This is a genomic window from Priestia sp. 10L35 (assembly GCF_056395685.1).
The window spans coordinates 402409-513902 of the sequence record NZ_JBFTKA010000003.1; the positions used below are offsets into that span (position 1 = coordinate 402409).

132 protein-coding genes and 1 pseudogene (1 of these 133 running past the window's edge) are annotated in these 111494 nt (G+C 38.5%); 49 read left to right on the forward strand and 84 right to left on the reverse strand.

The features are described from left to right. Positions 1-2: 2 nt before the first annotated feature. The 4 genes from AC1DEF_RS13100 (at position 3) to AC1DEF_RS13115 (ending at position 3621) form a co-directional block, all read left to right on the forward strand. Positions 3-431, forward strand: a complete 429-nt coding sequence (locus AC1DEF_RS13100; protein ID WP_097825243.1) for a DMT family transporter — start codon at positions 3-5, stop codon at positions 429-431. A 12-nt stretch (positions 432-443) separates the two neighbouring features. Further along, a complete protein-coding gene (locus AC1DEF_RS13105; protein WP_097825244.1) occupies positions 444-896 on the forward strand; it encodes a DMT family transporter in 453 nt (150 codons plus the stop codon). 241 nt (positions 897-1137) lie between these two features. Continuing rightward, positions 1138-1593 carry a hypothetical protein gene (locus AC1DEF_RS13110; protein WP_255255816.1) on the forward strand — a complete coding sequence of 152 codons (456 nt, stop codon included), beginning with the start codon at positions 1138-1140 and terminating at the stop codon, positions 1591-1593. A 405-nt stretch (positions 1594-1998) separates the two neighbouring features. Continuing rightward, positions 1999-3621, forward strand: a complete 1623-nt coding sequence (locus tag AC1DEF_RS13115) for an APC family permease (protein WP_043981464.1) — start codon at positions 1999-2001, stop codon at positions 3619-3621. Positions 3622-3651: 30 nt separating this feature from the next. Here the strand turns inward: AC1DEF_RS13115 and AC1DEF_RS13120 are convergent, their stop codons facing one another. From AC1DEF_RS13120 to AC1DEF_RS13145, 6 genes are all read right to left on the reverse strand, one after another. Further along, complete coding sequence (locus AC1DEF_RS13120) at positions 3652-4071, reverse strand: Rrf2 family transcriptional regulator (protein ID WP_013057782.1); 420 nt, start codon at positions 4069-4071, stop codon at positions 3652-3654. A 99-nt stretch (positions 4072-4170) separates the two neighbouring features. Then, a complete protein-coding gene (locus AC1DEF_RS13125; RefSeq protein WP_043981463.1) occupies positions 4171-4815 on the reverse strand; it encodes a hypothetical protein in 645 nt (214 codons plus the stop codon). Between the two features lie 192 nt (positions 4816-5007). After that, the gene (locus tag AC1DEF_RS13130; RefSeq protein ID WP_043981462.1) at positions 5008-5373 is read right to left on the reverse strand and encodes a hypothetical protein; all 366 of its coding nucleotides are present in this window, start codon (positions 5371-5373) and stop codon (positions 5008-5010) included. Beyond that, entirely contained in the window at positions 5370-5675 is a 306-nt protein-coding gene (locus AC1DEF_RS13135) for an antibiotic biosynthesis monooxygenase family protein (protein ID WP_097825246.1), read from the reverse strand. The genes AC1DEF_RS13130 and AC1DEF_RS13135 overlap by 4 nt, the downstream gene beginning before the upstream one ends. A gap of 163 nt (positions 5676-5838) precedes the next feature. Further along, entirely contained in the window at positions 5839-7071 is a 1233-nt protein-coding gene (gene ystJ, locus AC1DEF_RS13140) for an NADP-dependent malic enzyme (RefSeq protein WP_014459372.1), read from the reverse strand. A 258-nt stretch (positions 7072-7329) separates the two neighbouring features. Continuing rightward, complete coding sequence (locus tag AC1DEF_RS13145) at positions 7330-8127, reverse strand: AAC(3) family N-acetyltransferase (RefSeq protein ID WP_097825247.1); 798 nt, start codon at positions 8125-8127, stop codon at positions 7330-7332. Positions 8128-8444: 317 nt separating this feature from the next. On the opposite strand from AC1DEF_RS13145, the gene AC1DEF_RS13150 reads away from it, so the two are divergent. Next, on the forward strand, positions 8445-9449 hold the full coding sequence (locus AC1DEF_RS13150) for a DUF3231 family protein (RefSeq protein ID WP_013057789.1): 1005 nt from the start codon (positions 8445-8447) through the stop codon (positions 9447-9449). A gap of 236 nt (positions 9450-9685) precedes the next feature. Further along, on the forward strand, positions 9686-10216 hold the full coding sequence (locus AC1DEF_RS13155; RefSeq protein WP_097825248.1) for a GNAT family N-acetyltransferase: 531 nt from the start codon (positions 9686-9688) through the stop codon (positions 10214-10216). 40 nt (positions 10217-10256) lie between these two features. Here the strand turns inward: AC1DEF_RS13155 and AC1DEF_RS13160 are convergent, their stop codons facing one another. Next, entirely contained in the window at positions 10257-11006 is a 750-nt protein-coding gene (locus AC1DEF_RS13160) for an SDR family NAD(P)-dependent oxidoreductase (RefSeq protein WP_013057791.1), read from the reverse strand. A 199-nt stretch (positions 11007-11205) separates the two neighbouring features. On the opposite strand from AC1DEF_RS13160, the gene AC1DEF_RS13165 reads away from it, so the two are divergent. Then, the gene (locus AC1DEF_RS13165; RefSeq protein WP_029322730.1) at positions 11206-11472 is read left to right on the forward strand and encodes a hypothetical protein; all 267 of its coding nucleotides are present in this window, start codon (positions 11206-11208) and stop codon (positions 11470-11472) included. A 51-nt stretch (positions 11473-11523) separates the two neighbouring features. Here AC1DEF_RS13165 and cysI read toward each other — a convergent pair whose 3' ends face one another. Together cysI and AC1DEF_RS13175 are read right to left on the reverse strand one after the other, a co-directional pair. Then, complete coding sequence (cysI, locus tag AC1DEF_RS13170; protein ID WP_013057793.1) at positions 11524-13245, reverse strand: assimilatory sulfite reductase (NADPH) hemoprotein subunit; 1722 nt, start codon at positions 13243-13245, stop codon at positions 11524-11526. A gap of 22 nt (positions 13246-13267) precedes the next feature. Then, positions 13268-15076: an assimilatory sulfite reductase (NADPH) flavoprotein subunit gene (locus AC1DEF_RS13175; protein ID WP_043981454.1), complete on the reverse strand. Its 1809-nt coding sequence runs from the start codon at positions 15074-15076 to the stop codon at positions 13268-13270. A 618-nt stretch (positions 15077-15694) separates the two neighbouring features. Between AC1DEF_RS13175 and AC1DEF_RS13180 the strand changes: the two genes are divergently transcribed. Both AC1DEF_RS13180 and AC1DEF_RS13185 read left to right on the forward strand, forming a co-directional pair. Further along, positions 15695-15877, forward strand: coding sequence for a YolD-like family protein (locus AC1DEF_RS13180; RefSeq protein WP_013083869.1), 183 nt, complete (start codon positions 15695-15697; stop codon positions 15875-15877). 25 nt (positions 15878-15902) lie between these two features. Next, positions 15903-16055, forward strand: coding sequence for a hypothetical protein (locus tag AC1DEF_RS13185; protein ID WP_013057796.1), 153 nt, complete (start codon positions 15903-15905; stop codon positions 16053-16055). 34 nt (positions 16056-16089) lie between these two features. On the opposite strand, the gene AC1DEF_RS13190 is transcribed toward AC1DEF_RS13185, so the two are convergent. Beyond that, positions 16090-17697 (reverse strand): MDR family MFS transporter, encoded by a 1608-nt coding sequence (locus AC1DEF_RS13190; RefSeq protein ID WP_097825249.1) that lies wholly within the window; start codon positions 17695-17697, stop codon positions 16090-16092. A gap of 22 nt (positions 17698-17719) precedes the next feature. Continuing rightward, positions 17720-18172 (reverse strand): MarR family winged helix-turn-helix transcriptional regulator, encoded by a 453-nt coding sequence (locus AC1DEF_RS13195; protein ID WP_097825250.1) that lies wholly within the window; start codon positions 18170-18172, stop codon positions 17720-17722. A 158-nt stretch (positions 18173-18330) separates the two neighbouring features. Between AC1DEF_RS13195 and AC1DEF_RS13200 the strand changes: the two genes are divergently transcribed. After that, the gene (locus AC1DEF_RS13200) at positions 18331-19101 is read left to right on the forward strand and encodes a MerR family transcriptional regulator (protein ID WP_097825251.1); all 771 of its coding nucleotides are present in this window, start codon (positions 18331-18333) and stop codon (positions 19099-19101) included. A 231-nt stretch (positions 19102-19332) separates the two neighbouring features. On the opposite strand, the gene AC1DEF_RS13205 is transcribed toward AC1DEF_RS13200, so the two are convergent. From AC1DEF_RS13205 to AC1DEF_RS13220, 4 genes are all read right to left on the reverse strand, one after another. Continuing rightward, on the reverse strand, positions 19333-19866 hold the full coding sequence (locus tag AC1DEF_RS13205) for a GNAT family N-acetyltransferase (RefSeq protein ID WP_097825252.1): 534 nt from the start codon (positions 19864-19866) through the stop codon (positions 19333-19335). Between the two features lie 44 nt (positions 19867-19910). Continuing rightward, positions 19911-20282 carry a hypothetical protein gene (locus tag AC1DEF_RS13210; RefSeq protein WP_013057801.1) on the reverse strand — a complete coding sequence of 124 codons (372 nt, stop codon included), beginning with the start codon at positions 20280-20282 and terminating at the stop codon, positions 19911-19913. A 42-nt stretch (positions 20283-20324) separates the two neighbouring features. Next, positions 20325-20516, reverse strand: a complete 192-nt coding sequence (locus AC1DEF_RS13215) for a hypothetical protein (protein ID WP_014459359.1) — start codon at positions 20514-20516, stop codon at positions 20325-20327. 84 nt (positions 20517-20600) lie between these two features. Then, the gene (locus AC1DEF_RS13220) at positions 20601-20873 is read right to left on the reverse strand and encodes a hypothetical protein (protein ID WP_025751130.1); all 273 of its coding nucleotides are present in this window, start codon (positions 20871-20873) and stop codon (positions 20601-20603) included. 220 nt (positions 20874-21093) lie between these two features. Between AC1DEF_RS13220 and AC1DEF_RS13225 the strand changes: the two genes are divergently transcribed. Further along, positions 21094-21327, forward strand: coding sequence for a hypothetical protein (locus tag AC1DEF_RS13225; protein WP_043981449.1), 234 nt, complete (start codon positions 21094-21096; stop codon positions 21325-21327). A 6-nt stretch (positions 21328-21333) separates the two neighbouring features. Next, on the forward strand, positions 21334-22452 hold the full coding sequence (locus AC1DEF_RS13230; protein ID WP_477727408.1) for a GerAB/ArcD/ProY family transporter: 1119 nt from the start codon (positions 21334-21336) through the stop codon (positions 22450-22452). Between the two features lie 20 nt (positions 22453-22472). Here the strand turns inward: AC1DEF_RS13230 and AC1DEF_RS13235 are convergent, their stop codons facing one another. Continuing rightward, positions 22473-23189, reverse strand: a complete 717-nt coding sequence (locus AC1DEF_RS13235) for a CPBP family intramembrane glutamic endopeptidase (RefSeq protein ID WP_043981448.1) — start codon at positions 23187-23189, stop codon at positions 22473-22475. A gap of 219 nt (positions 23190-23408) precedes the next feature. Here AC1DEF_RS13235 and AC1DEF_RS13240 point away from each other — a divergent pair, with 219 nt between their 5' ends. Further along, the gene (locus AC1DEF_RS13240) at positions 23409-24596 is read left to right on the forward strand and encodes a macrolide family glycosyltransferase (protein ID WP_097825253.1); all 1188 of its coding nucleotides are present in this window, start codon (positions 23409-23411) and stop codon (positions 24594-24596) included. Between the two features lie 327 nt (positions 24597-24923). Further along, positions 24924-25202 (forward strand): RNA polymerase sigma factor, encoded by a 279-nt coding sequence (locus AC1DEF_RS13245; protein WP_028409216.1) that lies wholly within the window; start codon positions 24924-24926, stop codon positions 25200-25202. A gap of 21 nt (positions 25203-25223) precedes the next feature. Here the strand turns inward: AC1DEF_RS13245 and AC1DEF_RS13250 are convergent, their stop codons facing one another. Continuing rightward, positions 25224-25541: a hypothetical protein gene (locus AC1DEF_RS13250; RefSeq protein WP_097825254.1), complete on the reverse strand. Its 318-nt coding sequence runs from the start codon at positions 25539-25541 to the stop codon at positions 25224-25226. 208 nt (positions 25542-25749) lie between these two features. On the opposite strand from AC1DEF_RS13250, the gene AC1DEF_RS13255 reads away from it, so the two are divergent. Then, on the forward strand, positions 25750-25869 hold the full coding sequence (locus AC1DEF_RS13255) for a DUF4023 domain-containing protein (RefSeq protein ID WP_013057809.1): 120 nt from the start codon (positions 25750-25752) through the stop codon (positions 25867-25869). Between the two features lie 172 nt (positions 25870-26041). Continuing rightward, positions 26042-27082, forward strand: a pseudogene (locus AC1DEF_RS13260) (alkene reductase); the annotation flags it as partial. A gap of 28 nt (positions 27083-27110) precedes the next feature. Here AC1DEF_RS13260 and AC1DEF_RS13265 read toward each other — a convergent pair. The 4 genes from AC1DEF_RS13265 to AC1DEF_RS13280 all read right to left on the reverse strand — a co-directional run bounded on the left by AC1DEF_RS13265 (position 27111) and on the right by AC1DEF_RS13280 (position 32296). After that, positions 27111-27833, reverse strand: a complete 723-nt coding sequence (locus AC1DEF_RS13265; protein WP_097825256.1) for a GDSL-type esterase/lipase family protein — start codon at positions 27831-27833, stop codon at positions 27111-27113. A 245-nt stretch (positions 27834-28078) separates the two neighbouring features. Further along, entirely contained in the window at positions 28079-31117 is a 3039-nt protein-coding gene (locus AC1DEF_RS13270; protein WP_097825257.1) for an efflux RND transporter permease subunit, read from the reverse strand. 120 nt (positions 31118-31237) lie between these two features. Continuing rightward, the gene (locus AC1DEF_RS13275) at positions 31238-31687 is read right to left on the reverse strand and encodes a DUF6188 family protein (protein WP_097825258.1); all 450 of its coding nucleotides are present in this window, start codon (positions 31685-31687) and stop codon (positions 31238-31240) included. 39 nt (positions 31688-31726) lie between these two features. Then, positions 31727-32296, reverse strand: coding sequence for a TetR/AcrR family transcriptional regulator (locus AC1DEF_RS13280; RefSeq protein ID WP_016764786.1), 570 nt, complete (start codon positions 32294-32296; stop codon positions 31727-31729). Between the two features lie 260 nt (positions 32297-32556). On the opposite strand from AC1DEF_RS13280, the gene AC1DEF_RS13285 reads away from it, so the two are divergent. Continuing rightward, entirely contained in the window at positions 32557-32850 is a 294-nt protein-coding gene (locus AC1DEF_RS13285; RefSeq protein ID WP_013083888.1) for a DUF3817 domain-containing protein, read from the forward strand. A 47-nt stretch (positions 32851-32897) separates the two neighbouring features. Here AC1DEF_RS13285 and AC1DEF_RS13290 read toward each other — a convergent pair whose 3' ends face one another. Both AC1DEF_RS13290 and hutI read right to left on the reverse strand, forming a co-directional pair. Then, complete coding sequence (locus tag AC1DEF_RS13290; RefSeq protein ID WP_013057816.1) at positions 32898-33272, reverse strand: DUF7674 family protein; 375 nt, start codon at positions 33270-33272, stop codon at positions 32898-32900. A 75-nt stretch (positions 33273-33347) separates the two neighbouring features. Next, entirely contained in the window at positions 33348-34625 is a 1278-nt protein-coding gene (gene hutI, locus AC1DEF_RS13295) for an imidazolonepropionase (protein WP_097825259.1), read from the reverse strand. A gap of 413 nt (positions 34626-35038) precedes the next feature. On the opposite strand from hutI, the gene AC1DEF_RS13300 reads away from it, so the two are divergent. Continuing rightward, positions 35039-35302 carry a hypothetical protein gene (locus AC1DEF_RS13300; protein ID WP_013057818.1) on the forward strand — a complete coding sequence of 88 codons (264 nt, stop codon included), beginning with the start codon at positions 35039-35041 and terminating at the stop codon, positions 35300-35302. Between the two features lie 34 nt (positions 35303-35336). Here the strand turns inward: AC1DEF_RS13300 and AC1DEF_RS13305 are convergent, their stop codons facing one another. The 3 genes from AC1DEF_RS13305 to AC1DEF_RS13315 form a co-directional block, all read right to left on the reverse strand. Next, positions 35337-36164: an LCP family protein gene (locus AC1DEF_RS13305; RefSeq protein WP_043981441.1), complete on the reverse strand. Its 828-nt coding sequence runs from the start codon at positions 36162-36164 to the stop codon at positions 35337-35339. Between the two features lie 133 nt (positions 36165-36297). Next, entirely contained in the window at positions 36298-36840 is a 543-nt protein-coding gene (locus tag AC1DEF_RS13310; RefSeq protein WP_013057820.1) for a GNAT family N-acetyltransferase, read from the reverse strand. Between the two features lie 101 nt (positions 36841-36941). Further along, positions 36942-37355 (reverse strand): hypothetical protein, encoded by a 414-nt coding sequence (locus tag AC1DEF_RS13315; RefSeq protein WP_016764790.1) that lies wholly within the window; start codon positions 37353-37355, stop codon positions 36942-36944. Between the two features lie 185 nt (positions 37356-37540). Between AC1DEF_RS13315 and AC1DEF_RS13320 the strand changes: the two genes are divergently transcribed. Then, entirely contained in the window at positions 37541-38320 is a 780-nt protein-coding gene (locus AC1DEF_RS13320) for an undecaprenyl-diphosphate phosphatase (RefSeq protein ID WP_025751115.1), read from the forward strand. 1 nt (position 38321) lies between these two features. Beyond that, complete coding sequence (locus AC1DEF_RS13325) at positions 38322-38660, forward strand: hypothetical protein (protein ID WP_013083895.1); 339 nt, start codon at positions 38322-38324, stop codon at positions 38658-38660. 29 nt (positions 38661-38689) lie between these two features. Here the strand turns inward: AC1DEF_RS13325 and qoxD are convergent, their stop codons facing one another. The 6 genes from qoxD to AC1DEF_RS13355 form a co-directional block, all read right to left on the reverse strand. Continuing rightward, positions 38690-38998 (reverse strand): cytochrome aa3 quinol oxidase subunit IV, encoded by a 309-nt coding sequence (gene qoxD, locus AC1DEF_RS13330; protein ID WP_013057824.1) that lies wholly within the window; start codon positions 38996-38998, stop codon positions 38690-38692. Positions 38999-39001: 3 nt separating this feature from the next. Further along, positions 39002-39610, reverse strand: coding sequence for a cytochrome aa3 quinol oxidase subunit III (gene qoxC, locus AC1DEF_RS13335; protein WP_013057825.1), 609 nt, complete (start codon positions 39608-39610; stop codon positions 39002-39004). Further along, entirely contained in the window at positions 39610-41553 is a 1944-nt protein-coding gene (gene qoxB, locus AC1DEF_RS13340) for a cytochrome aa3 quinol oxidase subunit I (protein ID WP_013083896.1), read from the reverse strand. The genes qoxC and qoxB overlap by 1 nt, the downstream gene beginning before the upstream one ends. A 46-nt stretch (positions 41554-41599) precedes the next feature. After that, positions 41600-42553 carry a cytochrome aa3 quinol oxidase subunit II gene (gene qoxA / locus AC1DEF_RS13345; protein ID WP_013057827.1) on the reverse strand — a complete coding sequence of 318 codons (954 nt, stop codon included), beginning with the start codon at positions 42551-42553 and terminating at the stop codon, positions 41600-41602. A 566-nt stretch (positions 42554-43119) separates the two neighbouring features. Beyond that, the gene (locus AC1DEF_RS13350) at positions 43120-43698 is read right to left on the reverse strand and encodes a hypothetical protein (RefSeq protein WP_025751110.1); all 579 of its coding nucleotides are present in this window, start codon (positions 43696-43698) and stop codon (positions 43120-43122) included. Between the two features lie 307 nt (positions 43699-44005). Further along, positions 44006-44353 (reverse strand): rhodanese-like domain-containing protein, encoded by a 348-nt coding sequence (locus tag AC1DEF_RS13355; RefSeq protein WP_097825260.1) that lies wholly within the window; start codon positions 44351-44353, stop codon positions 44006-44008. Positions 44354-44736: 383 nt separating this feature from the next. On the opposite strand from AC1DEF_RS13355, the gene AC1DEF_RS13360 reads away from it, so the two are divergent. Continuing rightward, positions 44737-45201 carry a hypothetical protein gene (locus AC1DEF_RS13360; RefSeq protein WP_255255817.1) on the forward strand — a complete coding sequence of 155 codons (465 nt, stop codon included), beginning with the start codon at positions 44737-44739 and terminating at the stop codon, positions 45199-45201. A gap of 57 nt (positions 45202-45258) precedes the next feature. On the opposite strand, the gene AC1DEF_RS13365 is transcribed toward AC1DEF_RS13360, so the two are convergent. Beyond that, positions 45259-45411: a hypothetical protein gene (locus AC1DEF_RS13365; RefSeq protein ID WP_170960212.1), complete on the reverse strand. Its 153-nt coding sequence runs from the start codon at positions 45409-45411 to the stop codon at positions 45259-45261. A gap of 504 nt (positions 45412-45915) precedes the next feature. Between AC1DEF_RS13365 and AC1DEF_RS13370 the strand changes: the two genes are divergently transcribed. From AC1DEF_RS13370 to AC1DEF_RS13395, 6 genes are all read left to right on the forward strand, one after another. After that, the gene (locus tag AC1DEF_RS13370) at positions 45916-46347 is read left to right on the forward strand and encodes a PAS domain-containing protein (RefSeq protein WP_025751107.1); all 432 of its coding nucleotides are present in this window, start codon (positions 45916-45918) and stop codon (positions 46345-46347) included. Between the two features lie 299 nt (positions 46348-46646). Further along, positions 46647-47006 (forward strand): ArsR/SmtB family transcription factor, encoded by a 360-nt coding sequence (locus AC1DEF_RS13375; protein WP_013057833.1) that lies wholly within the window; start codon positions 46647-46649, stop codon positions 47004-47006. A 31-nt stretch (positions 47007-47037) separates the two neighbouring features. Continuing rightward, positions 47038-49584 (forward strand): heavy metal translocating P-type ATPase, encoded by a 2547-nt coding sequence (locus tag AC1DEF_RS13380; RefSeq protein ID WP_097825262.1) that lies wholly within the window; start codon positions 47038-47040, stop codon positions 49582-49584. 58 nt (positions 49585-49642) lie between these two features. Further along, entirely contained in the window at positions 49643-50263 is a 621-nt protein-coding gene (locus AC1DEF_RS13385; protein WP_097825263.1) for a class I SAM-dependent methyltransferase, read from the forward strand. Positions 50264-50347: 84 nt separating this feature from the next. Beyond that, positions 50348-50854, forward strand: a complete 507-nt coding sequence (locus AC1DEF_RS13390; RefSeq protein ID WP_097825264.1) for a PCYCGC motif-containing (lipo)protein — start codon at positions 50348-50350, stop codon at positions 50852-50854. Between the two features lie 222 nt (positions 50855-51076). Next, complete coding sequence (locus AC1DEF_RS13395; protein WP_013083905.1) at positions 51077-51394, forward strand: DUF3243 domain-containing protein; 318 nt, start codon at positions 51077-51079, stop codon at positions 51392-51394. A gap of 47 nt (positions 51395-51441) precedes the next feature. Here the strand turns inward: AC1DEF_RS13395 and AC1DEF_RS13400 are convergent, their stop codons facing one another. From AC1DEF_RS13400 to AC1DEF_RS13415, 4 genes are all read right to left on the reverse strand, one after another. Then, positions 51442-52287: an N-acetylmuramoyl-L-alanine amidase family protein gene (locus tag AC1DEF_RS13400; protein ID WP_097825265.1), complete on the reverse strand. Its 846-nt coding sequence runs from the start codon at positions 52285-52287 to the stop codon at positions 51442-51444. Positions 52288-52714: 427 nt separating this feature from the next. Then, a complete protein-coding gene (locus AC1DEF_RS13405) occupies positions 52715-53338 on the reverse strand; it encodes a LysE family translocator (RefSeq protein ID WP_013057840.1) in 624 nt (207 codons plus the stop codon). A 430-nt stretch (positions 53339-53768) separates the two neighbouring features. After that, entirely contained in the window at positions 53769-55412 is a 1644-nt protein-coding gene (locus AC1DEF_RS13410) for an APC family permease (RefSeq protein ID WP_013057842.1), read from the reverse strand. A 382-nt stretch (positions 55413-55794) separates the two neighbouring features. Next, the gene (locus AC1DEF_RS13415; RefSeq protein WP_097825266.1) at positions 55795-56352 is read right to left on the reverse strand and encodes a thioredoxin family protein; all 558 of its coding nucleotides are present in this window, start codon (positions 56350-56352) and stop codon (positions 55795-55797) included. A 335-nt stretch (positions 56353-56687) separates the two neighbouring features. Between AC1DEF_RS13415 and AC1DEF_RS13420 the strand changes: the two genes are divergently transcribed. From AC1DEF_RS13420 to AC1DEF_RS13430, 3 genes are all read left to right on the forward strand, one after another. Further along, the gene (locus AC1DEF_RS13420) at positions 56688-56819 is read left to right on the forward strand and encodes a hypothetical protein (RefSeq protein ID WP_013057845.1); all 132 of its coding nucleotides are present in this window, start codon (positions 56688-56690) and stop codon (positions 56817-56819) included. 342 nt (positions 56820-57161) lie between these two features. After that, on the forward strand, positions 57162-58298 hold the full coding sequence (locus AC1DEF_RS13425; protein WP_043981432.1) for a processed acidic surface protein: 1137 nt from the start codon (positions 57162-57164) through the stop codon (positions 58296-58298). A gap of 1 nt (position 58299) precedes the next feature. Further along, positions 58300-59025 carry a class D sortase gene (locus AC1DEF_RS13430; protein ID WP_477727409.1) on the forward strand — a complete coding sequence of 242 codons (726 nt, stop codon included), beginning with the start codon at positions 58300-58302 and terminating at the stop codon, positions 59023-59025. Positions 59026-59054: 29 nt separating this feature from the next. Here the strand turns inward: AC1DEF_RS13430 and AC1DEF_RS13435 are convergent, their stop codons facing one another. Beyond that, entirely contained in the window at positions 59055-59846 is a 792-nt protein-coding gene (locus AC1DEF_RS13435) for a sulfite exporter TauE/SafE family protein (protein WP_097825268.1), read from the reverse strand. A 312-nt stretch (positions 59847-60158) separates the two neighbouring features. Between AC1DEF_RS13435 and AC1DEF_RS13440 the strand changes: the two genes are divergently transcribed. Beyond that, on the forward strand, positions 60159-60728 hold the full coding sequence (locus AC1DEF_RS13440) for a GNAT family N-acetyltransferase (protein ID WP_043981430.1): 570 nt from the start codon (positions 60159-60161) through the stop codon (positions 60726-60728). 68 nt (positions 60729-60796) lie between these two features. Here the strand turns inward: AC1DEF_RS13440 and AC1DEF_RS13445 are convergent, their stop codons facing one another. Together AC1DEF_RS13445 and AC1DEF_RS13450 are read right to left on the reverse strand one after the other, a co-directional pair. Beyond that, positions 60797-60934, reverse strand: coding sequence for a hypothetical protein (locus AC1DEF_RS13445; protein WP_176521351.1), 138 nt, complete (start codon positions 60932-60934; stop codon positions 60797-60799). Between the two features lie 127 nt (positions 60935-61061). Next, positions 61062-61886, reverse strand: a complete 825-nt coding sequence (locus AC1DEF_RS13450) for a 5'-nucleotidase, lipoprotein e(P4) family (protein WP_097825269.1) — start codon at positions 61884-61886, stop codon at positions 61062-61064. 415 nt (positions 61887-62301) lie between these two features. Between AC1DEF_RS13450 and AC1DEF_RS13455 the strand changes: the two genes are divergently transcribed. Beyond that, positions 62302-62934 (forward strand): YitT family protein, encoded by a 633-nt coding sequence (locus tag AC1DEF_RS13455; protein ID WP_097825270.1) that lies wholly within the window; start codon positions 62302-62304, stop codon positions 62932-62934. A 39-nt stretch (positions 62935-62973) separates the two neighbouring features. Here the strand turns inward: AC1DEF_RS13455 and AC1DEF_RS13460 are convergent, their stop codons facing one another. Further along, positions 62974-63972 (reverse strand): NADP-dependent oxidoreductase, encoded by a 999-nt coding sequence (locus AC1DEF_RS13460; protein WP_028409240.1) that lies wholly within the window; start codon positions 63970-63972, stop codon positions 62974-62976. A 128-nt stretch (positions 63973-64100) separates the two neighbouring features. Between AC1DEF_RS13460 and AC1DEF_RS13465 the strand changes: the two genes are divergently transcribed. Continuing rightward, on the forward strand, positions 64101-64328 hold the full coding sequence (locus AC1DEF_RS13465; protein ID WP_016764806.1) for a hypothetical protein: 228 nt from the start codon (positions 64101-64103) through the stop codon (positions 64326-64328). A 242-nt stretch (positions 64329-64570) separates the two neighbouring features. Continuing rightward, positions 64571-65029 carry a GyrI-like domain-containing protein gene (locus AC1DEF_RS13470; RefSeq protein WP_013083918.1) on the forward strand — a complete coding sequence of 153 codons (459 nt, stop codon included), beginning with the start codon at positions 64571-64573 and terminating at the stop codon, positions 65027-65029. Positions 65030-65057: 28 nt separating this feature from the next. On the opposite strand, the gene AC1DEF_RS13475 is transcribed toward AC1DEF_RS13470, so the two are convergent. Further along, entirely contained in the window at positions 65058-65531 is a 474-nt protein-coding gene (locus tag AC1DEF_RS13475) for a hypothetical protein (protein WP_097825272.1), read from the reverse strand. A gap of 98 nt (positions 65532-65629) precedes the next feature. Continuing rightward, the gene (locus AC1DEF_RS13480; RefSeq protein ID WP_013057857.1) at positions 65630-65755 is read right to left on the reverse strand and encodes a hypothetical protein; all 126 of its coding nucleotides are present in this window, start codon (positions 65753-65755) and stop codon (positions 65630-65632) included. Between the two features lie 301 nt (positions 65756-66056). On the opposite strand from AC1DEF_RS13480, the gene AC1DEF_RS13485 reads away from it, so the two are divergent. Continuing rightward, a complete protein-coding gene (locus AC1DEF_RS13485) occupies positions 66057-66941 on the forward strand; it encodes a YitT family protein (RefSeq protein ID WP_074895024.1) in 885 nt (294 codons plus the stop codon). A gap of 38 nt (positions 66942-66979) precedes the next feature. On the opposite strand, the gene AC1DEF_RS13490 is transcribed toward AC1DEF_RS13485, so the two are convergent. The 9 genes from AC1DEF_RS13490 to AC1DEF_RS13530 form a co-directional block, all read right to left on the reverse strand. Further along, positions 66980-67738: a cytochrome c oxidase assembly protein gene (locus AC1DEF_RS13490; protein WP_097825273.1), complete on the reverse strand. Its 759-nt coding sequence runs from the start codon at positions 67736-67738 to the stop codon at positions 66980-66982. Next, entirely contained in the window at positions 67731-68213 is a 483-nt protein-coding gene (locus AC1DEF_RS13495; protein ID WP_043981423.1) for a DUF2243 domain-containing protein, read from the reverse strand. The genes AC1DEF_RS13490 and AC1DEF_RS13495 overlap by 8 nt, the downstream gene beginning before the upstream one ends. Before the next feature lie 946 nt (positions 68214-69159). After that, positions 69160-69570, reverse strand: a complete 411-nt coding sequence (locus tag AC1DEF_RS13500) for a disulfide oxidoreductase (protein ID WP_043981422.1) — start codon at positions 69568-69570, stop codon at positions 69160-69162. Continuing rightward, a complete protein-coding gene (locus AC1DEF_RS13505) occupies positions 69570-70277 on the reverse strand; it encodes a DsbA family protein (RefSeq protein ID WP_097822755.1) in 708 nt (235 codons plus the stop codon). The genes AC1DEF_RS13500 and AC1DEF_RS13505 overlap by 1 nt, the downstream gene beginning before the upstream one ends. A 36-nt stretch (positions 70278-70313) precedes the next feature. Next, entirely contained in the window at positions 70314-71165 is an 852-nt protein-coding gene (locus AC1DEF_RS13510; RefSeq protein ID WP_097822756.1) for a M56 family metallopeptidase, read from the reverse strand. A gap of 3 nt (positions 71166-71168) precedes the next feature. Further along, positions 71169-71582, reverse strand: a complete 414-nt coding sequence (locus tag AC1DEF_RS13515; RefSeq protein ID WP_013057865.1) for a BlaI/MecI/CopY family transcriptional regulator — start codon at positions 71580-71582, stop codon at positions 71169-71171. 84 nt (positions 71583-71666) lie between these two features. Next, positions 71667-71804 carry a YvrJ family protein gene (locus AC1DEF_RS13520; RefSeq protein WP_013057866.1) on the reverse strand — a complete coding sequence of 46 codons (138 nt, stop codon included), beginning with the start codon at positions 71802-71804 and terminating at the stop codon, positions 71667-71669. A 55-nt stretch (positions 71805-71859) separates the two neighbouring features. Further along, on the reverse strand, positions 71860-72072 hold the full coding sequence (locus AC1DEF_RS13525) for a DUF2922 domain-containing protein (RefSeq protein ID WP_097822757.1): 213 nt from the start codon (positions 72070-72072) through the stop codon (positions 71860-71862). 15 nt (positions 72073-72087) lie between these two features. Beyond that, complete coding sequence (locus tag AC1DEF_RS13530) at positions 72088-72306, reverse strand: DUF1659 domain-containing protein (protein ID WP_013057868.1); 219 nt, start codon at positions 72304-72306, stop codon at positions 72088-72090. Positions 72307-72424: 118 nt separating this feature from the next. Here AC1DEF_RS13530 and AC1DEF_RS13535 point away from each other — a divergent pair, with 118 nt between their 5' ends. Then, positions 72425-72868 carry a hypothetical protein gene (locus AC1DEF_RS13535; RefSeq protein ID WP_013083930.1) on the forward strand — a complete coding sequence of 148 codons (444 nt, stop codon included), beginning with the start codon at positions 72425-72427 and terminating at the stop codon, positions 72866-72868. A gap of 39 nt (positions 72869-72907) precedes the next feature. Here AC1DEF_RS13535 and AC1DEF_RS13540 read toward each other — a convergent pair whose 3' ends face one another. Next, on the reverse strand, positions 72908-73054 hold the full coding sequence (locus AC1DEF_RS13540) for a hypothetical protein (protein WP_013057870.1): 147 nt from the start codon (positions 73052-73054) through the stop codon (positions 72908-72910). 157 nt (positions 73055-73211) lie between these two features. Continuing rightward, the gene (locus AC1DEF_RS13545; protein ID WP_318331177.1) at positions 73212-74534 is read right to left on the reverse strand and encodes an AlbA family DNA-binding domain-containing protein; all 1323 of its coding nucleotides are present in this window, start codon (positions 74532-74534) and stop codon (positions 73212-73214) included. 148 nt (positions 74535-74682) lie between these two features. Between AC1DEF_RS13545 and AC1DEF_RS13550 the strand changes: the two genes are divergently transcribed. Then, complete coding sequence (locus AC1DEF_RS13550) at positions 74683-75237, forward strand: HAD-IIIA family hydrolase (RefSeq protein ID WP_097822759.1); 555 nt, start codon at positions 74683-74685, stop codon at positions 75235-75237. Here AC1DEF_RS13550 and AC1DEF_RS13555 read toward each other — a convergent pair. Beyond that, positions 75188-75763 (reverse strand): poly-gamma-glutamate hydrolase family protein, encoded by a 576-nt coding sequence (locus tag AC1DEF_RS13555; RefSeq protein WP_043981415.1) that lies wholly within the window; start codon positions 75761-75763, stop codon positions 75188-75190. The genes AC1DEF_RS13550 and AC1DEF_RS13555 overlap by 50 nt on opposite strands. Positions 75764-75991: 228 nt before the next feature. Between AC1DEF_RS13555 and AC1DEF_RS13560 the strand changes: the two genes are divergently transcribed. Continuing rightward, the gene (locus AC1DEF_RS13560; RefSeq protein WP_043981414.1) at positions 75992-76525 is read left to right on the forward strand and encodes a TetR/AcrR family transcriptional regulator; all 534 of its coding nucleotides are present in this window, start codon (positions 75992-75994) and stop codon (positions 76523-76525) included. Further along, positions 76522-76848 carry a DMT family transporter gene (locus AC1DEF_RS13565; protein WP_013057875.1) on the forward strand — a complete coding sequence of 109 codons (327 nt, stop codon included), beginning with the start codon at positions 76522-76524 and terminating at the stop codon, positions 76846-76848. Before AC1DEF_RS13560 ends, AC1DEF_RS13565 begins: the two co-directional genes overlap by 4 nt. Positions 76849-76945: 97 nt before the next feature. Here AC1DEF_RS13565 and AC1DEF_RS13570 read toward each other — a convergent pair whose 3' ends face one another. Together AC1DEF_RS13570 and cspD are read right to left on the reverse strand one after the other, a co-directional pair. Further along, positions 76946-78523, reverse strand: a complete 1578-nt coding sequence (locus AC1DEF_RS13570; RefSeq protein WP_016764821.1) for a peptide chain release factor 3 — start codon at positions 78521-78523, stop codon at positions 76946-76948. Positions 78524-78765: 242 nt separating this feature from the next. Continuing rightward, on the reverse strand, positions 78766-78963 hold the full coding sequence (gene cspD, locus AC1DEF_RS13575; protein WP_013057877.1) for a cold-shock protein CspD: 198 nt from the start codon (positions 78961-78963) through the stop codon (positions 78766-78768). A gap of 327 nt (positions 78964-79290) precedes the next feature. Between cspD and AC1DEF_RS13580 the strand changes: the two genes are divergently transcribed. Then, positions 79291-80013 (forward strand): DUF421 domain-containing protein, encoded by a 723-nt coding sequence (locus AC1DEF_RS13580; protein WP_255255674.1) that lies wholly within the window; start codon positions 79291-79293, stop codon positions 80011-80013. A 237-nt stretch (positions 80014-80250) separates the two neighbouring features. Here AC1DEF_RS13580 and AC1DEF_RS13585 read toward each other — a convergent pair whose 3' ends face one another. Then, positions 80251-81738: a hypothetical protein gene (locus AC1DEF_RS13585; protein WP_097822761.1), complete on the reverse strand. Its 1488-nt coding sequence runs from the start codon at positions 81736-81738 to the stop codon at positions 80251-80253. A gap of 535 nt (positions 81739-82273) precedes the next feature. On the opposite strand from AC1DEF_RS13585, the gene AC1DEF_RS13590 reads away from it, so the two are divergent. The 4 genes from AC1DEF_RS13590 (at position 82274) to AC1DEF_RS13605 (ending at position 84952) form a co-directional block, all read left to right on the forward strand. Next, positions 82274-82888, forward strand: a complete 615-nt coding sequence (locus AC1DEF_RS13590; protein WP_028414459.1) for an NAD(P)-dependent oxidoreductase — start codon at positions 82274-82276, stop codon at positions 82886-82888. Between the two features lie 22 nt (positions 82889-82910). Then, a complete protein-coding gene (locus AC1DEF_RS13595; protein WP_097822762.1) occupies positions 82911-83159 on the forward strand; it encodes a hypothetical protein in 249 nt (82 codons plus the stop codon). 275 nt (positions 83160-83434) lie between these two features. After that, positions 83435-84514, forward strand: a complete 1080-nt coding sequence (locus AC1DEF_RS13600) for a PrsW family intramembrane metalloprotease (RefSeq protein ID WP_097822763.1) — start codon at positions 83435-83437, stop codon at positions 84512-84514. 153 nt (positions 84515-84667) lie between these two features. Further along, positions 84668-84952 (forward strand): hypothetical protein, encoded by a 285-nt coding sequence (locus AC1DEF_RS13605; RefSeq protein ID WP_097822764.1) that lies wholly within the window; start codon positions 84668-84670, stop codon positions 84950-84952. A 30-nt stretch (positions 84953-84982) separates the two neighbouring features. Here the strand turns inward: AC1DEF_RS13605 and AC1DEF_RS13610 are convergent, their stop codons facing one another. From AC1DEF_RS13610 to AC1DEF_RS13645, 8 genes are all read right to left on the reverse strand, one after another. Beyond that, positions 84983-85123: a hypothetical protein gene (locus AC1DEF_RS13610; protein WP_176521185.1), complete on the reverse strand. Its 141-nt coding sequence runs from the start codon at positions 85121-85123 to the stop codon at positions 84983-84985. 259 nt (positions 85124-85382) lie between these two features. Further along, positions 85383-86237 (reverse strand): manganese catalase family protein, encoded by an 855-nt coding sequence (locus tag AC1DEF_RS13615; protein ID WP_097822765.1) that lies wholly within the window; start codon positions 86235-86237, stop codon positions 85383-85385. 189 nt (positions 86238-86426) lie between these two features. After that, positions 86427-87269: a manganese catalase gene (locus AC1DEF_RS13620; protein WP_034650592.1), complete on the reverse strand. Its 843-nt coding sequence runs from the start codon at positions 87267-87269 to the stop codon at positions 86427-86429. A 431-nt stretch (positions 87270-87700) separates the two neighbouring features. Beyond that, the gene (locus AC1DEF_RS13625; protein WP_043981408.1) at positions 87701-88657 is read right to left on the reverse strand and encodes a siderophore ABC transporter substrate-binding protein; all 957 of its coding nucleotides are present in this window, start codon (positions 88655-88657) and stop codon (positions 87701-87703) included. Between the two features lie 23 nt (positions 88658-88680). Then, positions 88681-89439, reverse strand: a complete 759-nt coding sequence (locus AC1DEF_RS13630; RefSeq protein ID WP_097822766.1) for an iron ABC transporter ATP-binding protein — start codon at positions 89437-89439, stop codon at positions 88681-88683. Then, positions 89433-90380, reverse strand: coding sequence for an iron chelate uptake ABC transporter family permease subunit (locus AC1DEF_RS13635; protein ID WP_097822767.1), 948 nt, complete (start codon positions 90378-90380; stop codon positions 89433-89435). The genes AC1DEF_RS13630 and AC1DEF_RS13635 overlap by 7 nt, the downstream gene beginning before the upstream one ends. Continuing rightward, on the reverse strand, positions 90373-91323 hold the full coding sequence (locus AC1DEF_RS13640; protein ID WP_097822768.1) for an ABC transporter permease: 951 nt from the start codon (positions 91321-91323) through the stop codon (positions 90373-90375). The genes AC1DEF_RS13635 and AC1DEF_RS13640 overlap by 8 nt, the downstream gene beginning before the upstream one ends. 553 nt (positions 91324-91876) lie before the next feature. Then, a complete protein-coding gene (locus tag AC1DEF_RS13645; protein ID WP_097822769.1) occupies positions 91877-92683 on the reverse strand; it encodes a cell wall hydrolase in 807 nt (268 codons plus the stop codon). A 362-nt stretch (positions 92684-93045) separates the two neighbouring features. On the opposite strand from AC1DEF_RS13645, the gene AC1DEF_RS13650 reads away from it, so the two are divergent. After that, a complete protein-coding gene (locus AC1DEF_RS13650; protein WP_013057893.1) occupies positions 93046-93300 on the forward strand; it encodes a hypothetical protein in 255 nt (84 codons plus the stop codon). Between the two features lie 81 nt (positions 93301-93381). Here the strand turns inward: AC1DEF_RS13650 and AC1DEF_RS13655 are convergent, their stop codons facing one another. The 14 genes from AC1DEF_RS13655 to AC1DEF_RS13720 all read right to left on the reverse strand — a co-directional run bounded on the left by AC1DEF_RS13655 (position 93382) and on the right by AC1DEF_RS13720 (position 103611). After that, complete coding sequence (locus AC1DEF_RS13655) at positions 93382-93546, reverse strand: hypothetical protein (protein ID WP_013057894.1); 165 nt, start codon at positions 93544-93546, stop codon at positions 93382-93384. Between the two features lie 312 nt (positions 93547-93858). Further along, on the reverse strand, positions 93859-94203 hold the full coding sequence (locus AC1DEF_RS13660; protein ID WP_013057895.1) for a hypothetical protein: 345 nt from the start codon (positions 94201-94203) through the stop codon (positions 93859-93861). Positions 94204-94245: 42 nt separating this feature from the next. Beyond that, complete coding sequence (locus AC1DEF_RS13665) at positions 94246-95277, reverse strand: zinc-binding dehydrogenase (RefSeq protein ID WP_097822770.1); 1032 nt, start codon at positions 95275-95277, stop codon at positions 94246-94248. A gap of 4 nt (positions 95278-95281) precedes the next feature. Further along, positions 95282-96328 carry a galactitol-1-phosphate 5-dehydrogenase gene (locus AC1DEF_RS13670; RefSeq protein WP_097822771.1) on the reverse strand — a complete coding sequence of 349 codons (1047 nt, stop codon included), beginning with the start codon at positions 96326-96328 and terminating at the stop codon, positions 95282-95284. 26 nt (positions 96329-96354) lie between these two features. Next, positions 96355-97626, reverse strand: coding sequence for a PTS galactitol transporter subunit IIC (locus tag AC1DEF_RS13675; RefSeq protein WP_097822772.1), 1272 nt, complete (start codon positions 97624-97626; stop codon positions 96355-96357). A gap of 55 nt (positions 97627-97681) precedes the next feature. Beyond that, the gene (locus AC1DEF_RS13680) at positions 97682-97966 is read right to left on the reverse strand and encodes a PTS sugar transporter subunit IIB (RefSeq protein ID WP_050691017.1); all 285 of its coding nucleotides are present in this window, start codon (positions 97964-97966) and stop codon (positions 97682-97684) included. A 42-nt stretch (positions 97967-98008) separates the two neighbouring features. Further along, positions 98009-98305, reverse strand: coding sequence for a PTS sugar transporter subunit IIB (locus tag AC1DEF_RS13685; RefSeq protein ID WP_097822773.1), 297 nt, complete (start codon positions 98303-98305; stop codon positions 98009-98011). 1 nt (position 98306) lies between these two features. After that, positions 98307-98792: a PTS sugar transporter subunit IIA gene (locus AC1DEF_RS13690; RefSeq protein WP_097822774.1), complete on the reverse strand. Its 486-nt coding sequence runs from the start codon at positions 98790-98792 to the stop codon at positions 98307-98309. A 36-nt stretch (positions 98793-98828) separates the two neighbouring features. Then, positions 98829-100871: a BglG family transcription antiterminator gene (locus tag AC1DEF_RS13695; protein ID WP_097822775.1), complete on the reverse strand. Its 2043-nt coding sequence runs from the start codon at positions 100869-100871 to the stop codon at positions 98829-98831. Between the two features lie 238 nt (positions 100872-101109). Further along, the gene (locus tag AC1DEF_RS13700) at positions 101110-101673 is read right to left on the reverse strand and encodes an NAD(P)H-dependent oxidoreductase (protein WP_097822776.1); all 564 of its coding nucleotides are present in this window, start codon (positions 101671-101673) and stop codon (positions 101110-101112) included. 291 nt (positions 101674-101964) lie between these two features. Continuing rightward, complete coding sequence (lepB, locus tag AC1DEF_RS13705) at positions 101965-102525, reverse strand: signal peptidase I (protein WP_025751067.1); 561 nt, start codon at positions 102523-102525, stop codon at positions 101965-101967. 83 nt (positions 102526-102608) lie between these two features. Next, entirely contained in the window at positions 102609-102965 is a 357-nt protein-coding gene (locus AC1DEF_RS13710; RefSeq protein WP_477727410.1) for a nuclear transport factor 2 family protein, read from the reverse strand. A 101-nt stretch (positions 102966-103066) separates the two neighbouring features. Beyond that, a complete protein-coding gene (locus AC1DEF_RS13715) occupies positions 103067-103408 on the reverse strand; it encodes a CBO0543 family protein (RefSeq protein ID WP_141425860.1) in 342 nt (113 codons plus the stop codon). 5 nt (positions 103409-103413) lie between these two features. After that, on the reverse strand, positions 103414-103611 hold the full coding sequence (locus AC1DEF_RS13720) for a hypothetical protein (RefSeq protein WP_057244385.1): 198 nt from the start codon (positions 103609-103611) through the stop codon (positions 103414-103416). A 283-nt stretch (positions 103612-103894) separates the two neighbouring features. Here AC1DEF_RS13720 and AC1DEF_RS13725 point away from each other — a divergent pair, with 283 nt between their 5' ends. Together AC1DEF_RS13725 and AC1DEF_RS13730 are read left to right on the forward strand one after the other, a co-directional pair. Continuing rightward, positions 103895-104551: a DUF975 family protein gene (locus tag AC1DEF_RS13725; RefSeq protein ID WP_043981401.1), complete on the forward strand. Its 657-nt coding sequence runs from the start codon at positions 103895-103897 to the stop codon at positions 104549-104551. A 114-nt stretch (positions 104552-104665) separates the two neighbouring features. Continuing rightward, on the forward strand, positions 104666-105079 hold the full coding sequence (locus AC1DEF_RS13730) for a DUF1259 domain-containing protein (protein ID WP_029715116.1): 414 nt from the start codon (positions 104666-104668) through the stop codon (positions 105077-105079). A gap of 185 nt (positions 105080-105264) precedes the next feature. On the opposite strand, the gene AC1DEF_RS13735 is transcribed toward AC1DEF_RS13730, so the two are convergent. The 3 genes from AC1DEF_RS13735 to AC1DEF_RS13745 form a co-directional block, all read right to left on the reverse strand. Next, positions 105265-107163, reverse strand: a complete 1899-nt coding sequence (locus tag AC1DEF_RS13735) for an endonuclease MutS2 (RefSeq protein ID WP_097822780.1) — start codon at positions 107161-107163, stop codon at positions 105265-105267. 452 nt (positions 107164-107615) lie between these two features. Next, on the reverse strand, positions 107616-107945 hold the full coding sequence (locus tag AC1DEF_RS13740; protein ID WP_097822781.1) for an AzlD domain-containing protein: 330 nt from the start codon (positions 107943-107945) through the stop codon (positions 107616-107618). Continuing rightward, entirely contained in the window at positions 107942-108667 is a 726-nt protein-coding gene (locus AC1DEF_RS13745; RefSeq protein ID WP_097822782.1) for an AzlC family ABC transporter permease, read from the reverse strand. The genes AC1DEF_RS13740 and AC1DEF_RS13745 overlap by 4 nt, the downstream gene beginning before the upstream one ends. Positions 108668-108762: 95 nt before the next feature. Between AC1DEF_RS13745 and AC1DEF_RS13750 the strand changes: the two genes are divergently transcribed. Then, positions 108763-109314, forward strand: coding sequence for a helix-turn-helix domain-containing protein (locus AC1DEF_RS13750; RefSeq protein WP_043981398.1), 552 nt, complete (start codon positions 108763-108765; stop codon positions 109312-109314). A 35-nt stretch (positions 109315-109349) separates the two neighbouring features. Here AC1DEF_RS13750 and AC1DEF_RS13755 read toward each other — a convergent pair whose 3' ends face one another. Continuing rightward, complete coding sequence (locus AC1DEF_RS13755) at positions 109350-110033, reverse strand: TerC family protein (protein ID WP_016764850.1); 684 nt, start codon at positions 110031-110033, stop codon at positions 109350-109352. 422 nt (positions 110034-110455) lie between these two features. Between AC1DEF_RS13755 and AC1DEF_RS13760 the strand changes: the two genes are divergently transcribed. Continuing rightward, positions 110456-111494, forward strand: the 5' portion of a protein-coding gene (locus AC1DEF_RS13760) for an Ig-like domain-containing protein (protein ID WP_318331174.1). The gene runs 119 nt beyond the window's last position; 1039 of the gene's 1158 nt are visible here — the first part of the coding sequence; it begins with the start codon at positions 110456-110458; its stop codon lies off the right edge, out of view.

The window sequence follows — 111494 nt, forward strand, 5'->3', positions numbered from 1 at the left end:
ACGTGAAGTTGTTGGTTTATTTGATTGCGGTTCTAGGCGGCGCTGCTTTAAGTATGGAAGGCGCTATTGCCGGAGAACTTGGAAAAACAGTGGGGAAACTTGAAAGCAGTTATTATATTTTTATCATGGGAACACTCATTTTAGGTCTGACCACTTTATTTGCTGGAAAAGGAGATTTACCTTACGTCTTAAAAGCACCTAAGTGGAATTTAACCGGCGGTTTATTAGGTACGGTGTATTTAACAATTCTAGTGATTAGTATCCCCTTTATCGGAATTGGCGTTTCAATGGTTGCTGTTATTGTGGGCCAAATGATTACAAGTATGATCATTGAGCATTTTGGTTGGCTTGGCAGCAGCGAAATTAAAATTAACAAAGAACGCGTAATGGCTATTGTATGTATGGGAATTGCGCTTGTACTTATTTTCTAGGAGGGTTTTACGATGAGTTTATTGATGGTGATACTTACCTTAATAGGAGGATTAACGCTAAGCGCTCAGTCTTCTATTAACGGCACACTAAGTAAAAAAACAGGTACGTTTGAAACAGCTTTTTTAACCTTTGCAACAGGTGCCATGACTTTAACAATTGTTGTCGTATTCTTTGGTCAAGGAAACATTCTCTCGGTTTTCGATGTCCCTAAATGGCAGCTTACCTGCGCTTTATTCGGAGCATCTTATTTATTTCTAACGGTTTTAGCTGTACCTAAAATTGGTGTAACAGCAGCTAATATCTCAACTGTTATCGGTCAGTTATTTGCAAGTATGATTATCGACCATTTTGGCTGGTTTGGAAGCAAGGAAGTACCCTTTGATCTATCTCGCTGGATTGGTGTAGCATTTATGTTATTAGCTCTTTATTTTATTTTTAAAGGCAATAAGAAAACAGCAGCATAAAATATTCATGAAAATAGCCAAGTGCCCCTATGTAAAGGCGCACTTGGCTATTTTTTGTACGTAAACCGCATTTGAATTTTCAATCAATTATTTAGAACATATTTTATTTAAACTAAATTGATTTTAAATAAGGTAAATTCCACAAAAAAAATTGTGCATACCTTCCTGCCTTTGTTCAAAAGATAAAGAGGCAGATCTAGAAAATCAGCTACATAAACGAACAGGTAAGGTGGGTTTTTTCGTGGGAAAATTTTTATTTTTAGCAGCATTTGTCTTTTTTTGTTTTACGCTTTCCATTTCCGCAGAAGAAAATATACCAGAAGAAAATATAGAATCACACGTAAGTCAGCCTGTTGTAAAAGATTTTATTTATCAATCTCTTGAACCTTGGGTACATCAAGATATTACTTCTCATTATGAGAAGGTTTACGGTAAACAGCATAAAAAAGTAAAAGTTCGCCCTATTAAAAAAGATGATATCGGGATACAAATGGGTGAAATACAGCCCGGTAAAGGCGGTAAGTTCACTCATATTGTGCGGGTGAAAATTTTAAACTTAAAAGTAAAACCTGAAGGAGAAGATGAATTTTTTGCAACGGATACGCTTATTTATAAAGTGAATATCAACAAACTTTCTGCTGAAAATGATGTAGAAAACGTCGTAAAACTACTCGAGTATAAACATCAAGAAAGATAAAATTCCAACTCTCCCCCCTTTTGAAGGTATTTATTCCTCTATTCAAAAGGGGCTTTATTATGAAGTGTGTTTTCTCTTCACATATTTAGGGAATATAATTATCACTTATCCCCTAATTTTTTCATATTGCTAGTGCATAAGGTATGAACTTGATAACTTTTTGTCGGTTTTTATCTATTTCTGTAGGGTTTCCTGTAGGATGAAAAAGAAAGTAAAGCGCTTTAATTATCGTGACAGAAAGGTTGAGGATAGCTGTCCTGCGTAACTGGAAATCAATAGGTATTAAGAACTGCATACAACGACAAAAGTTGACAACCAAAGATTTCAGAATAATAATAATAAAGCAACAATGTTTACAACAGTGTTTAAATGAAAGACTTATTTTAAATGAAAGGTGTTAGTCAGATGAACAATTTACATCGAAGAATGGGAACATTCGCGTTAACCATGACGGGACTTGGATCAATTATTGGTTCCGGCTGGTTATTTGGAGCGTGGCGAGCAGCTCAAATTGCAGGGCCGGCTGCTATTTTATCATGGGTCATTGGAATGGTCGTTATTTTATTTATTGCACTTTCTTACAGTGAATTAGGATCCATGTTTCCCGAAGCCGGCGGGATGGTCAAGTATACGCAGTACTCACACGGTTCGTTTATTGGTTTTATCGCTGCTTGGGCAAACTGGATTGCGATTGTATCCGTTATTCCAGTCGAAGCAGTAGCTTCTGTACAGTATATGAGTTCGTGGCCTTGGAAGTGGGCACAGTGGACAAGCCACCTCGTAGAAAAAGGAACGTTAACTGGCGAAGGATTAGCTATCGCTACTGTGCTATTGATTATTTACTTTTTACTGAATTATTGGACAGTTGGACTATTTTCCAAGGCCAACTCGTTAATCACTATTTTTAAAATTGTTATACCGGGACTTACAATTGGAGCACTTTTATTTGTCGGCTTTCACGGCGAGAACTTCACTTCTGGAAGCAGCATCGCACCAAACGGCTGGGCTAGTGTGCTAACAGCTGTTGCTACATCTGGAATTGTATTCGCTTTTAACGGCTTTCAAAGCCCTATTAATATGGCTGGAGAAGCAAAGAATCCTGGAAGATCTATTCCAATTGCGGTTGTAGGCTCAATTTTAGTGGCTACAGTCATTTATTTGCTTCTTCAAATTGCTTTTATCGGTGCGGTAAACCCTTCTGATATTGCGAAGGGATGGAGTCATTTAAATTTCAACTCTCCATTTGCAGATTTAGCCATTGCCCTTAACATTAACTGGCTTGTCATTGTACTGTATGCAGATGCGTTTGTTTCACCATCTGGAACAGGTATTACGTATACGGCTACTACTGCTCGAATGATTTATGGTATGGAACAAAATAAATATTTGCCAAGTGTTCTAGGACGCCTTCATCCTATTTATGGTGTTCCGCGTCAAGCCATGTTTTTTAACTTAGCTGTTGCTCTTGTCTTTTTGTTTTTATTTCGGGGCTGGGGCGTGCTTGCTGAAATTATTTCAGTCGCTACGCTTATTTCTTACATTACAGGTCCTGTTACAGTTATGACGCTAAGACGAACTGGAAGCGATTTATATCGTCCCCTTCGTTTAAAAGGATTAAGCATTATTGCGCCGCTCGGCTTTATTTTTGCTTCATTAACGCTATATTGGGCGCGCTGGCCGCTAACTGGACAAGTTTTGTTTATTATTTTAATCGGCCTGCCTATTTATTTTTATTATCAAGCAAAGGCTAAATGGAAAGGCTTTCGACAGAACTTCAAAGGCGGCGTATGGATGGTTGTATACTTACTTTGTATGATGACTATTTCATGGCTTGGAAGCGAAAAGTTTGGGGGCCTTAATGTCATTAAATATGGATGGGATATGGGAATTATTGTTGTTGTTTCTCTTCTCTTCTACACATGGGCTTTAAAAAGCGGCTTTAAAACGGAGTATTTAGAGAATGGAAGAAAAGTAAATGACGACTTAAAAGCAGCAGCGGCTGAAACAGCCGCTTCCAAAGAGTCATAACAAAAGCACCTTGCTCATGCAAGGTGCTTTTTAGTGAGCAGTTCTAACTTTTTTCAGCACGTCTTCGATCGTAATTTGATCTAAATGCCTGATTACGCTTTGCTCACTCTCTGTAAAAATGTCGTCCATCACTGTTTGAATGTTTGATTTGACAATACAGTCAGCGTCAGGGTCGCCGCTGCACCAGTGAGGCTTCAGCGTTCCTGTCGATATAACCCGGTAAATCAATCCAAGACTTATTTCAGCAGGGCTGCAGCCTAAAGTATAACCGCCGCCTAGCCCTTCTTTTGTCCGAACCAAGTTGTTTTTTCTGAGTGTACTCATTATTTTCCGAACCCGTGCAGGATTGGTACAGATGTTATAAGCAATCGATTCACTGCTTGCTCGGTGATCTGGTAAATTTGCTAGGAACACTAAGCTGTGCACGGCAATGGTAAATTCACTGTTCATCTTCCATAAACCACCTTTTTTCTTTCTCTACTGTAACGTTAAGTGACACAGTTGGAAAAGTCAAGAGAGCAAGGAGGGAAAGAAGAACTGTAGCTTTATTTATTCACGGTCTTCTTTTTCTATACTTTCTACTTCATTAGCTGAGTTGATTTCAAGGTATACCGTCTTTTCTTTTAAACTGCCCTTTTCTTCTTTTTCAAAGTCTGTGCTTTTTTGATACGTTTTTTTGCCGTTTGGAACTTTTACCGTTATATGTTTGTTACTTTCTTCTATAAAAACACCTACAATTTTACGCTCGTCTCCATCTTGTTCATAAACGCCATTTTTATCTGCTTTTGCTTTTGGAGTTAATTCAATACTAGTTGCTTCTTGTTTAGCTGCGTCAATTTCAGCTTCTACTTCTTTATTAATCATATCTTTTAGCTGTGAGCCTTCCACTTCCATCCCAGAGCTTTTTGGTACTTTAACGAGTTGATCATCGATATTCAGCGTTATTTCTTTTTCAGCGTCTTTTTTTAACGTACCGATCAAGTCAAAATCTTCATCTTTCCCTTTTTTAATGTCTGGGTCACTCGAATACTGCTGTAGCTTTGTCAATTCTTGACGGTCTTCAATTGGTTTTTCCTCTGCTTTATGATTATCAGATTTTGTTTTATTAGCTGGTTCACCTGAACAAGCTGCCGCACTTCCAATCATACATATAGCGATTAAAGACAGGGTTCCTTTTGTTAGCTGTTTTTGCATAGGTATTCTCCTTTTTCTTTTTTATTTCCACCTTTATACATATGTAAAACAAAAAAAGTGAGACATAACTACATACAGGAAACCTACGTTCATTCTACTCGTGAAAAAATCCGAACAGATTAAATTCTCTTTCAAGAATCAAACCCGTTCGGATTTTCTTTTAACTAAAACACTTTTGTCCTAGCCTCTTTTTTAAAGCTGCTGTTGCTTCAGTATATGATTTGCTTCTTCTAAGTAAGTCACATACGCCTGTACTTGTTTATCACCGTAATTATCTAATTCAAACAGCGCTTCTTGTATAAAATTAAAATTATCAATAATATGCTGTGTTTTCATGCCTCGGCTTGTGAGTAAATTGTTTAACCATAAGGCGTAGTCCGTAAAAATTTGCAGGTTGTCTAACTTATATGTTGTCTCAAGATACTTCATATGATAATGATTATCTTCATGGCATCTTTCTTTGCCGCGCTCTCCGAATTTTTCGAGCAAAGAAGGTTCTAACTCGTAGATTTTATCCGTTACTCTTTCGACGATCTTATTAACGGGAAGTGAACTCATCGTGCCACCACTTTGTACTGGGAAACTTTTGGGATGACGGCTGCCAGTTCTTGATCAGGGTATTTTTTCTCTAAATCATGAATACGCTTGAAATCTTCGCTTCGTACCCAGGTTAAATAATTCTCTTTCGTATCAAATGTAAGCTGAACGGTGAGCTCCCCTGCTCGCTTATCGTTTTGAAGAAGTAGAAAGTCTACAAATCCTGGAGCCTCGTCGACTGATTTTGAACGATTTTTATAAATTCCAATCACTTCTTCAGCTTTTTCATCCGGTACATTAAATGTTGAAAATACGGTGTACATCTTTGTTCCTCCCTTTATGATACAAAACCTGGGTTCTTTTCTCTTTATTGTACATCATATGGGAGATGAAATGGTGTTACGTTTAGATTTCACAGCGGTTACAGCAGATTTTTAAAACAAAAAGCCCTTTGAAACAGCGTTTCAAAGGGCTTTTTTACCGTTATTAGTTTTCGATTTTTGTTAATTGTTCTGTATGTGTTTTTACACGTGCTGGATCAATTGTAATACGGGCAACGCCTGAATCCATTGCCGCTTTTGCTACAGATTCTGCTACAGCTGGCGCTACGCGAGGATCAAATGGTCCAGGGATAACGTAATCTGCGTTTAGCTCTTCTTCTGTAATAAGGGCTGCAATTGCTTCAACAGCAGCTTTTTTCATTTCTTCATTGATATGAGTAGCGCGAACGTCTAACGCACCGCGGAAAATTCCAGGGAATGCAAGAACGTTATTTACTTGGTTAGGGAAGTCTGAACGACCTGTTCCAATAACAGCCGCTCCTGCTTCTTTTGCCGCGTCTGGCTTGATTTCTGGATTAGGATTTGCCATCGCAAAGATAATTGCATCTTCATTCATTGATTTAACCATCTCTTGAGATAATGCATCTGCTGCAGATACGCCGATAAATACATCTGCGCCTTTAATTACATCGCTTAGCGTACCGCTTTCTTTGTTTACATTTGTATAAGAAGCCACTTCCGCTTTTACTTTGTTCATACCTTGAGGGCGTCCTTCATAAATAGCACCTCTTGTATCACACATAATCATGTCACGTACGCCGTAAGAATAAAGAAGTTTTGTAATGGCAATGCCGGCAGCTCCTGCTCCGTTTAAGACGATTTTTAAGTCTTCCATTGATTTGTTTACAATTTTTAATGCATTTACAAGTCCTGCTACCGTTACGATTGCTGTACCATGCTGATCATCATGGAATACAGGAATATCTACTTCTTTTTTCAAGCGCTCTTCAATTTCAAAGCACTGTGGAGCTGCGATATCTTCTAAGTTAATGCCTCCGAATGTGTGAGCCATTAATTTTACAGTTTCAACAATTTTATCTGTATCTGTTGTATCAAGTGCAATTGGGAATGCATCTACGCCTGCAAAGCTTTTAAATAAAATTGCCTTTCCTTCCATAACGGGAAGTGAAGCCGCAGGTCCGATGTTTCCAAGGCCAAGAACAGCGGTACCATTTGTCACAACGCCGACCATGTTTCCTTTCATTGTGTAATCATACACCGTTTCTGGATGTTCATGAATTTCTTTACAAGGTTCTGCTACTCCCGGAGAGTAAGCTAAGCTTAAATCTTGAGCGTTTTGAACTTCAACTTTTGATTTAACTTCTAACTTACCTTGTTTTTCTTGATGCATATGTAGTGCTTGATCACGTAGTGACATAATTGTATTCTCTCCTTTTTTTCTATACATTTAAATTTTTTAATGAATTTATTTAACACTTGCTTTTTATCTCCATAATTGTAAGACAACCTGACCGAATAAATTCACAGACAAGTGCCATTATGAAACAAGGAACATAAAAAGTAAACTATCTTGCTTGAATGACTTCTGCGCTTGTTTAATTTAGATTCCAGAGGGGGCGCTGGCTCTCACGTTAAGTTGTCTGATATACAGACAACTTTAAAAGCATACAACCACTTACTGTAGCGCTTTCAAATACGTTTCAGCAAAATCGACGGCTTTAGGCATTGAAAAGAAGTATGCACGTGCTGAACCGATTTTTTCAGCTTTTATTCCTTTTGCTTCAATAAACGCTTCACCTATCTTTTCAAACAGCTCTTCTCGAAACTCTAATTCTTTATATGTCTTCCATACTCGCTTTCCTGCATCCATAACTGGAGACCCTTTTTGAATCACGTTTCGATATGGAATACGATATTCCGCTAGATGAAAAGAAGTATTGTTCCCAAACCCGACACCTAATAATAAAACAAAGGCATGTTTTTTGTAAAGCCTTTCAAGAGGAGAATTTTCGCCTAAACTGAATTCAAGGGGATGATCTCTTAAGAGGTCTTCGCTGTCCTTTCCCCAAGCGGCGAATGAATACATTGGATGGCTGCTTCTTCTTACGCCAGAGTACGTTCGAAAAGTTTCCACGATTTGTCCCATCCCGCTTGTTGGCGTGTGGGCCGGATCATATGCAGGCATCGTTTCCCGAATAGTTTCCCACCACTCTTTTGGCACAGCCGGATTGCCCCATTCTGATGGATCCGAAAGATCGACCGACTGTGACGGCATCACGATCGTTCCTTCCTCTGTCACTGTCTCCATTAAAGCTTGAACAACGGCTACTGAACCTCCGTTTCCCCACCCTAATGAAGATAGCGAAGAATGAACGATGATAGTCATCCCTTGTGTTATGCCTAACCTGCGTAAATCTTCTTTTAATGTGTCTTTCGTTCTAGGATGATCTGTTGCTTGGACAATGTGCTTCATCGTAAGCTCCTTACTTATAGTGCTGCGAGAATGTGTTGCCGAACTCTAGCAATATATGTAAAACTTATGTTTCCATAATAGTAAGAATAACATCAATTGTCAAATTATTTAAAGTAATAGAAAAACTTAGTTTTATTCATATCAGTTATCATACAACTGACTTGTTGGTAAGCTTTATTTCCTTCAATTATCTTACTATAATAACGGCTAATGAAGCTTTTCAATAAATTAAAAAGAAGAATATTCCTATAAATAAAAGAAATACTAATGAAGCTATAAATATTTACCTATCACTATTTTCAGGAGGAATGTGTACAATGAGCACATCAAAACTTCCGCCGCTCACGTCCTCGGAGCTTGCTAACTTATGGATGACTTATCAGGAAAAAACGATGATTTTGAGGTTTCTAGAATATTTTCTGGAAGATAAACAAGATTACAAAGAACTTTTTGAGCTATATTATAGCCGATCTTTAAAACGTGTAGCTCGAATTAAAGAAATATTTGAGAACGAAGGCGCTGTTATCCCAATTGGTTTTACGAAAGATGACGTGAATATAGGAGTTCCTAAACTATATGACCACATGTTCGAAGTCATGTATATACGCTTAATGTCTCAAATTGAAACAGGACTGTTTGCTTTGCATTCGACCATGTCTTACCGAGAAGATGTCCGAAATTTCTTCGTAGAGGCAACAGCAGAAGCACAGGACATATACAATCAATCCACACAAGTATTGTTAGAAACGGGTGTCATCGCAAAACCCCCATACGTTTCTATGCCTAAGGAAGTCCATTTTGTCCATGAACAAAATTATATAGGCGGATTGAGCTGGTTTAGCGAAAAAAGATCGCTGAATACCATTGAAGTGTCACTTATTCAACATGCTGTTGATACAAATCTTGTAGGAATGCAGCTGATGATTGGTTTTGCTCAAGTGGCCAACAACAAAGAAGCACAGCAGCATTTTGTCAGGGGTATGAAGCTTTCGAAGAAAATTGAAACAGAACTAGGTGATATTTTACGCCATAGCTACATAGAACCCCCGGCTACTCATGCCGGAAAAGCGACGAATTCAACCGTTCCTCCTTTTTCAGATAAGCTGATGATGTACAATACGAGTCTTTTGAGTACGTTCGGTCTGGGGAGTAATGCTTTAGGAGGAGCCTTTAGTTTAAGAAGTGATTTGCCATTAAAGATGCTCCAGCTTGCAAAAGACATTTACAGTTTGGCGAAAGAAGGCGGCAAAATTATGATTCAAAACGGATGGCTTGAAGAGCCTCCTCAAATTGAAGATCGCAATCAGTTAACTAAAAAATAGGTTCTTTCCTACAGGAAAGCTAGCTGCTCTACGTGCAGCTAGCTCTATTTGTTTTTTTAGTATACTGTTTTTAGTGCTAGTATGTAACAACTGTTTGCGTTATTTAGAAGTTTTTCCTGTCTTTTTCTCAGTCGTTTAGCTCGTATTTCCACTTAATTTATAACAGAAAAATAAAATAAAAGGTATTTTCTCTGAGCTGACGAAATCTTTCTATATAAAATAGAAAGGAGAAAAGTATGTTTCCTATTCTTCTTACACCTCGCACTACACTGCGTGAAATAACAGAAGTCGATGCAGATACTATTTTTGACTGCTTCTCTCAGAAAGAAGTTATTAGATATTACGGGCAAGAAAAATTCACAACTATTCAAGAAGCTCTGGTTCTGATTGATATTTTTGCTGAAAATTACAAAAATCAAAAAGGCATGCGCTGGGGAATTGAACGGCTCGATACGGGGGAATTAATTGGGACAGTTGGATTTAATCAGTGGAACCAAAAGCATAAGCGCGCGGAAATTGGCTATGAGCTGCACCCTCAGCACTGGGGTCACGGCTATGCTTCGGAAGCTGCTTCGGCTGTTATGGCTTATGGCTTTGATACCCTTCAGCTAGTGCGGATTGGAGCTGTTGTGTTTCTTGAAAACAAAGCATCACAGCATGTGCTTGAAAAGCTCGGGTTTCAAAAAGAAGGAGTGTTAAAAAACTATATGTATCAAAACGGAAAAGCTCACGATACGTTTGTTTATAGTTCCCTGCCTACTACATAATAAAAAAGGATTCTTTTCTTAAAAAGAATCCTTTTTCCTTTTATTTAAATGCCGCATACCCATCATCAGCCATGATGACGCTGCCGTTTACAGCTCCCGCTTCTTCTAAGGAAAGCAAATAAACCATATCTGCAATTTGTTTTGGTGTAGTGAGCTCCCTGCTCATCGTTTTAGCTTTCATTCCTTCAATCATACCGTTGTCTTTATAGCCTTGAATAATGGGCGTATCAACAAATCCTGGCGCAATGGCGACGACGCGAATACCGTATTTAGCGAGATCTAGCGCAGCTGATTTCGTCATCATCACAACAGCTCCTTTTGTTGCGTGATAGGCATAGGTACCGGGTGAGGCTAAGAAGCTAAAAATAGATGCCGTATTGATAATGACGCCTTTAATACCTAACTCTCTCATTTTCCTGCCCGCTGCCATAATCCCATATGTAACGCCGTGCTGATTCACGTCAATAATACGATGATATTCTTCTAAGTCTTGATCTAAAATAGATGTAGGGCGTCCAATACCTGCATTGTTAAACATCACGTCAATTCGCCCAAAGCGGTTCACAGTTTCCTCAATCAGCGCTTCCACTTCTTCAAACTTTGTGACGTCTGTTTGCACAAATAAAGCGCTCCCTCCAGCTTCTTCAATTTTTTGAAGGGTCTCTTTTCCTTTCCCTTTATCATAATCAGCAATGACCACCGCGTCTCCTTTTTGCGCAAACTTTAAGGCAGTTTCTTTGCCAATTCCGCTTGCTCCCCCTGTAATAACCACTACTCGTTTTTGCTGCATGTTTCTCCCTCCTTGATAAAAATTCCTTTCTTTTACATTATAGCATTCTTTTTTTCTGCCAGCCGTTTCTATTGATCACCTCATTGCTATGAAATCAGCCGAGTTAGGCATAGGTGAACGCCTTTTTTAATAAAAATCAGCGTGTGTACAAGCAGTCTGCCATTTTTTGCATTTACTATAGTGTAAGGAGGTGACGGCTATGCATGAACACACAGGTAATGTATCTATCCCACGTCCTCCGGATGTGGTGACAATTCTGTGGGAGCGAAATCCTTTGGATAGACAAGCCCCTCGTACTGTCGTAGAAGCAACGGTAATCGGCAGCGCAAATCCTTGCGGACGCTTGTTAGCTCAAGGCCAGCGCTACCGAAGTGCAGCACATTGTTTGCTTGATAACGGCTTTGAACAAATTACCGCTGAAAGATTAGGAGTATTTGGAGTAGCAGTATTTGTTAGAGAATATTAAAATAGAAAAAAGGGACCTTTCTGTAAGTTTAGAAAGGTCCCTTCATACGTATTATGCGTGGAAATTCGTGCCGTCTGTTACAGCTTCGATTACACCAGCGCGGATGACATAGTCACCAAAGTGCTCGCCTTCTTCTCTCTCTTTTGCATAGCGAGGAAGTAAGACGCGCAGTTCGTTTAAGATTTGTTCTTCACTGATATTTTCACGGTACATTTTACTTAAGCGGCTTCCATCAAATGCTGCTCCAAGATACATATTGTATTTGCCCGGTGCTTTACCGATAAAAGCAATTTCACCTAAAGCAGGACGTGCACAGCCGTTAGGACAGCCCGTCATACGAATGGTGATTTCTTTATCGCGAAGGCCGTTTTCATCTACAATTGCTTCAATTTTCTCAAGAAGAACTGGGAGATAACGCTCAGCTTCCGCCATAGCAAGCCCGCAAGTTGGAAGCGATACACAAGCTAATGAGCTGCGGCGCAGAGCCGAATAATGCTTGCCGTCAGTTAGTCCATATTGTTCGATGAGGTCACTAATTTGTTTTTTCTTTTCAGTTGATACGTTCGCGATAATTAAATTTTGATTGGCCGTTAAACGGAAATCACCGCTATGAACTTTTGCAATTTCACGAAGACCCGTCATAAGCTTATAGTCTTCAAAGTCAGCAATACGTCCACCTTGAACAAAAAGAGTAAAGTGCCATTTTCCTTTTACACCTTTTTCCCAGCCGTAGCGGTCGCCGTTATGATCAAAGTGATAAGATTTTGCTTCGTCTAAGCTCCAGCCCAGACGATTTTCAAGCTCTTCTTTTACCGTTTCTAATCCAAGACGATCAACCGTGTATTTAAAACGCGCGTTTTTACGTACAGAGCGGTTTCCATAATCACGTTGAATCGTAATGACTTTTTCAGCTACTTCTAGAATTTGATCAGGTCGACAGAACCCAATCACTTTTGCAAGCTGAGGGTAAGTTGCTTTATCTCCGTGCGTCATACCCATACCGCCGCCGATTGCTACGTTAAACCCAACAAGTTTCTCGTCTTCTAAAATGGCAATAAAGCCAAGGTCTTGTGAATACACGTCAATATCGTTAGACGGTGGAACAGCTACGCCAATTTTGAACTTTCTTGGCAAATAGAGCGGACCATACATTGGTTCCACTTCTTCTTCCACTTCCGGTGTGCTGATCACTTTCTCTTCATCTAGCCAAAGTTCGTGGTACGCTCTTGTACGAGGCAATAAATAATCACTTAATTTTTTTGACCATTCGAATACTTCAGCGTGCACTTCTGACTGGTACGGATTCGGATTGCACATTACGTTACGGTTTACATCTCCGCAAGCTGCAATTGTATCTAATAAAGAAGCATGAATTTCTTGAATCGTTTTCTTCATGTTCCACTTTAAAATTCCGTGCATTTGGAATGCCTGACGAGTTGTCAGCTTTAACGTTCCATTTCCGTATTTTTGTGCTAAATCATCCATCACTAGCCACTGTTCTGGTGTTGAAACACCGCCTGGCGTACGGACGCGAAGCATGAATTGGTAAGCTGGCTCTAGCTTTTGTTTTTGACGTTCATTACGAAGATCTCGGTCATCTTGCAAGTAGCTTCCGTGGAACTTCATCAAACGATTATCGTCTTCAGAAATACCTGAGCTGATGCGGTCGAGCATTGTTTCTCCTAATGTACCGCGCAAATAATTACTTTCATCTTTTATGCGCTCAACGTCACTTGGAGGACCTTCGGGCGCTTTTAAAATTTTGTTTACCATGTTGAAAATCTCCTTTCAATCCTCAGTATACATCACGCTGATAACGTTTTTGTTTCTTCATTTCAGCAAGGTAACCTTCCGCCTGTTCACGGCTCATCTTGCCTTCTGTTTCGATAATTTCAACTAGCGTGTTGTGCACGTCGCGTGCCATATTTGTTTTATCTCCGCACACATAAAAAGATGCGCCTTCTTCTAACCATTGGAATAATTCTTTACTATGTTCGAGCATACGGTTTTGTACGTATACTTTTTCTTCAGTATCCCGTGAAAACGCCACGTCCATTTTTGTCAGTACGCCATCTTTTAACCACTTTTGCCATTCTGTTTGGTAAAGGAAGTCTGTTACGAAGTGCTGATCTCCAAAGAACATCCATGACTTGCCTTTTGCCCCTGTTTCTTCACGCTCTTGCATAAATGAGCGGAACGGAGCCACACCTGTACCAGGTCCTACCATAATAATTGGCGTTTCTTGATCTTGAGGAAGCTTAAAGTTTTTATTGCTTTGAAGGTATACAGGAATCGTATCGCCTGGCTGCAAACGTTCTGAACAAAGGACTGAACAAACACCCTTGCGCTCCCGTCCATGCGCTTCGTAGCGTACCGCTCCGATTGTTAGATGAACTTCATCAGGGTTTGCTGATAAGCTGCTTGCAATCGAGTAAAGACGCGCTGGCATTTTACGTAGAATGGCTACAAACTCTTGTGCCGATACGTTCCATGGACCGAAGTCACGAACTAAGTCAATTACATCACGGCCTTGTGTGTATGCTTTTAATTCCTCGCGATTTTCTACAAGCGCTTTTAACTTATCGTTTCCAGTAAGCTCAGCTGCTTGCTTTAAAAGAGGCTTTGTTAAAACGGTAATTTCAAAATTAGAGATTAGCGCTTCTCTAAGAGGACGCGTTTCTCCTTCTTTATTAACCGTTACACTTTCACTTGCATCCCACTTGAATTCGTTAAGAAGAAGATCAACAAGCTCCGGGTCATTTTCAGGATAAATACCTAAACTGTCTCCTGGTTCATACGTCAAACCTGAACCTTCTAGAGATAGTTCTAAGTGTCGCGTTTCTTTATTTGATCCGCGGCCGTTTAAGTTTAAGTTCTCAAGCACTTCTGCTTTAAAAGGATTTGTTCTTGAATATGGTGAAGTTCCTGCAGGAGCTTCCGCTGGAACAGCTGCCGAAGCGCTGTGTCCTTTCGCTTCGCTTAATCCGTCAATAACACCTTTAAGCCATTTATTTGCGGGCTCTTCAAAATCTAAATCACAGTCAACGCGCGGATACAGTCTTTCACCGCCAAGTTCTGCTAAGCGCACATCAAATTCTTTTCCTGTTTGACAGAAAAATTCGTATGAGCTGTCTCCAAGCGATAAAACAGAGAAACGGAAGTTCTCAAGTTTTGGCGCTCGACGGCCGTGAAGAAATTCATGGAAAGATAGCGCATTATCAGGCGGCTCTCCTTCTCCATGTGTACTTACGACAATTAATAAATTTTCAAGTTTCTTTAAATTATTTGGTTTGAAATCATTCATAGAAGATACAGTTACATTAAAGCCTTTTGCTTCAAGCGTTTTGCCTGTATTTTCAGCAAGTCCTTGAGCATTTCCTGTTTGTGATCCGTAAAGAATCGTTACGTCTTTTGAAACTGTCTGCTTCGTTTGAGCAGGCGCTGCTGTAGAAACGTCTGGCGTTCCTTCGGCAGACGTAGATTGAGATGCTGTTAAATAACCGCTCAACCACATTTTTTGTGCTTCTGTTAATGTCGGCAGAAGGCGATTAAGCAAATCTGCTTGTTCTTGATTAAAAGGGCTGTTTACTACCTTAAGTTGCAACACTGTCCACCTCACAAAAATATATAATTTAAATATGTATGCTTTTACGAATCATCTTCAACAACATTTAATACCTGTGTCTAATTAATCAATGATGTTTCCCTTCATACATTATTATTCCTATAGATTATATCAAATTTAATTATATAAATCATTAGAAAATTCTTATCAAATTCGTCTACCTGCATTTTATCGGAGAAGAATAAATTAGTAAAATACATATAATTGATAACTAGTATTAAGATTATTAATAATTAAAGCGGTCGTTACGTTTTTTATAAACGCAGTTACTTCTATATTTGTTTATTCTACATCCTTCACATGAATATGAATATTTTGTAATTTTTAGAGAAGTTTTGTAGAAACGGTTTTCTTTCTCATCAGAATGTTACATAATAAATGTAACATTAATCCTTTTAAAAAACACTATACGGAAAAAACAGTATATTCTGAAATTTATGACGTTTTATAGGTGAGCTAGCAACCTTTTATTCCATCTATTCATACACGTTGAAGAATATAAAGGGAAGCTTGCAGTACATACAATTCCCTTTTGCTCATCTCAAATGAAAGGACTGGCTTTTAAATCAGGTAATCTTTTTTAAGGAGGCTTCTTGAATGTTTTTACGAGAATTAACGAAAAGTGGGACGATAACTGTTTCTTACTATAAAGATGGGACGTTGCAAACGTGCAAAGGCCGCGTGCACAACTTAAATCTCCATCAGCAAATTCTATCCGTAAAAGACGAAAATGAAGCCGTTGTTTCCCTTTTGCTTTCTGATATTAAATCCATTCATTAGTATGTAAAATTAAGGAGGAATTACCATGTGGAAAGATAATAAGCAAGCGCTTACAGATTTTGTGTCGGAAGATCGATTTGAACTGAACTTATATTTAACGTATTTGCTTGATCAAATTTCGTATGACACGTCTAAACAATCTCCTTTTCTTCGTAAGCCTAATGAAACAACTAGTTAATATAGAAAAAAGCGCACAAATTTGTGCGCTTTTTTTAATGTGATGGCTCTACTTCAGCAATGCCTTCTTCTGGTTTTTCTTCGGCTTTTTTATTTGAAAGCTTGATCTGCCTTAAGAACAATGTGCATACCGCTCCTAAAATAATAAAAGCTAAGCCCATGAAAAAGACGCTGTGCAATGCGCTCATTAGCGAGGTCTTCAAAATTGGCACAATGCTGTCTGAAAGCGCAGCTGGAATACTCTTTAGCGCCTCAGGGCTAAACAGCATCTGCAGCACACTTTCAGGATTCGTATCAATCGCTTTTTTAAACCCTTCTGCAAAAGCACTTGCTTGAGCAGGCAATGTGTTTAAATATGGAACGAGTTTGTCACTAAGAAGCGTACCTGATTTTGCATTCATTACCGCTCCTAAGATCGTAATACCGAACGTCCCTCCAATTGAACGGAAAAATTGACTTGATGATGTAACCACACCGAGCTCTTCTTTTGAAAAGCTCTCTTGAAGAGCAAGTGTTAAAATTGGCATTACAAGACCCATTCCTAAACCGATTATGGCCATATAAGAAGTGGCAACAAGTTTGCTAGTATGAAGGTCTAATGTTGTTAACAAGAAGAACCCTCCTGCCATAATGAGCATACCCGTAACAATTTGAGGCTTGATTCCAACTTTATAAACAAGCTGCCCTCCAATAATACTTGTTACAATCATTGAAATCATCATCGGTGTCATAATGGTACCGGATTCCGAGGCGCTGACTCCAACGATTCCTTGCATAAAGAACGGAACAAACGTAATGGCTCCGAACATGCCGATGCTCATAAAAAAGCCAATGATATTTAAAAGCGTAAACGTTCGGTTCTTAAATAAATACATCGGAAGAATCGGCTCTTTCGCTTTCTTTTCCACAATAATAAAGCTTATGATTCCCACAACAGCAAGTGTAAATAGACTAATAATTTGCCAAGAGTTCCAGTCGTAGTCTTTTCCTCCAAAGCTCAGGGCCAAAAGCAAGCTCACTACTCCGATAACCATTGTGAACATACCGGCTACATCGAATTTCACAGGTCCCGTATGTTTCTTTCCTTGAAGTCCCAGGGCAATAAAAACGGTAGCGAGTATCCCTACCGGCAAGTTGATGTAAAACACCCATTTCCAGTTCAGTGAATCAACAATCCATCCGCCAATTTGTGGACCGATGACAGAAGCAAGACCGTAAATTCCTCCGAATACTCCTTGAAATTTTGCTCGTGCTTTTCCTGTAAATAAATCACCGATTACAATCATTGCCATCGGCATCATAACGCCGCCGCCAATTCCTTGTAATGCACGGAATAAAATAAGCTCTGTCATGTTATTTGCCATTCCACATAGAGCAGAAGCAACCATAAAAATAATAAGTCCTGTAACATAAATTACTCTGCGTCCTACTAAATCAGCGAGCTTTCCTGCAATCGGAACAACTGTTGTCGACGTTAATAAATAGGCTGTTGTCAGCCATGTCATCATGCTCAATCCACCAAGATCTCCTACGATTCTTGGCATAGCTGTTCCGACAATGGTTCCATCAAGTGCAGAAAAGAACATCGCAATAATTAACCCAATTAATAAGAGCGTGCGCTTTGAATTTTTTTGATTTTCCATCGTGTGTCTCTCCTCTTTTTTGTTACTGCTGCTTATCTTTATAAGAAGCAGCTGACGTTGCAAGCTTTTTCGTAATAGAAGCCATCATAGAAAGCTCTTCTTCTGTTAAATGCAAAAGATAGCGGTCCATAATGGCTTTTCGACCATTCAGCACATCTTCAAGCTTGCGATACCCAAATTCCGTTAAGGTAATATCAACGACTCGTCTGTCCTCTTTATTATGTTCTCTTACAACAAAATTGTGCTGTTCGAGACGATCCACTAAAAGAGTCACGGCGCTCGGTTTGACATCCATGAGTTCTGCAATTTGAGAAACCTTACTGCTCCCTACTTTCTTTAAATAAGAAAGAACAAATAATTGCGTAGGAGTCATCTCATGCTCATTTAGGCTCTCCATCATTTCGGGCTGCATTTTTTCAAATAGCACTTGAAGCGATGAACGAATCTCTCCAAGATACTGATTGCTTTTTGTCACATCTATTCCTCCAGGCTTGCTTATTTATTTCATGTCATAAATAGTTAATGCTAATTAAATATAAATGCGTATAAACTAAAAGTCAATTATTTCTTTTTTAGTATTGACCCTTACGCTGCGTTATATTTTATAGTAGATTTCAGAAGGGAGATGAAAGAATGAACAGAAAAACAAAAGAAGTTGCTGACTTAGTAGGAATCAGCGTCCGCACGCTGCATCACTATGACGAAATCGGGCTATTAAAACCTGATGCCGTTAGTGAATCCGGCTATCGGCTTTATTCAGCGGCTAATCTCGATATGCTTCAACAAATATTATTTTTTAAAGAACTTGGCTTCCCTTTAAAACAAATTCACGAGATTATAACAGACCCGACGTTTAATCGCACAGAAGCATTGATACTGCAAAAAAACATGCTGATTGAAAAACGCAGTCGGCTCGATCAAATGATTGTAACCATTAATAAAACGATTCAATATGAAGAAGGAGCGATTGAAATGAACGAAAAAGAGCGATTTAAAGGACTGGATTTTTCGCATAACCCATACGAAGAAGAAGCACGGAAGCGCTGGGGAAACCAGCGGGTAGATGAAGCGAATGAAAAAGTACAAAGCTTCTCACAAGAAGAACAGCAGCACATGTCAAACGAATGGGAAAGTATCTACACTCACCTAGCTTCGCTTCGTGATCTGTCACCATCCTCTACAGAAGTTCAAAAAGCTATTGGGAAATGGTATAAATTTTTAAATGAGAACTTTGGAACGTATTCATTAGAAGCCTTTAAAGGTCTCGGAGAAATGTATGTGCAAGATGAGCGATTTACAACTACCATTGACCGCTACGGAAAAGGATTAGCCAAATTTATGAACGAGGCGATGAGTGTATTTGCAGACGCTAAAAACAATAAACAAAAAGACAATGAGATATAACTAAATCAATTCAATCTAAAGACGAACAACTGGCATATATGATCTGACCTGCTTGTTCCGCCGCTGTTGATTTCCGTCCAAGGCTTCGCGTTCCGCGGGCGCCGCTGAGCCTCCAAAACCGCTAGAAGCACCTGCCTATATGAAGCTTATGTTCATCACCACAATGAAAAAATCCGAACGATTCATCGTTCGGATTTTCATTCACTTAATATACTTTTGCCCAGCCTCTTTTTATAAGTGAAGACCCATAAGCATTGTATTATAGTACACGCCATTTATATAGGTGTCTTTTTCTTTTAATCCTTCTGTTTGAAACCCTAGCTCCCTGTATAAAGAAATAGCTCTTTGGTTATCTTCTCGCGTCACAAGTTCGATTTTGTTTGTTTGTTTATTCGTACGTGCCCATTCAATCAGCTCAATCATTAGCTGTCTGCCTAACCCTAGCCCGCTATAAGATTTCTCTACTACAATACCGAGGGTTCCCACATGCTCATTACGCGGGTTTTGAGACGAGGTGATGGATGCGATACTAATGATTTTCTCTTCTTTTTCAGCCACAATTATAAGAGCATTTTGCTCTTGTTTTACAGAAGCTAAAAACAGTTCGTACTCTGAAAGGGGTGTAAGAAACTCACCTTCTCCAAATGAAAGAAAATCACTTTCTCCTCCTACCCGGTTGTAAAAAGCAATCATTTTCTCTGCGTCTTTTGGTGCTGCTTCTCGAATGCTGACGCCTATACCGTTCTTTAATGTACGTAAACTCATATACCTATCTTCCTTTTGGTTATTCTTGTTTGCTTAGCCGAGTTTTATCGCTGTTTTTCTCTCCACTGATCTAACCACATGCGATTTCCTAAAGCTGTAAAATCATTTTCATCGGCGTAGCGTTCAATGACGGAAAGCGCATTGTCCTCAAGCATTGGTGAATAGCTCATGATTTCTAAAATATGATGTGCAGCCCATAAATCAATTCGATAAGTAGGATTCGTCAGCAGTGTTGCAAATTCAAACAGCATGCCTGGATAGTATAAATGAATGAGCTGCGCAATTTTTTTCATATCTTCTGCAGCTCGATTGCCTTTTTTTACAGATTTTTTATCTCGATAATCGATTTCATAATGAATTTTGGCGCTTTTTTGATAAAGATCAACTAGCGTTTCATACGTACGGTGTTTCCGCATTTCTCATCTTCCTTTGCTTCTAGATTTCCTCGTTTGAAGATGCTATAGTTCATTTTTAGGTTTCATATATTCAAATAAATGCAGCAAAAATATGATACTTCCGCCAATACACATCACAAAACTTAACGTAGCAGGATACTGAATAAAGAAACCGACAACACCAAAAATCAGCATAGCAAGCGCTCCTATCATCATAAACAGATGATAAGCCGGTGTATTTTCTTCATTATTCATACATAACTCCTTTTCACTATTTTTTAAGTTATTAAAAAGATATGACACTTCTTTTGGACTATGATCTTTTATTTTGCTGACGCTTTATTTCTTTAGTTTAGCACGAAGTAACGTGAGAAGGCCTCCTCCAAACATGACGCCACCCACAATTTGATACAGGTGTATGTAGCTTTTTATCGTTTCAAGATACAGATCCGTGTCTGCGTTCCCTTGACTTTCGAGCCATTTTTGACCCATGGCCTGCCCTGTTGCAACACTTTTTAACAAAACGACCAGGCCTCCAAGCATGACAACAGCGGCGATAATAAGCTGCACCTTTTCTTTGTCATCTAGCATTTTTTTGAGCTCATCTGCCATATATCTCTCTCCCATCCTTACCTTGTTATGTATCTACTTGTTTGTAATCATGATGTTTTTTCTATTATAACGCTCAACTTGGTCATTATAACACGGTTTTGTCCTGCCTTTAGTCTTACTTTTCATAAATGAAACCTTTTTGGATCATACTATCTTTGAAACACAGGCGTCTTTAACATCCCTTCATCATTTTTAAAGGGTTACTAATTGAGGTTGATACATGCTTATATTTTTAGGGATTTTTTTACTTTGTGCAGCTGTTTGTTTAGTAGAAATACCTTATTTAAAAAAAGTGAACAGTAAAAAAGAAAAGCGAATGTTTTGGAGTTTGTTCACAGTAAGTATTTTGATTGTTAGTTTAAAATACGGCGGTGTGGAAATCCCCAACCCCGGGGACGGCATTGCTTTTTTATTAAAACCTTTTAGTGATTTTTTGTTCAGTCTGTTGAAGTAAAAGGAAGTGAACAACTTGCATCGTCAGATGAAATTATCCGCAGCACAGTTTCGAATACTCGTCATTTTTTATAGTTTAGGCGATACTATTTTAGTCGTGCCTGGAAGCTTAACCGCTGATTCTAAACAAGAGGCATGGATTCCAGCTATTTTAGGCGTAGGTGTAGGCGTTTTACTTGTATGGATGTATATCAAACTCTCTAGCCTTTATCCGAATAAAACCCTGATAGAACTAAACGAAGCCATTTTAGGAAAGTGGCTAGGAAAGTTTGTCTCTCTTTTATTTGTCGCTTCTACTCTTCTTTTTTGCAGTCAAGTTTTGTTTTACGTGGGCTCGTTTCTAACAACTCGCATTATTATTCAAACACCTATGCTTGCTGTTCATATTTTGTTTATGGGAATTGTGATTGTCGGCGTTCGGCTTGGCATTGAAACGATTGCCCGCTGTGCTGAAATTCTCTTTCCATGGTTTGTTATTCCGTTCTTAATCTTAGTTTTTTCGATCTTCCCTCAAATTCATTATGAGAATTTGCAGCCTTTGTTAGAGGTAGGCGTTAAGCCTATTATCAGATCTATTCTGGTATTTACAAGCATTACGTCTCTCACTTTTATTGTATTGCTAACCGTTTTCCCTGCTCACGTAGCGGAACCAGACCAGCGGAACCGGGCTTTTTTTACGGGAAGCTTAATCGGCGGAGGCATTATGATTATTATTTTATTGCTTGGCATTCTTGTACTTGGAAATACGTATACACGTATTGCTTTATATCCAAGCTATGAGCTTGCAAGACGGATTGAAGTTGCGGATTTTCTAAAAAACATTGAAGTAATTATGGCTATTATGTGGTTTTTATCTCTTTATTTTAAAACATCTCTCTACTATTATGCGACCGTTTCTGGACTCGCTCAAATTCTTGAATTAAAAAACTACCGAGTTTTAACTCTTCCGCTAGGCATTATTGCCGTTACATTTTCACTTATCGTGTATCCAAGCATTCCATATGAACAAACGTGGGACAGAGATACGTGGATTCCGTACAGTCTGCTATTTGGACTATTTTACCCTCTTGGATTATTAATAGTTGGGAAAATTCGCGTAAAGCATTCTGCGTCTTTATCCAAATAAAAAAGCCGCTTAAGCGGCTTTTAAAAGAACACAGTTATGCTCACTAATCCATTCCACAGCATATGTAAAATCATAGATGGGAAAATAGATTTTGTTCGATAATAAATAATGGCAAAGACAAGTCCCATGACGGTAGCTGTAATCGGAAAGCCAATATGTAAAAGGCCGAATACAAGAGCGGAAACGAAAACGCCCACAAGCACGTGATGGCGTTTGGTTAAGAAACCACATAAAACACCTCTGTAAAGCAGTTCTTCTTTAATAGGCGTGATAACTGCTACACTTATAAAAAATATCCAGCTCGAAAGCAGCGTTTGATTAAAACTGCCTTGATTTAAATCCTTTTGCTGCTGATCTGCGCTTTCTACGTTTAAAAATGAAAGCATCACGTACTGCACCGCGGCTACAATTAAAAAGCCTACTACAATATATACATACGTTTTTCTTTCTTTTAATACTGAGAAGTTCCACATAGGCTTTAAAAATCTGCGCACAGGCCTGTACAGCACGGCAACACCTAGAAAAAACGCCGCGTCTACCAGCAGAGCATATGGTCCTTCTAATAAAATTCCCGTCATATTTGACCCCGTAACTTCATCGTAAATAGCTACTCCAATTCCAGCTATAATCTGCAGACCAAAGCCCAACACGATAAATAGAAGCAGCGTGAAGTAAGTAAACTCTTTTTTCTTTTTAGGCTTTAAAACCGGTTCTGAATTTGTTGATAACGTACTCAAAATAGTAACCTCCAAAAATGATTCTTTCTCTCTAGTGCTCTCAAAATTCTACCATAATCTCCGCTTAATGATGTTATTTTTTAGGAAAAAAGTTATATTTTTTCACATTTTACACACAAAGATAGGGTTTGAAAAGATAAATGAGCTAGCCAAATTAGTTGTCAACTTCCTTATATTTGATTACGCTTGAAGAAATCTTACCGAAAGTGAAGTGAAAAAATGGCAAACATTTTAATGATCAATTTTCCCGCTGAAGGTCACGTAAACCCAACGCTTGGAATGGTAAAAGCTTTTTCAGACCGAGGTGATACCGTTCATTACATTACGACCGAGCGTTTTAAAGAGCGTCTTGAAAACGCCGGAGCTATCGTACACACTCACCGGGACTTCTTAAGCGGTGTATCCATCAAGCCTGAAACTCCTCAAGGAATCAACGCTTTTTTAAATATCCACATCCAAACGTCTTTAGATACGCTTAAGCTTGTTCATACGTTATCAAAAAAAATTGACTTTGACTTTGTGTTTTACGACAAGTTTGGAGCAGGCGAATTAGTCCGTGATTATTTGCGGATTCCCGGGATTGTATCATCCGCTTCTTTTTTAATGCCAAAAGAACGCTTAGCAATGATGCCTCTGCATCCCGATTCAGACGTTCCATTTAAACCTGACGAAAAAGCTCAGTACGGGCTCAGCTTGCTAAAAAATCAGTTTGGGGTAGAACCTAAAAATCTGCTTCAATTTATGAACAATGAAGGCGAATTAACGGTCGTATATACAAGCCGCTTTTTTCAGCCGCTTCATGAACATTTTGATGACTCTTTTTTATTTATTGGGCCAAGCTTTCCAAAGCGTCACGGCTCTCACGATTTTCCGCTAGAAAAGCTAAAGAACGAAAAAGTTCTTTATATTTCAATGGGAACGGTGCTTCATGATGTAGAAGGCTTTTTCAACCTTTGCATCGACGCATTTAGCGACTTTGAAGGAAAAGTTGTGATTGCAGCAGGAGACCGAGCTGATTTTAAAAAAATAAAAAAAGCACCAGAGCATTTTCTTATTTCGCCCTATGTTCCCCAGCTTGACGTGTTAAAAGAAGCTGATGTTTTTATCACGCACGGAGGTATGAACAGCGTAAATGAAAGTATTCATTTTAACGTACCGTTAGTCGTTTTACCTCATGGGAAAGATCAGCCTCTCGTCGCTCAAAGGCTCGTGGAACTAAACGCCGGGTATCGCTTAGCAAAAGAAACGGTAAATGCTTCTCTTTTAAGGAGTGCAGTTGAAGAAGTTGTCCGCGACGATCGCTATAAAAAAGGAATTAAAGAAATCAACGCAAGTTTCCAGCAGGCATCTGGACCGGCTGCAGCAGCTAAAAAAATTGTCAATTACTTAATAAAACAGCATTCATAAAGAAAAGGTGCACAGATGTGCACCTTTTCTTTATAAAAACAGCCATGTACAAACTGTATATATGCCAATGATTAGCAAACTGACGACTGTAAGGAAAATCAATGCACATCCAGCTACAATAAGTTTATCAGCCCATTTGGATACGTAATGAGCAATGCTTGCAGGCGGTCTCTCACTTTCCCCAAGTTTTCTTCTTTGATATCTCGTTGAATATTTTGCCTTGTTTTTTTGATACTACGTAGCTCATAAGCCTCTCCTTTTTAGGTGTTTATACTCATCTTAACAAGGGTACAATGAACTATAATTGATTTTCGAAGGGGCTCGGTTATGAACAATGATCTTTTACTCATTCAAGAGATAAAAATCCGAAAGAAAGAAGCACTTCATCAGCTTTACAATCGATATGAATCGCTTTTGTATCGTCTTGTCTATTCAGCAGTAAAAGATCCACATGCTTGCGAAAGCATCTTAACAGAGCTATTCAAAGAAATTTGGCATTCCCCTGATCTTTTGGTCAAAGAACGTACTCTTTCTCTTTCTTTGTGCAAGCAATGTGTAAAAAATATAAAAAAGCACAGCCAGAACTCAGAGAGGATTTCGTCGTAAATCATTTTTTTGCTATACATACTATGAATACAAATCCATATGACTGAAATAATCGAAAATATGATTTGAATCTGTAATCTTTATGCTATGAGTGCTGTAAGCAACGATTATTTCAGCCAGCATAAGAACGAATAAAATGGCCAATAGCACCTTAACAAGCGGAAATTGTCGGAACTGAGGAGAAAAAAGCAGCTTACTGACTGTATACAAAAACAGCAGGATAAAGTAGATCATCATGGCATTTGTCGCCTGAAGGGGCACATTCCAGACAAATATGTACACGCTGAATGTCAAAATTAAAATAAACGACATTTCTTTCCCGCTAAAAAAATCACTCATTGCGTAACACCTTTTCTTGTTCATGAATGAATAAGAAATTATAAACTCACGAAACATTAACATTATTTTTACAACAGTATACACGATTTTCCTATTAATTTCTATATACCGGTGTATATATGGAGCGGCTTTTAGCGGATTGGCGTCATGTTTTTGAGTGCAATGGGTTATAGTAACAGGGAAAGCTCATAAAGGAGGTTTAGATAATATGGAAAACACAAATGAATTTGTTCAAAAGCTGAACGATAATCAAGAAAAGCAGCGCAAAAATAAGCAGGGTCAAGCTACTGGGCATCCTGAGAAAAAACTTCCTAACAAACAGCATTAATGTTGTAAAAGTTGGCTGTAAAGACAGCCGGCTTTTTTTTTGAACTTTTTTCGGAAGTCGAAATGTTTGAAGATAAAACAAATCCCCTGTTACAATAAACTGAACCCGCTGCAAAACGTTCGCAGCTATACTTTCCTCTTAAGGAGCTGAATATAAAATGAGTAAATTTGAAAAACTATTCCAACCAACAAACATTGAAGCATTTGATTTACACACTCGTACAGCAATGGCACCGATGACAAGATGCTTTGCTGATCCAAAGACAGGCGTAGTCGGTCAAGACGTTGTAGACTATTACCGCCGCCGCGCAAAGGATGGTATTGGCTTAATTATTAGTGAAGGAATTGTTATCAGCGAACGCGCAAAAGGAAATCCTGGCGTTCCGGGTATCTATACCCAAGAACAAATTGATTCATGGAAGCCTGTCACAGAAGCTGTTCATGAAGAAGGCGGCACGATTATTGCTCAAATTTGGCACGTTGGCCGCTTGAGTCATTCCGGGTTAATCAATGGGCATAAGCCTCAGGCCCCTTCCGCTATTGCAGCACAAGGCCAAGTGCCGCGTTTCCGCAAGCCCTATGAAGAGCCTGAAGAAATGTCGAAAGAAGATATTAAAGAAGTTGTGGGACAGTATGCCCAAGCCGCTAAAAATGCCATTGAAGCAGGATTTGACGGCGTTGAAATTCACGGTGCTCACGGCTATTTGATCGATCAGTTTAATTCAGACTGGTCTAATAAACGCACTGATGAATACGGAGGCGACCTTGCACAGCGATTAACGTTTATGAAAGAAGTGATTTCCGCTGTTATCGACGCCATTGGAAAAGAGCGCGTTGTGATTCGCTTCTCTCCTCATAAGCTTGATAAACCAGACTACCGCTGGGATGATACTGAAAAAGCTATTCAAACGTATACAGAAGCATTTAAAGAAACAGGAATTGAGATCATCCATCCGTCTATGCTGGATTTTTATGAAGATGTTCAAAACGGTCAAAATCTTTATGAAATTACGCGTAAGTACTGGGATGGACCGATTATCGGTGTAGGTGACTTAACGCCTGAATCAGCTGAAAAAGCGCTTCAAGCCGGCTGGATCGACGTAGCTGCTATTGGCCGCCCGCTGATTTCAAATCCTGATTATTTACAGCGCATTAAAAACGGCGAGTCTCTTGTCGAATACGATGCTAAAAAACATTTACCAGAGCTTATCTAAAAAAAGCGCTCCTTCCGGAGCGCTTTTTTTATTGGTTTACGTATGCCTGAACCTCTTGTTTCCAAATAGCATAGCCTTGGCCTTTTAAATGAAGACCATCAACCGTGAAATTACTTTTTAACTGATTATGTGTAGATACTTTCGAATACAGATCAATGTAAGAATCTTTGTGTTTCTTAGCTAGACGCTCTAAATAGTTATTTAATGCGATAACATCTTTATTGTCCACTGCGTCGCCGCATTTTTTATTGTTCACGGGCAGTACACTTTGAATGTAGACTTTTGTATTCGGTGATTCTTTATGAATACGTTCAAGAATTTCAGTATAATTGGCTTTGGTTTTTTTTACAGATTTTTGCTCGTTTAAATCGTTAATGCCAATCATTAAGAAAATCTTTTTTGGCTTAGCATCTGTAATACTTTTTAGACGATGCAATACCCCTTCTGTTGTATCATCGGCTACGCCTCGATTGACAATCTGCTTATTATGAAAAAGTTCGCTCCATTCAGAGCGCTGGGTAATGCTATCACCGAGAAATACGATCGACTCTTTAGGAATACTTAATTGCTTAAACAAAGTGGTCCGTTCAATGTAATAAGGATTATCTCTATAGCTTTGCTTAGATGAATCCTTAGATGACAGCGGATTTTTCATTGCGCTGCTGCTTGTAGCATAAAAAGCAAAAACACCTAGGAAAAGGACATTTAAAATAATGGAACTGATAAATACAACTTTCTTTGTTGAACTCACGAAAACGACACTCCTGTACTTTGTATGTTTTTTAGATAACTCTACGATGATATAGTAAAGCTTCCTGTTAACACTCTTTCCCTCCATACAAGACATTTAATCATTTTTTGTAAATAATGATTTTACATAAAAAAGAAGCGGCGCTCGAAAGCGCCGCTTCTTTTTCTATAATATAAGGGGTTAAAACGTACTTTTATTATAACATATAGTCTATGGTCATATTTTCCTCTATTAGAAAATAGTTCTTATGTCGTTTCTTTTTCCAGCTGTTTTTCTCTTTTCACTTGCTTTGCGAAGAAGAGTTCGTATACCACTGGAATAATAATTAAGGTAAGAAGGGTAGATGACGCAAGCCCTCCGATTACCGTGATAGCTAAGCCTTTTGAAATCAGCGTTCCGCTTGATGTAGTAAGCGCCAGCGGAATTAATGCAGCAATGGTAGCAAATGCCGTCATTAAAATTGGACGCAAGCGCGTTTTCCCAGCTTCAATAAGGGATTCGCGGATCGTCATGCCTTTTTGTTCACGATTTTGGGTAATTCGATCTACAAGCACAATCGCGTTTGTTGTAACAATTCCAATCAGCATTAAGAATCCAATCATGACGCTGACAGACAGCGGTTCTTTTGCAAGGACTAGACCAACTAACGAACCGATTGGCACAAAAATGAGTGACGATAAAATGATAAATGGAATACGCGCTTTTCCAAACGTAACGAGCATCGTTAAATACACAAGGCCGATTGCTGTTAAAATAGCTAGACCTAGAGATTGGAAGACTTCCACTGTCTCGTCGCTTCCGCCTCCACCGTCCAAGCTCACATCTTTTGGCAAGTCTAACTTTTTCACTCCATCTACAACATCTTTGGTCACAGCTTGAACATCATCGCCTTTAATGTCTGCTTCCACTCGCGCAAATACTTTGCCGTCAAGCTTTTGAATAGAAGTGAACGTATCAATTGTACGAACGTCAGCAATATCTTTTACTAACACAGGTCCTCGTTCTGTAAATACTTGAAGATCTTTAATTTCTTTTACTGAACTAAGGTCTTTATCGTATGAAAGCTGAACCGCTCGTTTTGTATTATCTAATTTTAAGTCTCCAACAGATACTGGTTTGGTTTGGTCGGAGATTGTACCAAGCAGCTGAAATCCAGATACTCCATACTCTGCGGCTTTATCAGGATCTACTTCTACTACAAGCTGCTTTTGCTTATCTGAGAAGTTATTTGTTACATATTTAAGACGTTTGTCTTTGTTTAAGTGGTTTTCCACTTGCTTAGCTGCCTTTTGCAAGTCATCTAAATTAGAAGAATATAAATCAACCGTTACGTTATTATTTGTAGGAGGCCCTCCTGTTGATGCTTCTTGTACATTAACTGTTGCTTTCGGTGATTCTTCTTTCGTGATGCTTTCCATTTTCTTTTGAACTTTATCAATAAACGTATCAACATTCACGCCTTCTTTTACGTTCAAGAAATAGCCAACTTGGTTCGGGCGTTTTACACCTGTTGAAAAGTCGCGTGATCCAACTTCCGTAGTCACATCGGAAATTTCATTTTGATCCGCAAACATCTTTTCAATTTTTAAAGATACATCGTTTGTTTTTTCAAGTGATGTAGATGCTGGTAATTGAACGTTGGCCTGAAGCATCTTTTGTTCTTCATTTGGAATAAACGTAAAGCCAAGTGAAGGAACAAGCGCAAATGAGCCAAACAGTAAAATAAAGGATAAAATTAAAATTTTGATTTTATGATTAAGCGACCATGCAATCGCTTTTGCATATCCGCGCTGCAGCTTTCCTTCTTTTTCTTCAGGCGGTACTTTTTTAAACGCAAACTTTGCTAAAATCGGCACGATTGTAATCGCTACAAGAAGAGATGCTAACAGTGAAAAAACAACTGTTAAGGCGAACGGCAAGAAGAACTCTCCTGTAATTCCTCCTACAAAGCCGATTGGCAAGAATACGACAACCGTTGTAATGGTAGACGAGGTAATGGCTTTTAAAATCTCTTTTGTGGACGATTCGACAAGCTCGTTGCTCATGCCTTCTTCTGAACGGCGAACGCGTCTAAAAATATTTTCAATCACAACAATACTGTCATCCACTACGCGCCCAACGGCTACAGCCATTCCGCCTAGTGTCATAATGTTAAGTGAAATATCAAGCTGGTTTAAGAAAATAGCTGATACTAACAGCGATAATGGAATCGATATAATCGCAATGATCGTAGCGCGGAAGTTACGCAAGAAAATCAGCACGGCAAGTGATGCAAATAATGCTCCGAGCAATCCTTCGCGTACTAATGTTTCAACAGACTTTTCAATGCCGTCAGCTGAATCAAAGCCGATTGCGTAGTCTAACTGATCGTCATATTTTTTCAAAATTTTCATCGTTTCGCTCGCCACTTCAACCGTATTAGCATCTTGTTTTTTTGTGATGGCCATCGACAGTGCATCTTTGCCGTCATAACGCGTATATTCGCCTTGGTCTGTTACGGCTTCGACTTTGGCAATATCGCCAAGCTTCACAGGCTTTGCTTCAGGATTCATCGTAGATTTCAGCTGGATTTTCTTTAATGCATCGATCGTCGCAACTTTTTCTTCTACTCGCACTGGAATTTGAAGCTCTTTTCCGTTTAATGTTCCTGCTGGGAATGAAACAGCTTTTTGATTAATTTGTTCTTTCATCCCATCAAGCGTTAAGCCAGCTTGAGCTGCTTTTTCTTTATCGACCGTAATTTGTAAAAGGTCCTCTTTCACGCCGCCAACTGAGACGGAGTTAATACCTTGAATTTTATTCAATTCAGGAATCACTTCATCGTTTAATACTTTTTCAAGATTTGCATCATCTTTCGCAAACAGTGAAATGTTGAAAATCGGGAATGAACCAAATGAAAAACGGTTTACGTCTACATTTGATGACTCTGGTAAATCTAATTCTTTTATCGACGAGTTAATTTGCTGTTCAACTTTATCTAAATCCGTATTAAACGGGAATTCTAAATTAATAATGCCAACGTTTTCATACGATACGCTTTGTACGCTTTTAATTCCTTCAATTCCTTTCACTTGGTCTTCGATTTTCGACGTGACGTTTTCATTTACGTCATCAGGAGAAGCCCCGGGATACGTTGCTTCAATGGACAGCTGCGGAAATTCGATATTCGGCAGTAAATCAATTTTTAGTTTTGAAAATGAATATAGCCCCGCTAAAATAAGTAAAAATGAAATAATAAACACAGCTACCGCATTTTTTAAACTAAATCTCGTCAAAAAATTCATCTTTTTCCTCCATTACGTAACTAAGTTATTTGAGAAGCCTTCATCTTTTAATAGCTGCAGACCCGTCTTAATTTTTCAACAATTTTAGAGTACCCACGGGTCAGTTTTTCACAAAAAAACTCACCTCCTTTCATGTGCTGATGAACTGTCTATACAAACTGAAATTTGATGGTCACACGCTCCCCCTGGAAGCGAGATAAAGGAAAAGCCATCTTGACCATATAAATCCCAACCTTCAAAAAACGAGCTGTCGTGAAACATATCTAGCGCATACCCATTAGAAAATGTAATTCGAAGTATACCGATATCTTCATACCACTGTATAGAAATAATGTGCTGGCCAAGCAGCAGCGCTTCGACTTGCTGACGCTGCTCGGCAGAATGTAGCGATTTCCAGTCCGCTTGACCAAGCAAGATGCTGCGTTTGTTTTTTAGTCTCCATGGACATTCTGCCACAAGTCCACCTTTACTAAATCCAAGAGAAAACGGCAGGGTATTGTCTGTGTTAACCTTGGTAACGATTTGTTCTTGAAAATATGAAAAATTAATCATTGTGCTGCTGGTATCCATCATATCCCTCCATTATCAACCAGTACCGACGAGTCATTTTTAGGTCTCAAAGTAGCAGCCTTCAATGTATAAGTTCACAATGAACTCCGCATAGTTCATGATATCTTCTTCTGTTATATCATCATCGGAAACGATATCCATCCTATACCCATTTAACATGCTGCAAAACGCTTTTGAGTGTAAAAAAGCATTTTTTATTTTCTGCTCTTCAATCAATTTAGCAACAAGCCCGTGATAATCCTCAAAAAATTGATGAAGACGACCCATCATTTCTGGCATTTGGTGTGGGGCTTGCCAAAAAGAGTCGGGATATTTTTTAGTTTCGTAAAAAAAGAGCAGATGATGCTTCGCAATTGAATACAGCTTTTCATGAAACGTTTGGCATTCATCCGTTCTTCGCTTTGCATGATACAAAAACTCATCAAACGAACGATTGTTCACAGCGATATAAAGCGACTCTTTAGACGAAAAGTACAAGTAAAGCGTTCCTTTAGATACACCTGCTAGTTTAGCAATATCAATCATTTTTGCTTCATAGTAGCCTTTGGATCCGAACACTTCAAAAGCAGCATCTAAAATTTTCTCTCTCTGCTGTTTTCGGTTTGTCATGGTAAAAAATCCTCTCATACGTTTTCGATACTATACATATAAAATAATTAAAATAACTTGTCAACACGTAGTGTGCTCTTTTATCCCTTGCATCACAAGAGTATGTCAGTTTTTTAAACAAAACACTTCTATAGAGCAAATTAAAGCGTTTTCGACTTTTTTGTGACAGATACAAATGATGCTTGTATATGAAGAGCTCGCTATGGTACATTTTTGTCATTGATACAGAAATTTATTCCGTCGTTACGGGAGGAGAAAACATGGTTCTTACATCACCAATCGGTCGCCTGCGTTTAGTAGGAATTTTAGAAGGAATTTCATTTTTACTGCTGCTTGGCATTGCTATGCCGCTAAAATATGCAGCAGGCATACCAGAAGCTGTATCAGTTGTAGGCGCAGCACACGGTGCACTTTTTGTGCTGTACGCTCTTGCAGTCGTTCATGTAAAATTCGCGCATAAATGGTCAATCGGCCGCTCTTTATTTGCGTTTCTTATGTCGGTTATTCCGTTCGGCCCTTTTATTTTAGAGAGACAGCTGAAAAAAGAACAGTAAAAGAAAAGAACGTCACGGACATCATGTCTCCATGACGTTCTTTTTCCTTACTGTTCACCACTGTTTTCGCTAAAATGGTCAATCGTTTTCCACCACTTCAGTGAGTGAGGTTTTAATAGCATTCCAATTTCTTCTGGGCTAATTTGCTGATCTATAATCATTTCATGCATTGCTTGAAAGAGTCCCGTTGTAACAGCTTCTTTCACATCAGCTTCACCTTCTATATACAGCTGTTCAATCGCTTCAAATACGTCCGGTTCACGCTGGAGCTGGCCGTTATATTCAAGAGAGATTAAATGACCTGCAACACGGCTTAATTCATGCTGCAGCTCGTCTTTATCGTTGAGGTCCACTTCTTCGCTTGGCTCAAAAGATGGGCAAGCTTCTTTTAGTAATGGAATAACATTTTGTTTTGTAATCATATCTAAATTCCCTGCCTTTGCATGTGTGACAAATTCTCTATTCTTTACCCTTTTCTCTTTTTCTATAAACTTCTTTTACAAAACTTTTCCGTTTTCTACAACTACTTCTCCTTTTTTTACTACGCAGTCAATATGATTTAAGCCATACTGATATTGAAGGGTTCGATAACTAGAGACATTAAAAATCGCTAAGTCAGCCTGTTTTCCGACTTCAATGCTCCCAATCTTATCTCCTTGATTAATAGCATGAGCTGCGTTAATAGTTGTGGCTACAAGCACTTCTTCAGGACTCATGTTCATATTCATACATGCCAGGTTCATCACAAATTGCTGTGAAGTCGTTGGAGATGAACCTGGATTGCAGTCTGTAGAAAGAGTAACCGGAACGCCTAAATCGATCATTTTTCTAGCATCTGGCCATTTCATTCCAACAAATAAGGAATTCCCCGGTAAAAGTGTCGCTACGATCCGTTTTTCAGCCAGTTTCTTTAATCCTTCATCAGAAGCATACAAAAGATAATCTGCTGATATCGCTCCTACCTCTGCTGCGAGCTCCGCTCCTCTGCAGTATTCAAAGGGGTCGGCATGTATTTTAGGAAGCATGCCATGGCTTTTCCCGGCTTCTAGTATTTCTTGACATTGTTTGAATGAAAAAGCATTTGGAAGACATACAGCATCATTAAATGCTGCAAGCTTATAAGAAGAAATTTGAGGAATCATTTCGTGAATAAGTAAATTGACGTATTTCTGCGTATCTTTTTTATATACAAGAGGTACGACGTGTGCGCCTAAAAAGGTACTTACTACATCAACTGCGTGCGTATCATTCAGCATTTTAGCGATTTGCAGCTGCTTTAGTTCTGTTTCTAGTTCTAAGCCATACCCGCTTTTCACTTCTATAGTTGTGACTCCGTGAGCTAGAAAAGACGTAAGACGCTCATAGCTCTGCTGATAAATCCGGTACGCATACTCTTCTTGTGTTTGAACGACAGTGGAGTGAATACCTCCACCTTCTTCTAATAAATCCAAGTAAGAAGTTGGCCTTTCAAACCGCCTATAAAATTCTTCTTCACGCGAGCCAGCGTACACAGCGTGTGTATGGGGATCAATCAGACCCGGAGTCACAATTTTATGCGAAGCATCAATAATCGTTGCGTCATTTCTTTCCCTTTCATATTTTTGTTCTAGCTCTTTTGTTGTACCTACGGTCACAATTTGGTCTCCTTCTATCCAGACTGAGCCATTTTCAATCACCGTTAAGTTTCTCATTTCTTTTCCAGCTAAAGGACCTTTATTTTCTTTGGCCGTTACAACTTGCGAAGCATTTTTAATCCATAGCGCTTTTTTTGACATCGTTGAATTTCCCCCTTTTCTAGCGTGTACCACGTTTTGGGGCCTCATGTTTACCGTAAACTCATTTAGATTCACCTACACATTTCGCGCCTCTGCCTTCTTTCTTGTAGGTAGAAATTTGAAAAAGCATATCCATGGTCTGAAAAGCGTGTTTTTAAGTCTTTAAAGCTAGATAACTTATAATTTTTTCAATTATATACGCTTTTAGACCCTTCTTTTCTCCGTTTTCTTACTTATTAATTCTCGTTTTATCCAAATATATCCCTATATACTAAATCTTTTATCACATGTATTTTATAAACATCACGGCGATTTTCCCTCAACAGGATAAATAATAGATTTCTAGGAATAGAACGTTTATAATATTCTTTGAAGTTCTACTTTTAGAAAGATTCACTAATGGAGGAAGAAATATGATTGTCAACTATAAAAACCAAGCAACCGGTCATCGCATGAATAACGGCTGGAATCTTTTCTATGCGTCAAACTTAACGATGTGGCGCAAAGATGAAAAGTATTTGCTTTTAGATGAAAACCAAGATGTAGTGATGATCTTTGGCTTTAAAAAAGACGAAATCATTCTAGATAAATTGCAAACGTGGGGCTATACATTTGGTGTCCATCCAGAGAAAAAACAAATTTCCTGCTTGCAGCGTCAAGAAGAAATTGGTGAATAAAAAGAGGGCTGAATTTCTTCAGTCCTCTTTCTTATTAATGAGTTTGTTGAAACATAGCGCTCAGCTGTTTTTTTTCAGATGGTTTGACAACATAATACCATGTACCATCTACCATTTGTCCTTCTCCTTTTACGGTTACCGTTTCGAAATCAGGCCGGCCCTTCTTAATAACGTTATACATCGTAAATGCATCGCTGACATCAATATTCGTTCGAATATGCTTCTTTACAAGCGTGAGGAGACTTGGAATGTTTTTCACCGTTGACATGTTCATTCCTTTATCTAATAGAGCTTCCACTACTTGGCGCTGGCGATTATTTCTACCTAAATCTCCTTTTGGATCTTCGTGTCTCATCCGCACATAGGCAAGAGCTTTTTCGCCGTTCAACGCATTTTCTCCTTCAGGAAAGATAAATGAATCAAACACAAAAGGAAACGGGTTCTTAACGTATACTCCGCCAAGTTCATCTACTACATCTTTAAAGCCTTCCATATTTACTTTCACATAATAATCGACATCGACATCTAAGAAGTTCTCAACCGTGCGCACGGTTAAAGGAATGCCTCCGTATCGATAAGCATGATTAATTTTCTCATCCGTTCCTTTTCCATCAATGTGCACGCGCGTATCTCTGGGGATCGGCATAACTTTTGCTTTATTGTGGCTCGTATCTAAGTTGACCACCATTAATACATCTGAGCGGCCTGTATCTCCTGGCCTTTCATCTACGCCCATAACTAGTACATTAAACGAGTGAGGCTGCTCTTTAGCAGATGTTTGCTGTTGATAGGCAATTCCAAATCCAGCGGTTCCTAAAAGCAAAATACATGCCGCTAAGATCCCTATTTTGTATTTTTTCATTCATCCGGTCTCCTTTACACGTCACTTACTCTCTATATGCCTTAATGAATGAAAATTTATACCTTTTTAGAGAAATTTAAGCATACGTCAAAAAAGCCTGCTTGTTGAGAAGCTGGCTTTTCACTAGTAGATTTTAGCTTGATTTTTGATGCACATCACGCTGTGCCCATTCACTTTCTAACATACTCATTTCAATTAAGCTCCAGTACTGTCCATCTACAAGCCGGACATCTCGAAGAAGGCCTTCGCGTGTAAAGCCAATTCGTTCATAGGACTGAATCGCTCGCTCGTTAAAATCAAAGACGCCGAGCGAAATTCGGTGAAGACCCAGTTCTTCAAAACCAAAAGCTAACACTTTTTCAAACATGTGCGAGCAAAGCCCTTTTCCTCTATACTTTTCACCAAGCAGCACTCGGCCAATTCTTCCTGTTTTATGATAATAATCAATATGAGCAAGAGAAATATGTCCAATAAGCTGTTCATTTTCATCTATGACGGAAAAAGCATAGGTAGAAGCACCATCTTCATTAGCATATCGAATGTAGTGTTTTAACTGTCTAGGAGTCAGCGGAAAAGAAAAGCTAGAGCCGCTCCATTGCACCATAAATGACTCGGAGGGAATCCAATCCATTAGCTGTTTAAAGTCTTTTTTGGAGAACGGTCGTAGAGCTATCACATAATTCTCCCCCTTATTATTTCTGACTTTTCTAAATATATTACATTTATCATAATAAACTGTCAACTGTCTATGTAAAAAAAAGCCATCATTTCGATGACTTATAGCTGTAATGCTTTTCTGAGAAGAGTTAAATCATGAGTGAATTCAAAAAAATAGGTTCTATTTTCATTGTCAAATACCATCATGATTGGCTTTTGATTCGGCTCAAGAACAAAAATAACTTCACTTGCCAGCGTGTTGACCGCACTATTTTCAATTTTTACGGCTGGATCAAGAGGTACTTTAACAAGATAGCCTTTTTTAGGAAGCGGACTTGCCTTTTTATATAAACCAGTAATGGACGCAATACTTTTTTCAGCTTCTTTTTGAACATTTGGAGGTTTGAGCGTTGAACGAACGACTCTGCCCGTTTCAATTTGAAATATCTCTACTTTTGGCTGTTCAGCACTTACTGCCTGCGGAAAAATAAAAGCAGCGAATACGACGCATACAGCCACCCATTTTCGTATCATTTTTAGCACCTCTTTCCATTCATTGTGGATGAGATGGAGATAAGAATGGTCGTCTCTTCTTATACTATGACCTATTTTTATGTATTTATTTCACTAAATGAATGCCTATACTTCCATGTTTTTGTCATGTTCTCAGAACTTCCTCTATACACTACTAATAAGGACACGCTGTATGAGGTGATAAGATGTCGTGGTTTGAAGCATTTATTTTGGGAATCATTCAAGGGCTTACAGAGTTTTTACCGATAAGCAGCACGGGACATTTGTATTTAGGGCGCCACTTATTTGGCTTAGACGATGCAGGATTGTATCTAGATACGATGCTGCATATGGGCACTCTGCTTGCTGTATTTGTCTTTTATAAGCGTGAGCTATGGCATATTATTCGTCATCCTTTTAGCAAGCTTACAGGGCTTTTGGTGATAGGAACGATCCCTGCAGTTGCGATTGGTCTTTTGTTCAAAGACTATTTTGACAGTATTTCTAAATCTGGCTTAACGATCGGCTGGGAATTTCTTGCGACAGGACTGCTGTTATGGTTTGGTGATTCCGTAAAAAATGGCTATAAAAAAATGGATCATATTTCATACGGAGATGCCTTTTTTATCGGCTCGTTTCAAGCAGCTGCGATATTCCCTGCTGTATCTCGATCTGGTTTAACCATGGTAGCTGCGTTAATGCGAAAATTAGACCGTGAAACAGCCGCTTACTTTTCATTTTTATTGTCGACTCCCGCCATTTGCGGAGCGGTGTTACTTCAGTTAAAAGATGTAGTCACAGGTGAAGTCGAGCAGCTTTCCGTTTTCTTTTTATTCGTCGCCACCCTTTCATCTGCTTTATTTGGTTATGTAGCGGTAAAATGGATGATCAATTATTTAAAGCATCATTCATTAAAAACGTTTGCAATTTACGTTTGGATATTAGGTGCAGTCGTGCTGGTTTGTCAGTTTACGGGGGTGTTTTAAGATGAAGATGAAAGTCCGGACGCTTTTTTTAGTATTGTTTTTTGCCGGCATTTTAGTCGTGACAAGCTATGTTGATAACAATTCCCAGCAGTCGTTTAACAGCTTATCTCACCTTTCACTTGATGGAGGAGCTGTTGAAACCTCTGCAGATGAAGACGAGGCGGAACAATTAAACATGTCGGTCAAAGAAGTTCATGTTAAAACAGAAAAAAGAGGCGGATACCGAATTGAAGTGTACGAACAAGTAAATGTTTATAGAGATGATAAAGGAAAAGTGGTAAAAAAAGTTCCCACGGGAGAATATCAAACGTTGAAATATAAACTGAATGAAAAAAAATAAACCACTTACCGAAGTAAGTGGTTTTATTTTTAATGGTTAAAGTGAGCTGCAAGAATCCACAGTGTACCAACAACGATACAAAGTGCAATAAAGAAACTGTAAAGAATATTTGCAACCTGTACTTTACCATTTTCACTTTCAGTCATGTGCATGAACATTACTAGCTGCATTGCTGCTTGTAATAACGCTAGGATCATGATAAGAGTCATCGTAATGCTTCTTGATAGATCAGCTAGCACTACTAAACCAAGCGCTGCGAATGTTAAGGCTAGTGAAAGGATAAGCCCAAATACATGACTAAGCGGAAAACCTGCTTTTTGGCCTTGTTTATTTTCCATGTCTTATCCCACCAATCCGTTCAAGTATACAAGCGTGAAGATGAAGATCCATACAACATCAAGGAAATGCCAGTATAAACCGATAATAAATACTTTACGAGCAGTAACTGGTGTTAATCCTCGTCTTACTAATTGAATAATAATACTGATTGCCCAGAATACACCGACTGTTACGTGAAGACCGTGCGTTCCAAGTAGTGTAAAGAACCCTGATAAGAAGGCACTTGTTTGCATTGTTGCACCTTCGTGAACTGCGTACATGTAAAACTCACGAATTTCGTAGAAAAGGAATCCTCCACCAAGGACAAGCGTAATCACGAACCAAACTAAAAGTCCTTTTAAATCATTATTACGCATTTTAAAGATGGCAATTCCCATCGTGAAACTACTGAATAGTAGTAACAGCGTTTCGATCATAAAATCTTTAACAACGAACAGTTCTTCTGCAGTAGGGCCACCCGCTGTACGCGTATGGTACGTTAAGTACGTTACGAACAGCGTAGAGAACAACGCGATCTCGGCACCTAAGAAAATCCAGAATCCAAGGATATTCAGGCGACTTTGTTCTTCTTGGTATTCTAACGGCAATGATTTATCTAAATGTCCTGCCATTATTTGTCACCCCCTGTAATTCCTTCAACCTTCTTGATTTCATCTACTTTTACATAGAAGCCTGGATCATAATCAAATGAACGAGCAAGCATACAAGCAAAAATACCTGCTAATCCAACGATTGCCATTGGAATCCATTCAAATACTAAGCCAAATCCACCGATAAACCAGAAAATACCTGAGATAAACGGCACACCAGAGTTGCTTGGTAAGTGAATTGGTTTTAAGTCTTCTGCTTTAATTTCTGTTTCATTACGTTTTTTCATGTGCCAAAATGCATCCATTTCTTTCACATGAGGAATTACTGCAAAGTTGTAAGCTTGAACTGGTGATTTAGTCCACCACTCAAGTGTACGACCATCCCAAGGATCGTTTGCAGTGTCGCGTTTGTTTTTCCATGCACTGTATAATAAGTTAACTACTAATACGAAGAAGCCAAGACCCATTAAGAATGCACCGATTGTTGAAACTAAGTTTAATCCGTTCCAGCCAAGGTTGTCTGCATAAGTTTGCATACGACGAGTCATACCGTCTAAACCTAGGAAGAATTGTGGGAAGAAACATACGTTAAATCCAACAACAAAAATCCAGAATGAAATTTTTCCTAATTTTTCGTTCAACGTGTGACCGAAAATCTTTGGATACCAGAAGTATAAACCTGCGAAACAGCCAAACACTGTACCAGAGATTAATACATAGTGGAAGTGAGCGATTAGGAAGTAACTGTTATGATATTGATAATCGGCTGATGCCATCGCAAGCATAACCCCTGTTACCCCACCGATTACGAAGTTTGGAATAAACGCTAATGACCAAAGCATCGCAGTCGTAAATTTGATACGGCCTTTATACATTGTAAAGAGCCAGTTAAAGATTTTAACTCCGGTTGGTACGGCGATTAACATCGTTGTAATTGAGAAGAACGAGTTAACTGACGGTGAGTTACCCATTGTAAAGAAGTGATGCACCCATACAAGGTAACTTAAGAATGCGATACCGACCATTGATACAACCATTGCTTTATAACCGAATAAGTTCTTACGAGAATGTGTACTGATAACTTCTGAGAAGACACCGAATACCGGTAAAATAACGATATATACTTCAGGGTGACCCCAAATCCAGAATAAGTTAGCCCACATCATTGGAAGACCGCCGTTAGCCATTGTAAAGAAGGCTGTTCCGAATACACGGTCAAGTGTCATAAGTGCAAGCGCTACTGTTAATACAGGGAACGCGAAAATAATAATAATTGATGTGATGAAGATTGACCAAGTAAACATTGGCATTTTCATCATTGTCATGCCAGGGGCACGCATTTTTAAGATTGTTACAAAGAAGTTGATACCAGTCATTAATGTACCAGCACCAGCAATCTGTAGTGAAACGGCATAGAAGTTATTTCCGATACCTTCACTGAATTCTTTACCTGCAAGCGGGAAGTAACTTGTCCAACCTGCATCAGGAGCTCCTCCGATTACGAAAGAAAGGTTAAATAGCATTGCTCCCATAAAGAATGTCCAGAAACTAATTGCGTTTAAGAACGGATATGCTACGTCACGCGCACCAATTTGTAATGGAACGATTACGTTCATTAGTCCGATAATAAATGGCATTGCCATGAATAAGATCATGATAACACCGTGAGCCGTGAAGACTCCGTTGTAGTGATGTTCATCTAAAATGTTCATACCCGGGAATGCAAGCTGCATACGCATCATGATTCCATCGATTCCGCCGCGGAAAAGCATTAATACAGCTGAAAGGATGTACATGACACCGAGTCTTTTATGGTCAACTGTTGTTAACCATTCTGTCCATAACCATTTCCATTTCTTGAAATATGTTAAGACAAAAACGATACCGATGACCGTCATAGCGATTGCTGCATCAGCAGCGTAAATCATAGGTTCGCCAGTGACGAAAAATTCATCTAGCTTCATTATGTCTTCCCCCAATCATTACGTTATTTAGTGTAATAAATGAATGTTATTCATGATTTGAGTGATCCATGTTTTCCATTTCTTCATTACTCGTTTTTTCGTCTTCTTTCATCTTGCTGTGATCATGTCCTGTACCACGTTCTAGCTCTTTGCCAGGAATGTATACATCTTTTGCATGGTCAATCCATTTTAAATGTGTACCGTTGTAAGTTTGACGACCAACAACGCCTGGGCTTAGGATTTGATCATATTTCTTTTCAGTCAATTTACCAGCTGTACCTTTTACGTCACTAACCCACTCTTTAAAGTCTTTGTCCGTTTGAGCTTGAACTTCGAACTGCATTTGAGTGAAATGTTCACCAGAGAAGTTAGCACTACGTCCCATATAAGAACCAGGCTTATCAGCTTCTAAGTATAATGGCATTGACATGTTGTTCATCGAATATTTTTGTCCGCCAAGTTCTGGTACCCAGAATGAGTTCATAGGCCCTTGAGCTGTTAACTCAAATTTCACTGGCGTATCCGCTGGAATGTTTACGTAGTTAACCGTCTCGATATTTTGTTCCGGATAACTGAAAATCCATTTCCAGTTTGCAGATGTAACGTGAATCACGATTGGATCTTTATCCTTTGATTCTGCCGGTACTTCTTCTGCAGAATAGATCGCTTTAACAGTTGGCACTGCTAATAGAATTAAGATGATGATTGGGAATGCTGTCCAAATAACCTCCATCTTTAAGTTACCTTCTTGCTCAGGTGGCTCATAGTCCATGTTTTCAGGTTTTTCACGATATTTGACAAGAACAAATATAAAAATAGCAAATACGACAACAACCACGATCAACATCATCCACATAGACCAAATGATTAAATCAGATTGCGTTTTTGCAACAGGACCTTGCGGGTTCAATACAGCAAGCTTTGAACAACCGCTCAAAAATACTAGTGAAAGCGCAGATAGTAAACCTACTAGCTTCCAAAATCCTTTTTTTGGTTTCACTTAAAACTCTCCTTTCTAACAACACATGATGCGAAGCCTATATTGATGAACATTCAAAATGCGCTATCTTTCGCTAGATAACGACATTTTTATACAGACTCTCTTCCCCCTTATTTGTAGGCCACTACTATTGTAATACAAAGTGACATTTTTTTCGTCCCTTTTGCTTTATTTTTTTATATTAAAAATATTCTAATATAGTGACTGTACCAATGGGGTTAGAGTGCTTCAACCTTGCGATATTCTATCACATAATTTGGTATGAATAAATGTAAATAAAAGGATTCAGCTCCCATTTCTTAACTATTTCTTTAGGAATAACTGCAAAATTAGCTTTGTATGTTTGCTTCAACATTGATATATCAATACACATCGACATAATTGAATATTTTGTGACAAATTTTCAAAGAAAATGTGACGCCCTGTATGAAACTTATTTTGCCCGTTAATTCCCCTTTACTTTATAGCAAATATTTGTTTTTTTTGCTTAAAATTCTTTCTTTCGAAAATATGAACAAAACGTGAATTTTTTTAAAAAGCTTTTTTTTATAGAAAAAAGCTGCGTGTTATTCACGCAGCTCTTGATCCATAAATTCTTTAACTGTGATATCATCCCCTGCTTTATCCAGCAGCGTTGTCGTTGCTGGAAACGGATGTTTAATATGACTCGGTATTTTTTCATACAGCACAAAATAATCACTTTTTGGGACCGCAGCATCAATTGTATATGTATCGTGCACCAAAGCCGCCTTTACTCGCTCAATTTGTTTACTTCTATTTGTTCCTGTAAACAGCGCATATGTCCCTTTATTTGTATGGATATCATCATAATCCACTAAATTGCTCATTTTGGTACTGACTTCAATACGCAGGCGTTTGTTCCATCCTTGCTTCAATACGGCCATTCCTTCTTTATCACCAGGTATGGAGAATAAGGCTATGTATGTATTAGAGTGATCAACCCGTTTAAAATCTTGCAGCGTAATCTTTGCAGAACCATCAATACTTTCTTTATGCTCCCAATTTCGCAAATGCTGCTGCACACTTGCAGCATTGTTTTCAATTGGATATCGAATCATCTCATACGCAACAATTACAACCGCTATACAAATGAACAGAAATAGCAACCGCTTTATCTTTCGCACATCTATTCACCTTCCTTAGCTTACTCCCCTTTTATGTAATTGCCTAAATTATAACTTCCTATTAAACCTCTGTCTATGCACTAGGAGAACTACGTTTTTTTTTACCACAAAAGGGATTTTTCAAACCTTTTGTCATAAAAATACGCTAAAAGACTCAGTAGCTGTTGAACCAAAAGAAACCGATCCCTGCCCCCTTCTCATCTTCATAACAAAAAAAGATACCCGTTTTGACACAGGTATCTTTCAGCTTATATATCACAGCTTTCCAAAAGTAAACCCTATAAAGGGTCATTTGCTGTTCTTTTTATTACACACATCTTTCCGCACACATGTATCCCTTGACCTGATACCCATGCTTTTTGAGCTGCCGAATGCTTAAATTTCGGGAAATGCTGTCAGGAACAATTACGACCACTTCTTTATATGGAATTTCTGCATGCTGTCTCTCTAAATAAGGAAGCGGAATATGGATTGCTTTTTGACAGGGGGTTTGTTTCATTTCATGAAAATGACGAACATCTACATACGAAATTGTTGTAGAAGCACAGTCGACGGTCGTCACTTTCTTTATTCCCTGCACCGGCACATAGCGTTTATAAAAACTGTAACAAATTAATAAAAGTAAAATACCTATGCTCATATATAGTATCGCCATGTTTTCCTCCCAATTAATTTCTATACCCCTGTATGTATACTATATTCAAAAGAAAGAATCAACACAGAAGCACTCTATCTCATTTCTCTCTGTAAGAAAAATGGTCTTTTTACACTTTATTATGAAACCACAATAAAGTGACGAAATCAATCCTTATTTATTTTGATTTTTCGAAAGATTTAAATACTAGTAAACAGATCGTTTTTTCTTATTATAATGAAGAAACGCAGAATTTTTATTTTCACTTCCCCTTTTCTTTCCAGTTAAAACTGAGGTTCGCTTATGAGTAATACATTAGAACCAATGTTGCACAAACGTCAGAAAAATGATTCTAAAAATGAAGGATGCGAGATAGGATAGTATGAACACGTGAAGGGAGAGATATGATGTTTGATTTGTACTATGTTGTATTATTTACAGATCAAGGTGAGGTAGCAGGCACATGCCCCATCTATATAAGTCCCGAAGAAGACGTTGAAAAAGAACTATTAAAAAATATCACTTTGCATAAACAAAGGCTGCAGTCAAAAAAAGAAAAAGTGTTTTATTTTGACCAGGATAAAGAGGATATGACAGATTTATCAGATCAATATACACACATCCTTACATTTACTAACAGCGACAGTCAGATTGCAAAATGGCTGGAAGAAGCACATGAAAAGCTGTGCAAAACCGGTGAGCTTTTTGTGGAGAACGGTTATTTTCAAAACGTTTTTATGCAATATATTAATCAAAAAAACAATGTTTTAGAAAATTACTCGTATGAAGTTTATGAGGAATCCGTAAAATTCATATATCGAACGAGAGACTATATTATGATTGGCTCAGAAAAATACGAGTTAACTTAAAAATGCGATATACACTAAAAAGGAAAGCTTTGGAAACGAAAGCTTTCCTTTTTTAGATTAATCTCCGTCAAGGTTTGCCCGACAATTATTATGAGACAAAGAGGTACTTTGTGCTTCATGCTGTTTTTTCTCACCCTGCATTGTCATATCATCTTTTTCCGTTCTTCCTTTAGCGATGTGTTTAGTTTTATTTCCTTGGTTTAATGTCATGTTCATTCCCCTTTCTGGTGGATATAGTGTATGAAAATAACTCACACGCCATAAGAGGAAATGATATGAAAAAGCCCCTCTTAAATTGAGTGAGCTTTCTGCCTAAAACTGCTTTTCCTTTTATTGCTGAATCCGCATGAAAGGATATTCTCTATTTTAAACGTTCGCTTCTCGTTCCTTAGTAAGCACCAAGCTTTTACGCTCTGAGGATAAATTTTATACACAATAATAAATCGCTGTGTCAAACATCCTTTATCGTCCATATAAATAATTTCAACAGGTCGTCTTGAAGAGTAGCTTTCTTGAAGTAGCTGTCGCATAGAATTCGCTCCTTTAATTTTTAGTTTATCGAACACATGTTCTTTTTTCAAGTGTTTTAAACTGAATAATTCTTTAGCTTTTACAGCTTAAAACGGGGAAAAGCATGGGGAAAATAATAAAAACCATACAAATATTAGGTAATTGTGATATGGTAAAAGGGATTACTTAAGTTGGGAGAGGTGCATGATGGAAAGTAACATACTTAAATGGATCCCCGTTCCTTACTTTCAATTAAATCAAGAAGGTGAAATCCTTCATTTTTCTAGTCAAGCACATTCTTATTTTTCTTCAGTCTCCAGTCTGTGGAGCATTATTCATAAAGACGATCGGAAACAAGCAATGTGGATGCTGTCACAGCACTCCTCATCTAACCCCATCATCAGGCATTTGCGTTTGAGAACGACCGATGATACATTTGTGAATTTTAAATGCACGATTCATTGGAAAAATGGTGTAGGACATTTAGTATGTACCGAAAAGAAGAATGTCAAGGATCCGTTAGATGTTGTATTATCTGCTCAATCCTATTTAGAAAACTCGGACAAACGATTAAAAGAGTCGGACAAGGTGTTAAATAATGCAGCAGATTTATTATTTAACCGATTAAAACGCTAATTAAGTAAACAAAGTCTAAGCTATATTTCATTATTTCTATCATTTTTAAAATCATTAAAAGGCTACCTATAGGGGTGGCTTTTTGTTTTGTTCTGCATGTAAAGTCATTCTCTTTTCGCCCGCACCATTTAGTACAGAGTACATACACTAATAGGCATACTTTCCATATTTATTCTTCCTATATTTATGTTTTGCTCAGAAAAAAATTCCGAATACTCAATAAATGTTTGAACATTTTTAAAAATTGACATATATTATAAACAAACAATCATTTGAATGTTTGAATGAAGGAGGAAATCATGCCAAAAGACCGCTGTGATATTTATTGTTTTAATGAAGAAAAAGTAAATCGTATTAAGCCTGCCATCGATGCCGAAGCTGTTCAAGGGGTTTCTGCCTTGTTCAAAGCGTTAGGAGATGAAACGAGGCTTAAAATTGTCTTGGCTCTGTATAAAGGCGAGGAATTATGTGTATGTGACGTAGCCAATATTGTAGGCTCTACAGTTGCGACTGCTTCTCATCACTTAAGACTGCTGCGTAATATAGGAATTGCCAATTATCGCAAAGAAGGAAAGTTAGCTTTTTATTCTTTAAGGGATGCACATATTAAACAAGTAATTGATATCATGTTTGCTAAAAAAGAAGACGTAACCATTTAAGTTTTTTTTACCGTATAGGGAGTGGGACACAATGAAACACGAAGATAAAAAAAATCATCAGCATACCGGAAGCTGCTGCAGCGGATCTTCTTCAACAGAAATTGAAAGCAAGACCTGCTTCTCCGCTTCTACTGAAGAGCCTTCTTCCTGTGGCACAAAGAGTCATGAACACAGTCACAGCTGCTGTTCAGATACGATTGCGTTAACGACCGATAAAGGCCAGCATTCTTGCTGCAGTGATCACGATATAGTACCGGGCGACAGTGACATAGAAGAAACGGCTGAATACCGCGTATATGGAATGGATTGCCCTTCCTGCGCCGCGACGATTGAAAAAAGTTTAAAAACATTAAACGATATTCAACACGTAACCCTCAACTATAATACAGGAAAGCTCCAGGTAGCGGCGGCAAGTGAGTCAGCTCTGTCACTCATTCCAAGCTCCGTAGAAAAACTAGGGTTTAACATTGAGGCTATCCAATCAAATAAAAAAATGAAAACGTATTTGATTGAAGGAATGGACTGCGCGGCTTGTGCGAACACGATTGTGAATCATTTAAAAACAGTTCCTGCTGTCAAAGATGTACGCGTTAACTTTTCAACGGGAAAAGCACAAATTGAGCACGATAACGAAGCCGATGACATTATTAAAGAAGTATCTAAAGCTGGGTATACCGCTACTTTAGTAACCAGCAGCAGGCAGTCTGCTGAGTCGCGGCACCATAAAGGGCAAAATGGACCGATTGTTTTTTCGGGTATTTTCATCGCATTAGGTTTTATCGGTTCTCATACAGGAATTGCTTCTTATATGACAACTGTACTCTACGCTATTGCCATGATTGTCAGCGGATATAAGCCGGCTAAAAGTGCTTATTACGGAATTAAAAGCCGTTCTTTAGACATGAATGTTTTAATGACCGTTGCAGCACTTGGAGCAGCTGTTATTGGGGAATGGCTTGAAGGTGCTACGGTCGTTTGGCTATTTGCTTTAGGTGTTGCTCTGCAAACAAGGTCGATTGAACAAACAAGAAACTCGATACGAGGTTTGATGGACTTAGCTCCTTCTGAAGCATGGGTGAAAGAAAACGGCCAGCTGATTAAAAAAGCAGCGGAAGATATTTCAATCGGCACTACGATTGTCGTAAAGCCAGGAGACCGAATTCCGCTAGATGGTGAAATTATAAACGGCGAATCCAGTATCAACCAAGCTCCTATTACAGGCGAATCTATTCCAGTTGATAAAGTAATCGGTGATACGGTTTATGCAGGCACCATTAACGAAAGCGGATCGTTAGAAATTAAGGTAACAAAGCTAGTGGAAGATACGACGATTTCTAAAATTATTCATTTAGTGGAAGAAGCACAGGAGAAAAAAGCGCCTACTCAAGCATTTGTTGATAAATTTGCAACCATTTACACGCCTATCGTCTTTATTTTAGCTTTATTCATTATGGTCATCCCTCCCCTGTTTGATGGTGCATGGAGTGAGTGGTTTTACAAGGGGCTTGAATTATTAGTTGTGGCTTGTCCATGTGCGCTAGTCATTTCTACTCCCGTCGCCATTGTATCTGCGATTGGAAACGCGGCGAAAAATGGCGTGCTCATTAAAGGCGGGACGTTTTTAGAAAAAGCTGGTGCAATCAATGCAATTGCTTTTGATAAAACAGGCACGCTAACAGAAGGCAAACCAGCCGTTTCAGAGGTTGTTTCCCTTGCTGCTGAAGAAAATCAGCTTTTAGCGATAACAAAAACGCTTGAAGACTATTCGAATCACCCCATTGCCCGTGCTATCGTGGAGTATGCAGCGGAGAAAAAAATCGGTTCTTTACAAGGATCAAATTTTAAAATCCTTACAGGAAAAGGCGTGCAGGCAACAATTCAAGAAACGGTTTATTACGCAGGTAATGCAAAATTATTCTCAGATTTAGAAACACCTCTATCCGACTGCTGGTCTCATATTGAAAAGCTTCAAAACGAAGGTAAAACGATTATTATTATCGGAACAGCTAAAAGTGTTCTAGGTATTATTAGCGTAGCTGATACCATCAGACATACAACCGTATCTGCTTTAGAAAGCCTCAAACAAAACGGTATGCAGCAAAGTGTGATGTTGACTGGTGATAACGAAGGAACAGCTAAAATGATTGCTTCTCAGTCTCGGATAGACCGCTATTTCGCCGATTTGATGCCTGAAGATAAAGTGAAAGCCATACAGCAGCTTCAAGATGAAGGCTATCAAACGGCTATGGTTGGAGATGGGATTAATGATGCCCCTGCTCTAGCTACTGCTGATCTTGGAATTGCAATGGGCGGTGCTGGTACTGATACGGCTATGGAAACAGCTGATATTGTTCTCATGGCAGACAATTTAGAAAAGCTTCCTCATACGATGAAGCTAAGCCGCAAAGCGTTAGCTGTCATCAAACAAAACATTTGGTTTTCTATTATTGTTAAAATCATTGCCTTAGCTTTTATCTTTCCAGGGTGGCTTACTCTGTGGATTGCCGTCTTAAGCGATACAGGAGCAGCGCTACTTGTTATTTTAAACAGTCTTCGCTTACTCAAAATGAAAAATTAAATGTAATCCGTAAGCTTTCCAGCAGGCGTTGGAAAGCTTATTTTCTAGGAGGGTTTACGTGAATAACCGCTGGAATCAATTTATTTATAAGTGTTGGGCTCCTTTTTACGATGCGTTTTTTAATAACGGGATGTTTTATCGAGCCAGAAAAAAAGTCTTTCAAGACGTCCACTTTTCATCTGAACAGCGCATTTTATTTGTAGGTGTTGGAACGGGTGCAGATTTAGCTTTTATTCCTCATGAAGTAAATGTAACAGCCATCGACTATTCCAGTGAAATGCTTCAAAAAGCAAAAAATAAATACAAAAATCCATCTATAACCTTCCACCAAATGGACGCTCAGCAGCTAACATTCGACTCTTTTTCGTTTGATGTAGTTGTAGCAAGCTTAATTCTTAGCGTAGTACCTGATGCGGAGCAAGCTTTAAAAGAAATGACAAGAGTAGCAAAGCCTAAGGGAACTATCCTGATTTTTGATAAATTTGAAACTAAAAAGAAATCAGCGGCTTTTCCTAAAAAAATATTCCGCCCCTTCGTAAAATTACTAGGAACGGATATTGGACTCTCTTTTGAACATGTGTTTGAAGCAAGCCGGGATCAGCTTATCTTGAAGGAGAATTCAAGCGTCATGTTGAAAGGTATGTATCGGAAAATTAGTTTGCAGAAAGTTGATGAATGACTTCAAAGACGAATGATGCCTTTTTCACATGATGGATGTACATATTATTGTCTAGCTTTAATTGAAGAAAGGATGAACATTTTGATGATAAAATCAAAGGTCATAACAGTTGTCCTTGCAGCAAGCATGGTCTCCGGCTGCGGAAACGAAAGTAAAGAAAGTTCAGGGAGCAAACATACAGAAGCAACACAACATGAAGAACATCAGCAGCACACATTAGGTGATAAACGAGAAGAAACAAAAAATAGTGAAACTCTTCCCTCTTTTCTAAGTGACAAGTCCGAAGACATGCAGCTTATTTATGCAGCCGCTGCTAAGCATCAAACCTTACTAGAAAATATTCCTTGCTACTGCGGATGTGGAGAAGAAGCTAATCATCAAAACAACTACGACTGTTTTATCTTCGAAAACAAAGAAAACGGCGCAGTGACGTGGGATGATCACGGAACAAAATGCAGCGTCTGTTTAGAAATAGCGGCTCAAGCTGTAGTAGACTACAGCAAAGGCAAAAGCATCGAAGACATTCGCCAAGAAATCGATGATAAATATAAGGAAGGCTATGCCCCGCCTACTCCTACGCCCGAGGTATGATGCTTCAGTATAAAATAAAAATTAGTAAAAGACTTTGATTTCTTTATTCAAAGTCTTTTACTAATTTTATTATTGGTTGATAAAATCTCGGTTTACCTCACCTTTTTAAGTCCTTGTAAAACGCCATAATGTAAAAATAACACATTTGGACGTTTATGTACTGAATCCTCAGGGAATATGCTTTCTAACACCCAAATATAACCATGAGAGAAAAAAAAAACTATGAGTAATTCTGTAGAAACAAATCATTCAGCAAAAGTTGAAGGAGCAATTAATTCTATGAGCGAGGAGAAAAAAGAGGATATTCTCTCTAGCTTCGAAGGATTCAAAAGTTATCTAGGGGACAAGGTCTCAAAAGGCGAAAAGTTAGGGATGAATGAAGAACAGCTTGCTAAAACAGCTCAAAAAGTAGCTGATTACCTTGCCAAACATGAAGAGCCGCGCAATCGAGAGGAAAACCTGCTTCACGAACTGTGGAAGGTTGGAGACAAAGAACAGCAGCATCACCTTGCCCATATGCTTGTAAGATTAGTTCAATAAATAAAAAAGATGACACGGCAGCGTGTCATCTTTTTTATTTGCAGATATTAAACAGCTGGAATGATAATTTGCTGGCCAATTTGTAATTTTGCAGGATCCACACCAGGATTTGCATCCTGCAGCTGCTGAACGGTCATGCTATATTTTTTCGCAATGCTATAAAACGTATCTCCTGCTTGTACAGTATACGTAGCGACAGGAAGAACAATTTGCTGACCAATTTGCAGTTTTGCAGGATCTACGCCAGGGTTTGCATCCTGCAGCTGCTGAACGGTGATATTATACTTCTTTGCAATGCTATAAAATGTATCTCCAGATTGAATGGTATAGAATGTAACTCCATTAGAAGATAAATTTAAATACTTAGCAATTCCACGCGCGTGCGCTTCTCCCACTTCCCGAAGAAACGTAGCGTTTTTTAATTTTTCAGCGTCGGCTGTCGTATCGATAAACAAGTTTTCTGTTAAAACAGCTGGCATATTTGTTTCACGCAGTACAGCGTAATTAGCCGTTTTTAAACCGCGATCTGCAATCGTTCCAAATTTCTGCATGATTGTTAAAATTTCCGTGTGCAGCTCTTTTTGTAAAAGATAAGATTGACTTCCCTCTTGTGATGGATACCGATACGTTTCAAATCCAGTACCGCTGCCAGCATTGATATGCATAGAAACAAAAATATCCGCTCCCCATGCATTAGCCCGGTTCGCTCGATCTGATAATGAAACAAACACATCGGTTGAACGAGTTACTTGAACATCTACGGAATAGTTATGTTCTAAATACGCCCGCGCGTGTAGTACAAGCTGCAGCGTAATATCTTTTTCACGCAAATTATTTCCTAAAGCTCCTGAATCTGTACCGCCGTGTCCTGCATCTAGCCATACTTTTTTCATGTGAACCTTTCCTTTCAATCATAATATAAAAGAACTTGTGATTAACACCGGCTTTGCCTGATAATTTATCTCTCATTCTATATATATATGTGATTGGACAAGAAGGGTTCGTCCCCTTAAAACATTCAAAAAAATTCACACAAGAAAGCAGGATTTCGCTAGGTATTCTCCGCTGTTTTAAAGCACAAAATAAAGATGAACAAATAGGATACATAAGCTGGACTGCTTGTTACACCGCTGTTGATTTCCGTGCAAGGCTTCGTTTTGCCCTCCAATCATCAGCTAGAAGCAACTGCATACATGAAACTTACTTTTACCATAGACATAAAAAATCCGAGCGAATTGGATTTATCCCTCGGATCTTCCTTTAACTAACGTCCACGCCTTTTAATGCAGATAAAAAGCAGGTTCGACATCTTATCTTCTGCTATTTCTCACTAAAAGCAATTTTTAAGCCAATAAGCGTAAAGATAGAGCCTTGCACGAGATTAAGCCGCTTAGACAGCGCCGGAGATTTTCGCAAAAACTCCCCTACTTTCCCTGCAAATAGACTAATTAACGTAAAAATAATCAGCGCTTGAACTAAAAATACGGCGCCGTAAACGAGCATTTGCTGTGTGGCGTGTCCGGTTGAATGATTAACAAACTGAGGTAAAAGAGCAAGAAAAAAAAGCGAAACTTTTGGATTCAGCAGATTCATAATCACTCCTTTTTTATATAGCACCTTGTACTCAACGGCTTCTTTGTTTTCAACAGCGAGAGCGGAATCTTTTGCTGTAAACGTCTTATAAGCCAGATATAATAAATAAGCTGCTCCAGCGTATTTTACAATAGCAAACGCTAAAGCCGATTGATAGATAACAGCCGATAGACCCAATGTTGCTGCAGCTATATGACCAAGCAAGCCCGTACAAAGCCCTAATGAAGTCGAGATTCCTGCATATCTACCGTTTGATATGCTTTGTGCTAAAACAAATAAGTTATCAGGTCCAGGCATAACCGTAAGCAAAGCGGCTACGCCTAAAAAAGAAGTGATTGATACGATATCCATAAGTCGTTCTCCCCCTGCATGATTTTGCCCACCATTATAGCATTTTTTACTATCTAGTATTCAAAAAAATAAAATTCATCCACAAAAGAAGAGGCTGGGACATAACTAAATCAATCTAATCTAAAGACAAACAAATGGGATACATAAGCTGGACTGCTGTTACACCGCTGTTAATTTCCGTGCAAGGCTTCGCTTTCCGCGGGCATAGGTGAGCCTCCTCGTCGCTTGCGCTTCTGCGGGGTCTCACCTATGCCGCTTTTCCCGCAGGAGTCTTCGCCTTACCCTCCAATCAACTGCTAGAACCAACTATACACATAAAATCTATATTCAACATAACAACAAAAAAACACGAACTACCAATCAAAAAATAATTAATAGTTCGCATTTGACTTCAACTGAAATACTTTTTTCCCAGCTTCATTTTTACTACTTATTTAATTTGTTTTTCTATGATCTGTTCTTTAGCTGAGGCAGTCTGTGCTTCTGCTGCTTTCATTTCATTATTAACATCGATTGCTTCTTTTAAATACTCGGTTTTGTATCCGCTTTTAAGTGCCCAAGCATAAAAGAATAGTGCAACAATTGCAATAAGACCCATATCCCAGCCGTATTTAATAATATTGAGTCCCCCGAACTTTTCACTTCCTATCCAAGAGATTGTCATCATACATAATAAGTAGACAATCATCCAAACGCCAGCTCGGAAGTTTTGACCAAAGCCTTTCCATTTTGATTTTGCTTGGTAATAAAAATAAATTGGCAAACCAATTAAAATAATAAATAATACCTGTCCAGTTAACGGCCATCTTGCCCAGTAAAGAGTAAGTGAAGCAAAAATAAATCCAAGAGGCGCTATTACGTTTAACCCTTTTATACGTAAAGGTCTATAAAGATCGGTTCCCGTTTTTCTTAACGTCATAGCGGTAATAGGACCGGTAAGATATGAAATTAATGTAGCTACAGAAATAATTTCGGCTAATATCCCCCAGCCTCTAAATAAAAATAAAAAGATGAATGAGACAAATAGATTAAAAAACATGGCTTGACGCGGAACTCCGTAAAGCGGATGAACTCTTCCCAATATATTCGGCAAGTATTTATTTTTTTCCATACCATAAATCATGCGTGACGTGGTAGCTGTATACGTAATACCTGTTCCTGATGGCGATACAAACGCATCGGCATATAAAACAATAACAAGCCAGTTAATATTTAACGCAATCGCTAAATCGGCAAACGGCGAATTAAAGTTAAGATGACTCCATCCTTTTACGATTTCTGAAGGATTTACCGCTCCAATAAACGCAATTTGAAGCAATACGTAGATCACGGTCGCAATTAAAATGGATCCTACTACCGCAATCGGAATAGAGCGACCTGGATTTTTCGCTTCTCCCGCCATATTAATAGGGCTTTGAAAACCGTTAAAAGCAAACACAATCCCAGACGTAGCAACAGCTGTCAAAACGCTTGCCCATCCATTTGGAGCAACGCCTCCTGCAGAGGAGAAGTTTCCTCCGTGAAACCCTGCGAATAAAAGAGCACCAATTGTAAGCCCTGGAATTACAATCTTAAAAACAGTAATAAGTGAATTAGCTTTCGAAAATAAGCCTACGGTCCAATAATTTAGAAGAAAATAAATGATTAATAGTCCTGTAGCAATAGCCAAGCCTTTTCCGGTAAGAATCCCGTTTTCTACTAAACTGCCTGTCCATTTCGCCCACTCCCACGGCCATGAACTCATATACTGAACAGAAGCAACGGCTTCAACAGGAATAACCGATACGATTGCAATCCAGTTTGCCCAAGCCGCAATAAAGCCAAGAAATGAGCCGTGCGAGTATTGCGTATATTTAACCATTCCTCCTGCTTCTGGAAACATCGATCCTAGTTCACTGTAAGAAAGAGCTATAAATAAAATAACAACCATTCCAATAATCCAAGAAGCAATTGCTGCGGGGCCTGCAATTTGAGCAGCTCTCCATGCTCCAAACAGCCATCCTGATCCAATAATAGATCCAAGGCCAACCATCATGAGAGAAAACGTTCCCATTTTTCTATGTAAGTTATTCATGTATCTAACACCTTTCTTCTATATTTTCTGAGAAGTGAGTTATTAAGCGCTTTCATTAAATTTAAAAAATAAAATTCATTTTGAACTTTAAAAATGCTGCTTAAAAATACTAACCAAAAGCTTTTCCATTCATTTACGCGCCCCCTTTCTTCATTTATTATTTGTTATTATATCATCATCAAGTTAAAAAGTACGCGTTTTGAATAAAAAATATTTTTATTTTTAGAATTTTGTGCGTTTTTTTAATTAAAAGTACGCGTTTTGAACACTAACATTCATAAGAGCTGCCTTTCCCTTAAAGTGATATACAAACGATCTTGTTGCAATAACCAGAAAAAAAGCAGGATAAAATGAGCGCTTCATTTTATCCTGCTTTTTTAAGTTATTTCACAACAGCTAATACCGTTTCTTTAAAGCTGTTATAAACATAAGACCAAAGAGCCGGTTCTTCTTTATATCTTGTTCGTAACGAAGAAAAGACTTCTTTTTGTTTTTCTTCAAACGAAGGATCTTCTTTTGAAGGAAGCGTGGCACGAAGCTCATCGACGATTTGCTGAACTTCGGGAGCACGGGGGCCCCACTTCCCAAGTAACGTCCCTTCATTATTAAAAATTAAAATAATCGGAATGGCACGTCCTCCGTTTGTTAAGTGACGGTCAATTAATTCGGTGTCTGCATCTCGCAGTGCAACGCGCACATCGATACCGGCAGCTTCAGCTACTTTACGAATGATTGGGTTAATCATCATCGCATCTCCGCACCAATCTTCAGTAATCGCTAAGAAATGAAGCTTGTGAGCCTTTAATTTGTCAGCCAGTCCATCTTTAGGAAGCAGAAATTGTTCATAAACAGCTAAACTTTCCTCTTTTAATGTACTCATGTCGTTCATATATGTTTGGATTGATTTTCCTTCTTCAAAATACTGCTGTTCTGTTTTCATCAAAATCCCTCTTTCTTTTTTGTATACGAATAGATGAGATGTAAAAATTCGGTTTACTCTTTTCTATACGCACTACTAGTATAGCTTTTAAGCACAGTGAATCAAAATATAAAAGTCAGCGCTTTTTTTAGCCTGCGACAGGATTTACAAAACTTCAATTTAAAAACAGGACATTGAGATGTTATAAAAAAAGAGAATGGGGTACATGTACACTATCAATGTAACAAATTTTAAATCTTTGTGAATATTTGAGAATGTTTATTGTGTAACCGTCATCTTTTGATTATGATAATGATATGTTAGCTACTTGACTAAATATGGAGGATGAGGCAAATATGAATCAATCCCCGCATGAAAAGCGAAAAAAACGCAAACAGTTTGTAGAACGTTTAAGGCTAAAAGGAATCAAAATAGAGCTGACAAAACCGCGCTCTCACTTTTCTTCACTATCCTTACTAAAATCATAACTCGTAACCACCTTTTTCTAAAGCGGAACGGTATCGAATTTCAACTATCTATGCTAAGGCTTACATATCATTTCAAAAAGAACAGCTTCTAAGTGCTGTTCTTTTTTGATACTTTTTTATATTTCTGCCTCTGTAAAAAAAATTATAAACCTTTTTCTTTATTTCCTCCTTTTTCTATCTAGGGCTTTCCACTCCCTTTCGTACGGTGTTCTCAAAATATATAGTTCTATAAATTCCTTAAATTACCACTATATTCAAGGTATATATAATATAAGTATATATTGTAAATTTATAACTCTTCCTATATAATCTTGTAGAAAACGTAAAAAAAGGAGAAAATTGATGAAAAAACTGGGGGCAATACTATTATCATTTCTGCTGTTTGTTGGCGTATTTCCAACGTCTTCATTCGCAGCAGCGTCAACATTTGACGCAGATTTCAACAAGTATTTAAAATCAGTAAGCCAAACGCGAGGCTTTGAAGTAACCAAAGACGACGTTGAATATTCACTTTCACTGTATGACGATAGTCTTGAAAACTACGATACAATCGCAGATTTAGAAGATTTTTTAGGTGAACCAATTGCAGCTGACTTACATAACGTGCAAGATGTGTATGCAGATTTTGACTTAGACAAAACAAGCTTAAATGCGTTGTTAAAAGAGAACGGTCAAAGCTTAGACGACTATGTGTACCTAGATGATTTATACGAGGATGTTGGCTTCTATCTAGAGGGCGACGACTGGTATGAAGATGATGAGTCATATGATGAAGAAGACGCTTCTTACGATGATGAATTATTAAGCGAAGAAGATTTAAGCGGCTTACTATCGTTTATGCAGTCTGAATTAGGCTTAACTTCAGAAGAATTAAATCGAATTGAAGCACATTTTACATCGTTAGAAGATGAGCTTTCAAATGAAGCAACGCTTAACCGCTTAGATCAATTAGGCGAGCGCTTAGCGGCATTCGAAGATTTTGATACAGCAACAGAATTATCTGCTGATCAAATCGCTGAATTAATGTCTATTTATAAAGAAATGCTATCAATCTTCCATTTAGACGCTAAGTTCGCACTTGTACAAGGCGGAAATGAAAGACCGCTTTCTCTTACTGATTTAATCAACTTAGAAGAATTAAAAAATGCAAGTCTAAAAATTTCTCTTTATACAACAGACGGTAAATTTTTAGCAGACATGGTGATCACAGGCGATATGTTTAATTCTGATATCATCACAGACACAGGAAAAGAAGTAGAAAAATCTGCTGAAGCTGTAGCAAAACCAGCTCAAGCGCAAAAACCAGCAGTAGAAAAGAAACAAGAACCGGTGAAGAAACAAACGAATGGCGCTGTACAAAAAACCGTTAAAGGCGGAAAACTTCCTGAAACGGCTTCTAATTATGCAACAAATACATTAATTGGATTAGTACTTGTAGCAGCTGGCTTTGTTCTTTTCCGCAAAGTGAGACGTGCATAAAATGGAACCAAGAAAAACAAGAAGAACAATCAATCGCAAAAAGCGGTTGATTGTTCTTTCCCTTTTAGCCGCCGTCATTTGCTTTGGTCTTTGGTTTACGACCACAAACGCCTATAAATTTGCAAGAGGCTATTTGGCATTTAAAACAATGGATACAGAAGAACCAGCCGCAGCTTCAGTTTCTAAAAGCAAGGACGCTTCAACAGGGGACTCTTCTGCTGAAGCTTCTGCTGTTGAAGCTAAAAAAACGGTACACTCTCGTACTGCTAGCCCGGAAAAAAAGCCGAAAGTGTCAAATGTGTCTTACCCAAAGCAGCCAAAAATCGGTGATTTAATGGGAGAATTATATATTCCTAAATTAAACGCTAAGCTGCCGATCTATCACGGTACGAACGAAGATGAATTAGAAAAAGGCGTGGGTCATTTTGCGGGAAGCGTGCTGCCTGGTCAAAACGACAATTCTGTTCTATCAGGACATCGCGATACGGTCTTTCGTAAGCTTGGCGACGTGGGTGAAGGCGATTCGCTCGTGGTGGACACGGCAGCAGGCACCTTCACATACAAAGTGAACAAAGTACGAATCGTTGATGCGGATGACCGGACTGTTATTGTACCAAAGCCTAGAGCCACTTTAACCGTCAGCACCTGTTATCCGTTTAATTACGTTGGTTCAGCACCTGAACGCTATATTTTAGTCGCTCACCTTGTGTCATCAACACCAAAATAAAAAAGCTGTCCTTAAAAAGGCAGCTTTTTTTAATGAATAGATTTCATTAGTAAATCAAACCATATTTTCAGCGAAGTCGCCGTAATAACGATCGCTAAGATAACTTGCAGCGACGCTACCTTCGTCTTTTGCCCAACAAAAGCGCCGATTGGAGCTGCTAGTAAGCTTGCTCCAATAATCATAAGCGCCGGAAGCAAAAGGACTTGATGCGTCATTACTTTACCGAATGTTGTTCCCATAGACGAAATAAACGTCACGGCTAATGAGCTTGCAATCGTTACGCGCACAGGAATTTTTAACACGGTAATCATAATAGGAACAAGTAAAAATGCGCCTCCTGCTCCGACAATCCCCCCGCAAATTCCAACTAAAAACGCCAGAGCTGCTGCCAAAGGTTTTGAAAACGTCACTTCGAATGAATCGGCCGCTGGATTATTTTTTTTGGGCATAAACATTAATCCTGCAGCAATTGTTGCCATCACGCCGTAAATGAAATTGATCATTCCTTCTGAAAACGAGTTTGATAGCGTTGAACCAATGAGACTGCCAACTAAGACGCTGATACCCATATATAAAATTAACGGTTTATTCAAATAGCCGCTCTTTTTGTAAGCAAGAGCTCCTGAAACAGACGCAAACAGCGACTGTACGGCTCCTATACCAGCTACTTCGTGCGCGCTGAACATTCCCACTCCTACAAGAGGCGGAACAAATAGCAGCAGCGGGTACAAAACAACTGATCCTCCAATTCCAAGCATACCTGCTAAAAATGACCCGAAAAACCCGAGTGCAAATACCGTTATTAATAGTTGTACATCCATGTTTTTACCACCTGCTTTTATCAATCCAATATCATGTTTGTTATAAAGTATGTATACTTACCACGCCTTATCGCTTCTTCCATTGTATCACTGTATATGCTTCTTTTCTGTAAAAATATTGATAAAAGTGCTTTCAATTATTAATTTTTTTAATCATTAAAATCCTATCGACTTTATGCGTTATTTACTTTTAGCCTAAACTTCCTCGCTCTCCTCTTTGTTACTTGTGGTAGAATAAAGAAAAACTAGATGTTAGAACTGCCTACACGCTACGCTTATCTCAGCAGGCCCATCATCACAGGAGGCTTTCGTATGTTTGAATACAAAATTGATGACGAAGTTAGTTTGCATTTGATTGAATCAACTGACGCTTTCCCCTTGCTTTCTCTTATTAACGAGTCAAGACCTTACCTAAAAGAATGGCTCCCATGGGTAGATAGCATGCAAAGTATTGCTGACTACGATGAACTCATCCCTGAATGGAGAGCTCAATATTATAATAACCAAGGATTCCAGGCCATCATTCGGTACTACGGAGAAATCGCCGGGATGATTGGTTTTCACGGAATTAATTGGGGAAACAAAAGTACAAGTCTCGGCTATTGGATTGGACATGATTTTCAAGGAAAAGGTATTATGACAAGAGCCGTACACGGATGCCTGAATTATGCATTTAATACGTTAAACCTTCATCGAGTCGAAATACGCTGCGGCGTTAATAACGAAAAAAGTAAAGCCATCCCTGCGCGTCTAGGTTTTACAGAAGAAGGCATTTGCAGAGAAGGTGAATACCTATATGATCACTACCATGACCTTGTGATTTATGGCATGTTAAAACACGAGTGGAAGCAAGTTCCTTATGCTCCTTGGCTTCTTTCTTAAAAAGCAGGATCATTTGGACAAGCTATCCAACCTAAAGACGAACAAATGAGATACATGAACTGAACCGCTTATGACACCGCAGCTGATTTCCGTGCAAGGCTTCGCTTTCCGCAGGCGGCCGCTGAGCCTCCTCGTCGCTTGCGCTTCTGCGGGGTCTCACCTGTTCCGCTTTTCCCGCAGGAGTCTTCACCTTGCCCTCCAATCACCTGCTAGAAGGAACAAGACAGATGAAACTATATTCACCATAACAAAAAAAACGAACGGTTGATCACATGCTGATCGATTGTTCGTTTTTCACTTGGGTTAAAAACCTTTTGTCCCAGCCTCTCTTTTTTAGTTGAAATACTGAAGCTGTTCGCGGCGAAGCTTATCTTTTTGTTTGTCCGAAATTGAGTAGTCGTAGTTATAAATAGCTCCTTCCCAATCTCCATACATTGGATTTGGAAATACGATTAGCTTTTGGCCAAACGTTTCTTTTTGCTCTTCTACAAGCTTATTTCGATCAGTAATGGACTTTTTATCAAAGCCGCTAAAATCAGATAAGTTATCACCAAACAGCAGGACTACATTATGATTCGTCGCTACTTTTTGACGGCGCGTTTCTTTTCCTTCATCTTTTGGACCCGTTAATAGCACATGGTCTTTGGTTGCTTGAGGAATATGTAAATTCTTTAGGTTTTTAATTGTTGCCTCAAGCTGAGAAGTTGTACGGCCCGAAATATAGTAAATATCTACACCTTTTTGATCCGCATACGTCAAGAAATCAACAGCACCTGGTACTGCTTTCGCTTTTGCTGCTTGCACCCACTCATCCCATTTATAAGGAAATCCTTTTCCGGTTTTGATTGCTGAAGCTTGAAATGGGCTATTATCAAGCACGGTCTCATCTAAATCCAAAATAATGGCAGGCTTTTTATCGGTACTTTTTGCAAGCGCCTCATCTAAACGAAGCTTTCCAGTATTATAGCCTTGGTAATACAAAGCTTTCATTTCGCCGGATGTTTGGTACCAAGCATCGGCCATGATTTGCTGATCAGCTAGGTGTTGAGCGGGTTCTTTTTTCTCAGCAGACACTTCTTTTTCCTGCTGAGGAGCACATGCCGTCAATGAAAAAGCAAGTACAGCCACCCCTGTCAACGCTGATAATTTCTTATTCATTTCGCATCCACTTCCATCTCTACATATTTTTATGCTAATAATGTTATATATTACCTCAATCAAACAAAAAATCAATAAAAATACGAATTATATTTTAATTTTAGTTAAAATTGTTCGTTTTAACTATTTTTTCTCCCTTTTTTTAACCATTATCCAAATATTTGTTTATACATTTTCCAAAATCCGTTTTTCTCATTCTTTCTTTGTAATCTTTTTTTAGAAACATATTGGTTTATCGCTCATTCGCTTCAAAAAAACTTAATAAATCTGAATTATCTAACTTTTAATCTTGTGTTAGATTCTCTCACAAAAGTGCTTTTTTTTGAAAAGATATATAGTAAAATAGATTTTGTGAATTAAAAGACGGTGTTTTCTATTGAAAGTATTGTATAAATATACAAAAGGGGATGGAGATATGAATCACGTAAAACAATGGGGATGGATTACCTTTGGCTGTTTGTGCGTTGCCATAGGGATTCAATTTTTAACCGCTTCTAACCTCGTTATTGGCGGAACAGCAGGACTTGGAATCGTCCTGCAGCATTTAACCGGTATTTCATTTGGGGTATTGTTCTTTATCATCAATTTACCATTTTATTTTATGGCTCTTACGCAAATTGGGCTGCAATTTACGATAAAAAGCTTTATCAGCGTTAGCCTGATGTCAGTGATGTCTGATTTATTAGCTGCCAACTTTTCGTTTGCGCTTCCGCATCCGCTTGTAGCTGCGATTGCGGGCGGCATTATTGTCGGCATTGGACTGATCTTTTTGTTTCGCCACGGCTCTTCTCTTGGCGGAATCAACATGCTATGTGTGTTTCTTGATAAACGTTTTGGCATTAATCCAGGTAAAACAATGCTTTTGACAGATGTGTTGATTGTAGGCTCTGCAACAGTGGTATTCGGCGTAGTTCAAGTTCTTTATTCGTTAATCGGTATCTTCATCATGACAGGACTGCTTGGACGCTATCACAAACGCTCGCCAATCGAACGAACTGGTGAACATATGGAAGAAGAAGCGAAACAACAAACGGCTTCAACTATGTAAAAAAACCGTGCGGGAATGATCCCGCACGGTTTTTTACGCTTATTCTGCTACTTTTACAAGCTGTTTTCCTAAGTTTGCTCCTTCAAATAAACCAAGGAACGCTTCAGGTACATTTTCAAAACCTTCTACAACGTTTTCGCTGTACTTGATTTTTCCTTGCTGCACCCATTCCCCTAACTGCTTAATGCCTTCAGGGAATTTGTCTGCATAGTCGGCTACGATAAAGCCTTTCATTAACGCACTGTTAATTAATAAAGGTGTTTGAACACGCGGTCCAACATCTTGTTTTTCTAAGTTATACAGTGAAATTTGGCCGCAAAGCGGAATGCGCGCAAATTTATTTAATAAGCTAACAACTGCATCTGAAATCTCTCCACCGACGTTTTCAAAGTAAACATCAACGCCATTAGGACACGCTTCTTTCAACGCTTCTTTTACATTTCCTTTTTTATAATTAATCACTTCATCAAATCCGAGCTCATCTTTTAAATAAGCAATTTTATCTTCAGAACCTGCGATGCCAACAACACGTGCGCCTTTAATTTTAGCGATTTGACCAACAACAGATCCAACAGCACCTGCTGCACCGGAAACGACTACTGTTTCGCCTTCTTTTGGCTGACCGATTTCAAGCAGTCCAAAGTAAGCTGTGAGACCAGGCATACCAAGAACGCCGATAGCCGTTGTAATTGGCGCTAGCTCTGGATCAACTTTCTGTAAGTTTTTTGCTTCTGCAGCTGAATAGCGTTTCCAAGGAAGCATACCCGTCACGATATCGCCTTCTTTAAAACGATCTGATTTTGATTCCGTTACGCGTGCTACAATGCCGCCTGCAAGCGGTGCGTTTAGCTCAAATGGAGGAACATATGATTTTGTATCGTTCATGCGTCCTCTCATATACGGATCAACAGAAAGGTACAGTGTTTGAACAAGTACCTCGCCTTCTTTCGCTGTAGGCATTTCAATTTTTTCGTATTTAAACGTATCTTTTGTTGGCATTCCCTTTGGGCGTTCTGCTAATAAAATTTGTTCATTCATCGATATCGCTCCTTTTTATTTCTCTGTTTTTTGTAAAATGTGCTAAACTTACCTTTGTTATTTTAAATTATATATTGTGCACAACGCAAAAAATATGATTGTGCAATAACACCGAAGGAGAAAAAGACATGGAGCTAATTCGCTGTAAAGAAGATGTTGTTAAAAAACTAAACGAGTTTGTTGAAGTAACTCCCCCCGTTATTTTGTTTAAAAAAGGCAATATGTATCCGATTAAAATGGATATCAACTACAACTGGATTGCCACAGACGAACAAGGTCATGAGCATATTGTCGCTTCAAACACAAAGAATGTGCAGGACGACTACTGGTTTAGCTACCATTTTGACTTATATTAAGGAGTTTCCCGGATTTACTCTTCGTAAACGTTATATAAATAAAGTGTTGCATTAATAAAAACAGCGTGCGAATTCCGGCGCTGTTTTTATGTAATAATTAGAGTATCTCAAGCACGTGTTTGAAGCTTTGATCATGTTCCATTTTCTGCATCGATATCTACTTAAGATTATGTTACAATCACGGTAAAGTAATTTATGATTGATAGAATAAAAGCTAGAGCTTGAAAAATTCGAGGTGGATTATGCAAGGTAAAGTTGTATATAAAGAAGGATTTTCAGTGATAGGCATAGCAAAAAACGGAGAGTATCAAAAAGAGAATCTTTTGAAGCAAATACTTAAAGAAAAAGAAATGATTAGCTCTTCAAAAGAACCTCATATGGTTACAGGCATTTGCATGGCTCCGAAAAAAGAAAATTATTTTTATATTGCAGGGACAGAAGTGGCTGATACAGCTTTTATTCCAAACGGTATGAGCGTTCATACGTTTCCTTCGTTTACATACCTGCAGTTTAAACACAGAGGTCCCATTACATCGCTCGGGTCGACGTACAACAGCATCTGGAATGAATGGCTGCCGAACTCTCCTTACAGCATGATTGAAGGTCCTGCTCTTGAAATTGTAAATACAGCTATACACAGCAATTTATATAGTGATACATATGAAATGGATATTTATATTCCCATAAAGCTGGGACAATAAAAAAGGTGAACTTACGTTCACCTTTTTCCTATTTTTGCAGCTGTTTATATAAATGATAAAGAGTAAAAACGCACTCTGGATGACGCTCTTTATGGTTAAAAAATCCGTGAGGAAACATGAGTGAAAGATTCCCTTTTTCAATTCCGGTCACATACTTGTTTTCCATAAGCGGATATTCTTTCACAACCCAGTGCGCTTCATCAATAGTAGACGTAACCACTTCACCAAAGTATACGCCCATACACTCTTCGAATTCTTCTTTTGTCATCGAAAAATAGTCAAAGCAGTTGCTGTCTTCTAGATCATAGTAAAGAAGCTCTAATATTTTCAAACTTTCATCTGTAAAATCAACGATGAATTCATCTACCGCTTTGCTTATTTCATGAATGTGATTCATGCACTGTTCGCGCACTTGATGATAGTAATAGCTAGCTTCAAACTGATGTTCACACGTCACTAACGATTCTCCGTATGATGCTGTTAGATCATGATGCTTGCTCATGCTGACACCTCCACGCTATGCTTATGGAGCAAGTATAACATTAACCAAGCAGATATTGATCATCTTCCATTAACAACCTATCCGTGGCAATATTAGGTTCACTTTTTACTCATTATTCTGCCGTACACAAATCCTCCGCTGACAAGAAGAATACCGCTAATTAATACGCTGCTTAAAAAGGTTTGCGAATGCATCAAGTGATTATACATCATCCACACGCTCATTTCGTCATCTCCTTTTGGCTTTTTTAACTAGTATCCCCGGTTTTCTTACCGCACATGCCGGCGTTTTCACTGTTTTTTCATCAAGTTTCTATATAGTTAAAGCCGTGAAGCCAACTATCTTTTTTCATCGTTTTACTCCTTAAAAAGCCTGCTTATGACTCTGAAGCAGGCTTTTTTTACATGATGAAACAAGTGATTAAGCCGTCTATCCCCACTAATTGTGCATAGTAAGGTATAATTAAAGATAGTTTCACTTTTCTAAAGTGAGAAATACATATGGGGCATCAAAGGAGACATGCAAATGACAGAACTCGAAAAAGCGAAAATTCAGCACCGAAAGCTGTCCAAGGGACAGGTATTTGGAAGGGCCATCGCCATTGCGATCGGTGCGCTGCTCATGGCCACAGGACTTGAAATTTTCCTCGTTCCGAACCACGTTGTCGACGGAGGAATTACCGGTATTTCCATCATGCTTTCGCACCTTACTGGCGTAAATCTAGGAATCTTTCTTTTTGTACTAAATCTTCCGTTTGTATTTATTGGGTACAAGCAAATGGGGAAAACATTTGCCCTTTCCACTATTTTTGGCATACTGGTTGTATCCATCTTAACTTCTATGTTTCATGAAGTCCCCGCGTTTACCGCAGACGTTCTTCTTGCTACCGTTTTTGGAGGGATTATTCTCGGCATTGGAATTGGACTCGTAATTCGCTACGGCGGAGCGCTTGACGGTACGGAGATACTTGCCATTTTAATCAGTAAAAAAATTCCGTTTTCCGTGGGAGAAATTGTGATGTTTTTCAACTTCTTCATTTTAGGAGCAGCGGGATTTGTGTTCACGTGGGACCGCGCCATGTATTCCATCCTTGCGTACATCATTGCAGCTAAAGCCATTGATACGGTTGTAGAAGGATTGGAAGAATCAAAATCCGCTTGGATTATTAGCGAATATTCCGACGAAATTGGCGATGCGATTAATGCGCGTCTAGGTCGAGGCGTTACCTATTTGCACGGTGAAGGTGCTTATACGGGCGATGATAAAAAAGTGATTTTCTGCATCATCACGCGCCTTGAAGAATCAAAGCTAAAAACCATTGTTGAAGATTTTGATCCTACTGCCTTTTTAGCCGTTGCAGATATTACCGAAGTCCGCGGCGGACGCTTTAAAAAACGAAACATTCACTAAAAAAACGCGCAGAAAGCACCATGCTTTCTGCGCGTTTTTTATGTAAGAGATACTTTTTGAACCTGTTTAAACCATTCATAACAAAGAAGCACAATTAAACATAAGTCGATTAAATCGCCTCCGTAATACATCAGCATAGCCCCTTGCTGCGCCCCTTCCGCCGATACGTGCATAGGCGGGTGAGCGTACACATATTTTGATAAAATACCGTGAGCAGCAAGAGCAAGAACCAATACGGATGCCCGGTGCGTAAAAGTTTTTTGATGCGGCGAAGGATCAATTGAAATCATCGATACGGTGAATAAATAGCCGGCTAAAAACACGTGAATATGTACAGCGACATGCACGAAAAAAGAGTGATGCATCATGCCATACAGACTTGTTGTATAAAGAATCCAAAGTCCTCCTACGTTAAGAACAGAAGCTGTCACCGGACTGCTGATGAACCGAACAAATCGTCCTTTTAAAAGTTTTGACACTTTTCTGGCTGCATGAACCGGAAGCGTGCGAAGCAGCAGCGTAAGAGGTGCTCCTAACGCCATTAAAAGCGGAGCTAGCATACCTAAAAGCAAATGCCCCGTCATATGCGCAGCAAAGTCCATATGAGCACGGGCTGCGAGCGGTCCGGCTACAGAAGATATGGCGCATAAAATACCAAGTGTCCAGCTGGACGTCCTATATAATGACCATTTTCTATACGTTGCATTCGAAGAAGCTACAGCCCACATGTATAAAAAAAAGGCAGCGACAAAAGGCAGGGCTAATAAAAGCTGAGACAATACTTCATATTTAATCATGATGTGCACCTTGTTTACGTGTAAACCATGTTAAAATGATGCCAATAAGCAGCATCAAACATGCAAGTACATTCCACGTAATGTCGTAAGGTGCAATCTTCACTCCGTACCGGATTTGATGAAGTCCCATAAGCTTATGCTGCACGGTCCCGTCATAAAGCTGAAACGCCCCGGCTCCAAGCAATACTCCTCCTATCCACCTTTTCACCCACCAGCCGCCTCGGCGCCTTAGATCTGCCACCATAAAAAGTGATGCAATTGTAGCGAACCAGCTGAATGCATGAAACAAACCGTCCGACACTAAACCAGCGGCCGTTGTGGATTTATCATAAAAATGATGCCAATGAAGCAGCTGATGAAACACTGCTTCATCAATAAAAGCAACTAACCCTACGCCAAACAAAAAGCCTGACCAGCTATTTCGAGTGCGATGAACCACGCGCTGATTTGCAGTTGCTTCGTGTTTCTTTTCCATATATATACCTCCCTGGCAGCTCTTTAAGTTTATATCGATTCTAATGAACGTATACCCTATTAAAGAGAAATGAATCTATAATATGGAAAAATAGGAGCTATATCCTAATATCGTTTTCACTATCTTTTCATCATAAAGGTATAGGATAGTATTTGCGAAGCCAATTAGCATATTTTTTCATAGTTTTACTCCCTTTCTAATGACCTGTTTCCCCAGAGCAGGTCTTTTTTATATTCCGCTTCTCTTTTCACCATTTTTTCACCATAAAGGTATAGGATAGTACTTGCGAAGCCAATTAGCATATTTTTTTCATAGTTTTACTCCTTTTGAAGATCTGCTTCCCCAGAGCAGGTCTTTTTTTATATTCCGCTTCTCTTTTCATCATTTTTTCACCATAAAGGTATAGGATAGTACTTGCGAAGCCAATTAGCATATTTTTTCATAGTTTTACTCCCTTTCTAATGACCTGTTTCCCCAAAGCAGGTCTTTTTTATATCCCGTTTCTCTTTTCACCATTTTTTCACCATAAAGGTATAGGATAGTACTTGCGAAGCCAATTAGCATATTTTTTTCATAGTTTTACTCCTTTGTGAAGACCTGCTTCCCCAGAGCAGGTCTTTTTTTATTTTTTCTAAAAGCTTCCATCTTTTCACCGTTTTTTCACTTTTCTTTTGTATACTAAGTTTGTCAAAGCAATTTCATCATTTTTCATAAATGACCCCTATTTATTCCCCGCTTTTTGTGAGCGGGGCTTTTTTTGTAAGAAAAGCATATTTTCACCTTTTTTTAAAAAAAGCTTTTCTCTTTTCACCGTTTTTTCACTTTTCTTTTATATACTGTTCTTGTCAAAACAATTTCATCATTTTTCATAGATGTACCCTATTTGCACCCGCTTCTTGGAAGCGGGACTTTTTTTGTTTCCATACAAAAAAGCTTAACCCGGAGGTTAAGCTTTTTTCGCCTGCTTGCGAAGAACAAGCATCATAATTGTAATGACAGTAAACGCAATAAACGCTAAAAAAGGAATGGTGATAAATCCAAGCCAGTTAATATATTGACCTGAGCAAGGAACACCACTTGTACACGTTTCAAATGCTTTAAGAGCCGGTATCTTCTGCAGGCAATAATGATAGCCTGAAAGCGCCATACCAATCACTGAAAACGGCAGGACGTATTTGTAGATGAACGTATCATTCCGATACACGGCTACACCTAGCACAATCGCGAGCGGATACATTAAAATTCGCTGATACCAGCAAAGTTCACACGGAATAAAGTGAAGAACTTCACTAAACGTCAAGCTTCCAAGCATCGCGATAAGCGCTGTAATCCACCCGAAGACCAAAGACTTGTTCATTATTTGTTCTCCTTAGCCGCATCTTTGACCATTTGATCAAAGTCATCGATTGTTTTTCCTTCGAATTTTTTGCCGCCTACATAAATGGTTGGTGTACCTGTGATGCCTAAGTTATTGGCTGTCTTCATATCTTGATCAAACGCATCTTTTCCTTTTCCATCTTTAAAAGCACTCGCTACTTTTTTCGCATCGGCATCGCTAGATACTTCTTTCAGCGTATCTTCTAAGTAAGATTCCGTTAAGACATCTTTCTTTTCATCCGCTGCGTTTTGCTTTTTATAAAGAAGTTCATGGAATTTCCAAAATGTATCGTTCCCAAGCTCTTTATATACCGTCTCGGCAAACTCTGCTGCACGAGATGAGTCATTGTTGATAAACGCATAGTTCATAAAGTAGAATTTGACTTTGCCTGTATCTACATAATCTTTTTGAATCAGCGGGAAAAAGGATTCCGTGAAGTTTTTACAAGCCGGACATTTGTAATCTCCAAACTCTACCACTTCTACCGGAGCTGACTCTTTTCCAAGATACGGCTGATTATCATATGTAAGAGCGGCCTTTTCATCTCCTCCGCCCTTTGACATATTAGAAAGGACGATTAACCCTAAAATACAGACCGCAATAATTCCAATCACCCAAAAAATCCACTTGCTCGAGGACGTTTGCTGATTGGGCGTTACTTTTTTCTTTTTCTTTGCTTTTGACACAATCTCATCTCCTTCTTTTCTTTCTCTCTTACAAACTTACAAAGCTGTTAGAGCGGTAAAAATTAGCGCACACAAAATAAAAAACACGTATAGCGACGTCAGCGTTAAAATAACAGGAGGCTGCATCGGCATTTTCGTTTCCGGATTTAAAATATATTGAATGCGATAATTAACCGACGTATCAGCAAACGATACGTGCGCACACGAAAGACTTGTCTGTCCCGTTTTAACCATTTTTAAAAGGGCGCTGCCGATGTGAGCAGACGTGCCATTTTTCACAATGGCATCTTGATCAGCCAGCACTTCACGCATGACTTTGAAACGTTTATGGCTCCATTTAATAAACGGAATATACCATAATGCAGAAGCAAGCGTGCTTAGTAAAAATGTTTTGAGCGGATCTTTATTTGCAACATGTGACTGCTCGTGGTAAATAACAGCTTCTAGTTCATTTTCATCAAGCACCGAGAGCAACCCTGTAGACAGAACGATGTGCGGTGTAAACAATCCCATTGTTAATGCAATGGGCTGATCTGTTGTTAAAACTGTTAAATTCTTTCCGTACGCTTTTTGCAGGTGAGCCGTTGTTGTTTCATTTCGCAGCTTCGCAATCATTTTACGGACTTTCCGCATTTGAATCACTTGCTTTACAGCTTTAATGAACAGTACAAACATCGTATGAAAAATAACCGCATTCAGCATGTATTCAATAAAAAACAAGCCGAAAAAGTGGGCTACTTTGTTACAAAGTAAAATTAAGTTAAACGATAAATTCCATCCAAACAGCAAATGCAGCACATACATGCCCATTTGCATAAGCAACGTCACGGCAATAAAAAAGCACAGGTTAAAAATAAGCTTAGAACGCTTTAGTATTCCTTGATTCATTGATTATTCATCCTTTTTTAACTGTTTGACTTTTGATTCGAGCATGCTTAACAGTGAATCATCAACTTCTTCTAACGCATCAAGCATATGAGTAACAGCAAGCGAGCCAAATTCGTCGATCAATTCGTGCGTTAACTCTTTCGACTGAGCGTCGATAAATTCCTCTTTAGAGAGAATCGGCTGATACATCGACGTACGTCCTTTTAAACGCTTTTGCAACACGCCTTTTTCCACCAATCGATTCATAACGGTCATAACGGTGTTGAAGTTCACTGCTTTTTCTTTCTCAAGCACGTGCTGCACATCTTTAATGGACATTTCACTTCCGTTCCATAAAGCCGTCATAATTTTTGCTTCAAGCGGGCCAAAAAAGCGATTAAGGCCGGTTTCGTTAAATTTGAATTTTTCAATTTTCATATTCGACACCTCACACTACCAATTGTAGTGTGAGGTGTCAAATCCGTCAACTTTTCCATGACAACTGCCTTACAATTGTCATAATCACTTTTTTACTTCATCGGTTAAATGCTGAATGGATAGCACAACTGTATCGAGCTTGGCTTCAATTCGGTGAAGTAAATAAAGCGTCACCACAACGGGAAAACCAACGTCTGAGACAAGCGTAAACCACTCTGTCATCTTCCTCTCTCCTTTTAAAAAAGCCCTTCGCACCGAAGTGGAAGGACTTTCATTTTTAAATCGTAAATTCGGTTACATTTCGCTCGACGATTTGAGCGCCTTTTCTGGAAACGAGTGCTCCGCCGCTTGAAGTAAAGACATCGCTTGCGATCAGCGCGTTCATTGCTGCTGTAATGGCTACCGCGTCTAACGTATCTTTAGGTGATTCAATCGATAGGCTTACTGCTTTTTGTGACTCATTCAAAAACTGCATCGTTAAAGTTTTCATACTCTACCTCTTTTCTTATTTTAAAAGTGAAAACGTGACAACTTCGTTGATTTCAACAAGCGGCAGTGACTGCAGGCTGGCAATGGTTTCACTTGCTGTAATGAGTGCATCTGCAGAACTTCCAGGCTGAATGTTCATATAGGATTTTGTCTTTAAATCGGGTTTTCCATCCTCTTTTATTCCTTGTTCTAATACTAAGCGAAGCTGGCTTGAATGCTGAATTTTTTCTGCCATCTTTTATTCCCCCTTTCACTTTATATATAGAAATGGAAATAGGAAAGAGGGATGATGGAAACATAAAAATTTTTGGTTTATAATGGGAGATAGTCTGAGTTAGAAAGAGGCTTTGGTAATGAGAAAGTGGAGCTTTTTATTTTTTGTTCTAGCATTCATGCACCCAGCTTCAGCACTTGCTGACGACGGTGCAGATGAAAAAAAGCTTGGTCCGTTTTACTACACGGTTTCTCATGATTATAGTCGAGAAAAATGGGATGTAGGGGTGTTAAATCAGCAAGACAAAACGAACATTCCTGAGACTGATTTGAACGATGAAACGCTAAAATTGTTTCAGCGTACGGTTGATGATTTAGCAGACCTCGCGATTCGATTTGCTGCTATGAGCGTACTGCTTGTATGTTCACTCGTTGTTTTTACGTACTTTCGCATTCAAAGAAAACGCCCTTTTCTCCGCTTGTTTTTTGTTTTTTCAAGCGTTGGCTTTCTATTTTGCGTCTATACATCATTGGAGTTATTTAAAAAAACTGAACAAGCAAAATCTTTATTTTACTTACTATGACTTGAAACCCCAAAAAAACCAGCCGATCGGCTGGTTTTTTCATGCATTTCTTACGGTTATGTACTTCTGTTCATACGTCATTTCTTCCGTTTGCTTTTGCTGCTCCAAATGGTAATAAGCAGCGCATACTCCTCCTAACCCAGCCAGTGCTAGGACAATTAGAAGTATGGATGTCGCTTTTTTCATTGCCTTTTCTCCCCTTATGTTTAACCCTACCTAGCAACGGCATCCGTAAAAAAGAGTCCCCTTTCTCTTCTTTACTTGCTCATTACTTACGAAAGATATTATCATACTTTTTTTCACTTTTGTCATTTTTTTAGTTATTGTCAAAAAATTGTATATTTTATCCTTGATTTAATGAGTGTTTAAGAAAGTCAATGGACTGGTTTTTTGAAAGGCCAAACGCTGTCACGATATAATCAACGTAGGCAAGAAGCTCCAGATTCCCTCCTAATTTTGTTGTTTTAAATGATCGATTAAATCGATATTGCTTTTTATCTGAAAAGACGAGCCCTTCTTCTTCTAGAAATGTTTGAAATTGCTCATGCGGAAAGTAAAGCACATCGTTTCGAACGTTCTCTAAGTCAATCACAATAATCATATCTTCCAGCTCTGCTTTTAATTCCATCATACAATCAATGTATCCGCCGATGCAGCTGATTAAAGATGTGAGAAAAAAGGGTCCGTTTATATATTGAAACTGCTCAAAAATCGTCTCATCGATGTAGCTTGAAATACTTGACTTTAATACGTCATGAATTGGTTTTGATTCTTCCATGTACGGAATAGGAATATGAAACTTAGCTGATCCGTTATAAAACTGCTCCCACGCAATTGTTTTATCATACGCATCAATCACATCTGTGCTTCGAAAAATGATAGATTCCGCTGAATAAGAGGCTTTAACAAACGGTGTATGCAGCATCACCGTACTCTCCTCGTCCAAACGATAGTATTTTGGCTCGCTAGACTTGCTTAAAATATATTGCTTTAACCGTTCTTCTTCCATTTGTTCAACTAAATGCAAATCATATAGTGGCAGCACGTACATATTACACATCCCGTAATGAATATAGCTTTTCCCGTGCATCGGCCATTTTCTGTTATAGATAGACAGTTCTTTTGTGCAAAATTCCTCTATTCGCTGCGTTTGATCCTCGGATTTTTGATAGAGTCGATCTAAATGATAGCGATCATCGATTTCCGTAACGGGAGATGTGCCGCTTCCAATTCTTCTGTAAATTTTCCCGTAAGACATGTACGGAGGGTTTGGGCCTTCGGGAATCCAAATAACAAAAACACCTTGCCCGGGGTGATCTTCAGGTGATAAAAAACGCGTAACGATACGAGGAATGGGATTGGTGACATCTTTAAGCATATTATTAATAAACAGCTCATATTCTTTGCGCTCGAGCAGGTTAATGGAATGGTCGTCTTCATCTACGCCAAAAATAAGCCACCCTCCTTTTTCATTGGCAAACGAAGCGATGATATTTGGGATTTTCCGTTTGACCGTTGAGCTTACTTCGCGCTTGAACTCAAGCTGATAGCCTTCTTCTAAATGTTTTTTCATCATGCGCTGCACATCTGAAAACTCAATTTCTCCAATTGTTTTTTTCTTTCCGTCTTCGCTTATAAATGGTGAATAAAACGATTCTTCGTTCACTTGTCTTCCCCTCCTCACCACTTCTATTTAACTTATCCATATGATGAGAAGTAAAAAGACAGTCATATTTCTTTGATTTTTTTCAAAAAACAAAGTTTTTACCAAATTAATCCTGTTTTATATTATGATAGAAAAAGAGGTGAAGAATATGATTGAAGCAATATTTTTAGACCGAGACGGAACGATTGGAGGCAGTAATGAAATACAATATCCAGGTGATTTTCAGCTGTTCCCCCAAGCAAAGCAAGCGATTATAGACATAAAGAAACAAAACATTCCGCTGTTTTCCTTTACGAATCAGCCCGATATTACAAAAGGAAAGGTAAAGAAATCACAGTTTATCTCTGAGCTTTTAGCTTTTGGATTTGATGATGTTTACCTTTGTCCTCATGAAGATTCAGACAATTGTTCGTGCCGCAAACCAAGGCCGGGCATGCTGTTAAAAGCAGCCGAGGAGCACAGCTTAAATTTGGCTAATTGCATCGTGATTGGCGACCGGTGGAAAGACCTCGTAGCGGCCCATGCAGCAGGAGCACAATGTATTTTAGTGTTAACAGGAGCTGGGCACGACACGTTACATGTACGGGAAAAATGGGCTGACGTGCAAGCAGCCTTTATTGCAGCCAATATACAGGAAGCTGTTGAATTTATCTTTACATCACTGAGTTCACAGCCGATACTACCGCATTCACATACTCGTTAAACAGCTGATTGTTCTGTAATAATTGTTCATACTGCGGAGTGGTTATTTCAAGTTGCAGTCCTTTGTGGCGCTGATTGCCGTTTGCGATATTTCGAGGTGAAACGCCTTTTAAATGCACGGGCGTTTCACTGATCGGAAAACCTGAGAGTGCATGACGCACCGCTTTTTCTAACTTTTCGTCTCTTCCTCCGATATAAGTCGTGCAGACGTCGCTGTAGGCACCGTGAAGAGAAATCGTGACCTCTGATTTTTTAACGAGATGACGCGCCATTTCTTCATCGTAGTTTGCAGACGTAACATGCAATTCAAACGGATTTTCTGTTTTCAGCGTTTTAAATACGTACACCGTTGCGTTCAGCTTTTCTGCTATTTTTTCTGCTACTTCTTCTGTCCCAATTTCCATCGTTCCTCCGTGAATAGCAAGCACGACAATTTCTCTCCGGCGAACGACACATTCTATTTCGTAATCAATTCCCGCTCGTTCACACTGTGATAGTTCTTGAAAACTTTGATACACATCCCTCATCCGTTTCTTCACACCTTTCTTTTATCTTTCATATACCCAGGCTTTATTTTTTCTTTTTCTTCATATAGTAAAGGTATTAACCCTTTGTTTACTCGTTTATTTTTGTTTTTATACTTTATATTTTAGTGTGCACAAAAATTTTTTTTGAAATTCGAAATAAAAGTATTGCCAAACAAACCGTCCAGACGGTAAAGTATTCTAGGGAAAATCAAAAAGGAGGAAATTCGTGTGTCTACATTTGATGATATATTGCTTGCAGCTACGCAGGTTGTACAGCGTGACGGCGTTGGAAATTTGACGCTTGAAAAAGTAGCAAAAGAAGCCGGCGTCAGTAAAGGCGGTTTGTTGTATCACTTCTCTTCAAAAGATGAATTGATTAAGCAAATGCTGTATTCAGTCACAAAGAAATATGATGACGGACTAAACGTACAAGTTGAACATGACAATTCTCCTGGCAAATGGAGCCGGGCTTATCTCGCTGAGACGCTTCATGACCTTCAGCGTGAACAAGTGATGAGCGCGGGGTTACTTGCAGGTATTGCAACCAATCCTGAACTCCTGCAGCACTTTCAAAAGCAATACGAAAAGTGGCAGCAGCACATTGAACAAGACGACATTGATCCAGTCCTTGCTACCATTGTGCGCCTAGCAGCTGACGGATTATGGTTCAGTCAAATGTTTGGGCTCGCACCCGTGGATCCAGACATGCAAAAACAGATTCAACAACAACTTCGGAAATTAACAGAGGAGGGTTTTCGATGAAAGCCTATTTATTTTTAGCGATTGCTATTAGTTCAGAGTTATTCGGCACATCTATGTTAAAAGCATCAAACGGATTTACAAAATTTTGGCCTAGTCTTGGTGTTTTATTAGGGTTTGGTCTGGCTTTCTATGCGCTTTCCACATCGCTTCAGCACATTCCACTCAGCGTTGCGTATGCCATCTGGTCTGGTGTAGGAACTGCTGTGACAGCTGTGATTGGCGTAGTTATTTGGAAAGAAAGCGGCAGTCTCACGATGGTATTTGGCATCGTATTAATCATTGCAGGAGTCATTCTTTTAAATTTAAAATCAGTGGCTCACTAAAAAAAGAGCCAGTAAATACTGACTCTTAAGCAAAGGAGGAAAATCGACTGTCTACTTATGAAAGTAGTATGTATCGTTTTCCTTTTTTTATACTCTTTTATAGATTAAACGGGTCTAGGAATTTAACAGATGGATATTTGTCCTGGAACAAACGCCATACAAAATCGTTTTCAAACATAAGAACGGCATGTTTATCACGATCTTCTACTAGCATCACGCGAGAATCTAGCATGCGATCTTCAATTGTTGATTTGTCTACCCATTTTGCAATGTTATGAGACATGCGCGTGAATTCAAGATCGACGTTGTACTCGCCTTTCATACGGTGTTCAAACACTTGGAACTGAAGTTCACCGACTGCTCCTAAAATATAATCTCCAAAGAACGGCGTACGGTAAAGCTGTACGGCTCCTTCTTGTACAAGCTGATTAATCCCTTTTTCAAAGTGCTTAGATTTCATTGCATTTTTCGCACGAACTTTTACAAACAGTTCAGGCGGGAACTTTGGAAGAGCATCAAATTCGAATACTTTTCCCTCTCCTACAATGGTATCGCCAATCTGATACGTACCCGAGTCATACAAGCCAATGATATCCCCTGGATACGCTGTATCTACTGTTTCACGGCTTGATGCCAAGAACTGATGAGACTGCGCTAGCTTCATTTTACGGTTCGTTCTTGCTAACGTCACGTTCATTCCACGCTCGAATTTCCCTGAACATACGCGTACGAACGCAATGCGGTCGCGGTGAGCTGGGTTCATGTTCGCTTGAATTTTAAAGATGAAACCTGAGAAGTTTTCATCCGTAGGCTGAACGGTGCCATTCGTTGATTCACGAGGCTGCGGCGGTGATGTTAATTGTAAAAATGAATTAAAGAAAGACTGTACACCAAAGTTTGCAATCGCACTTCCGAAGAAAACAGGTGTTAATAGGCCTTGCTTTACTTTTTCAATTGAAAAATCATTACCTGCTTCGTCTAATAGAGATAAATCATCCACTAAGCCTGGTAAATACATTTCATCGACGTGTTTTTTAATTTCATCGTCGATATTTTCACCGTCAAAGTCTGCAAAATATGACTCTTTGTTTCCTTGGTATACTTCAATTTGTTTTGAAAAACGGTCATACGTTCCTTGGAATCGTTTCCCCATGCCAATTGGCCACGTTACAGGGTATGATTCAATACCAAGTACATCTTCAATTTCTTCAAGCAGCTCAAGCGGCTCTTTTCCTTCACGGTCTAATTTATTGATAAATGTTAGAATAGGAATACCACGCATACGACAAACTTTAAAAAGTTTAAGCGTTTGTGCTTCAATCCCTTTCGTTCCGTCAATAACCATGACCGCACTGTCTACAGCCGTTAAGGTACGATACGTATCCTCACTGAAGTCTTCGTGTCCTGGTGTATCCAAGATGTTAATAAAGTGATCTTTATACTCAAACTGCATAACACTTGATGTAACCGAAATTCCACGTTGTTTTTCGATTTCCATCCAGTCAGATGTAGCAAACTTGCCTGATTTTTTTCCTTTAACCGTTCCGGCTGAACGAATCATTCCGCCCAGTAACAGCATTTTTTCTGTTAACGTTGTTTTCCCGGCATCCGGGTGAGAAATAATGGCGAATGTACGACGTGAATCGACCATCGTTTCTTGAAGTTGGTTGTTCATACGTTTTAAAATCCTTTCTGCTCTACAATTCCTATTTTCATCATTTCATTATACGCTTTTTTTATACTGCGTGACTAGTTTTTTTCATATTTGAATACTTCTACAAAATCAAAGAAATCGTCAACAAGGTGTAAAAAGCGAACAAGAAAAGACCCCTTTTATAAAAGGGGCCTTCTCCCAGTTTAGTTTAACGAACGACCAGAGAAACGTTCTGCTGATCGGCTTAAACTTTATAAAAAAAATTACTTTTGAACGTTAGCAGCTTGTGGTCCACGGTTGCCTTCAACGATTTCAAATGTAACTTCTTGACCTTCTTCTAAAGTTTTGAAACCTTCGCCTTGGATAGCAGAGAAATGAACGAATACATCGTCTTGTCCTTCTACTTCGATGAAACCGAAACCTTTTTCAGCGTTGAACCATTTTACTTTACCTTGTAACATATCTCTTTTCCTCCTTGTGTGACAATCCACACATTGTGTATTACTCTATTCCTGCTCTTACAATAAGTCAAGACGAACACTTCGAACTATCCTTACCGAACAAAAATAAGCACCTTTATTGTAACAAATCCTCCAAAAAATTTCAAAGGAATTTGCACATTCTTTTTGTTTGCTTTGATCCCTTACCTACAGCCTTTCCACCCCTTTTTAAGCAGCCGAATGTGAACGCATTATCCGCACTTCTTCTTGGTGTTTTTTCTTGTATAACGATCCTTTAAATGGATAACGCTATAGAGATAGATACTCTTTCTATTTATGAGAAAGCAGGTGACATCACAACCTATGGAAGACATTCTCATGTCCCTTCTTAGAACCTTTGTTTCTTTCATTATCTTAAGCATTACAACTTTCCTGATTGGAAAACAAATTAACACGCATAATAATCATTTTACATTTGCGATGTCCATCATTATTGGGTCGTTCATCGCAAATATGGGATTTGATTTAAAATTAAAATTTCTGCCGATGTTCGCTTCTTTTTTTTTTCTTGTAGCCATTCATTTTCTTTTAGCATCAACAGCTCTAAAAAGCAGGCGCTTGCGAAAATGGATTACAGGACGCCCGACGGTTATTATGGAAAAAGGAAAGCTTCTTGAAGCAAATATGAAAAAAGTCAAATATTCTATTGACGACTTGAATCAGCATTTACGAGAACTAGGAACGTTCAACATTGCTGAAGTAGAATTTGCTGTTTTAGAAGTAAGCGGAAAACTGTCAGTATTAAAGAAAACTGCTTATCAAAACATTGCCAAACAGGACGTTTTGTCTAAGCCGTTTAAAGAAATGAGTTTACCGGTAGAACTCATCATGGACGGAGAAATTATTCATAAAAACTTAACATCTCACTATACCGAACAGTGGATCAACCTTGAGCTTTCAAATCGTCAGCTTCAGTTGAACCAAGTGCTGTATGCAGTTGTGTCAACAAACGGCATGCTCTATGTAGATGAGTATAAAGATCAGCTGTCCGCTCCTACAGACAGAGAATAAGATTGAGACATAACTAAATTACGCCAATCTAAAGACAGACAGATGGAGTGAATGAGTTCGTATGGATCGCTTGAGACATCGCTGTTAATTTCCGTGCAGGGCTTTGCTCTCCTATCAACAGCTAGAAGCAGCTACATATATAAAACCTATGTTCACGATCACCATAAAAAAATCCGAACGAGTTTGATTCTTGATGGAGAATCAAACTCGTTCGGATAAAATATGTTTGTCCCAGTTTCACTGTGCCATCTCTTCAACGGTTCCTTCTTTTAAGCCATAGTAATTACGTTCAAATCGCTTTATTTCTTGATCATAGCGGCGTACTTTTGCATCGGCTAGCTGACGGCTTTGTTTTGTTTCTTCAAGCAGCTCGACCTGCTGATTAATTTGAAAAATAGTCGTCGTCAGCTCGTCTTGATAATCATAAATTTCATTTTGAATATCCACGCATACGGGCAAGCGATTTGCTAAAATAAAGTCCGTCATTTGCATAAGCACTTTTTTACGCTCTACTTCTTTCACTTTGCTTTTGACGGCTCGTTCTGCAGAACGGAACGTCAGTCTTACTTTAGAGAAGAAATCACCTTTAATCGAAAGCTTGCGCTGCAGTTCTTCTACATCTTGTTTTAATGATTCATGCTCTTCAATCATTTTTTGAAGCACAAGCCCTCCGTTTAACGATGTGAGCTCCATTTCATCAAGCTGATGGCGAATGGCTGTTTTGAGCGTTTCAATTTGCTTCACCGTCTTTTTCTCCGTAGCTCGGAGCTGCTTAACATACTGCTCTGTTTTATAAATAAAGCTGTCTAACCGTTCACGGTCAAACAGTGACTGCTCTTTCTTTTTCATATAATCTTGATACGCTGTGTGTACAGATGACCACTTGATCAGCAGAGACTGATAATTCAACAGCTCATCCTGATGCTCAAGCTTGTACGTCCACATCAGCTGAACAACTACCAATAACAGCGGCAAAAAAGTTCCAGCTTCTTTGCGTTTTGCAATAATTTCATGACTTTCAAAGCTCGCCATTAAAAACAGCGGCGCATTCATACTAAATAGCAGTGCTGGCGGGTAATTAACGGGAATAAAGATACTCATTACGGTTGCCATAAGGTCTGAAATAGCAGGGTATGCGTGCGGAGGAAGCTGTTTGTACAGTTCAATTGTCCCTTTTTTTTGCAGCAGTTTCACAAGTGCTTCCTGCTGATATTCTCCTAATGCATCAATCATTCTTTCCTGATACATGGGGGGCAGCTGTTCAATCCAATTCATCAGCTGCTGCTGAAACACAGCTTGCTGACGATTTGTAGCAATCATGTATTGCGAATCAATTAGATGAAAGAACAGTCGGATTTGATGGCGCATTACGTCTTCCAGCGTATGACAGCGTGCAATTGAAAACAGCTCATTGTATTTAGATACAAGCAAATTTCCAATGTTATCGCTTAACTCGTACAGCTCGCCATTTGTTGTAGCATGGGAAACAGGAAGTTCAAAAAACTTCGCCATTTCAAGCAAAATATGCAGATGCATGTCTACTTCAGGCTGTTTTTCAAGCAATTTCATTTCTTCTATCAATGACGCTTGAAAATCCGTATGCTCCGTTTGCTGATACTGTGCTGACATTTCCGTATAAATGCGGTGGTCACATAACACATAAGCAGCTCTTAGGATATCGCCTTTAGACGTAAGCAACCCATACAATAACTGTTGTCCGTTCATCTTCACACCGTCCTTCATTAAATTTTCTTACTATAGCTTTCTATCATTTTATACTTTTTCTATAAATTCGATGCAATAGTTCAAATTTCCTGTTATCTTTCTTCTTGCTTCCTTAATACAAAGAGTGCCGTCCAACATGACATCAGTGCAGGCGGAATGGTCCAAGTCATATATCGCCACTCACCCGTCACAAGCGCCATAATGAAAAAGATGAGCGGAAAACCTATTAGTACTATGATGATACGTGCTCGGCTTACCGATTTTTTCATAGTGCATCGCCCCTTCTGTTCGTCCCTTATTCCTATAATACCCTTTCGCTTCTATAGCATTAAACACCTTTATAAACCGTTCGTACATTTCTTTGTTTTCTAGACAGTCTATGACATAAGTTTTAAAAAAGAACAGAGGATACCTCTTACTTTGGTGAATCTCGTAAGCAGCTTTTATGTTTTGACAAGCTAAATCGAGAAAAATGTGTTATGGTAAAAGAAAATTTCGTTTTTACTACCTACATTGAAACGAAAGGGTTGATCGTATGAACATTTTTTTGATTGGCGCAAGCGGCAGGACCGGACAGGAATTAATAAAGCAAGCGATTAAAAACGGACATTATGTAAAAGCATTTGTGCGAAATCCATCTAAGCTTAAGATAACGCATGCGAACGTACACATCATACAAGGCGACGTGCTTGATTATTATGAAGTGTGTCAGGCCATGCGAGGGTGTGATGCAGTAATTTCTTGTCTTGGAACCGAAAATCTAGGGCATTCTACCCTTTTAGTAGAAACGACAAATCTGCTGATTCAATGTATGAATGAAAACGGAATTCAGCGTATCGCCTACACGGCTTCTGCCGGAATCGACGGAGAAATTCCAGGCATGACGGGCTGGCTTGCTCAGCGTATTTTAAAAAATGTGCTTCGCGATCATCACGAAGCCGTGAAGCTCTTGAAGGTAAGCGGGCTCGACTGGACTGTTGCTCGGCCAATGGGTTTAACGAGCGGTCCATTAACTACGTATTATCGTATAGGAGAAGCTAGCATACCAGAAAACGGACGCAACATCAGCCGTTCTGACGTCGCTCACTTTCTTCTTCAAGCCGTAGAAAACAACAGGCATATAAAAAAATCACTAAGTCTTTCGTATTAAGTGTTCTAAAGGAGTGTTGATAGTGAACCTATCAAAAATTTTTCTAAAAATAAGTCTTATACTTTTAATGGCATGCGTCTTTATTGAAGGTAATTTTCAGGTGGCGCTTGGCATCTTTGCTGCTGTTTGCATGCTTGTCATCATTTTTGCCAAGCCTCTTTCAAAATCGCTGCTTCCTGCTAATAAAAAACCAGGAAAAAAAGACCGCGAAACATTAATGATGGTCATTGGTGTCATCGTTTTTATTTCAGGAAGCTTTTTTATTGCGTAGTAGCATTGTAAAGAAAACAGGCTTAAATCCAGATTTTCAATCATATAAAGGGCTGTGCTGTAAGTCGAATGTTCGGCTTACGACACAGCCTTTTTTTGTTTCATGAGGTCTCTTTTAGCAATAGCTTCTGTCTTTTATACACATACCATTCCATTATTTAAGCAAATTACCTATCAAACCCTCTTATGCTTTTTTCATCAGTTCACATAATATATGTAGAAGATGTCCTAAGACAAGCGTCAAACGATTTGTATCTAGAAAAAGGAGGAAGATAAATGAAATGCCCCCATTGCGCTTATTCTAATCGGGAAGGGGTAAAATTCTGCTTAAATTGCGGCCATGAAATCGTGGAACACGACGAAAACTACAGCATATTCTACTTGTTTGCCCATCGTGTTGATAAAATCCCAAGAAATGAACGTTCGGTTGAACCTAAATTTCGAAATATATTCTCTCGAGTCTTCCGACAGCACAGTGAAATGGAAGCTGAACGGCTTTTTATTGTAGGAACAGGGCTTACGACTCCCAAAATAGAAGAAGTTGTAAATACATGGCCAAAGCCTTGGCTTTTTGCAAGAGTCTTTCTTATTGCGCTTGTCGCATACTTAGGGCTATATCTAGGGGTAAGCTTGTTCGAAAACATCAACTTCATACCCGGTCTTATTGTAGTCGGTGCTTTTGCAGTGCCATTTACTACGCTTATTTTCTTTTGGGAAATGAACGCTCCGCAGAATATTGCTATTTACAAAATTGTTTATGTCGTTTTTATTGGCGGAATCCTTTCACTTTTATTAGCACTTGTGTTTTATGATATTCTTGGAAATAACACAAACGTGATCGTGATTGGAATATGCGAGGAACTGGCTAAAGTTATCGCGGTTATTTATTTTGTGCGCAATCTTAAATATAGATATATCCTTAACGGACTCCTCTTAGGAGCTGCAATAGGAGCTGGTTTTGCTGCTTTTGAAACCGCTGGCTATGCTTTAAGAGCACTTCTTTCAGGCAGCTTTCACATGCTTTATTCTACAATACTTTGGCGCAGTATTTTTGCTCCTGGAGGACATGTGGCTTGGGCTGCCTTGACTGGAGCTGCCGTCTGTATCGTCCAAGGAAATAAGAAATTTCAGTGGAGCATGTTGATAAAACCAAAATTTCTCGGTGTATTTTTGTTTGTCGTTTTTATGCACGCTCTTTGGGACTCACCTATACTAGGTATGTTGCCCGCTGGACATACAATTTTAACGGTTATATTATGGATTTTAGTATTCAGTATGATTCGTATTGGGCTAAAAGAAATCGCAGATAAAAAGTTGGAATTGACCTACTGCAAAGAAAATCCTACCCCCTCATAGGAAATGTTCAGCTTGCGTTAAGCTGCTCGTTTTAACTTTTTATTACCTTTATGTTTCATTTTGAAAATTGTTGTTACAAATTGTAAAAAAAAACATTCAAACTACCTGTACATGGTATGATAACTTCAATAACATGAAAGGGTGACTTGGTGGATGAACCTAACTGAAATTAAGCACATGATAGCAAATTTAGTAAATTATAGAGATAGCGACATTACTCATACTCTTGCCAATAGGTTTACACTAAGTTATTCAAAACAATTAAACAGTTTTCAAATCTGCGATATTGAAAACGATATCATTTATCGTTATGAAGAACCAGAAACAACTGCGTTAGCTCTGTTTAACATGGTCCATCATCTTCCTGAGACTATTTATAGACATACTAATTCGTTTGAACAAGTTGAAAGCAGCAAAAAAAGCTCATTTATTAACTAACATGAGCTTTTTTGCCGGTGTTTATCTATTTTAGTTATTTATAACCTTCTTCAAAAGAAGAATATCCTTTTTAATTGCCGGTCTAATTTCTTCAACTTTGCAGCGTTTGTATTCTTGTACTAAGCGATAGAGCTCTCGTTTAAATAAAAATTCATCTTTTTGGTTACTCATAGCAGCATACCCCTTATTAGCTTTCTATCACAAGCGATTAAAGAAAGTATTCCCTTTTCTTCTTGTAAAAAACAAATAAATTCACAAACAGATGTAAAAAAGCCCTTTATCATGCGCTTACAGGAATGGCGAGATGTGCTTTGCGCTAGACAAATGAAAGAATTTCGCTAAAGCAAATAAAAAAACATTGACTACTAGCTCTCAGTCAATGTTTTTTATTTATTTCAGCTTTGTTTAATTAAATTCAACTCACATACTTTTATGCGTTCATATCTCCTAAACCTGGAGCATGCTCATTTGGCATTTCAGATAAATGAGGGACTGGAAAAGCTTCCGGTGGAGGTGTTACGTTCAAGTCTCCGCCATTTCTGCTTGGCGTCTGCCCTTGAAATATTTCTCCCATTCGATGCGGATCTAATCTAAAATCAAATTGCGTGTTATGATACCCCATCTCGACAAATTTTCTGCATTCAGGGTATTTGTTAATATCATAATTTGGTACAGGGAATAGTTTTCCCCAGTCCACGCCTAATGTTTCAAGAGCTTTTGCAAACGCATTTTGATGAGCATTATCTCGAACGATTAAGAAACCTAGCGTTTCTCTTAACGTTTGGTTAGAACTCATTTCGTATATTCTTGTTTTTTGTAAAACGCCGGTTGATTCTAATACAACGTTATTGAGCAAATCAGCCACTAGATTTCCGTGATTATAAACCCACGAGCCGTTCCATGGATTTCCGCCCGCATCTACTGGCAGTGAGCTTTGAGCGCCCATGATATAGTGATGAGGATTAGCATGTTTTACAGTTTCATCAAGAGGAGCCTGATCTGAACCTTGACTTCCTACCCCGGCTCCGCCAGATTCATCTAACAATGCATTAATGGTATTTTGAACGAGTTCTACATGAGCAATTTCTTCTAAAAAAACACCTTTCATTAAATCGCGATACTGCGTCTCTTTTCCTCTGAAGTTAGAGCTTTGAAAGAAATATTGCATCATCGTCCGCATTTCACCAAACTGCCCGCCTAAGGCTTCTTGCAGTACCTTCGCGGCCGCAGGATCGGGCTTATCCGGTTTAATACCATTGATTAATCCTTCTTTGTAATAATACATATCAGACACTCCTTTTACTGACATTGCTTGATTGTTTTCTTAAACTAACATATGCACATACCTACTTTTTCCCTATGCGGCTTTTTTATTCTAGATATTAAAAGGTAACTTGACTGAAACGCGTGGATAACACCCTTTGTTATAGTCAAAAAAAAGACCTCTCGCACATATCGAGGGCCTTTCTTTCTTTTATTTAGAGGAAACTTTTTTACGAGTTAAATCATGATGCAACGAAGTATCAGGAATTTCCGGATTGGGAACCTGTCCTTTTGCTACAGGGTCTTTGATGTATACATATTCACCGCTTCCGTCTGGGGCACTTCCAGTAGCCCACGGTCCCTCTTCTGATTCAGCGCCTTCTGAGAGGTTCCAAAACTCATAAGCTTCTGGCTGTGATTCTTTTTCAGCCTCGGGAGGGAAAGATGCAGGAACAACTACTCCATTTTTTTCTTCTAGTTCGTTTATAGCTTCCATCCACTGATACTGGTGATAGCGATCACGCGCTAGCATTTTGCGGAATGTCGCGCGTACACCTTCATCTTTTGTCATATGGTATAACCTAGCTACTTGAAGTCTACCTTGGCTTTCTGCATGCAAGTTCGAACGCATGTCTGCTAATAAATTGCCGCTTGCTACGATATATGAACCGTTCCATGGAACTCCATTTGAATTAGTAGGCAAACCACCAAGCCCGCTCACTAATAAATGCTGAGGATTAATTCCTCCCATGATAGCTGCTGTTGCAGGATCTTTCGCAGCTTCTGCTTGATCTTCTGGAGATGCTCCATCAAGTAATTGACTAATAAGTGAACAAAGCATCTCTACGTGTCCAATTTCTTCTGTACCTATATCCATCAGCATATCTTTATATTTCTCTTCTCCTCGACAGTTAAATCCTTGAAAGAGGTATTGCATCATTACCGTCATTTCACCGAATTGTCCACCTAGTACTTCTTGAATCTGACGAGCAAGCATCGGATCGGGGCGATCTACTTTGACTTCAAATTGCAGTTCTTTTTGATGACGAAACATGTTAACTCCTCCTTTAATATACTAAATTCCTTTTAGAGATTCTTTCCTCTTTTTTCCGTTCCCTCTCGCTATTCAATTAATCACTAAACTTGTATCTTTTTCCTTCTGGAACGAAAATGGATAAAATCACCTATTAATAAACTTAATTTAATAAGTAGAAAGACACCTAAAGAGAAGAAAATACCTGCGCTTTGCTCTTTAGTATTCGTTCAGTTTATAACGTTTTATAGTTAAAACCACTGCCAGACAGAAAAATGTTCACCAAAAAATGAGAGTGAGATATAACTAATCACTTCAATCAACAGCTAGAAGCAGCTACAGATATGAAACCTATATTCTTTCCACAACAATAAAAAAATCCGAATGATTTGATTAATCATTCGGATTTACTTTCAACTAAAATACTTTTGTCTCAGTCTGTCTTTTCTCTATTACTTCTCTATCCCTGCTTTGATTTCTTTAATCATGCCAGCCATTGACTCAAGGCCTCCTCCAGATAAATACCAAAGGCCTGGATCCAGATACACAACGTGATTGTTTTTCACCGCATTGACTTCTTTTACGTACTCATTTTCAACAATTTGTTTAGCGGATGATTTTTCACCAATCGCTGCACCGCGGTCAACGACGAATAAGTAGTCTGGATTTTGCTTAACTAAATATTCGTATGAAATGCTTTGACCGTGCTTAGCGGATGGATCTAAACTGTCGTCTGCTGCTTTAATACCGAATACGTCGTGGATTAATCCGTATTTAGAACCCGGACCAAACGCTGTCATTTTGCTGTCATTTGCCATCATTACAAGCGCTTTTTTATCTAGTTTGTCCGCTTGTTTTTTCAAATCTGCAATTTGCTTATCAATTGCTGCTAGCTCTTTTTTCGCTTGATCTTCTTTATTAAAAATTTGTCCTAGTACTTTTGTGTTTTCTTTAAATGACTTCACATAGTGCTGGTTGTCTGTATCGATATAGATCGTCGGCGCAATTTTTGAAAATTCATCAAATGAATCTGCTTGGCGGCCTTGAATAATAATTAAGTCTGGCTTTAATTCTGCAATTTTTTCGAAATCAGGTTCTTTTAAGCCACCTACATTCGCATACTTATCATCTTGATACTTTGATAAATACTCAGGAATCGCTTGTTTTGGCAAGCCCGCCACTTCAACCCCTAGTTTATCTAGTGTATCAAGTGCACCCATGCTGAATACTACAACTTTTTTAGGGTTTTTCTTAATTTTAATTCCGTCTTTATTGAACTGATCGGTTACTGTTACCGTCTCTTTTTGCTTACTTTCTCCACCTGTTGTTTCTTTTGCTCCTTGATTACCGCAAGCGGCTACAACAATCGCAGTTAAGACTGCTGCAAACATTACTAACACTTTTTTCACTTTCGTCACCTCATGAATAAATTTTATGAAAAATACACGCAAATACGCTGTCCGTTAACCGTTTCGATTGGAATATCCATATCGTATATATCCTTTAATACAGACGTTTGAATGATGGTTTCTGTTGGGCCTTCACAGATTACTTCACCGTTTTTAAGTGCCACAATATAATCCGAATAAACAGACGCAAAATTAATATCGTGAATGACAATTACAATCGTTTTGCCTAAGTCTTCTACGAGACGTTTCAACAGCTTCATAATTTCAACAGAATGCTTCATATCTAAGTTATTGAGCGGTTCATCTAAGAAAATATACTCCGTGTCCTGTGCGATGACCATAGCGATAAAGGCCCGCTGACACTGTCCCCCGCTCAGTTCATCCAAGTATTTGTCTTGAATACTTTCAAGCTTCATATAACTTAGCGCCTGATTAACCGCTTGTTCATCACTTTTTGTTAACCGGCCTTTTGAATAAGGAAACCTTCCAAAATTGACGAGTTCACGTACGCTAAGCCTGATATTCAGCTGATTGGACTGTTTTAAAATGCTCATTTTTTTGGCTAAATCTGAGCTGTCAATATTCTCTATATTTTTTCCTTCTATTGATATTGATCCTGAGTCGGCTTTAATGAGACGGCTCATAATTGAAAGCAGCGTACTTTTCCCCGCTCCGTTTGGACCGATAAATGACGTGATTTTCCCTTTTGGAATCACGACGGATGTTTTTTCTAAAACGGTTTTTTCTCCGTATGTTTTACTGACATTTGTTACTTCTACCATGATTTATTCTCCTTTAGCAGCAAATAAATAAAGTAAATTCCGCCGGCAAAGTCAATGATGACGCTCAGCGTGGTGCTGAAGGTGAACACTTTTTCAACGATAAATTCTCCTCCGACGAGAGCTATAACACTAAGCAGCAGTGATCCCATCATTAAATAGGTGTGCTTGTACGTTTTGAACAGCTCTCTCGCAAGGTTCACAACAAGCAGTCCAAGAAAGGTAATCGGCCCAACTAACGCTGTAGCCACTGAGACAAAAATGGCGATCACAATCAGCATTTTTTTGACGAGCCCGTCATAATCAATACCTAAATTTACCGCATGTTCTCTTCCAAGCGACAGGACATCAAAAATGGATGTAAAGCGCCACACGTAAATGCCAAGCAGGATAAATATGACGGCTGCTATGTATAGCAAATCGGTATTAACATTGTTAAAGCTTGCAAATGATTTATCTTGTACAACTTGAAATTCATTCGGATCGATCAGCATTTCCATAAATGAAGACATGCTTTTAAATAACGTGCCGAACACAATTCCAACCAGTAAAATAAAGAAAATATTCTTACCGGCTTTTTTGAACATCAGTATGTAAAGCAAGACCGAAAAGATAATCATCAGCGAAACGCAAAGAAGAAAGTTAAGATTTTTGTTCATGATGACAATATTCGTCGAGCCAAAGATGTACACAATAAACGTTTGCAGAAATAAATACAGTGAATCCAGTCCTAGAATACTAGGAGTTAGAATTCGATTATTAGTAATTGTTTGAAAGATAACGGATGAAAAAGCAATGGCTCCTCCGGTTAAAACAATCGCAACAACTTTTTCAATTCTTCGCGGCAGCGTGTACTGCCAGTAGCCTAAATCGTAGCTGATAAACAGTGCCACTGATAAAACGGCCAGCGCGGCGAGAATGATGATTTTATGTTTGTTATGCATAACGACCTCTCCTTATCAGCATAAAAAGAAAGATCGCACTTCCTATTACACCGACCATTAGCCCAATAGAGATTTCATAAGGGAAAATAATGACTCTGCCTAAAATATCGCACGCCAGTACGAACACAGCTCCAAGCAGCGCTGTATGAGGCAGGCTTTTTCGCAAATGATCTCCACGGTAAATCGATACGATATTTGGAATGATTAATCCTAAAAAAGGCAGCATGCCAACGGTCAAAATCGTAATCGACGTAATAAGCGAAACAATGACTAATCCAATGTTTACGATTTGTTTGTATTTCACGCCTAAATTGATTGAAAAGCTTTCTCCCATACCAGCAACCGTGAACTTATCTGCGTAAAGATAAGCAATTATTACGAGCGGTATACTCAGGTATAAAAGTTCATATCTCCCTTTGACTACTAGCGAAAAGTCGCCTTGCAGCCATGAAGAAAGGTTTTGAATCAAATCGTATTTGTAGGCGATGAAGGTAGCTAAGGAACTTACGATACTGCCGAGCATTAAACCGACTAGTGGAATATAAATCGTATCGTTAAATTTAATTCTGTCTAGTATTCTCATAAACAATAGATTGCCCGCCAGTGAGAAAATGAAAGCAATGCTCATTTTTAATAGAGGACTTGCTGAAGCAAATACTAGTAGAGAAATCAACACACCAAGTCTTGCCCAGTCCATCGTTCCTGCCGTTGTTGGAGATACAAACTTATTTCGCGTAATTTGCTGCATAATTAATCCGCAAATACTAAGGCTCATTCCTGCCATAATAATGCTCAAAAGCCTAGGAAAACGACTAAAAAACAGCGTTTGACTTTCTTCTTTTGTTAAATGAAAGAGATCCGTCGCTGACAGATCTTGTACGCCTATAAAAAGAGACGAAACTGCTAGTACAGCAAACACAAGAATTAACTGATAAAACTTCAACTTTCCTTACTCCTTTCTTCCCTCTATAAGTCTAGTTATCTCCTCCTTCATCACATGTAAATGATTATCATTATCAATTGACTTTCTTTATCATATCATTATTCTCTAAATAATCAATGGTTTTCTCAAAATTTAAGCAAAAAAATACCTTAACAGATGGATCTGTTAAGGTATTTTAAGGTTCAATTAGACTTAAAAAATAGCTATTTCTTTCTTCATCTAAAAGAGGATTGAGACATAACTGTATTAATCTAAAGATGAATAAATTAGATACATTAACTCGTATGGATCGCTTGGTACGCCGATCTTGATTTCCGTGCAAGGCTTCTCGCTTTCCGCTTTTTTCGCAGGAGTCTTCGCCTTGCCCTCCAATTAACAGCTAGAAACCACTACATATATGAAATCTGCGTTTACCATAACAACAAAAAAATCCGAACCATTAATAACGATTAATGGTTCAGATTTAACTTTAAGCAAAATACTTTTGTGGCAGTCTCTCTGTATCAACATTACATATATATGAAATATATGTTTATATTTGAAAGAAATCTACTTATTTTGCAAATACATGGTTTCCGATAACTGCCGTTACTTGCTGCGTTGCAACCCATTGGCTTTCAGCGATTTTCGGATTATAGAAAAACAGCGCATCGTTTTCATGCGGGTTTGATAATGCTTCGCTTACCGCTTGTTTTGATTCTTCTGATGCAGGCTGATTAATTGCGCCGTTTGCTACTGGTGAAAATTGATATACGCCGTTTCCTAGCTGCTGATAAATAACGTCGTGAATGTTATTTGGAAATTCCGGTGAAGCTACACGGTTTAATACCACAATTGCTACCGCTACTTTTCCTTGGTACGGCTCACCTTTTGCTTCTGCCTCTACTAATCTTGCTAGTAAATCTTGATCTTGTGCAGAAACCGATGTAGACGGAGCAGTTTGTGCCGGCGCCGGTGCTTCTCCTTGAAGTTTTAACGTTTGTCCGATGGTAATGATATCACTTTGTAAACCGTTAACAGCTTTTAACTGATCCACAGTCATGCCGTTTTGTGTTGCAATATGATATAACGTTTCGCCTTGTGCTACTGTATGTACAGATGTTGCCGGACTAGCGGCAGGTTGTGCTTGTCCCTGGTCAGGAATCGTTAATGTTTCTCCAACGTAAATCATGTCGTTTTGGCGGTTATTAGCACCTTTTAGCTCATCTACCGTAACCCCATTTTGTTGGCCAAGCCCCCACAAGGTATCTCCTTTTACGACTTTGTGCGAAGCTGCTGCTGATGCTGTTCCTTGACTTGCTAGAAATGCTACAGACGCTGCAGAAGCAACTGCCCATTTTTTTACACGTTTTTTACTCACAAAAACTACCTCCTAAAATTTGAACCTGTTATTACCTTAGCACATAGATTCGCCTTTTCATTAAAAAAAACAGTAACATTTGTTCTAATTGGATTAAGTTTCTTACAGTGCCATTCATTATGTTACAACTTTTACATGACCCTTAAAGAATATGTAGAAATATGACGGTTTGATTGCGAAACGAGCTTTTTATGTGTTTACTTACATTCCTCTTTCTGTAAAAAACTTGATTTTATTATGATTAATCGCAGAGATAAAAAGGAAAACAGCAGTCAAATAGAGAAATAGTGTAACTATTGAGGGATGATTCAGCGCTTCTTTGTCAATTTACGTTTGTTTATTAATAGAGGAGGTCTATTCGGATGTGTGCAAATAAAATGTATGTGACGTATAACACGGAGAAACCGGCTATTACAATTCAAGGAGCTTTTTATCATACGGGAGGAACGCAGGAAGAGTTTTTGCGGGAATTCAAGTACTGGCTTGAATCTCACGGCTGGTCATTTATGGGCGTAACAAATGAAACAACGATGACAACGGCGAACAAAGAGTTAAAAGAAACAATGGAACAGCATAAAATAGAAGGCAAAAAAGTTCAAAGACTAGAAGATTTATAACGATTGCTTCTATGACCCTTCACACATGTCCAAACGCCAATATGTAAAAAAGCCTTTAGATGAGCTAAAGGCTTTTTTACATTAACGAGAAAGGGCGACCACCTTCTGATTTTCTACTCTCTCTTCAACAGGCTTTCTCATTTCTTTTTCCGTCCATACGCCAATGCGTTTTTGTCTTTTCCCAAGAGGCTGTTTTTCACATGCATAGCAAATTTCTGAAATATCATCAAAATGAGCTAACGACATCTTTATCCCTCCTTTTCTAAATATACACAGGCAAGTTAGTATACTTCTTCCCTTATTTTCCAAAGCTAAACTGCTTCTTCTTATATTTAAACAATTTATAAACAAACGGAATAAATAATTTCTACTTCATTATCATTTAGATTGTTTTATTTAGATATAGACGGGTAAACAAAAACTATCCCACCTCACACCCTGAAGTTTGAAACTGTCACGTAAAAAAGCAGCTTTCTATACATGTATAGAAAGCTGCTTTTTTATGTAGCTAGAAAAAATGCATTGATGCACCAGCTATAACAACAGGCAACCGGCCCTTTATTTTCTAGCAGTTCGTTTTTTGTAACGGTGAATAGTATGCATGGATTCATTAAAATCTTTCATTAGACGATAAGGCTTGCTCACTAACCTTATCGGAATTCCAGTTAAAAATCTATTTATATCTTTTTTATATTCTTTTGATACTCGGTTAGGTTTAGTAAAGACACGCTTGTAGACCTCTTTATAGAACTCTTTCAAAACATCAACTTTAAATACCATTGTACGCCTACATTCTTGACACTCTACGCGTACAATTTTGCCGTTAATATAATAAACGTGGTGAGGAAGCTCTTCTTTGCAACTGTTACAATATAAACCTGCTTCCATTTGGGTATCTTTCACACTTCCTCCCTCCCTGATTTACATTATTTATATAGTTCGTTTCTACGACTGAACAAGCACTTTTATTTCATTACCTGATAGAACGGCTTCGAATCCTTGACGCCAATAATCAAGAGGTACAATTTTAGTGATCATTTTCTCTGTATTAATTTTCTTTTCCTCAAGAAGTTTTAAAGCAATATGCCAAGAACTTGGTTTCTGAGAACGCGTTCCAATATATGTAATTTCTCTTTGGATGATAGATTCTTGATCTAAAAGGTTTAATTTTTCGGAGAAAATTCCTACTTGTACAAACGTTCCTTTTTTCTTAACCAGAGGCAACCCTTGGTTTAACGCCTGGACAGCACCTGAACACTCAAATAACTTGTCAACACCGTATCCCTTTGTATAGGTCAGCACAATTTCTTCTAAGCTTTCTTTTTGGATATCTACAGTTACGTCGATTCCTAAAGACTTAGCTAACTCTAAACGCTTCTGATCTTTTGTTATACCTGCTAATATAACAAACGCTCCTTGTGCTTTTACAACTTGTGCTTGCAGTAAACCAATGGGACCTGGACCAAAAATTAATACTTTATCTTCTTTTTTAACAATCGTTTTTTCTAAAGCTGCATGAACGCAGCAAGCTAGAGGCTCAGTTAAAGCAGCTGCTTTTAGGTCGACTGTATCTGGCAGCACATGGACACTTTCCTCACGCGAAATAACATATTCAGCAAAGCTGCCGTTTATTTGTGTGCCTATCCCTTTTCGATGAGCGCACAGATTATAGTCTTTTTCTAAGCAATAATCACACTCTCCGCACGTCACAAATGTTGTTTCACTGGTTACTCTATCGCCAACTTTTACTTTTGTTACATCTTCCCCTACTTCAACGACTATACCGGAAAACTCATGCCCAAGCACAACCGGCGTCTGGGAATTTTTATATTGACCTGTAAACGTGTGAATATCCGTACCGCATATTCCGGTATACGCTACTTTAATCTTCACTTGGTTTTTCTGAACTCCTAATTCAGGGATTGTTTTTAACAGCATCTTATCGTAGCCTGGCTCTACCTTCATGACTGCCTTCATTTTTTCACTCCTTATTTGGAATTATTAACACTTTTCCATAAGCTTCTTCTCGATTAATAATCATATTAAATGCTTTTTGCGTGTCTTCTAACTTAAATCGATGAGAAATTAATTCTTTTAATCTAATCTTTCCATTTAAAATAAAGTCAACGCTTGTTTTCCACTCTTTCCCGGGAAACGGTGCAGAATAAGAGTTCCAGAAACCTTGCAATGTAAGCTCTTTTCTAAAAATACTCTCAAATGCTGCTTCAGATAAACACACATCTGAATAAGCAATACCTAAATATCCAACCTTCCCTTTTTTACAAGTAACAAGCAGGCACTGCTCTTGAGTGACAGTGGAACCTGCACATTCGAGTGCAAGATCCACTCCTCTTCCTTTTGTATATTCATTGATTTTTTCAAGGACATTTTCATAACGGGCATGAATCACTTTTTCACAACCCATGGCCCTCGCTTCTGTCAGCTTTTCACTAGAAATGTCGATGGCGATGATTTCTTTTACACCCGCAATTTTCAACCATTGAATCGTCAGCATGCCAATGACTCCTGCTCCAAAGACTGCTGCAGTGTCTCCTATTTGCGGATGAATATTAAGTACTCCATGAAGCGCTACTGCTAAAGGTTCTATCATAGCTGCTTCTTCAAAGTCCATCTCTCCTACTTGTATAACATTTGAAGCTGGAATATTGACATACTGAGCAAATCCGCCAAATGATTGCGCACCAATCATTCCGTAGTTTTCGCATAGTGAATACTGCCCTTTTTGGCAATATTCACATGTGCTGCACGGTTTAAACGGAATAGCAGCTACTCTGTCTCCAACGTTCAAATCTACTACTTTTCCCCCTTTTTCAACGATATACCCAGCAAATTCATGTCCCATAATGGCAGGTAGCGGATACTTCCATCTGCTTGTCATTTTGTGTGTATCCGATCCGCATATTCCTGCTGCCATTACTTTTATTTTGACTTCATTCGCTCGGCAGGAATCAATCCCAATATCTTGATAAATGATTTTATTTTTTTCATGTAGCACAGCTGCTTTCATTGTCTTACCTCCTGTTTATGCCTATTTTAAAAAATAGAAGCCCACAGCTGAGAGAATTTAAGAATAAGCCAGTTAAATAAGTTTCCTCCCATGTCTAAACTTGAAATTTGTGTTGCACCTTCTGGCATAGAAAACTGAGCTCCTGATAACATTTGTGTATGCACATCTGCAAAATTCGTTGCCATATAAAGTGATAGCGCTACCATAACAGTGCCCGAAATAAGAGAGTGTATAATATTCCCTCTTAATGAGCCCACAACAAAAGCTACATAGAAAGGAATGGTTGCCAAATCCCCAAACGGCAATACTTTATTTCCAGGTAGAATGACAGCTAAAAGTAATGTAATAGGGACAAGTAACAGTGCTGTAGCCATAACGGATGGATGTCCTACTGCAAGAGCCGCATCTAATCCAATATATATTTCACGATTACCATATCGTTTTTGAAGAAAAGAACGAGCTGCTTCAGAAATTGGAATAAGTCCTTCCATTAAGATTTTAACCATTCTAGGCATCAAAAGCATAACCGCTCCCATTGAAATACCTACTTGAAAAACTTTACCAAGATCATAGCCTGCTAATATACCGATTACACACCCTAAGATTAAACCCATCATCATTGGTTCACCGAAAATACCAAAACGTTTTTGAATAGATTCGGGATCTGCGTTCAACCTTTTAATCCCTGGAATCCTTGATACACCCATACCTACCAAAATACCAATTGGTCCAAATGCAGCTGTAGAGCCCGTAGGAAGAGAAATTCCTTCTAACCCGTAAAATTTTTGAACCATTGGCGCTGTCTTATCTGCTACAAATAAAACAGCAATTTCATACAGAACGGTACACAATATTGCAAACCACCAGCTTCCTGTGACAACGTATCCTGTTGCGCCAGCAGCGATAAAGTGCCAATAGTTCCAAATATCAATATCAAGCGTTTTAGTCAGTTTTAACAAAAGCAAAATAATATTTACAAACAAGCAAACAGGAATTAGTATAGCTGCAACGGGAGATGCCCAAGATATTGCAGCGGCAGAAGGCCATCCCGTATCGATAACAGTTAGATTTAATCCAAATCGTTCAACCATTGCTTGTGCTGCTGGTCCTAAGTTTTTTACAAGTAAATCAATAACTAAGTTGATGCCGACAAAACCAATTCCTATTGTAATTCCGGATTTAAACGCTTTTTTTGCTCCTGTTTTAAATAACAGGCCTAAGATAAAAATGGCAATTGGTAAAATAACTGTAGGTCCTAGATTTAATACTGCTTGCACACCTGATAGAAGTTTATCCATATCCATCCCTCATTTTTCTTTTGTCATTTCCTAAAATGGAGGCAACGCGTGATCCCTATGCTTGTAAATGCGTCAGAATTTTTTGATCTAGTGCTTCCATGCCAATCCCTGTGATATAGGAGGTTGCGCTTAATGCCGGAATGCTGTACTTTGTAGGTAAAATCGTTGTCGATACAATTAAATCCGCTCCTTCTTGGCGAGAAGCTACTTCGGCAATTTTACATTGCACAACTTCCGCGTTAATGCCATTGTCTTTTAATAAATTTTCTACTCGTTCACACACCACTGTTGATGTTGCAATTCCCGCTCCGCATGCTACTAATACCGTATATTTTTTCATTTTGTTCAGCTCCTGATTTATTATTTTTAATTTTCTGACTAATTAATTAGCAAAGGTTTTATTTAAGGCATCTATTATTTTTTGGTCCAGTGCTTCCATGCCAATCCCTGTGATATAGGAGGTTGCGCTTAATGCTGGAATGCTGTACTTTGTGGGTAAAATTGTTGTCGATACAATTAAATCCGCTCCTTCTTGGCGGGAAGCTACTTCGGCAATTTTACATTGCACAACTTCCGCGTTAATGCCGTTATCTTTTAATAAATTTTCTACTCGTTCACACACCACTGTTGATGTTGCAATTCCCGCTCCGCACGCTACTAATACCGTATACTTTTTCATTTTACTTCTCCCCTTTTGTACTAATTTTTTCAACTCCGTTAAAAATAGCTTGAACATCCCTTTGATTTTGAGCCTGTAATAATTGCTCTATTTTTTGCTGATCTTGAATTGTTTGCATCAGCTCCTGAAGTACTGTTAACTGGGTGTGAGGCTGGTTTAAACCTAATAGAAGCACAATGCGCACATCCACTTTTTTTGTATTATCATCCATTAAATAAAACGATACAGGTTTTTGTAAGGTAATCACACTAATAAATTGTTCAAAAACGTGCTCTGGATCTGTATGAGGGATTGCTACACTGTAATCGCCTATTTGGAGCCCCGTCGGAAAAGATGCTTCTCTTTCTTTAATTTTTGTCAAAAAGTTTTCACCGACATACCCTTTGCCAAATGCCTCTTTGTACACCATTTCAAAGATATCTGCTTGATCTTTACATATACTATTTAACTTCAATAACTCTTCTTTTAAAAAAGGCTGTAATGTCACGATTGTATCCTCCTTGCTATACATTCTGTACCATGATTAGATAGAGTGCGTTTTAATTATTTCATAGATTTTGTATTTTTCATTTAGCCGTTTCATCTCATTTATTACCCCGTTCATTTCCGCTAACTTCATCAGCTGCAGCATAGCGTTTAAATGTTTCTTTTTATCAATAGCTGCGATAACAACAATAAAATGAACTTTTTGCTCTCCGCACAATAAGCCTTCTTTTAACTTAAGTAAGCTCATGCCTACTGCTTGAACACCATCCTCAGGGCTTGCGTGAGGTATTGCAACATTAAGTCTTAGTACAATATGTGGAGATATAGACGGATACTGTTCCTGCATTTTATCAATATAAGCTTCAGTAATAATACCTTTATGTAAAAGCGGGGAAGCGGCTATTGAAATAGCTTCCTTCCAGCTTTCCACTTGATCGCGCAGCACAATTGTTTCGGGTGTAATTAAATCTGCTAAACTGTATTCTTGATTTTCACTTGTTTCGTTTAATACTTGGAGAGAAAAATAATCTTGCAGCGCTTTTTGAAGTTGAGGCTTTTGATCAACTTTTGCGTATTTTTCAATGACACTTATTAACTGTTCAATGTTTACAACGGATGTATTTAAACCGAATATGGTTTGAATGACTCTCTGCCGAAGCTGCAGCTTTTGAAAATCTGAAATAAATTGTTCCACAATAAATAAATGCTTAGAAGTCTGGACAGGAACAGGAGAAAATACCATATCAAATTCTGCTTTTGATTGCTCAAATTCTCGAATTGAAAGAGCTTCGTAGAAATAAAACTCTGGAAATAAATCGCGCAGCGTGTGCTCCATCAAATGTGAAATGGATACCCCGTTAGGACAAACAACAACCGCTCTCTTTTTCAGCTGTATCGTTTCGCCACTGTTAATTAAATGTCCACCAATAAAAACGGTAATGAACATTACTTCGCTTTCAGGAATAGGGCAGCCAATATAAGTTTCAAAAGGCTTTAATGAATCTTTTACAATATAGTGAATGGCTTCAAATTCTTCACTTACTTTTTTAATTATTGAATAGTTAGTAGTTAGCTGGTATTTAATACGGTAGTAAGCGGGTTTCATGTGCAGCACTAATTTTTGAAGCAGCTTTTCTTTTTCTTTAAAAGTAATACATGCTTTTTTCTCAAATAATGCAAGACTATCCTTCAGTGAAGATTTTAGTTCAAGAGTTTCTTCATCTCTTAAAAATTGAGAAGATAGAACATTAGATGTAAGCAGCTGTAGTGTAATAAATAACCGTTCTTCCTTGGGGATACAAGCAGCTTCTTCAATTAAAATTTCAGCAGCTTCAAACTCTTTTGTATCCGATAATTCTTCATAGTCAATATGATAAGGATCTTTAATTAAGTTTCCTTTTTTAATTCTTTTTAACAAAATAGCTATTGTATATGGAAGAAGTTTTATTTTTTGATCGATAAATTGAAGGGCTAAACGCTTTTCTACTTTTTCCATTTGCCCTTTTAACTTCTGAATTTCTTCCTTTGAAATTCCTGTATACATCTGAATATACGTCTCACCTTGATACATGTCATAGACGGTCCGCAGTACTTCAATAAGCAGCTTTCTTTTATTCCATTCACTTCCGACTATGTCGTATCCATACATTCGTGAATAAACAATTTCAAGATTATAATCATTTACAAGTTTTTGTGTGTATTTCATATCTCTTAATATCGTATTCTTACTCACTGATAGCGAGCTCGAGAAATGAAGTAAAGATAATTCTTCTTCGCTGCTTAATAGCATCAGCAAAACTAATTGAGCTCTTTCTTTTTCAGACGGAATATAGCTTCCAGCAGAGTGTTCGACTTTTTCAGCAAACAGTTCCATTAGAAGAGGATCAATAATAAAATTCCCCCCGTTCGTTCGCTGAATTTTTGGATAGTTGTTACTCTTTAACCAGTCATTAATTTTTGTAAAGCTGTAGCTAATCTGCCTCCGTGAAAGATGATATTTTCTCTCTAATTCCATATTAGAAATACCTGGATTACTAACTACTCTTTTTAAAATTAAATTGCTCCTTTCATCTAGATGCATCAATTGCTCCCCCCTTGCTTAAATTTATTCTATCACTGATCCCCACTAAAATGTTTACGCTTTCATTACCACTTCTGGTCGAGTTATTGTGCAACTTGATGGTTAACTCTTCCTTACCATTGTAGACATTTCGCTAGTGATCAGAAAGAAAAAGAAAAACTGTTTTTGACTACGATTTTTGCGTCACAGTGAATAAAAAAACCCGACTGTTCAGTCAGGTTTTTTGTAGTATCGATTTTTATTGATGCTCTCCTATTCCAAATACTTCTGCTACATGATTTTCTAATTTATGCTTGTAGTGATCAATGTTTGGATGTTTGACTACGTCATGAATAGAGTAAGTTGGAAATGGACTCATACCGACGTACTGATTCATTTTATGCAAATGCATAATGGCTTCGTCTAAACTTTTTCCTTCATAGAAAGCTTCGTCATTGTCGAAAATAGCTTCCGGCGCATTCCACGTGAGAGAAAACATGTATTTTTTCCCCGTTAATAAGCCGCCTCGCCCGTATTGATTGGAGCCTTTAAAGAAAATGTTATCCATATACACGCGATCAATATATTGCTTAAACTTTCCGGGAATGCTGAACCAGTAAATAGGCGTCTGCATAATCACAACATCAGCCCATAGCCACTTTTCAATTTCTTCTTCTACTTCGTAGCCTTTATCAACCACCGTTGTTTTAATGTCAAATTGATCAGCGAGTAAATGCTGCATTTCGTTAAAAATCGTTTGATTTAACTCTCCTTTTGATTTTTTACAATACTCGTGTCCATTAATGATTAATACGTTTTTCATGCTGACCTGCTCCTTTCCAAAATCCTTGTTTCTTTATCTTCATATATCTGTATACCCATAAAAACTACTTACCTATCAGTACTATCTCTTACTTTGAAGTAACATAGGCACCTAGAAGTCCCTTTTTAAACACCCTTATGATTTCCTAAACAAAGAAAAAAACAAGGTCTAATTTACTGATTTCTTAGAAGATGTTTAACTTGCATAAAGCAAATCGTTTTTTAAAATCAGTTCTTTTAACCCAATAAAAAAGGCTGGCGAATTAAATTCCGCCAGCCTTTTTTCCTTTTTTTATTTCGGTTCGCCTACTTCATTTAATGGATAGTAGCGAAACTGCACTTTTCCGATAACTGATTTTTGTGGAATGAAGCCAAATGCTCGTCCATCATGACTTACAGGACGGTTGTCCCCCATTACAAACAGTGAATTTTTCGGTACCTTCACTTTGCCATCAGTTGCAGGCAGCGTTTGAAGCGTAAAATCTTCCGTGAATTTTTCATTAGGTGCAAGAGATTTTTTAGATTCTTTTAAATACGGCTCTTTATAAGCTTTACCGTTAATATATAGAACGTCGTTTTTCATTTCTACCGTATCTCCTGGCAGTCCAATGACACGTTTAATATAATTTTCATCTGCATCCGGTGCATGAAATACAATCATATCAAAGCGATCAACATCACTGATTTTATTTAAAATAACGCGGTTTGAATCTTCAAACGTTGGATACATCGATTCCCCGTGAACTGTAGTTGGCGCAAATAAAAAATGGCGAACTCCCACTACAATAACCAATGCAATAACAATGGACTTAATCCATGAAAACACTTCTTTTTTTACGTTATTTTTGCTCATCTCAAAACATCCCTTACGTCAAAATATACTTTCATCATAGCATCAAATAGAGGGAAAGTATAATAATAACCGAATAATCTTATTTATTGATCACCGTTTGTCACTGTGCCTTGATGGAAAAACAAACGCCACTTTTCTTCTCTTTTTCGCCAAATAGAACTGCGAAGCGTCTTTTTTTCTGCCGTATGGTTCATAAGATGATAGGTAGTTAATACACAGTCAGGAGACAATACGTCTATATGAAAATGAGAGATTTCGAATACATCTGGCGAGAGTACATGATTGTTATTGTAATCTTTTCGTTTCCATCCCGTGCCCGAACTGCCAAACTCCACGTAATCATCTGCAAGAATGTTTGAAAGCTCTTTAGCAGAGGTTCGTACTTCTGATTTTAAGTGCATGCATTCTAATTCATAAAATATTTGGGTAGCGTTCTCCATTTTTTATTCATCTCCTCTTACGCCTATTATAAAGAAATAACGCGTTATTTTCATACAAACAAACCATACTCATATCCCGTATAGATATAAGTATGGTTTGTTCAGCTGATTCTATAGCGTCTATTCTTACCTGCCATCCAATCGCTAATGATTTTCACCACAATTCCTATGATAAATACTGTGAGAAAAGAATAAAAAATTGGCCAGTTCAGCAATTCATATAAATGCAGCGCTCTAAATAGCGGAATACCTATAAAAGCAATAATGGCAGAATTAACGGCATGTGCGATGAAGAAAAATTTCCATTTGCTAAAAAATTGGTAGATGAGTGCGATACTTACCGGAATAATAGCAAAGTCAACCGTATTGAAGCGATCTGTAAACGGAAGCATCTGGTGAGGATAGCACCACAGGTTAAAAAATTTCCCGAATTCATCTACCAAACCGACTATGTCAAAGCTGATAAAAAAACGAGAAGCATAAAAAAGAGGCGCTGTCTATCAATAAAAAAGTAAAAAAGCAGCAAAAAAAGAGCGTTTATCACCACTATGAGCCACCATTGAAAACTAAAAAGATCTTGATGAACCCAATAAGAAAATTCCTTTTCATTTAAGACTTGTTGCATCATTTTGATCATTTCAAACATAGAAATCCCTCCTATCTTAGAAAGTCTGTCCATGAGAGTTTCACTTCATACTAAAATAAAGCATCTCACACAGTGCTTTTGCACCTCCTCTTTCTTCAAAAGCAGATTGTACCTATTTAGCGATTTCTATCTGTCTAGTGAAAATTTTCCGCAGGAGCTTTGCTTTTCATCTCAGAACCTATTGACTATTATTTTCATTTCATACAAAATTAACAATTGTGCATGGTTTACACGTTAATACGAGCAAAAAGATACTGTTTTGCAACATTAAAGGAGGAACAACATGAACATCGGTACGATTAAAAGAGAAGCTAAAGCTTCTTTAAAGAATCGCTGGGGACTTGCGATTTTACTGACGGTGGTGACGTACGGAGTATATACGCTTCTGCCTATTCCATTTGAAATTGTGGCAAGCGGCGGCTATGACAATTGGATGAAAGATGAATCTGATTCGGCGTCATGGATTTCAACTGCCTTTGCTATTGTCTTTTCGCCTCTTCTCATGGCGAACTACTGGGCATTTTTAGGTTTGGCGCGAGGTGAATCTGTCCGATTGGGACATTTGTTTAAAACATTCCAAGACTTCGGTCTTTATGTAAAGTCACTAGGAATTTATGTACTGATGACTCTTTATGTGATGCTGTGGTCACTGCTTTTACTGATTCCTGGAATTATCAAAGCACTGGCATATTCACAAACGTACTATATTTGTAAAGACAATCCTACTTACTCGATGAATCAAGCGATTACAGAAAGCCGCAGGTTGATGAATGGTTATAAAGGACAGTACTTCCTGCTGCTACTAAGCTTTCTTGGCTGGTTTTTATTAAGTATTATTACACTAGGAATCGGCTTTTTATGGTCTATTCCATACCTTTCTGCTTCACTTGCCCGTTTTTATGAAAATTTGTTAAATGAACGCTCATCGCATGCTGAATAATAAAAAAATCCTCTTCAACGTGAAGGGGATTTTTTTATAAGAACACTGTTTGCATAAGTGAAGCTCTGATGTCATAAAGCTTACTAAGAGTCTAGAAGAAAGGCAGGAGCTTATATGTATACTACAAATGAAATTTGTCAGCAGTTTGGCCAGATTTTAAACGCTAAAAGCAAAGTTAGTCCAACAGGATGCTCAGTGTCTCTTAAAAGAAGCTTTCAAGCTCATGTTCAAGGGCGGAAAAGCAGCTCTGTCGTTCCTGTTGGCGTATCATTTGAAGCGATAGACGCACAGGGAAACGCGTTAAACTTGGCTGAGATTGCTATTTTACAAGAAGAAATCCCCCGTTTTACAGAAGCTGCTGCGCGGCAAGGTCTTATCGTAAGCGCTTTGCATAACCATTGGCTTTTTACAGAACCGGTCCTTATGTATCTTCATATTCAATCTGTCGAGCCTCCTTTACATTTTGCGAAAAAAATGGCTTTTTGTTTTACAACCCTCAAGAGTCTTCCCGTTCCGACAAATGAATAATTTATTAAACGCATCTCTCAGGTATATTAGAGAGGTGAAAGATGTTTTTTATACCTATAGATTACTAATATAGCTAAAGGAAACCTCCTTATCTTTTAAGTCATTAACAAAAGGGCGCTATGTATTTTTGAGAAGCTGCATAAAAACAAAACCCAGCACTTTCTTATAAGTGCTGGGCTTCTGCTTTATCTATTTTCGCGTATATCTTTTTCAATTTTCCGCAATGCTTTTTTTGATCCTCGCTGCAGATCATGCTGCTCTTTTCGATCTTTATAGCTAATAAATAACGAATCGAGGTCATAGCCTTCGGGATATAATTCAGCAGCTTTGATTTCAAGAGCTACTCGCTTAATGTTTACTTCAATTAACTCATTCTGATAGAGTACGACTATATTGTTTGTGTTGTCTTTAGACTTATACACAATCGCATGATTTTCATAATCTAACAGTTTGACTCGATCTCCCATTTGGTATTCAACACGGTCTTTTTTCTTTTCCTTCAAAATAGTTGGTTTTTTTATTTTATTTTCTCTGACGACTTCTGTATCATACGATTTGCTTTGCATATAGAACTTTGCTTTTTGTAAAATCTCTTCTTCTACCTTCATCTTCTTTGAAATCCAAAGCGCATTGCTTTCTCCAGATGTGCCAATTAACAGCTGATACAGCGGTTCTAATGTTTTACTGTTGAACTGCATCGCGGCATTCATAAAGTCAGGATGAATTTCTGAGAAACGCTTAATTTCTCCGTAATGCGTAGTCGCGACCGTTATGCAGCCCATATGATAAAACTTTTCTAAAATCGCAATCGCAAGTGCAGCTCCCTCATTCGGTTCGGTGCCGCTGCCAATTTCATCGAATAGGAGCAGCGTATTGTTCGTTGCTTTTTGCAAAATAGCCGATATATTTTTCATGTGTGAGGAAAAGGTGCTCAGCGCATTTTCAATACTTTGGTTGTCGCCGATATCGACAAAAATATGTTCAAACAATGCAATTTCTGTTCCTTCATCAGCTGTAATATGAAATCCTAACATTGTAGCGAGTGTCAGTAGCCCAATCGTTTTTAAGACAACGGTTTTTCCTCCTGCGTTAGGTCCGGTAATAATTAAGCTTCGATAATTCTCGCCAATTTCGAAGTGAAGCGGAACAATTTTACCAGTTAACAGCGGGTGATATGCGCCTTTTAAATGAATATATCCATAATCATTAATTTTAGGTTCGATTCCATCTGCCTGTTTACTGTATTTTGCTTTGGCAAACACCATGTCGTATTGGCTAATTAGCTCTAAATTAATATGAATATCAGCTAGCTTCTCTAACACTAAACCTGTTAAAAACGCTAAAATTTGATATTCTTCTACCTCTTCTTCTGCTTTCAAAATCGCTAGTTCCGCATTCAGCTTTGTAATAGATGCCGGCTCTATGAACACTGTTGACCCTTTAGAAGATGTTTCAACAATCGTTCCTCCAACATGATTTTTATAGGATGCCTTGATCGGAATCGTATAGCGGTCTCCTTTTTTACTGATGAAGAAGTCTTGAATATACTCTTTGTTTTTCCCGTTTCGTAAAAATTTCGCAAGCTGTTCTGAAATCTTCGCTTCCGTTCCTTCTATATGTCTTCTGATACGCTTGAGCTCTTTGCTTGCCGCAGCGTCTACTTTTCCGGCTTTGATCGCAAAATTAATTTCCTCTTCTATACCTGTCAGTTCTTTCATCGAATGTGCATAGGAACTTAAGAGCGAAGCAAAAAATTCTTTATCCACCATATATTGTTTTACTTTTCTGCAGCCTTTTAAAAAATCGGATACGCGTATTAGCTCTTCGGGCTCTAAAGTCATGCCTTTTTCAAGCTTTTCGATGACTCTTCCTATACCTGAGACACCTGATAGCGGAAGTGATTTCTCAGCATCTAGAAGTCTTCGTGCTTCCGTTGTTTCTTTAAGTCGGTTTTTTACTGTTTTAAGAGATGTGCTCGGCTGAAGTTTATCCATTAATTGTTTTCCCAGCTCACTTACGCAGTGAGATTTTACGATTTCTTTTAATTCCTGATACTGCAATTTTTCAAATGTCATCGTATTCATGGTTTTTCTCCTCACTATGATTTGTCATCACATATGAAGATACCTATTTATTAGAAGGCAATGAAAAAGATAAACAAAAAAAGCTGTGGTGATCCCACAGCTTTTTGCGTTCATAAGGTGTCTAAACACATATCACAAAAGAAAGCTCTGTAAAAACAGAGGCCTCTTTCGCGACAAATGCCGAACCCTTTATAAAGCATTGTAGGTATCTTCATAGGCAGTGAAATAAATCCATAAGCAAATAAAGGGTACCTTCATTCTCCAAAAAATACCCGTCTTGCTTATTTAATTTATTTCATTCAATTGTTCCTATTTAGATACTACTCCGCTCATAAAAGCACCTCATCTATATTTTAGTTTTCATTGGCTTCTAATTTACACTCTTATCATACTATATGAAAAAGCGTGCGTAAAGGAGACAGTAAAAAAGCTCAAGAGCATAACTTGAGCTTTCATGACAAAAGAAAAAAACGAAGCAGCGCCATCATTCCAACTCCGCTAATAACGGTGATGGATAAACTTTTTGTTTTCAGGGCAATCAGTAAGGTTGGAATGACTACGATAATGACGGGCCAGTTAATCTTTACGCTGTCATCTACTTGAATGATAAAGTTTTCTACAACAAGTGCGGTTAAAATACAAATAGGAATATAGGATAGCCATTTTAATACGGGTTCTGGCAGCGCGATGTTACGTACAACTAAAAACGGAACAATGCGAGGAACTACGGTAACAAGGGCACACCCTAAAATAACGATGAGTGTTGGGTAGTGGATGCTCATTTATCCGTCACCACCCCAATTGTCGCTACAATAATCGTTGAAATCAATACGGCCACATGTGAAGGTACGAAAAAAGACAGCACAATCATAATAATTGCCATATAAAGAATTAAACGTAAGTAATGATTAAGCTTTGAAGGTAACACGCTTTCGATTTGTAAAACAAGCAGAGCTAAAAACATAGCTGTTAAGGCAAAATCAAACCCAAAGGCTTCCGGGTTAGATAGCATATGGCCAAAAATAGCTCCTGTCGTACAGGCGATAATCCAGCTGACGTAAGCCGTTATATTTAATCCGTTCATCCAGCGGTCATTAATTGGCTCACCTTTTGCAATTTTACTTGAAGACACACCAAATGATTCGTCCGTTAGAAGGGCTCCAATTCCGACGTTTTTTAATAACGAATATTTTGTAAATTCAGGCGCGACCGTAGCGCTCAAAAGAAAGTGTCGTAAGTTTACAATAAATGTTGTGAGAATAATAGCTGAAATCGAGCTGTTTGCAACCATCAGTGCACAAATAATAAACTGCGCTGCTCCTGCATACACGAGCGCTGATAATAAAGCAACTTCCATAACGGAAAGATGAGAGGATACTCCAACGATCCCAGCAGCAAGCCCTATGCTTATGTAACCGAGTAGCGTAGGGATACAATCCTTAGCCCCTTGTCTGAACGTTAAGTTCACTTTTTCTCTTTGCTGTACTGCTTTTTCTGCAATCACCGTACTCCCTCCTTTTCTGCTATATTATACATCTATACGTTATATTAAACAACGGTATGTTATACTATCTTTATAATAATTAAAGGAGTACAACAATGGACGCGATTCAAGATATTATTGCTAAAAATCTTGTTAAATTACGAAAAAATCGAAATTTGACGCTTGATCAAGTTTCCGAATTAACCGGTGTTAGTAAAGCAATGCTTGCACAAATTGAAAAGGGTAAATCCAGTCCCACGGTTACCACGCTTTGGAAAATCGCCAACGGCCTTCAAGTCTCTTTTTCTGTATTTATGAAAGAAGACACCCCGGATGTGCAGAAAGTAAGCATAAAACAGCTAGATCCCATCATGGACAACAAAGGTGATTACTTAGTATATTCTTTTTTTCCTTATCATCCGGAAAAAAAGTTTGAAATTTACATCGTCACATTAAAGCCTGGATGCGTGCACGAAGCGAAAACTCATTTAGGAGATGAATACTTACTTATTAAAGAAGGCGAATTAACGGTTCGTTTTGAAAATGAAGAACATGAATTAGTCTCGGGAGATGCTCTGCATTTTTCAGGAAATACCTCTCACAGCTATATCAATTCTTCTGAAGAAGAAGCAAGCTTTTTTTTGCTTATGCACTACCCCGAATCATAAAAAAAGAGCGTACGGATCATCCGTACGCTCTTTTTTTAAGCTGCGTGGGCTTGTTCTTTTTTCATTTTTTTGTTTTTCATGTACCCAATGCCTACAACTGCAATAGTTAAGATAACTTGAACAGCGAGATGTAAAGCTGTGCTTGGAACAAACCCGCCGATAATTTTATCTTCAACAATCATTTTTCCAGCAGACCATGCAAGCATCGCCGCTCCAGCGTAAATGATAATCGGAAATTTTTCCATTGCTTTCATAATAAAGCTGCTTCCCCAAATAATAATCGGAATTGAAATTAATACACCAATCATAATCGGGACAAATTCGTGAGCTACACCTGCTAGAGCTAATACGTTATCTAATGACATGACCGCATCTGCGATAATGATCGTTTTAACCGCGCTCCATACCGTTGCTCCACCTTGAGGATTGTCGCCGTGATCGTGATTGTCCGCTAATAATTTATATGCAATCCACACTAGCATCAAACCGCCGACCGCTCCGATTAATGGTATTTTCAATAAAGGGACAATAATAGCCGCAAATAATAATCGAAGACCAATCGCGCCGCCTGTTCCAATTAAAATCGCTCTTTTTTGTAAATCTTTTGGTACGTTACGAGCCGCCATTGCAATAACAATTGCGTTATCCCCGCTTAAAATTAAATCAAGAAAAATAATTTGCAGCAAACCTTGCACTGATACCCCAATTAGTTCCTCCATAGTTACCTCCACCTTCTCTTTTTATGTAACGTTTCTCCTCTAAATGTCTGAGCCTTTTCCTCCTTTTTTATAATTGAATACAAAAAAGACCCTTACCAAATAAGCGGTAAAGGTCTTGCTAACAACATAATGTCGCCAACAAAGCCGAGAGATAATCTCTGTAATGACGACTTTGCTGTTAAAGCTACTCCCCTTTAGGAGATACGTTCAATTATTTGTTTGTATTTACACCACTTATACTATAGCATCTCCTACATTCTGTCAATCGTTTTTTTATTCACTTTCAATTTAGTAAAATTACTGTCGCTTTTCTAGAAAGGATGTCGAAAAATGAATATAAAAACCTGTAGTTGTATTCGCTTTCTTATAGTATGATAGATTCAGTTCTATAGTCTTATATTTTAAAGGAGGAACATAAAAATATGAATAAAAAAGGTATAATATCCCTAGTTTCTGCTGGTTTATTAGCATCAACACTATCCGTTCAGTCTGTTCAAGCAGATACCAATAAAAGTGAAAGTGTTTCAAAAAAACTAATAGACCAGCATATGGACAAGCCTCTTCAAAAAAAGAATCTAAATCAACGTGTACTTAATGATTTAAAAAGCGATGCAACTCATTCCTTAGAAAAAGCTCCTTCTCTTTCTTCATCTCAGAATTCAAAACAAATGAACAGCTCCTCTGCAAACGATGATCCACTGTTTGAAAAAGAGCCAAATAATGATTTTAACAAAGCTAATAGTTTGCCAAATGAAAAAACAATCATCGGACAAATGCTTCCTATGTATGACGTTGATTTTTATAAAGTGAATGTCCCTGCTAAAGGCGCACTGCTTGTAGCTGGGACGACCAATTCTCCAGCAATTGACCTTGCCTTTACAGCAGCTGAAAAAGACTTTAAAGATAACAAGAATTTAATCTACCAAGGCTCAGACTATAGCGATGGAGTCGAAGTTCAAGTCTATCAGGTAAATAAATCAGGAACATATTACATAGGTGCCACTGATTATGAGTTTGATGATTACGACGATAATACCGTGGATGATCTATATGCTCTGAGCACAGCATTCGTAGACAACGTCGCTCCAGATAAACCAGCCGTAAACAAAGTCGGTAATAATGATAAAGTGGTTACGGGAAAAGCGGAGGCTTCTTCTACTGTAACAGTTAAGGCTGGCAGCAAAACGCTCGGATCTGCCAAAACGTCTTCTAAAGGCACATTTTCTGTTAATATAAGTGTTCAAAAAGCCGGAACAACTCTTACCGTAACGGCTAAAGACAGCGCCGGAAACGTAAGTCCAAGCGTTTCCACGAAAGTAGCCGATGTCGTAGCGCCTAATAAGCCAACTGTCAATAAAGTCGATGATAATGATAAAGTGGTTACGGGAAAAGCGGAGGCTTCTTCTACTGTAACAGTCAAAGCGGGCAGTAAATCGCTTGGATCTGCCAAGGCTTCTTCTA

Coding starts and splice junctions, on each gene's coding strand:
- AC1DEF_RS13105 (WP_097825244.1), top strand. CDS start 444: ATGAGTTTATTGATGGTGATACTTACCTTAATAGGAGGATTAACGCTA.
- AC1DEF_RS13115 (WP_043981464.1), top strand. CDS start 1,999: ATGAACAATTTACATCGAAGAATGGGAACATTCGCGTTAACCATGACG.
- AC1DEF_RS13120 (WP_013057782.1), bottom strand. CDS start 4,071: ATGAACAGTGAATTTACCATTGCCGTGCACAGCTTAGTGTTCCTAGCA.
- AC1DEF_RS13125 (WP_043981463.1), bottom strand. CDS start 4,815: ATGCAAAAACAGCTAACAAAAGGAACCCTGTCTTTAATCGCTATATGT.
- AC1DEF_RS13130 (WP_043981462.1), bottom strand. CDS start 5,373: ATGAGTTCACTTCCCGTTAATAAGATCGTCGAAAGAGTAACGGATAAA.
- AC1DEF_RS13135 (WP_097825246.1), bottom strand. CDS start 5,675: ATGTACACCGTATTTTCAACATTTAATGTACCGGATGAAAAAGCTGAA.
- ystJ (WP_014459372.1), bottom strand. CDS start 7,071: ATGTCACTACGTGATCAAGCACTACATATGCATCAAGAAAAACAAGGT.
- AC1DEF_RS13145 (WP_097825247.1), bottom strand. CDS start 8,127: ATGAAGCACATTGTCCAAGCAACAGATCATCCTAGAACGAAAGACACA.
- AC1DEF_RS13150 (WP_013057789.1), top strand. CDS start 8,445: ATGAGCACATCAAAACTTCCGCCGCTCACGTCCTCGGAGCTTGCTAAC.
- AC1DEF_RS13155 (WP_097825248.1), top strand. CDS start 9,686: ATGTTTCCTATTCTTCTTACACCTCGCACTACACTGCGTGAAATAACA.
- AC1DEF_RS13160 (WP_013057791.1), bottom strand. CDS start 11,006: ATGCAGCAAAAACGAGTAGTGGTTATTACAGGGGGAGCAAGCGGAATT.
- AC1DEF_RS13165 (WP_029322730.1), top strand. CDS start 11,206: ATGCATGAACACACAGGTAATGTATCTATCCCACGTCCTCCGGATGTG.
- cysI (WP_013057793.1), bottom strand. CDS start 13,245: ATGGTAAACAAAATTTTAAAAGCGCCCGAAGGTCCTCCAAGTGACGTT.
- AC1DEF_RS13180 (WP_013083869.1), top strand. CDS start 15,695: ATGTTTTTACGAGAATTAACGAAAAGTGGGACGATAACTGTTTCTTAC.
- AC1DEF_RS13185 (WP_013057796.1), top strand. CDS start 15,903: ATGTGGAAAGATAATAAGCAAGCGCTTACAGATTTTGTGTCGGAAGAT.
- AC1DEF_RS13190 (WP_097825249.1), bottom strand. CDS start 17,697: ATGGAAAATCAAAAAAATTCAAAGCGCACGCTCTTATTAATTGGGTTA.
- AC1DEF_RS13200 (WP_097825251.1), top strand. CDS start 18,331: ATGAACAGAAAAACAAAAGAAGTTGCTGACTTAGTAGGAATCAGCGTC.
- AC1DEF_RS13205 (WP_097825252.1), bottom strand. CDS start 19,866: ATGAGTTTACGTACATTAAAGAACGGTATAGGCGTCAGCATTCGAGAA.
- AC1DEF_RS13210 (WP_013057801.1), bottom strand. CDS start 20,282: ATGCGGAAACACCGTACGTATGAAACGCTAGTTGATCTTTATCAAAAA.
- AC1DEF_RS13215 (WP_014459359.1), bottom strand. CDS start 20,516: ATGAATAATGAAGAAAATACACCGGCTTATCATCTGTTTATGATGATA.
- AC1DEF_RS13220 (WP_025751130.1), bottom strand. CDS start 20,873: ATGGCAGATGAGCTCAAAAAAATGCTAGATGACAAAGAAAAGGTGCAG.
- AC1DEF_RS13225 (WP_043981449.1), top strand. CDS start 21,094: ATGCTTATATTTTTAGGGATTTTTTTACTTTGTGCAGCTGTTTGTTTA.
- AC1DEF_RS13240 (WP_097825253.1), top strand. CDS start 23,409: ATGGCAAACATTTTAATGATCAATTTTCCCGCTGAAGGTCACGTAAAC.
- AC1DEF_RS13245 (WP_028409216.1), top strand. CDS start 24,924: ATGAACAATGATCTTTTACTCATTCAAGAGATAAAAATCCGAAAGAAA.
- AC1DEF_RS13250 (WP_097825254.1), bottom strand. CDS start 25,541: ATGAGTGATTTTTTTAGCGGGAAAGAAATGTCGTTTATTTTAATTTTG.
- AC1DEF_RS13255 (WP_013057809.1), top strand. CDS start 25,750: ATGGAAAACACAAATGAATTTGTTCAAAAGCTGAACGATAATCAAGAA.
- AC1DEF_RS13270 (WP_097825257.1), bottom strand. CDS start 31,117: ATGAATTTTTTGACGAGATTTAGTTTAAAAAATGCGGTAGCTGTGTTT.
- AC1DEF_RS13275 (WP_097825258.1), bottom strand. CDS start 31,687: ATGGATACCAGCAGCACAATGATTAATTTTTCATATTTTCAAGAACAA.
- AC1DEF_RS13280 (WP_016764786.1), bottom strand. CDS start 32,296: ATGACAAACCGAAAACAGCAGAGAGAGAAAATTTTAGATGCTGCTTTT.
- AC1DEF_RS13285 (WP_013083888.1), top strand. CDS start 32,557: ATGGTTCTTACATCACCAATCGGTCGCCTGCGTTTAGTAGGAATTTTA.
- AC1DEF_RS13290 (WP_013057816.1), bottom strand. CDS start 33,272: ATGATTACAAAACAAAATGTTATTCCATTACTAAAAGAAGCTTGCCCA.
- hutI (WP_097825259.1), bottom strand. CDS start 34,625: ATGTCAAAAAAAGCGCTATGGATTAAAAATGCTTCGCAAGTTGTAACG.
- AC1DEF_RS13300 (WP_013057818.1), top strand. CDS start 35,039: ATGATTGTCAACTATAAAAACCAAGCAACCGGTCATCGCATGAATAAC.
- AC1DEF_RS13305 (WP_043981441.1), bottom strand. CDS start 36,164: ATGAAAAAATACAAAATAGGGATCTTAGCGGCATGTATTTTGCTTTTA.
- AC1DEF_RS13315 (WP_016764790.1), bottom strand. CDS start 37,355: ATGATACGAAAATGGGTGGCTGTATGCGTCGTATTCGCTGCTTTTATT.
- AC1DEF_RS13320 (WP_025751115.1), top strand. CDS start 37,541: ATGTCGTGGTTTGAAGCATTTATTTTGGGAATCATTCAAGGGCTTACA.
- AC1DEF_RS13325 (WP_013083895.1), top strand. CDS start 38,322: ATGAAGATGAAAGTCCGGACGCTTTTTTTAGTATTGTTTTTTGCCGGC.
- qoxD (WP_013057824.1), bottom strand. CDS start 38,998: ATGGAAAATAAACAAGGCCAAAAAGCAGGTTTTCCGCTTAGTCATGTA.
- qoxC (WP_013057825.1), bottom strand. CDS start 39,610: ATGGCAGGACATTTAGATAAATCATTGCCGTTAGAATACCAAGAAGAA.
- qoxB (WP_013083896.1), bottom strand. CDS start 41,553: ATGAAGCTAGATGAATTTTTCGTCACTGGCGAACCTATGATTTACGCT.
- AC1DEF_RS13355 (WP_097825260.1), bottom strand. CDS start 44,353: ATGGCGATACTATATATGAGCATAGGTATTTTACTTTTATTAATTTGT.
- AC1DEF_RS13360 (WP_255255817.1), top strand. CDS start 44,737: ATGATGTTTGATTTGTACTATGTTGTATTATTTACAGATCAAGGTGAG.
- AC1DEF_RS13365 (WP_170960212.1), bottom strand. CDS start 45,411: ATGACATTAAACCAAGGAAATAAAACTAAACACATCGCTAAAGGAAGA.
- AC1DEF_RS13370 (WP_025751107.1), top strand. CDS start 45,916: ATGATGGAAAGTAACATACTTAAATGGATCCCCGTTCCTTACTTTCAA.
- AC1DEF_RS13375 (WP_013057833.1), top strand. CDS start 46,647: ATGCCAAAAGACCGCTGTGATATTTATTGTTTTAATGAAGAAAAAGTA.
- AC1DEF_RS13380 (WP_097825262.1), top strand. CDS start 47,038: ATGAAACACGAAGATAAAAAAAATCATCAGCATACCGGAAGCTGCTGC.
- AC1DEF_RS13390 (WP_097825264.1), top strand. CDS start 50,348: ATGATAAAATCAAAGGTCATAACAGTTGTCCTTGCAGCAAGCATGGTC.
- AC1DEF_RS13395 (WP_013083905.1), top strand. CDS start 51,077: ATGAGTAATTCTGTAGAAACAAATCATTCAGCAAAAGTTGAAGGAGCA.
- AC1DEF_RS13400 (WP_097825265.1), bottom strand. CDS start 52,287: ATGAAAAAAGTATGGCTAGATGCAGGACACGGCGGTACAGATTCAGGA.
- AC1DEF_RS13405 (WP_013057840.1), bottom strand. CDS start 53,338: ATGGATATCGTATCAATCACTTCTTTTTTAGGCGTAGCCGCTTTGCTT.
- AC1DEF_RS13410 (WP_013057842.1), bottom strand. CDS start 55,412: ATGAATAACTTACATAGAAAAATGGGAACGTTTTCTCTCATGATGGTT.
- AC1DEF_RS13415 (WP_097825266.1), bottom strand. CDS start 56,352: ATGAAAACAGAACAGCAGTATTTTGAAGAAGGAAAATCAATCCAAACA.
- AC1DEF_RS13420 (WP_013057845.1), top strand. CDS start 56,688: ATGAATCAATCCCCGCATGAAAAGCGAAAAAAACGCAAACAGTTTGTA.
- AC1DEF_RS13425 (WP_043981432.1), top strand. CDS start 57,162: ATGAAAAAACTGGGGGCAATACTATTATCATTTCTGCTGTTTGTTGGC.
- AC1DEF_RS13430 (WP_477727409.1), top strand. CDS start 58,300: ATGGAACCAAGAAAAACAAGAAGAACAATCAATCGCAAAAAGCGGTTG.
- AC1DEF_RS13435 (WP_097825268.1), bottom strand. CDS start 59,846: ATGGATGTACAACTATTAATAACGGTATTTGCACTCGGGTTTTTCGGG.
- AC1DEF_RS13440 (WP_043981430.1), top strand. CDS start 60,159: ATGTTTGAATACAAAATTGATGACGAAGTTAGTTTGCATTTGATTGAA.
- AC1DEF_RS13450 (WP_097825269.1), bottom strand. CDS start 61,886: ATGAATAAGAAATTATCAGCGTTGACAGGGGTGGCTGTACTTGCTTTT.
- AC1DEF_RS13455 (WP_097825270.1), top strand. CDS start 62,302: ATGAATCACGTAAAACAATGGGGATGGATTACCTTTGGCTGTTTGTGC.
- AC1DEF_RS13460 (WP_028409240.1), bottom strand. CDS start 63,972: ATGAATGAACAAATTTTATTAGCAGAACGCCCAAAGGGAATGCCAACA.
- AC1DEF_RS13465 (WP_016764806.1), top strand. CDS start 64,101: ATGGAGCTAATTCGCTGTAAAGAAGATGTTGTTAAAAAACTAAACGAG.
- AC1DEF_RS13470 (WP_013083918.1), top strand. CDS start 64,571: ATGCAAGGTAAAGTTGTATATAAAGAAGGATTTTCAGTGATAGGCATA.
- AC1DEF_RS13475 (WP_097825272.1), bottom strand. CDS start 65,531: ATGAGCAAGCATCATGATCTAACAGCATCATACGGAGAATCGTTAGTG.
- AC1DEF_RS13480 (WP_013057857.1), bottom strand. CDS start 65,755: ATGAGCGTGTGGATGATGTATAATCACTTGATGCATTCGCAAACCTTT.
- AC1DEF_RS13485 (WP_074895024.1), top strand. CDS start 66,057: ATGACAGAACTCGAAAAAGCGAAAATTCAGCACCGAAAGCTGTCCAAG.
- AC1DEF_RS13490 (WP_097825273.1), bottom strand. CDS start 67,738: ATGATTAAATATGAAGTATTGTCTCAGCTTTTATTAGCCCTGCCTTTT.
- AC1DEF_RS13495 (WP_043981423.1), bottom strand. CDS start 68,213: ATGGAAAAGAAACACGAAGCAACTGCAAATCAGCGCGTGGTTCATCGC.
- AC1DEF_RS13500 (WP_043981422.1), bottom strand. CDS start 69,570: ATGAACAAGTCTTTGGTCTTCGGGTGGATTACAGCGCTTATCGCGATG.
- AC1DEF_RS13510 (WP_097822756.1), bottom strand. CDS start 71,165: ATGAATCAAGGAATACTAAAGCGTTCTAAGCTTATTTTTAACCTGTGC.
- AC1DEF_RS13515 (WP_013057865.1), bottom strand. CDS start 71,582: ATGAAAATTGAAAAATTCAAATTTAACGAAACCGGCCTTAATCGCTTT.
- AC1DEF_RS13520 (WP_013057866.1), bottom strand. CDS start 71,804: ATGACAGAGTGGTTTACGCTTGTCTCAGACGTTGGTTTTCCCGTTGTG.
- AC1DEF_RS13525 (WP_097822757.1), bottom strand. CDS start 72,072: ATGAAAACTTTAACGATGCAGTTTTTGAATGAGTCACAAAAAGCAGTA.
- AC1DEF_RS13530 (WP_013057868.1), bottom strand. CDS start 72,306: ATGGCAGAAAAAATTCAGCATTCAAGCCAGCTTCGCTTAGTATTAGAA.
- AC1DEF_RS13535 (WP_013083930.1), top strand. CDS start 72,425: ATGAGAAAGTGGAGCTTTTTATTTTTTGTTCTAGCATTCATGCACCCA.
- AC1DEF_RS13540 (WP_013057870.1), bottom strand. CDS start 73,054: ATGAAAAAAGCGACATCCATACTTCTAATTGTCCTAGCACTGGCTGGG.
- AC1DEF_RS13550 (WP_097822759.1), top strand. CDS start 74,683: ATGATTGAAGCAATATTTTTAGACCGAGACGGAACGATTGGAGGCAGT.
- AC1DEF_RS13555 (WP_043981415.1), bottom strand. CDS start 75,763: ATGAGGGATGTGTATCAAAGTTTTCAAGAACTATCACAGTGTGAACGA.
- AC1DEF_RS13565 (WP_013057875.1), top strand. CDS start 76,522: ATGAAAGCCTATTTATTTTTAGCGATTGCTATTAGTTCAGAGTTATTC.
- AC1DEF_RS13570 (WP_016764821.1), bottom strand. CDS start 78,523: ATGAACAACCAACTTCAAGAAACGATGGTCGATTCACGTCGTACATTC.
- cspD (WP_013057877.1), bottom strand. CDS start 78,963: ATGTTACAAGGTAAAGTAAAATGGTTCAACGCTGAAAAAGGTTTCGGT.
- AC1DEF_RS13585 (WP_097822761.1), bottom strand. CDS start 81,738: ATGAACGGACAACAGTTATTGTATGGGTTGCTTACGTCTAAAGGCGAT.
- AC1DEF_RS13590 (WP_028414459.1), top strand. CDS start 82,274: ATGAACATTTTTTTGATTGGCGCAAGCGGCAGGACCGGACAGGAATTA.
- AC1DEF_RS13600 (WP_097822763.1), top strand. CDS start 83,435: ATGAAATGCCCCCATTGCGCTTATTCTAATCGGGAAGGGGTAAAATTC.
- AC1DEF_RS13605 (WP_097822764.1), top strand. CDS start 84,668: ATGAACCTAACTGAAATTAAGCACATGATAGCAAATTTAGTAAATTAT.
- AC1DEF_RS13610 (WP_176521185.1), bottom strand. CDS start 85,123: ATGAGTAACCAAAAAGATGAATTTTTATTTAAACGAGAGCTCTATCGC.
- AC1DEF_RS13615 (WP_097822765.1), bottom strand. CDS start 86,237: ATGTATTATTACAAAGAAGGATTAATCAATGGTATTAAACCGGATAAG.
- AC1DEF_RS13620 (WP_034650592.1), bottom strand. CDS start 87,269: ATGTTTCGTCATCAAAAAGAACTGCAATTTGAAGTCAAAGTAGATCGC.
- AC1DEF_RS13630 (WP_097822766.1), bottom strand. CDS start 89,439: ATGGTAGAAGTAACAAATGTCAGTAAAACATACGGAGAAAAAACCGTT.
- AC1DEF_RS13635 (WP_097822767.1), bottom strand. CDS start 90,380: ATGCATAACAAACATAAAATCATCATTCTCGCCGCGCTGGCCGTTTTA.
- AC1DEF_RS13650 (WP_013057893.1), top strand. CDS start 93,046: ATGTGTGCAAATAAAATGTATGTGACGTATAACACGGAGAAACCGGCT.
- AC1DEF_RS13655 (WP_013057894.1), bottom strand. CDS start 93,546: ATGTCGTTAGCTCATTTTGATGATATTTCAGAAATTTGCTATGCATGT.
- AC1DEF_RS13665 (WP_097822770.1), bottom strand. CDS start 95,277: ATGAAGGCAGTCATGAAGGTAGAGCCAGGCTACGATAAGATGCTGTTA.
- AC1DEF_RS13670 (WP_097822771.1), bottom strand. CDS start 96,328: ATGAAAGCAGCTGTGCTACATGAAAAAAATAAAATCATTTATCAAGAT.
- AC1DEF_RS13675 (WP_097822772.1), bottom strand. CDS start 97,626: ATGGATAAACTTCTATCAGGTGTGCAAGCAGTATTAAATCTAGGACCT.
- AC1DEF_RS13680 (WP_050691017.1), bottom strand. CDS start 97,966: ATGAAAAAATATACGGTATTAGTAGCATGCGGAGCGGGAATTGCAACA.
- AC1DEF_RS13685 (WP_097822773.1), bottom strand. CDS start 98,305: ATGAAAAAGTATACGGTATTAGTAGCGTGCGGAGCGGGAATTGCAACA.
- AC1DEF_RS13695 (WP_097822775.1), bottom strand. CDS start 100,871: ATGCATCTAGATGAAAGGAGCAATTTAATTTTAAAAAGAGTAGTTAGT.
- AC1DEF_RS13700 (WP_097822776.1), bottom strand. CDS start 101,673: ATGAAAAACGTATTAATCATTAATGGACACGAGTATTGTAAAAAATCA.
- lepB (WP_025751067.1), bottom strand. CDS start 102,525: ATGAGCAAAAATAACGTAAAAAAAGAAGTGTTTTCATGGATTAAGTCC.
- AC1DEF_RS13710 (WP_477727410.1), bottom strand. CDS start 102,965: ATGGAGAACGCTACCCAAATATTTTATGAATTAGAATGCATGCACTTA.
- AC1DEF_RS13720 (WP_057244385.1), bottom strand. CDS start 103,611: ATGTTTGAAATGATCAAAATGATGCAACAAGTCTTAAATGAAAAGGAA.
- AC1DEF_RS13725 (WP_043981401.1), top strand. CDS start 103,895: ATGAACATCGGTACGATTAAAAGAGAAGCTAAAGCTTCTTTAAAGAAT.
- AC1DEF_RS13730 (WP_029715116.1), top strand. CDS start 104,666: ATGTATACTACAAATGAAATTTGTCAGCAGTTTGGCCAGATTTTAAAC.
- AC1DEF_RS13735 (WP_097822780.1), bottom strand. CDS start 107,163: ATGAATACGATGACATTTGAAAAATTGCAGTATCAGGAATTAAAAGAA.
- AC1DEF_RS13740 (WP_097822781.1), bottom strand. CDS start 107,945: ATGAGCATCCACTACCCAACACTCATCGTTATTTTAGGGTGTGCCCTT.
- AC1DEF_RS13750 (WP_043981398.1), top strand. CDS start 108,763: ATGGACGCGATTCAAGATATTATTGCTAAAAATCTTGTTAAATTACGA.
- AC1DEF_RS13755 (WP_016764850.1), bottom strand. CDS start 110,033: ATGGAGGAACTAATTGGGGTATCAGTGCAAGGTTTGCTGCAAATTATT.